This window comes from Streptomyces sp. NPDC047315 (genome assembly GCF_040643215.1).
Classification (GTDB): Bacteria; Actinomycetota; Actinomycetes; order Streptomycetales; family Streptomycetaceae; genus Streptomyces.
This window is the reverse complement of record NZ_JBEYTZ010000038.1, coordinates 1-84217: the sequence shown is the minus strand read 5'-3', so window position 1 is coordinate 84217 and position 84217 is coordinate 1. Positions and strand designations below refer to the sequence as shown.

Sequence of the window (84217 nt, the reverse complement as noted above, 5' to 3'; positions counted from 1 at the left end):
CAGTTCCCCGCGCCCCTAAAAACCCGTGCCGCAGGCGATTGACTGGCGGAGCGAATCAGGGGCGCGGGGAACTGCGCGAACAGCCACAGACGGGCCGCAGAGACCAAACGCACTCACAGGGAAGCGGCGGCTCCGTCCAGACGCACAGGGAACGCGCGTCAGTGCTCGCCCTCCCGCTCGTGCGACCTCCGCAGCGCCTCCCACAGCGCCGCCGCCTCGTCCGCGTCCAGCCGGTCGACGAAGCGCACCAGCGCGCTCGCGCGGTCCGCCGAGGTCTCCAGTGCCTGTTCCATCAACTCGGCGGTGTAGTCCTCCGCCGACCGCGCCGCGCGGTAGCGGTACGAGCGGCCGTCCTTCTCCCGGCTGAGCCAGCCCTTGGCCCGCAGACGCTCCGCCACCGTCATCACGGTGGTGTAGGCGAGCGGACGGCTGCCGTTGAGCGCGTCCGTGAGCGCCCGTACGCTCATCGGCTCGTCGCCCCGCCACACCAGGGCCATGATGTCGGCCTCCAGTTCACCCAACGCGCCCATCCCGGCTCTCCCTCGTCGTTCCCGTCGCACCGGCCCTTGCAGCCACCGATCTTCGCAACCACCGGTCGCGCCCCACCAGTCTGCCCGCCGCCCGCCGGGGAGCAGACCCGAGACCGTTCACTAATCTTCTACGCTGTGTAGTAGCTTGGTCCACGGCGGCGCTCCCATCGCCCGGCGGCGCCGCCACCTCGCGTGCCCACGCGTGCCCTCCCGTGCCCGCGCGTACCCATGCCCACCCGAACGCCGCCAGGAGCCACCCTTGTCCCGCCATCGACCGCGCCTGATCCGGACGGCCGCGCTGCTGCTGTCCACCGTCCTTGCGGCCACTGCCTGTTCGGCCGCGGCGGACGACGGCGCGACGCCCGCCCCCGCCCCCTCACCGACTCCCCCGCCCGCGCCCTCGCCCGCTCCCCCGCCCGCACTCGACGCCGAGGTCACCCCGGTGCCCGACGCCCAGTGGGAGCGGATGGTGGCGGTGGGCATGTGGCGCAAGGGCTGCCCGGTCGGCCGCGACCAACTCCGGCGCGTGGAGATGAACTACCACGACTTCGACGGCCGGGTGAGCCGTGGAGCGCTCGTCGTCAACGCCGACGTCGCCGACAGCGTCGTCCGGATCTTCACGGACCTGTTCGAACAGCGCTTCCCCGTCCGTCGCATGCAGTCCGTGGAGGCGTACGGCGGCGATCTGGACAAGAGCCTCGCGGACGACAACACCTCGGCGTTCAACTGCCGGCGCCCCGACCAGATCAACGCGCCCTTCGCCGAGTCACCGCACGCCAACGGCCGCGCCGTCGACATCAACCCGCTGGAGAACCCCTGGCAGGACCTGCGCAAGAAGACCTGGTTCCCCAGCAAGGAGTTCAGCGCCCGCACCCCCGGCAAGGGCAAGATCCTCAAGGGCGGTCCGGTCTGGCGGTCGTTCGTCGACGAGGGGTGGATCTGGCAGAACATCAAGGTCGCCGACTACATGCACTTCGACACGGGCTACCCGTCCGTCCCCTTCACCGGCCGCCAGCGCCCGTGACGGCCCGGTGCTACAGTCCAAGGAGGTGCTACCAGAGCGCCTGCCGACGAGGGTGGCCGTACCGGTTTCCGTGGAAAGACGGCCTCGTTGGAGGCTGAAATGCCGAAGACGCCCGATCCCCGTGCACACGACGACGCGACGTCGCCGGGGAATGACTCCCCTCCCGAAGGCCCCGACCAGCAGCACGACGCCGGTCACGCCCCTTCACTCCAGCACTCCCACCACACTCCGCACTCCCACGACCACGCCCATCGGCACAGCCACTCCCACAGCGACGCCTTCGCCGTGAAGGAGGGCAAGTGGGCGCAGGACGCCGAGGAGCGGCTGTCCCTGTTCCGGCACGACGAAGAGATCGAACGAGGGCTCGCGTACGGGCTGTCCGGCTCGCCGACGCTCGTGGACCGCACGATCCCCACCTTCTCGCGCGGCGAGCTGCCGCACTTCGCCGGCGAGCGCGGCACGTTCCTGAAGTCCCCGTTCCTGGAGGACGTCAACCAGGTCGACGACGCCGAAGTGGCCGTGTTCGGGGCGCCGCTCGACTCCGGCGCCACGTACCGGCCCGGCGCCCGGTTCGGCCCGCAGGGCATCCGCCGGTCGACGAACCTGTTCGGCACGTACTGCTTCGAGTTGGGCGTCGACCTGCGCGAACAGCTGAACATCGTCGACATCGGCGACGTGTTCACCATCCCCGGCAGCCTGGAGAAGTCCTTCGACCAGATCAGCCAGGCGATGGCGCACGTGTACCAGCGCGGGGTCTTCCCGGTGATCCTGGGCGGTGACCACTCCATCGGCTACCCGACCATCCGCGGCATGGCGCCGTACGTGGACGGGAACATCGGCATCATCCACTTCGACCGGCACGTGGACACCCAGGAGACCGACCTGGACGAACGCATGCACACCACGCCGTGGTTCCACGCGACGAACATCAAGAACGCCCCCGCGACGAACCTGGTCCAGGTCGGCATCGGCGGCTGGCAGGCGCCGCGGGCCGGCGTCAAGGTGGGGCGCGAGCGCGGCACCACCGTCATCACGGTGGGCGACGTCGAACGGGTCGGGATCGACAAGGTCGCCGAGATCGCACTGGAGACGGCCTGGAAGGGCGCGAAGGCGGTCTACCTGTCCTTTGACATCGACGTCATCGACGCGGGCTTCGTGCCCGGGACCGGCTGGCCGGAGCCGGGCGGGCTGCTGCCGCGGGAGGCCCTCAACCTGATCAGGAAGATCTCCGCGCCCGGTCTCGCCGGGCTGGAGGTCGTCGAGTGCGCCCCGCCCTACGACTGGGCGGAGCAGACGGCGCTGCTCAGCTCGCGGGTGATCCTGGACTCCCTGGCCGTCCTGGTCCGCGAGGGCCACCTCGGTCGTAAGGCAGCGACCCGCGACCGCCACGCGTGGGGCCCGCGCGCGACGGCTTGAGATGTAACTCCCACCCAGTGACGGGCCGCGGTCGCCGAAGGCCGACCGCGGCCCGTCGGGGGCCTTCAGCCCGGCCCGGCGCCCGTAGCCACCGGACGCTCGGGGTCGCGGGACCACTCGGACCAGGAGCCCGCGTACAACGCCGGGGTGAATCCGGCGAGTTCCAGCGCCAGCGCCTCCTGCGCCCCCGACACCCCTGACCCGCAGTACACCCCGACCGGCCCGTCCCCCTCCCCGGCGCCGAGCGCGGTGAAGCGGGCCGTCAGCTCGTCGGAGGGCAGGAAGCGCCCGTCCCGGCCCAGGTTCTCCGTCGTCGGGGCCGACACGGCGCCCGGGATGTGGCCGGCCACCGCGTCGATGGGCTCGACCTCGCCCCGGTAGCGCTCCCCCGCGCGGGCGTCCAACAGCAGTCCGGAGCGGGCCAGCTCCGCCGCGCCGTCCGCGGTCAGCAGCGGCAGCGCACCCGGCTTCGGCACGAAGTCGCCGGGCGCCGGGGCGGGCGGCGCGGTCTCCAAGGGGCCGGCCCAGGCGGCGAGTCCGCCGTCCAGGACGCGTACGTCCGCGTGCCCGGTCCACCGCAGCAGCCACCAGGCGCGGGCGGCGCCCCACCCCTTGTCGGCGTCGTACACCACGACGGAAGAGTCGGTCGACACCCCGGCCCGGCGCATCACCGCACCGAACGCCTCGACGTCGGGCAGCGGATGGCGCCCGGCGGCACCGGGCGGGCCGGCGAGTTCCGCGTCCAGGTCGACGAAGACCGCGCCGGGCAGGTGCCCGGCGTCGTAGTCGGGGCGACCGTGCGGGCCGCCGAGCTGATAGCGGACGTCCAGGACGACCGGAGGGCGGGGACCGGCGAGCGCGCTCGCCAGCTCCGCCGCGGAGACGATGGGCTTCATGCCTCCATCCTGGCGCACGCACCCGCGCTCGCGCCCTCGGCCGCCCTCGACCGCCCTCGACCTCGCCCGCGATCGGCACCGGCGATGCGCCGCACCGCTGACCGGAATCCGTCGGTGGCCCGGCCCCGGCTCGGTCGAGTCACCACGAATTCTCACAAAAATGGGCATCCTCCAGCGGTAACCCGCCAAAAGCGGCGCGGCCGGGGCGCGTTCCGCGTCAGGGAGTGGAACCATGCGCACCGGGGCGCACGGCTTTTGGACACACCACGGCCACGGCCCGCGCCCCGTCCCCGCACGGCCACCACGATGGTCCGAGGAGAGAGTGACGATGACCGAGGCGACTCGGCACGCGCCCGGCTCACCCTGCTGGGTGAGTCTGATGGTGCACGACCTTGACGCGACGCAGCACTTCTACGGCGAGTTGTTCGGCTGGGAGTTCGCCCCAGGCCCCCAACAGCTCGGCCCATACGTACGCGCTCTGCTCGACGGCAAGGAGGTGGCGGGCATCGGGCGGCTGCCCGCCGACCGACATCTGCCCGTCGCCTGGACGCCCTATCTCGCCACCGACGACGTGAACACCACGGCGGAGACGTTGCGCTGTTGCGGCGGCACCGTCGGCGTCGGCCCGCTGGACGCCGAGGACGCGGGCCGGCTGGCGATCGTCACGGACCCGGCGGGCGCGGTGTTCGGCCTCTGGCAGCCCGCGGCGCACCAGGGCTTCGCCCTGCACGGCACCCCCGGCACCCCGGTGTGGAACGAGTTGTTGACGACGGAGACCTCGTCGGTCGCCAAGTTCTACCAGTCGGTGTTCGGATACGAGGTGGAGCCGGTCGAGGCCGTCGACGACGACTACCTGGTGCTGGTGCTCGGCCGCCGTCCCGTCGCGGCGCTGCGCGGCGTCGGGGGCGCGTTGCCGCGCGACCGCGGCACGTACTGGATGACCTGGTTCGAGGTCGAGGACCCGGACGGCGCGGCGCGGCAGGCTCAGGAGCTCGGCGGACGCGTCCTCGTACCGCCCCGGGACACCCCCCAGGGCCGTACGGCCACGGTCGCCGACCCCGAGGGCGCGGTCTTCGCGGTCGTACGGTCCGACCGCTGACGGCACCGGGCCCGCGCCGCGCCCGCGCGCCGTGCGCGCCGGTCTCAGTCGACGCGTACGTCCACGGCGCCGCCCTGCGCCCCGTCCACCGGCAGCACGTCAGGGGAGAGGGCGGCGGCCCGGGCGCTCGCGGCGGTCATCCGGCGCCGGTGGTGGCGTCGGCACACCACCTCGTAGCCGACCTCGTCGTCGACGTTCACATCGCCGATCACCACCTGGGCGCCCTCCACCACCATCCGGCCGCCGACGGTGCGCGCGTTGTGCGTGGCCCGTGCACCGCACCAGCACAGCGCCTCGACCTGGAGGACCTCCACCCGGTCGGCGAGCTCCACCAGCCGCTGCGAGCCGGGGAAGAGCTTGGAGCGGAAGTCGGTGGTGATGCCGAAGGCGAAGACGTCCAGCTCCAGGTCGTCCACCACCCGGGCCAGCTGGTCGATCTGCGTCGGGGCGAAGAACTGCGCCTCGTCGGCGATGACGTAGTCGCAGCGCATGCCCTGCGAGAGCCGGTCGACGAGGTGGGCGTAGAAGTCGAAGTCCTCCGTGGCCTCCACGGCGTCCGTGACCAGGCCCAGCCGGGACGACAGCTTGCCCTCGCCCGCCCGGTCGTCCCGGGTGAAGATCATCCCCTGGAGCCCGCGGGCGGACCTGTTGTGCTCGATCTGGAGGGCGAGGGTGCTCTTGCCGCAGTCCATGGTGCCGCTGAAGAAGACCAGCTCGGGCATGGGTGGTTGAGGACCTTTCGGCAGTCGTTCGAGATTCGGGCGGGCGCGGTGCGCGGGGCGGGGCACGAGGTCGTACGGGCGGGGCGCGGCGCACCCCGTACATCGGCGTCGGACGGGTTAGGGCCTGACCTCGATCAGCGGCACGAGCTGCTCCACCGGCGTCATGGAGCCGTGCATGCCGACCATCGCCGACTCGTTGGGCTCGTGCACGGACGCGATGATCACGGCGTCGTCGCAGGCCGCGGCGATCACGTCACCGATCCGGCCGGTGACCCGCTCGTCGACCGAGGGGCCGAACCAGCCGGCCTCGACCGCCTCCGCGCGGCTCGCCACCCAGAACCGGTCGCCCAGCACCTCGCGCCACACGGCCAGCACGTCGGACTCGGCGCCCGGCACGGCGTACACGTGCCGGGCCCGGCCCTCGCCGCCGAGCAGGGCGACCCCGGCCCGCAGCTCCCAGTCCTCGTCGAAGTCGATGCGCGAATCGGCGTCGAAGGGGACGTCGATCATGCCGTGGTCGGCGGTGACGTACAGCGCCGAGCGGGCGGGCAGCTGCTCCGCGAGCCGCTGCACCAGCCGGTCGACGTACATCAGCTGACCGCGCCAGGCGTCGGAGTCCACGCCGTAGCGGTGCCCCATGCCGTCGACGTCGCTGTAGTACGTGTAGATCAGCGAACGGTCGGCGGCGCCGAGCTGCTCGGCGGCGAAGTCGATGCGCTCCTCGCCGCCGAGGCGCCCGTGAAACGTTCCGCCGCTGAGCGCGATCTGGGTCAGCGGGGTGTGCTCGAAGATCGGGGACGACACCTGGGCGGTGTGGATCCCGGCCGCGTGGGCGAGCTGGAAGACCGTGGGGTACGGCTGCCACGCCCGGGGATCGGTGTACGGCTTCCAGCGGAGCTGGTTCATCAGCGCGCCCGTCGCGGGGTCGCGCACCGTGTAGCCGGCGAGTCCGTGCAGTCCGGGCGCGAGGCCCGTGCCGACGGAGGCGAGCGAGGCGGCGGTGGTGGCGGGGAAGCCGACGGTGATGGGGCGGCCGGTGCCGCCGCGGGAGGTGTGCAGGAGCGAGGAGAGGTACGGGGCCTCGTCCGGGTGGCTCCTGATCTGCTCCCAGCCGAGCCCGTCGATCAGGAAGACGCAGTTCCGGTCGGCCGGGGTCAGCTCGGGTATCAGCGGGGTCAGGCCCGGCACGCCCTGGTGGGCGGCGATCGTGGGCAGCAGGTCGGCCAGCGAGCCCGCGCCGTACTCCGGCACGGGCGCACCGGCGACCGCGAGCGGTTCCGGTTCCTCGGGCCAGGTGGCCGCTGTCGTGGGCAGCGTCATCAGCGGGTGGTCGCCGTCGGAGCGGTGGCGGCCCCCGTCGCCGCGGTGGCCTCGGAGAGCGACTGGGCGAAGGCGAGGGTCTGGCGCACCGTGTCCGGGCCGTCGCCGGCCTCGCTGACCCGCAGGCTGAGGTCGTCGGCGGTGGAGTTGCCGGTGTAGCCGTGGTCGGCGTCGCAGTTCGGGTCGCCGCAGGCGGCGGGCTCCAGGTCGAGCCGGGAGACCGCGCCCCAGCCGATGGTGAGCACCACTTCGCGGGGCAGCGTGCCGGGGGTGTACGACTCCGGGTTGGCGACGACCCGGCTGACGACGACCGACGAGATCCGGTCGAGCTTCACGGACTCGGTGGAGGTGGTGGCGTACGGCGTGGGGGAACCGGAGTCGGCGGCCTGCTCGTCGGTGTGGCTGACGATGAAACGGTTGCCCGTGAGGACGAGCACGGTGACGTGGCGACGCACCTCGTTGGAGTCGAACGTGGTCTCCTGGTGGACCAGGTACGACGCGATCTGCTCGCCTCCGACGGCGGCCTCCACCGCCTCAGCCACGAGAGCCGGGTAGTAGCCGCTGCGCTCGATCGCCGCGCGCAGCCCCTGGGTCGTCGTACCGGTCTTCGCCATGTGGTCCATCCTACGGGCCCCGAGGGGCGTCGAACGCTCAATGCCCCCGTCGAGGGCGCCGGGCCGCTCAGTAGCTGGGGAGGCGGCGCGGGCCGAGGTCGGCGGGGGCGGGGGACGGCGCGAGCCGGACCGTGGCGCCGAGGACGCTCAGTCCCCGTGGTGCCACGACGACCGGTTCGAGCCCGATCGCGACGACTTCCGGGTGGTCGTCGACGATGCGTGATACGCGCAGCAGCAGTTCTTCCAGGGCGGCGGTGTCCACGGGCGCGGAGCCGCGCCAGCCGAAGAGGAGGGGGGCGGTGCGGATGCTCCGGATCTGCTCGGCCGCGTCGCGGTCGGTCACCGGCACGAGCCGGTGCGCGGTGTCGCCGAGGAGTTCGGACGCGACGCCGGCGAGCCCGAAGGAGAGGTACGCGCCGACGGCCGGGTCGACCACGGCCCGCACCACCGTGTCCACCCCGCGCGGCGCCATGGCCTGCACGACGGGTTGGAGCTCGACCGGGTCGCCGAGGAGGTCGGTCAGCTCCCGGTACGCCCGGCGGACCTGGGCCTCGCCGGCGAGGTCCAGGCGTACGCCGCCGAGGTCGGCGCGGTGGCGCAGGTGCGGGGCGGTCGTCTTCAGGGCCAAGGGGTAGCCGAGGCGTTCGGCGGCCCGCACCGCCGCGTCGGCGTCGGGCGCGGGCAGGGTCGGACGCACGTGGATGCCGTACGTGGCGAGCAGCGCCCCGGCGTCGGCGGCGCCCAGCGTGATCCCGCGCTCGGAGACGTCCCCGTCGAGCAGCGCCTCGATCCGCGCGGCGGCGCCGGCCTCGTCGACGTCCTCGTACTCCGGCACCTTGCCGGGCTCGGCGGCCTGCCGCCGCCACTGCGCGTACCGCACGGCCTCCGACAAGGCGCGGACGGCCCGCTCGGCGGCGGGATACGCAGGAATCCACCCACCGAGCGTGCCGGCCGCTGCGACGCCGGCGCGGGCGGATGCCGGAGTGTCCGCCCCGTCGGCACGCTCACCGTGCGAGGCAGCCGCTCCCCTGCCCGCACCAGCAGTGCCGGCGCGGGGCGCCGGGCCTTCGCCCCCGTCGCCCGCCGGGCTGTGGTCCCCAGCCGCGGTGGGCGAGCCATCAGCCGCACCGCGCACCGGTCCCGCACCGGCCGTCGGGCCGCCGGGCCCGTGCGGGAATCCACCCGCACCCGGTGGTGCCCCAGCGCCCGGGCTGCCGGGCCCGCCCTCGTCAGCGGGACCACCGCGTGCGACGCCGGCGCCGGGCCCGGCACTCACCGCACGACCGCTGCCGGCGGGCACCGAGCCCTCGGCGTCGCCGCCCGCGTGGAGCCGCGGGCCCGCTGCCGAGTTGCCGCGGTCCCCGCCGGCCGCGGGGCCTTGGGTCCCGCCTGCGGCGGGCGACGCACCTGCCGAACCGCGCACCGACCCCACGCCCGACGCGGGGCCTTCGGACCCGTGCGAACCCTCACCCGACGGGGCATCCGCTGCTCGATCTGCGCCGGACGCATCGGGGCCGGCCGGCCGGAGGCCCGGCTCGCCGGGGCGCGGCTGCGGTCCCGCCGCAGCGGTCCTCGGGCCGCCGGGCCCGCCCGCGCCCGCGGGGGCCGTGGTGGTCGCGGCGGTCAGGGCCGCTGCCAGGCCGCCGAGTTCGACGTGGACCACCGCGACCGGCTTCGCCGGCGCGGTGGCCACGGCCTCGCGCAGCGCCGCGGCAAGCACCGTGCCGTCGCCGAACTCCGTCGCGCCGTCGTCCCCGACCCGGGGGATCGCGTTCACCACCACCGCGTCGCAGCCGTCGTCGGCGAGCGCCCCGGCCAGGGCCTCCCGGAAGTCCGCCGCGGACGCCGCCGTCGTCAGGTCCAGCGGCGGCAGCGGGCGCAGGCCCTCCGCCAGGCAGGAGTCGTACGTCAGCAGGCCCAGGGACTCGGAGTTGCCGAGGATCGCGACGCGCGGCCCGGCGGGCAGGGGTTGGCCGGCGAGCAGCAGGCCGGCGTCGACGAGTTCGGTGACGGTGTCGACCCGGATGACGCCGGCCTGCCGCAGCAGCGCGTCCACCGCCGCGTCGGGGATGCGGACGCTGGGCACCGCGTGGCCGGGCGGCTCGCTGCCGCTGTGCCGGGCGCCCTTGACGACGACCACCGGTTTGACGGCCGCGGTGCGGCGGGCGAGCCGGGTGAACTTGCGGGGGTTGCCGATGGACTCCAGGTACAGCAGGGCGACGTCGGTGTCCGGGTCCTCGTACCAGTACTGGAGGAAGTCGTTGCCGGAGACGTCGGCGCGGTTGCCGGAGGACACAAACGTAGAGACACCGGCGACACCAGCGACACCAGCATCACCGGCGACGCCAGCCGCACCGGCCGCACCAGCGAGACCCCCGCCCCGTCGGTGCAGGCTCGACAGCAGCGCGATGCCGATCGCCCCGGACTGGGTGAACAGCCCGATGCGGCCCGGCGCCGGCGCTTCGGGCGCGAGCGACGCGTTCAGGCGTACGTCCGCCGCGGTGCTGATGACGCCGAAGGAGTTGGGGCCGATGACCCGCATGCCGTACGAGCGGGCCTGTCGGACGAGCTCGCGCTGGCGGGCCCGGCCTTCGGCGCCGCTCTCCGCGTACCCGGCGCTCAGCACGACCAGCCCGCGCACCCCGTGCTCCCCGCAGTCCGCGACCACCTCCGGCACCCGCTCGGCGGGGACGGCCACGACCACGAGGTCGACGGGCTCGCCGGTCCGCTCGACGACCTCGCCCACGGAGCGGTGCGCGGGGACCCCGTCGACCTCGTGCCAGTCGGCGGGGAAGGCGCGGTTCACGGCGTACGCGCGTCCGGTGTAGCCGCCGCCGACCAGGTCGCGCAGGACGGTGCGGCCCACTCCCCCGGGCGCGCGGCCGACGCCGACGACCGCGACGGCCCGCGGCGCCAGCAGCCTCTGCACGGAGCGCGCCTCGGCGCGGTGCTCCCTGGCGCGCTGCACAGCGACGGACTCCGCGGTCGGCTCCAGGTCGAGCGTCAGATGGACGGAGCCGTCCTCGAAGCTGCGCTTCTGGGTGTACCCGGCGTCCCGGAACACCTTGATCATCTTGGTGTTCGCGGGCAGCACGTCCGCCGCGAACCGTCGGATCCCGCGCTCCCGCGCGACCGCCGCGATGTGTTCGAGCATCGTGGAGGCGACGCCGCGGCCGTGGTGGGCGTCCTGGACGAGGAAGGCGACCTCGGCCTCGTCGGCGGGCGCGCTGGCCGGCCGGCCGTGCTCGTCGATCCGGTCGTAGCGGACGGTGGCGACGAACTCCCCGCCCACGGTGACGGCGAGGCCCACCCGGTCCACGTAGTCGTGGTGGGTGAAGCGGTGCACGTCCTTGGGCGACAGATGGGGGTAGGGCGCGAAGAAGCGGTAGTACTTCGACTCGTCCGACACCTGTTCGTAGAAGCTGACCAGCCGGTCGGCGTCGTCGACGGTGATGGGGCGGATGCGCGCGGTACCGCCGTCGCGCAGCACCACGTCCGCCTCCCAGTGGTCGGGGTAGGCGTGGTCCCGCTCGGTCTGCATGGCAGAAATCGTACGGCGCGGACGCCCGGTGGTGGTGCTGTCGGACCGGACTCGGGCACCATCGCCGAACGCGTCCGCCCCGTCACCGTCGGGCGCCGTCGGGGCTTGCGGCGGGGGTTTACGGTCGGTAGGAGCACCCGGGGCGTCGTGAGAGACTGACCGGGACTGGTCTAGACAACAGCTGATTCGAAGGGCAACACCATGGCTGAGCGCCGTGTCACCGTCGGTTGGGCCGAGGGCCTGCACGCCCGACCCGCCTCCATCTTCGTCCGCGCCGCCACGGCCTCCGGCGTCCCCGTGACGATCGCCAAGGCCGACGGCAACCCGGTCAACGCCGCCTCCATGCTCGCCGTGCTCGGCCTGGGCGCGCAGGGCGGCGAGGAGATCGTCCTCGCCTCCGACGCCGACGGCGCGGACGCCGCCCTGGACCGGCTGGCCAAGCTGGTCGCCGAGGGGCTGGAGGAACTGCCGGAGACGGTCTGAGCCACCCAACGCTCGACTTTCGCGGGCCCGCGGCTCGCACCGGGACAAAGGCGCTGAACCTTCGGGGTCAGCGCCTTTGTCGTGCCTCGGTGCGCCCCGGCCAACGCCGACGTGCCCCGGCGCGGTCGCACCGGGGCACGTCGAAGCTCGAAGCAGGATTCCGCGGGTCAGACGTTCACGCCGCGGGCGCGCAGATACGCGACCGGATTGACGTCCGAGCCGTAGTCGGCGCCGCTGCGGGCCTCGAAGTGGAGGTGCGCCCCGGTGGAGTTGCCGGTGGAGCCCGCGCGCCCGATCCGCTGGCCCGGCATCACGGCCTGCCCCTCGCCGACGGTGACCGCGGAGAGGTGGGCGTACTGGGTGTACGAGCCGTCGCGCATCTTGATGACGACGTTGTAGCCGTACGCGCCGCCCCAGCCGGCCTCGACGACGGTGCCCGCGCCCACGGAGACGACCTCGGTGCCGGACGAGGCGTGGAAGTCGACGCCGCTGTGGCTGCCGGAGGACCACAGCGAGCTGTTGGCCTGGTACGAGGTGGTGACGTGAGAGCCGGCGACGGGCAGCTGGTAGGAGTTCAGCAGCCGCTGACGCTCGGCCTCGCGGGCGGCGCGCTCGGCGGCCTTGCGCTCCGCCTCGACCTTGCGCTTCGCCTCCGCCGCCGCTTCGGCGCGGGCGACGGCCTCGCGCTTCTGGTCGACGGCCTGGTCGGTGACCTGCTCGGCGAGGGTGTCGGTGGCGGCCAGCATCTGGAGCGTGCCGGTGTCCTCGGCGCTCAGCGACCCGGTGTCGCCGTCGTTGCGCGGCTCGGTCCCCGTCGCGAACGCGGGGGACGCGAGGGTGCCGATCACCCCGGAGGTGGCGAGGGTCGCAGCGCCGGCGATGCTCGCGCTCCTGCGCGTCACGCGGCTGGGGGCACGGTGCTTCCCGGTGGGTCGGGCGAACGCCATGGCGTGGCCGGTCCTTTCCTTCCTTCTCGCCTACCGGGTTAGCTGACGGGTTCGGAGAGAGGAAGGTCTCCTACGGCTCCTCCGCAGGCCGCGGAGGGGCCGATTCACCCCGGGGGAACTGGGTCCCCGGCTCCCCTGGGCTCGCGCCCGGCGGGGACTCGGCGATGACTGTCCGTGCCGCGGGTGCGGCGGGCTCCTGGCGAACAGCCGGATCGACGCTAGGCGGGCCCGCTCGCGTTCGCCAAACAAACGACGATCTTTGTTGGCTATGCCACAGCACGTGTCGGCAGACTTCCCATCAAAAAGGACATTCGGCGGGGAGATACGACGCCCGGACGGCGAACGTGCAACGGACGTACGGCCGTCGGGTGACGGTCCGATGGCGCCGGTGTGCGCGAAGTGTGACCACGAGGGCACCCCACGACCACGGGCGGCCGTCCGTACCGGACGTGACGGGACGGGACGTGACGGAGCCCCGGCGTCCGCCGTGGACGCCGGGGCTCCGCTACGGGCCCCTACGGGCTCCTGCGCCGGGAGACGGGCTCCGTCAGCCCTTGACCACCGTCACTTCCCCGATCCCCAGCTCGCGCACCGGCTCCGCGATCTGCGCCGCGTCGCCGACGAGCACCGTGACCAGCCGGTCGACGGGGAAGGCGTTCACCACCGCGGCGGTCGCCTCCACCGTGCCCGTCTGCGCCAGCCGGGCGTACAACTGCGCCTGGAAGTCGTCCGGAAGGTGCTGCTCGACCTGGTCGGCGAAGGTGCCGGCGACCGACAGCGCCGTCTCGTACCGCAGCGGGGCGACCCCGACCAGGTTCTGCACGGCGACGTCGCGCTCCGCGTCCGTCAGGCCCTCGGCGGCCAGCGTGCGCAGCACCTGCCACAGGTCCGCCAGCGCGGGGCCGGTGTTGGGCGTGTCGACCGAGCCGCTGATCCCGAGCAGCGCGGCCCCCGACCCGTCGGGCGCCGAGCACAGGACCTGCGCGAAGGCCCGTACGCCGTAGGTGTAGCCCTTCTCCTCGCGCAGCACGCGGTCCAGCCGGGACGTCAGGGTGCCGCCGAGGCAGTACGTGCCGAGCACCTGGGCGGGCCAGACGCGGTCGTGCCGGTCCGCGCCGATCCGGCCGATCAGCAGCTGGGTCTGCACCGCACCGGGGCGGTCCACGACGAACACCCGACCGGCGTCGTCGGCGGTGATCTCGGCCCGGGGGTGCGCCGGGGCGGTGTCGCCCGTCCACGCGCCGAGGGTGTCGGCGAGCACCGCGTCCAGGTCCACCCCGGTCAGGTCGCCGACGACGACCACGGTGCTGGTGGCAGGCCGTACGTGGGCGTCGAAGAACGCCCGTACGGCGGTCGAGTCGATCCGGGTCACCGTCTCCTCGGTGCCCTGGCGGGGCCGGGACATCCGCAGCGAGGCGGGGAACAGCCGCCGGTACAGCTCCTTGGCGGCGCGCCGTCCCGGGTTCGCCGTCTCGTGCGGGATCTCGTCCAGGCGGTTGCGAACCAGACGTTTGACCTCGCCGTCGTCGAACGCGGGCTCGCGCAGCGCCTCCGCCAGCAGCCCGAGCGCCTTGGGGAGCCGGGAGACCGGGACCTCCAGGGAGACCCGGACGGCGGGGTGGTCGGCGTGGGCGTCGAGCGTGGCGCCGCAGCGCTCCAGCTCGGCCGCGAACTCCTCGGCCGACCGGGACTTGGTGCCTTCGGACAGGGCGCGCGCCATGATGGTGGCGACCCCGTCGAAGCCCTCGGGCTCGGCGCCCAGGGGGGCGTCGAGGATGACCTCGACCGCCACCACCTGCTGGCCGGGGCGGTGACAGTGCAGCACGGTCAGGCCGTTGTCGAGGGTCCCGCGCCCGGGCGCGGGGAACGCCCAGGGGGTGGGCTCCCCGGACGTGGGCATGGGGTGGAAGTCCATCGTCGTCAGCGGCTCGGCGGCGTCGGTCACTGGTCCGCCCCCTCTCCTGCGTCGTTCTGGGCGTCGGCGTCGGCGGCCGGCAGCGGCTCGTAGACCAGCACGGCCCTGTTGTCCGGGCGCAGCCGGGCGCGGGCGATGTCGCGCACCTCCTCGGCGGTGACGCTCAGCACGCGGTCCACCGCGGTCAGCGCGAGCTGCGGGTCGCCGAACAGCACGGCGTACCGGCACAGTTCGTCCGCGCGGCCGGCGACGGTGCCGAGCCGGTCCAGCCATTCGCGCTCCAACTGGGCCTGGGCGCGCTCCATCTCCTCGGCCGTGGGGCCCTCCTCGGCGAAGCGGGCCAGCTCCTCGTCGACCGCGGCCTCGATCTGCGGGACCTCGACCCCGCCGGAGGTCTTCACGTCCAGCCAGCCGAGCGAAGGCGCGCCCGCCAGCCGCAGCAGCCCGAACCCGGCGCCGACGGCGGTCTGGTCCCGGCGCACCAGGCGGTTGTGGAGCCGGGACGACTCGCCGCCGCCGAGGACGGTCAGCGCGAGGTCGGCGGCGTCGCACTCGCGGGTGCCGTCGTGCGGCAGTCGGTACGCGGCCATCAGCGCACGCGCCGGCACCTCCTCCTCGACGACCTCGCGCAGCTGGCGGCCCATGACGTCCGGCAGGGAGCCGTCGCGCGGCGGCTGCTTGCCGTCGTGCCCGGGGATGGAGCCGAAGTACTTCTCGATCCAGGCGAGGGTCTGCTCGGGGTCGATGTCGCCGACGACCGACAGCACCGCGTTGTTCGGCGCGTAGTACGTGCGGAAGAAGGCTCGGGCGTCCTCCAGGGTCGCCGCGTCCAGGTCGGCCATGGAGCCGATGGGGGTGTGGTGGTAGGGGTGGCCCTCGGGGTAGGCGAGGGCGGTGAGCTTCTCGAACGCGGTGCCGTACGGGACGTTGTCGTACCGCTGGCGGCGCTCGTTCTTCACCACGTCGCGCTGGTTCTCCATCGACTCGTCGTCGAGGGCGGCCAGCAGGGAGCCCATCCGGTCGGCCTCCAGCCAGAGCGCGAGCTCCAGCTGGTGGGTGGGCATCGTCTCGAAGTAGTTGGTGCGCTCGAAGCTGGTGGTGCCGTTCAGGGAGCCGCCGGCGCCCTGCACCAGTTCGAAGTGTCCGTTCCCCTGGACCTGCTTCGAGCCCTGGAACATCAGGTGCTCGAAGAGGTGGGCGAGGCCTGTGCGGCCCTTGACCTCGTGGCGCGAACCCACGTCGTACCAGAGGCAGACCGCGGCGACCGGGGTCAGGTGGTCCTCGGAGAGCACCACGCGCAGGCCGTTGGCCAATCGGTGCTCCGTCGCTGTCAGGCCGCCCGAACCGGCCTGAGCTGTGGCCGTGTGACCCATGGGCATGTACGTCCCTTCGATCGCGCTGTTGTCGCTCGTCGTACCGCAGTGTGGTGCGGTGTGGTGGCGTTCGACGAAGGCGTCCGGTCTGACTGGCGCCGCTTCGTACCCAGCCTGTCCTGCCACTGTATGCAAGCGCGCCGACACCTGGCGAAAGCTGCGGGTTCGCGGTGGGCGTACTCGGGCCGCCCCGCGGGGCCGAGCGGACCCCGTTCGCGCGGGTGTTCACGGGTCGCGGTCGGCGTTGTCAGTGCGACGGGCCACAATGGTCGGCGTCACCTGCCCGATCCGGTCGTGAAGGAGCAGCAGCCGCAATGGCCCGCCGCAGCACGAAGACCCCGCCGCCCGACGACTTTGAGGAGCGCATCCTCGACATCGACGTCGTCGACGAGATGCAGGGCTCCTTCCTTGAGTACGCGTACTCGGTGATCTACTCGCGCGCCCTGCCGGACGCGCGCGACGGCATGAAGCCGGTGCAGCGCCGGATCGTGTTCCAGATGAACGAGATGGGGCTGCGCCCGGACCGGGGCTACGTGAAGTGCGCCCGCGTCGTGGGCGACGTGATGGGCAAGCTGCACCCGCACGGCGACCAGTCGATCTACGACGCCCTGGTGCGCATGGCGCAGCCGTTCTCCATGCGCCTCCCCCTCGTCGACGGCCACGGGAACTTCGGCTCGCTCGGCAATGACGACCCCCCGGCCGCCATGCGGTACACGGAGTGCCGGATGGCGGACGCGACCTCCCTGATGACGGAGTCCATCGAAGAAGACACGGTCGACTTCGCGCCGAACTACGACGGTCAGGAGCGCGAGCCCGTCGCCCTCCCTGCCGCTTACCCCAACCTCCTGGTCAACGGCGCGTCCGGCATCGCGGTCGGCATGGCGACGAACATGCCGCCGCACAACCTCGGCGAGGTCATCGCCGCGGCCCGCCATCTGATCCGTCACCCGGGCGCCGACCTGGAGACCCTGATGCGGTACGTGCCGGGGCCCGACCTGCCGACGGGCGGGCGGATCGTGGGCCTCGCCGGCATCCGCGACGCGTACGAGACCGGCCGCGGCACCTTCAAGATCCGCGCCACCGCGACCGTGGAGGACGTCACCGCCCGCCGCAAGGGCCTGATCGTCACCGAACTGCCCTTCACCGTCGGCCCGGAGAAGGTGATCGCCAAGATCAAGGACCTGGTGGGCGCCAAGAAGCTCCAGGGCGTCGCCGACGTCAAGGACCTCACCGACCGCGCCCACGGGCTGCGCCTGGTCATCGAGGTGAAGAACGGCTTCGTGCCCGAGGCCGTGCTGGAGCAGCTGTACAAGCTCACGCCCATGGAGGAGTCCTTCGGCATCAACAACGTCGCGCTGGTCGACGGCCAGCCGCTGACGCTGGGCCTGAAGGAGCTGCTGGAGGTCTATCTCGACCACCGCTTCGAGGTCGTGCGCCGGCGCAGCGAGTTCCGCCGCGGCAAGCGGCGCGACCGGCTCCACCTGGTCGAGGGCCTGCTGGTGGCCCTGGTCGACATCGACGAGGTCATCCGGCTCATCCGCTCCAGCGACAACTCGGCAGCGGCGAAGCAGCGTCTGATGGAGCGCTTCTCCCTCTCCGAGGTGCAGACGCAGTACATCCTCGACACTCCGCTGCGCCGGCTCACCAAGTTCGACCGGATCGAGTTGGAGGGCGAGCGCTCCACGTTGACGGCCGAGATCGAGCGGCTGACCGAGATCCTGGAGTCGGACGCCGAGCTGCGCAAGGTGGTCTCGTCCGAGCTGGCGACGGTCGCGAAGAAGTTCGCCACCGAGCGCCGGACCGTGCTGCTGGAGGCCGGGGCCGCGCCGGTGGCCGCGGTGGCGCTGGAGGTCGCGGACGACCCCTGCCAGGTGCTGCTGTCGTCGACGGGGCTGCTGGCCCGTACGGCTTCCGGCGAGCCGCTGCCGGAGCCGGCGGACAAGCGCGTCAAGCACGATCTGATCGTCTCGTCCGTGCGGTCGACGGCGCGGGCCGACATCGGCGTGGTGACCTCGGCCGGGCGGCTGCTGCGGCTGGCCGTGATCGATCTGCCGCAGCTGCCGCAGACCGCGTCCGCGCCGAACCTGTCGGGCGGGGCGCCCATCGCCGAGTTCCTGTCGCTGGAGAGCGGGGAGTCGGTGGTCTGTCTGACGACGCTGGAGGAGGATTCGCCCGGCCTCGCGCTCGGCACCCTCCAGGGCGTCGTCAAGCGGGTCGTACCCGACTATCCGTCGAACAAGGACGAGCTGGAGGTCATCGCGCTCAAGGAGGGTGACCGGGTCGTCGGCGGCGCGGAGCTGCGCACCGGCGAGGAGGACCTGGTCTTCATCACGTCCGACGCCCAGCTGTTGCGCTTCCAGGCCGGGCAGGTGCGCCCGCAGGGCCGGGCCGCGGGCGGCATGGCCGGCATCAAGCTGGCGCAGGGCGCCCGGGTGCTCTCGTTCGGCGCGGTGGACCCGGCGGCGGACGCGGTGGTGTTCACCGCCGCCGGCGCGACCGACGCCCTGGACGACTCCGTCACCACGGCCAAGCTCACCCCCTTCGACCAGTACCCGCGCAAGGGCCGGGCCACGGGCGGGGTGCGCTGCCAGCGCTTCCTCAAGGGCGAGGACGTCCTGCTGCTGGCCTGGGCGGGCGGGGCGCCGGCCAGGGCCGCCCAGAAGAACGGCGCTCCGGCGACGCTCCCGGAGCCGGACCCGCGCCGCGACGGCTCGGGCACGGCGCTGACCTCGCCGGTGGCGGTGCTGGCGGGCCCGCCGCAGTAAGCCCCGCGATCACTCGGACCGGCCTTCCGGTGCGTACGGGCCCCAGGGCTCCTCGTACGCGCCGGAGGGCACGGGTACGGGCGCGGCTTCCAGCTCCGGCTCGGGCTCGTTCTCTTCGGCGGGGTTCGGGACGTACCGCAGGACGCCCCACATGCTGCGTTCGTCCGGCGCGTCCTGCGGGCCGGTGGCCCGGGCCGCGTGCAGTTCCCGCAGCAGGGCCGGGCCGTCGACGCCCGACCCGATCAGCACCAGCTCGGTGCGCCGGTCCGCGCCCTGCGGCCAGGGCTCGGGGAAGAAGCGCAGGAAGCGGCCGACGGAGTGGACCGAGTACCGGTTGCGGGCGTCCGCCGCGCCGAAGTCGAGGTGGCCCTTGATGCGGTAGAGCCCTTCGGGGCGGGCGTCGAGGAAGTCCAGCAGCCGGCGCGGGTGCATCGGCACGTCGGCGGTGAAGGCGACGCTCTCGTACGCGGCGTGCAGGTGTGCGGCGTGGTCGTGGCAGGATCCGTCGCAGTCCCCGTCGTGCCCGTCGTGCCCGTCGTGCAGGAGGTCGTCGAAGGCGAGTTGCCCGACGCGTTCCGCGGCGGGGCGGCGGTCGAAGAACAGCTCCGGGTCGACCCGCCCGTACGCCGACTCGACGACGGCCGCGGACCCGTCGAGCGCCGTGCGCAGCCGGGCCAGCCGCTCGCCGTCCACCCGGTCGGTCTTGTTGAGCACCACCAGGTCCGCGATGGCGAGGTGCCGGTCGATCTCGGGGTGGCGCTCCCGGGTCGCCTCGTACTCGGCGGCGTCGACGACCTCGACGAGCCCTCCGTAGACGATCCGCTCGTTCTCGCTGGCGAGCACCATCCGCACCAGCTCCTGGGGCTCCGCGAGGCCGCTGGCTTCGATGACGACGACGTCGAGACGGGCGGCCGGGCGGGTGAGCCGGTCGAGGAAGACGTCGAGCTCGGAGGCGTCGACGGCGCAGCACAGGCATCCGTTGCCGAGGGAGACCGTGGAGTCACCGAGCTGACCGGCCACGGTCATGGCGTCGATCTCGATGGAGCCGAAGTCGTTCACGATCGCGCCGATGCGGGTGCCCCGGGAGGTGCGCAGCAGATGGTTCAGCAGGGTCGTCTTGCCCGATCCGAGGAAGCCGGCGAGGACGATGACGGGGATCTGCCGGCGCGGCTGGCTCGGCGGGGCGGTGGGGCTCACCGGGGTTCTCACCTGGTCCTTCTCGTACGGCGGGGCGGGGGCAGCATAGGCGGTGCGTTTTCGTAACGCAGCCCGGCACCGTACCGTTCCTTTCCATGAGCACCGACCAGTCCGCCTCGCCCCGCCGCCGCCGCTTCGGCTGGCCGCAGCGGGTGTTTTCGCAGGTCCTGCTCATGCAGCTGGTCATCACGACCGGTGTGACCGTACTGGCCACCGGGCTGTTCCTGGCGCCGCTCAGCGCCCAGCTCGACGACCAGGCGATGCGCCGGGCGCTGGCCATCGCGCAGACGACGGCGTCGCCCGAGGTCGCGGAGAAGCTGATCGCCAGCAGCCCCACCCCCGACGGCCCGGTGCAGGCGGAGGCCGAGCGGATCCGCAAGGCCACCGGAGCCGAGTACATCGTGATCATGGACCGGGGCGGGGTCCGCTGGTCGCACACCTCCCGCGAGGAGATCGGCCGCGTGGTCTCCACGGACCCCAGCGTCCCGCTGGCGGGCCGGGAGATCATGGAGATCGACAGCGGCACCCTCGGGCGCTCCGCCCGCGGCAAGGTCCCGCTGCGCGACGCCCACGGCGACGTCATCGGCGCGGTGTCGGTCGGCATCGAGTACGACAGCGTCCGCGACCGGCTGTTCTCCGCGATCCCCGGGCTGGTCGCGTACGCGGGCGGCGCCCTGGCCGTCGGCGCCATCGCCGCGTACCTGATCTCCCGGCGGCTCCAGCGGCAGACGCACGACCTGGCGTTCTCCGACATCTCCGCACTCCTCGCCGAGCGGGAGGCGATGTTGCACGGCATCCGCGAGGGGGTCGTGGCGCTCGACGCGTCGGGCCGGGTGCGGCTGATGAACGACGAGGCGCAGCGGCTGCTCGGCCTCGAATCCGACGGCAAGGGGCTGCCGCTGGAGCAGGTCCTGGGCGAGGGCCGCACCAGCAGGACCACCGACGTGCTCACGGGCCGGGTCACCGGCGTGGACCTGGTGACCGTGCGCGGCCACCGGGTGCTGATCGCCAACCGGATGCCGACCGACGACGGAGGGGCCGTCGTGACCCTGCGCGACCGCACCGAGCTGGAGCAGCTGGGCCGGGAGCTGGACGCCACCCGCGGGCTCATCGACGCGATGCGGGCGCAGGACCACGAGCACGCCAACCACATGCACACCCTCCTCGGACTGCTGGAGCTGGAGATGCACGACGAGGCGGTCGAGTTCGTCACCGAGGTCGTCGGGGTGCACCGGGCCACCGCCGAGCAGGTCACCGAGCGCGTCCACGACCCGCTGCTGGCCTCCCTGCTGGTGGGCAAGACCACGGTGGCCGCCGAGCGCGGCGTCTCGCTGAGCATCGCCCCCGAGACGCTGCTACCGGACCGGGTCGTCGACCCGCGCGAGCTGGTCACCGTCGTCGGCAACCTGGTGGACAACGCGATGGACGCCGCCGCCGGGTCCGAGGACCCGTGGATCGAGGTCGAGCTGTACGCGGAGGGCAGCACGGCGGTGCTCCGGATCACCGACAGCGGGCCCGGGGTGCCGCCCGAGCACCGCGACATGATCTTCACCGAGGGGTGGACCACCAAGGAGCTGCCCGCCCACGGCAAGCGCGGCCTCGGGCTCGCCATGGTGCGCAGGCTCGCCCAGCGCCAGGGCGGCCACGTCGAGGTGCGGGAGGCGCCGACCGGCGGCGCCGAGTTCATCGTCGTCCTGCCGGAGGCGCTGTCGGAGCTGGGCGACTCCGGCGAACCCCAGCAGCACGCCACGGCCGGGGAGGTCCGATGACACAGCCGCAGACGATCGACGTGCTCGTCGTCGACGACGACGTCCGGGTGGCGCAGATCAACGCCGCGTACGTCGCAAAGGTGCCCGGCTTCCGGGTAGCCGCGACGGCCCACTCCGCCGCCGAGGCGGTCGCCCGGATCACCGACGCGCCGGTGGACCTGGTCCTGATGGACCACTACCTGCCGGACGGCAACGGGCTCGCCGTGGTGCGCGAACTGCGCAGCCTCGGCCGGCAGACCGACGTGATCATGGTGACGGCCGCGCGGGACGTGGCGACGGTGCAGGCGGCGATGCGCCACGGCGCGCTCCAGTACCTGGTCAAACCGTTCAACTTCGCCGGGTTGCGCACCAAGCTGGAGGCGTACGCCGGGCTGCGGCGCACCCTGGGCCGCGGCGGCGAGGCGGAGCAGTCCGAGGTGGACCGGATCTTCGGGGCGCTGTCGGCCGGTTCGATCGCCCCCGACCTGCCCAAAGGCCACTCCCGGACCACGGCCGAACTGGTGCGCCGGGTCCTCCAGGCGGCCGACGGCCCGCTGTCCGCCCAGGAGATCGCGGAGCGGGCGGGAGTGAGCCGGCAGACGGCACAGCGCTACCTGAAGCTGCTGGAGCGCGGCAGCCGGGTCCGCCTGAGCCTGAAGTACGGCGAAACGGGCCGCCCAGAACACCGCTACCTGTGGTCGACGGGCACCTAGCCAGCCGCGCGTTCCTGCCTCTCTTGACGCAGCCGCCGCTTCCCTCGGGGAGCGTTGGTCTCCCCCGGCCGGTGGGTGGCTTGTCGCGCAGTTCCCCGCGCCCCTGATTCGCTTCCCCCGTCATTCGCCCGCGGGCCGGAGGTGGAGGGGTTTAGGGGCGCGGGGAACTGCGCGACAAGCCACAGACGGCCTGCAGACGCCAACGCTCAGCCCGCCGCACGGCGAAACCGCGTCTGCCGCCGAGGCGACCGCGCATCTGGAAGGGGCTCAGGGCCCGTGGGCCAAGGGCTCAGCCCGCGCCCGTGCCGGTGCGCGGCGGCTGGGCGAGCCCGTTGCGGTACGCGTACCGCACCGCCTGCGCCCGGTCGTGCAGCCCCGCCTTCGCGAAGAGGTTGTTGATGTGCGTCTTCACCGTCGCGGTGGAGATGTGGAGGCGGCGGGCGATCTCCGGGTTGCTCAGCCCGTCCGCGATCAGCGCCAGCACCTCGCCCTCGCGGCCGGTGAGCCCGTCGGGCAGCTTCGGAGCCGGTGGTTCCGGGGCGGCGGCCACCCTTTCGAGCAGTTTGCGCTGGACGTCGGATGAGAGCCCGGCGCGGCCGGCCACCACGTCCTGGATGGCCCGTACGATCGCGTCGCCGTCCGCGTCCTTGGTCAGATAGCCGCGCGCACCGGCCCGCAGCGCGGGGAAGAGCGAGTCGTCGTCCGCGTAGGTGGTGAGCACGACGACCTGGGTGCCCGGGTACTGGGCACGGATGCGTCGGGTGGCTTCCACGCCGTCGCAGCGCGGCATGCGCAGGTCCATCAGGACGGCCTCCGGGGCCAGTTCGGCGACCAGCGCGACCGCCTCTTCCCCGTCCTTGGCCGAGCCGACGACCTCGATGCCCGGCAGCAGCCCCAGCAGCATCACGATGCCCTCGCGCACCACGGCCTGGTCGTCCGCGACGACCACCCGGACCGGAGCGCCTTCGTCCGCGGCCGGAGCCGTTCCGCTGTCCCCACGCACCTGTGAACCGTCCGCCCCGCTCGTACCGTTGGTCCTCATGTCCTCCGCGCCGCCCCCACCCGTCACAGCGGCACCCACAACCGCACCATGAACCCCGTCCCCTCCGGTCCCGCATCCAGGGTGCCGCCGAGCAGTTCCGCCCGTTCGCGCATCCCCAGCAGACCGTACCCGGAGCCGGAGACTCCGAGCGCGCCGCAAGGGCCGGTGGCCCCGCTGTCGCGCACCTCCAGGGTCACGCCGCCTTCCGCGTACGCCAGCCGGATCCGCACCGAGCAGCCCGGGGCGTGCTTGCGCGCGTTCGTCAGCGCCTCCTGCGCCACCCGCCGCACCGCCTGGGACGCCTCGGGGGTCAGGGGCCGCGGCTGCCCGTCGACGACGACCACGGCGCCGTCCTCCGCGGCGATCTCCCGCAGGTGGTCCTCGGCGGACGCCAACTCGCCGCGCAGCGCGGAGAGCGCCTGACGGGTCTCCACCAGCCCTTGTCGCGCCATGCCGCGGGCCGCGGACACCCGCTCCAGCACCTGGTCGCGAAAGGGCCCCTGCGGGCCGCGCTCGACCTGGATGCGGGCGGCCTCCAGGTGCACCAGTTGCGCGGAGAGGCTGTGGGCGAGCACGTCGTGGATCTCCCGGGCGATCCTGGCGCGCTCGGCGAGCGCCGCCGAGGTGGCCTCCGCCTCCCGCGCGGCCCGCTCCTGGGCGAGCAGACGGAAGCCGGTGCCGCGGGCCTGGGCGTCCAACCGCAGCGCGTACCCGCCCAGAACGATCCCGGAGACGGTGATCGCCCGCCCCGGCGCGTTGGCCTGCGGCATGATCGCCGTGAAGAAGGCGGCCAGGGTCACCGCCCCCGCCAGCGCGAAGGCCAGCGGCAGCCGCTCCATCGCCAGCGCCGCCCCGGAGATCCACAGCACCGCCGCGGACACCTCCGCGCCCGCTCCGTACGCCCCCCAGCCCAGCAGGCTGAGGAAGCCGAGCAGGCCGAGCGAGGCCAGCAGGCGGTTGCGCAGCGTCAGTTCGAGGAAGCCGCCGAAAACGGCGACGGTGACGAGGAGCCCGACGACGGGCAGCGGGAACCGCCAGCCGGTGAAGCCGCCCGACGCGTACGCGCTGGAGACCGCCCACGTCGCCAGGGAGCCCATGAGCACGGCGTCCAGTACGATCCTGGGCCTCGGCACGCCCAGCCGCGTCAGCGACTCCCGCGCCGGCCAGGCGAACACACTGCTGCCGGTCACCACGGCACCGCCCCTCCCTGCTGCCCGTCGCTGCCCGTCCCGTACCCCGTCGTCCCCCGGTGGCCCTTCGATGCTAGGCAGCGGCCGGGCGGCCCGGGAATCGCCCCGGGGGTGGAGTCCAGGACTCCACCCCCGGGTGGGCTCGTGCGCAGCGCGGCGCCGCGCTGCGGGTCAGGCGTCGATGCGCGAGCGGTCCAGCGTGGCCGCGGAGCTGGTGATGAACTCCTTGCGGGGCGCGACCTCGTTGCCCATCAGCAGGTCGAAGACCTGCTCGGCGGCGTCCAGGTCGCCGATGTTGATCCGGCGCAGCGTGCGGTGGCGCGGGTCCATGGTGGTCTCCGCGAGCTGGTCGGCGTCCATCTCACCGAGGCCCTTGTAGCGCTGGATGGCGTCTTTGAACCGGACGCCCTTGCGCTGGAACTCCAGCAGCGTCTGGCGCAGTTCGTTGTCGGAGTACGTGTAGACGTACTTGTCCTGGCCCTTCTTGGGCTGGACCAGCTCGATCCGGTGCAGCGGCGGCACGGCCGCGAAGACCCGGCCCGCCTCCACCATCGGCCGCATGTAGCGCTGGAAGAGGGTGAGCAGCAGACAGCGGATGTGGGCGCCGTCGACGTCGGCGTCCACCAGGAGGACGATCTTGCCGTAGCGAGCGGCGTCGATGTCGAAGGTGCGCCCGGAGCCGGCCCCTATGACCTGGATGATCGCACCGCACTCGGCGTTCTTCAGCATGTCGGAGACCGAGGACTTCTGAACGTTGAGGATCTTGCCCCGGATGGGCAGCAGCGCCTGGAACTCGCTGTTCCGGGCGAGCTTGGCGGTGCCCAGCGCGGAGTCCCCCTCGACGATGAAGAGCTCGCTGCGCTCCACGTCGTCGCTGCGGCAGTCGGCGAGCTTGGCGGGCAGCGTCGAGGACTCCAGGGCCGTCTTGCGGCGCTGTGCCTCCTTGTGCTGACGTGCGGCGATACGGGTACGGGCGGCGGCGACGGCCTTCTCCAGCACCGCGCGCGCCTGTGCCTTGGCGTCCCGCTTGGTGGACGTCAGGAACGCCTTGAGCTCCTTGGCGATCACGTTCGCCACGATCCGGTTCGCCGCGGAGGTCCCGAGGACCTCCTTGGTCTGCCCCTCGAACTGCGGCTCGGCCAGCCGGACCGTGACGACCGCGGTCAGCCCCTCCAGGGCGTCGTCCTTGACGACGTCGTCCTCGGCCACGCGCAGCAGCTTGGCGGCGCGCAGGACCTCGTTCACCGTCTTGGTCACCGCGCGCTCGAAGCCGGTGACGTGGGTGCCGCCCTTGGGGGTGGCGATGATGTTCACGAAGGACTTGACGGTGGTGTCGTAGCCGGTGCCCCAGCGCAGGGCCACGTCGACGCCGAGTTCGCGGGTGACCTCGGTGGGGGTCATGTGGCCCTGGTCGTCCAGGACGGGCACGGTCTCCTTGAAGGTCCCCTGGCCGGTCAGCCGCAGCACGTCGCAGACGGCCCGGTCCTGGGCCAGGTACTCGCAGAACTCGCTGATGCCGCCGTCGAAGCGGAAGATCTCCTGGCTCTTGCCCTCGCCCTCCAGGTCCCGCTCGTCGCGGACGACGATGGTCAGGCCGGGCACGAGGAAGGCGGTCTGGCGGGCGCGCTGGTGCAGCGTCTCCAGGGAGAGCTTGGCGTCCTTCAGGAAGATCTGGCGGTCGGCCCAGTAGCGGGTGCGCGTGCCGGTGCGGGTCTTGGGGATGCGCTTGCCCTTGCGCATGCCGTTCTGGGGGTCGAAGGGGGATTCGGCGCCCTGCTCCGTGAAGACGCCGGGGACGCCGCGGCGGAAGCTGATGGAGTGCGTGGCGCCGCCCAGGTCGACCTCGACGTCCAGCCGGGCCGACAGGGCGTTCACCACGGAGGCGCCGACGCCGTGGAGGCCGCCGGAGGCCGCGTACGCGCCGCCGCCGAACTTGCCGCCGGCGTGCAGCTTGGTCATCACGACCTCGACGCCGGACAGCCCGGTCTTGGGCTCCACGTCGACCGGGATGCCGCGGCCGTTGTCCTGGACCTCGACCGAGCCGTCCTCGTGGAGGATCACCTCGATGCGGTCGCAGTAGCCGCCGAGCGCCTCGTCGACCGAGTTGTCGATGATCTCCCAGAGGCAGTGCATCAGACCGCGGCTGTCGGTGGAGCCGATGTACATGCCGGGGCGCTTGCGGACCGCTTCCAGACCCTCAAGGACGAGGAGGTGCCGCGCTGTGTAGTTGGAGCCGTCACGCTCCGCAGTCAGCAAAGCTGTGGACGGCACGGACGTTTCGGCGGTCACGCGGTTCGCTCCTCGCTGAATTTCAAATGTGGCCCAGTGGGGTAGAGCCCCGGCGTCGGTCGCCGGATCAGAGGGTACCGACCCCTGATAGAGCCGATGTAACGCCACCCTCGCCTTTTCTCATCGTAGTCCAGAGTCGCACGGACGTTCGATGCCCCGATGGGGTGACGCGAACATCACGTTCCCTTCGAGGCATGAACCATTTAGGCTCCGGGCACGTCCTCTTGAACAACCGGCAAGCCAGCCGGCGAGGGCCACCCCAGCCAGAGACAAGCCAAGCAACGCGAAACCCGTAAAGCCATGCAATACGGCTCATTCGCCGCCACCTGGTAGCAGACAGCCACCTCGGGAGGAAGTTTTCGAGGAAAAGCCCCGAGCGGGAACGTTTTCGGGCTGGTTGGATGTTGACCCTGGTACGACAGCTCGTCGAGCTAGAGAAGAGGCGACGTGACTACTGTTCTGACACCCGCGAGCCCGCTGACGGCCGCTGACCGCTGTGACCGCTGCGGCGCCCAGGCATACCTGCGCGTCGTCCTGACCAGCGGCGGTGAACTGCTCTTCTGCGCCCACCACGGACGCAAGTTCGAGCCGGAACTCAAGAAGATCGCCGCGGAAATACAGGATGAGACCGACCGACTCACGGCCGTACCGGCCCGCGTCGGAGATGAGGATCACTGACACCTCGCATCCACGACGAGCCAAGGTCGGTCCCGGACCGGCCGACGGGCGGTCACCCTTGATCCTCAAGGGTGACCGCCCGCTCGCGTATCCCGCTGCGCGACCGTAACGGCCCTCGCCCGCACACGGACGCCCGGATCACGCAGACCCCAGACACACACCGAGCACCCGCCCGAGGCCGTATCCGTACGCCCAGGGCCCCCGTAGCGCCCCCTGAGGCGCTCCTACGGCAGCGGCACGGACGAGACCCGGGTGTAGACACCGGGGCTCTCCGCCCTTCCGCAGCCGCTCCCCCACGACACCAGCCCGATCAGCTTCCCGCGGGCCACCAGGGGCCCGCCGCTGTCCCCCTGGCAGGCGTCCCGGCCGCCCTCGGACGTTCCCGCGCAGAGCATCGTGTCGGCCGCGTAGCGCCCGTTCAGACCCCCGGGATAGGCCCGCTCGCAGTTGCGGTCCGCGAGTACGTCGACGTCCGCCGCCCGCAGCGCCGACGCATAGCTGCCGTCGCCCTCCGTGTCGCCCCAGCCGTACACCTTCGCCGGCGTCCCCGGCTCGTACGCGGGATCGCCTGCCGGGGCCACCGGCAGCACCCGGAACGCCGGCAGCTCCTCCGCCAGCGTCAGCAGCGCCAGGTCCGAGCTGTTCGTCCCGGCGTCGTACTGCGGCGTGATCCAGTGGCCGCTCACCGCGACCTCCTGCCCGTCGGAGGAGGCGAGCTCGGTGCGCCCCACGATCACCCGCAGGTCCTTCACGCCGCTGACGGGCCCGCCGAGCACGTTCCGGCTCAGGCAGTGCGCGGCCGTCATGACCTTGTTCGGGGCGACCACCACACCGCCGCAGAACTGGCCCGCCCGCGTTCCCCCGAACCGGTCACGGCTCGCGAGGGCGACGACCCACGGCGTATCGGAGACCTGGACCGGGAAGCCGCCCACGACGATGCTGTCGGCCGCTGCCGGCGCGGACGAGGCAAGTGGCGCCACGGCTCCGGTGGTGACCAGGGCGAGCACTCCCGTCAGGGCTCGGACAAGGGAAGGGCGCATGCGTTCTCCTGACTCTGCGTGGACGACTTCACCACTCAGCGTCAGTCAGTACCCCGTCGCGCGCACCCTCGCACCGCACGGAGCTGACGCACACCTGTGCCAGCCGTACGCACCGCGACGGAAACGGCGCCACGACGAAGGCCGGACACCCCTCACGTCGAAGGCCGGACCCCTTGTGGGGTCCGGCCTTCGACACGCTCGCTTCGGTCGGGTCAGTCGAGGTAGTCGCGAAGGACCTGGGACCGCGACGGGTGGCGCAGCTTCGACATCGTCTTCGACTCGATCTGCCGGATGCGCTCACGCGTCACCCCGTAGACCTTGCCGATCTCGTCCAGCGTCTTCGGCTGACCGTCGGTCAGGCCGAACCGCATGGAGACCACGCCGGCCTCGCGCTCGGAGAGGGTGTCCAGCACGGAGTGCAGCTGCTCCTGGAGCAGCGTGAAGCTCACCGCGTCGGCCGGGACCACGGCCTCGGAGTCCTCGATCAGGTCGCCGAACTCGCTGTCGCCGTCCTCGCCCAGCGGGGTGTGCAGGGAGATCGGCTCGCGACCGTACTTCTGGACCTCGATGACCTTCTCCGGGGTCATGTCGAGCTCCTTGGCCAGCTCCTCCGGCGTGGGCTCGCGGCCCAGGTCCTGGAGCATCTGGCGCTGCACGCGCGCGAGCTTGTTGATGACCTCGACCATGTGCACCGGAATGCGGATGGTGCGGGCCTGGTCGGCCATGGCGCGGGTGATCGCCTGCCGGATCCACCAGGTGGCGTACGTGGAGAACTTGTAGCCCTTGGTGTAGTCGAACTTCTCGACGGCGCGGATCAGGCCCAGGTTGCCCTCCTGGATCAGGTCCAGGAAGAGCATGCCGCGGCCGGTGTAGCGCTTGGCCAGGGAGACCACGAGCCGGAGGTTGGCCTCCAGCAGGTGGTTCTTGGCGCGCCGGCCGTCCTCGGCGATGATCTCCAGCTCGCGCTTGAGCTTGGGGGCCAGCTTGTCGGCGTTCGCCAGCTTGTCCTCGGCGAAGAGGCCGGCCTCGATGCGCTTGGCCAGCTCCACTTCCTGCTCGGCGTTGAGGAGGGGGACCTTGCCGATCTGCTTCAGGTAGTCCTTGACTGGGTCGGCCGTGGCGCCGGCGACCGCGACCTGCTGCGCGGGAGCGTCGTCCTCGTCCTCGTCGGACAGCACGAAGCCCTTGCTCTCGCCCTCGGCCTCTTCGTCCTCGCCCTTGCCGGGCTGGACGTCGTCCATCAGCTCGTCGGTGTCGACGGGCTCGTCGGAGTCCTTCTTGGCCGTGGTCTTCTTGGCCGCGGTCTTCTTCGCGGCGGTCTTCTTGACCGCCGTCTTCTTCGCCGCCGTCTTCTTGGCGGCGGCCTTCTTGGCGGGGCTCACGGCGGACTCGTCGCCGGCCTGCACGTCGACGGTCTCGGCCGTCGGCGCGGCCGTGGCGGCGACGGTCTTCGCGCGCGTCGTCTTGGCCGCGACGGTCTTGGTGGCGGTGCGCTTCGCCGGGCTCTTCGCAGCAACGCTCTTGCGGGAGCGCTTGGGCGACTCTGCGGCACTGACCATCAGCGTCACACCCTCTTCCTCAAGAATCTGGTTGAGGCTGCGGAGAACGTTCTTCCACTGGGTTGGCGGAATCTGGTCAGCCTCGAAGGCCCGACGCACGTCATCGCCGGCGATCTGCCCATCAGCCTTTCCCCGCTCGATGAGCGCCATCACAGACTCGGACTCGGCGATCTCCGGCGGGAGCGTACGGGATGTGCTGGCCGACACGAACAACCTCTCGGAACGATTGAGAACGGCTTCCGGCTCAGCCCATGATCGGACCGGAGCCGACGACCACCGGGCTGCGGATGTGCCGGTGGCGCGGGCGGAACCAACCTCGGAACTCCACAGCGCCACGAGCGGCGGCTGTATTCCCTCCTCGGCTGTCACCTCTTAGGTCATCGCGGTGCTTCCCGGAGCGTTACGCACAATCCGCGTGGCCCGAGTCACACGACAAGTGCCGCGAAACCGGATGGATCGGATGTTCCTCCTGCAAGTGTGCCGCGCCGGTGCGCCGCGCAACCATGCCGCCGGACCCCTGGGATCCGGCGGCATGAGCAGGGCGCGGACACGGTGTGCGTACGCCCCCGTACGCCCGGCGCCACGGCCCGGCGTTCAGTGCTCGCGCGGGGCGGGAACCACTCGCTCCACCTCGGGGTGGACGACGAGCAGTTGGCGCATCGCGGACTCGGCGGCCGGGGCGTCGCCGGCGGCGAGGGCCTCGACGATGCGGGCGTGGTGGGCCAGGGTGACCTCGTTCGGCCGGTCACAGCCGGTGACGGGGCCGCCGGAGACCTGGAGCGCGGCCGAGACGATGCCGGAGAGGTGCTCCAGCATGCGGTTGCCCGCGAGCTGGATCAGCAGGGTGTGGAACTCGTTGTCGGCGCGGGAGAAGGTGATCCCGTCCCCCTGGGCCAGGGCGTGGCCCATGATCTCGACCATGTCGGCGAGGCGCTGCTGGACGTCCTCGCGGCCGTGGCCCGCGGCGAGGCGGGCGGCCAGGGGCTCGATGGTCCAGCGCAGCTCGCACAGCTCACGGCGCTGGTCGTCGCGCTGCGGCCCGAAGGCGCGCCACTCGATGATGTCGGGGTCGAGGAGGTTCCAGTCGCTGACCGGGCGGACCCGGGTGCCCACGTTCGGTCGGGCGCTGACCAGCCCTTTGGCCTCCAGGACGCGCAGGGACTCGCGCACGACGGTGCGGGAGACCTCGAAGCGCTGCCCGATCTCCTCGGGAACCAACGGGCGGTCGGCGCCCAGGTCCCCCGAGACGATCATCTGGCCCAGCTGCTGGACGAGTTGGCCGTGCAGTCCACGGCCCCGGCTGCCTGCGGCGCGACGTCCGGCGCGGCCCAACTCTGCCTCGGGGCCGTCCCATGCGGGCGGCGAGACTCGGTCGGGGGCGTGGGAGTCCGCGTAGGGGTATCGGTCGACTTCGCCCGGGCCGGCGAGGCCGGACTCGGCGGGACGGGCGGTCATCATGGTCTGGGCAAGGGTGCTCACGCATCCTTTGTCGGCGCGCCCTCCACGGGCCTTGAGGTCTTTGGTGAAAAGCACACGAAAGGGTGATCGGCGCTTCCCCCACAATTGACGACTTATCGGATAGAAGCGGTCATTTCACCGAGAAGTCGAGTGTCAGCTGACCCGATCATCCGAGGGTGTGACCGACGGTCGCGCCGGACCGGGCCGGGCGGCGGGGGCTTCGACGGCCCGGGCCGGGGTCACCACCGCACCCTGCGGCGCAGTCCGGTGACGGCGTACGCACAGACCAGCGCCGCCAGGGAGAGGGCCAGCGCCACACCGACGGGGCGGGTGAGCAGCCGGGCGCCCGCCATCAGCCAGATGTCGGCCTGGTGGGGCAGCTGCACCCAGGCGAGGTCCCTGAGCCGGTCGGGCAGCCCGGCGACGGAGCGCACCGAGGGGGCGCTCAGCGCCTTCTGCACGAGGGGGGCGACGGCGACCGGTACGGCGAGGACGGCGGCCACGCCCGCGGCGGTCGCCCGGAACGTCCCCGCGGCGAGGAGGCCGGCCCAGGCGCAGCCGACCGCGAGCCCGCCCCAGGCGGCGGCCAGCGCCGGCCAGTTCCCGGGCAGGACGGTGGCGTCGGGGCCGTAGAGCAGGCGCAGGGCCTGGAGGTCGGCGACGGCAACGAGCAGGGCGATCAGCAGGGCGGCGGCGGCCGTGACGGCGAGTTTGGCGAGCAGCAGGCCGACGCGGCGGGGCACGGTGCCGCGCGCGGCGGCCAGCGCGGGGTAGCGGTGCTCGTCGCCGAAGGCGAGCGCGCCGATCAGGCCGGCGCCGAAGGCGGCGGGGGGCAGCGGCAGGACGTCGGGCCAGGCGGCCACGGCGTCTTGCAGCGGCGTGTGCTGGGAGCGGGCGAGCATCAGGCTGAGGCCGACCGAGACGAGCAGCGCGGCGCCGACGACCAGGGCGGCCGTGCGCACGCCGAGGAGGCGGTGGAGTTCGTACCGCAGGGGGCGCGCGGGGGCGGTCATCGGGCGGGGCACGGGAAGGGCGGTGCTGATGCCGTCGACCCCCGGGCGCTTCTTGCGGGCGGGGGCGGCGGACGCCGACTCGTCCTGCGGCTGCGGAGGCCGCTCGCCGTCGGGCGCGCTGCCGGCGTCCCGGGTCTCTTCGACGAGCCGGTGGACGAGCAGGCCGTGGCGGTACGCCGCTTCGCCGACCTCGGCGCAGCTGCTGCCGTAGATCGAGAGCGCCCCGCCGGGCTCCGTCACCACCTCCACCGAGCGCCGGGCGGCGCGGGCCTCGCGGTGGACGACGTCGGCGAGGCGGACGGCGTGCGGGGTGCGCACGGCGACGCGGGGCCGCAGCCGGGTGCGGCCGAACTCGACGGCGTCCTGGTCGGCGACCAGGCGCCCGGCGTCGACGGTGACGACGCGGTCGGCGAACCGGACGGCCTCTTTGGGGTCGGCGACGGTGCACAGGACCGTTCCGCCGCGCTCCGCGTGGCGGCGCAGCATCCCGTACAGCCAGCCCTGCTCCCGCGGGGACAGCCCCTTGGCCGGCTCGTCGAGCAGGAGCGTCTGCGGGTCGCCGATGAGGGCGGTGGCCAGCCCGAGCCGTCGGTCCATGCCGAGCGGCAGCGCGCCGAGCCGTTCGTCCTTCGCCCCTTCCAGTCCGACGACCTCCAGCAACTCGTCCGCGCGGGCCAGGGGCACCCCGGCCGCCGCGCACAGCATGCGCAGCTGACCGCGGGCCGTCCGCGCGGGGTGGCCGGGGACGTCCCCGAGCAACGCGCCGACCTCGCGCGCCGGATGGGCGAGCTGGTGCAGGCGGTTGCCGCGGAAGTACGTGACCCCGAGTCCGGGCTCCAGGCCCAGCATCAGGCGCAGCGCGGTCGTCTTGCCCGCTTCGGGGCCGCCGAGGAGGGCCGTGACCCGACCGGAGTCGGCCTCGAAGGTGAGGTCGTCGAGGGCGGGCGGGCGTTCCCCCCGAGGGGCGCTGGTCAATCCGATGGCCTGGAGCATCGTTCTCTCGCGGGGCGCAGAAGGGACGCCGCGCGCGGCGCGTGCGGCACCAGCACGATAACTCGACATTTCAGACATTCTGCGCAGCTTGCGCGCAACGCGCGTTCCCGTCGCGCCGCTCCCGCACGCGGCAGCTTCCGGCGCCAGGACCTGGAACGCTGGAACGTCAGGGCCTCAGACGTCCGGGCGCAGCATCGGAGGGTTCAGCAAGGTGGCCCCGCCGGCGCGGAAGAGCTGCGCCGGACGGCCTCCCTGACGGGTGGTCGTACCACCGGCGGGCACCAGGAAACCGGGCGTGCCCGTCACCTTCCGGTGGAAGTTCCTGGGGTCGAGCGCCACGCCCCACACCGCCTCGTACACCCGCCGCAGCTCGCCGACGGTGAACTCCGGCGGGCAGAAGGCGGTGGCCAGGGACGAGTACTCGATCTTGGAACGGGCCCGCTCCACCCCGTCCGCCAGGATCCGCGCGTGGTCGAAGGCGAGGGCGACGGCAGCGCCGGACTCCTCGTCCTCCCGGCCGAACGCGCCGTCCTGGCCGAGTAGATCGGCGACGGGCGCCCAGCGCGCGCTGTTGGCGTCGCCGCCGGCCCGAGGTGCGGGCAGATCGGGCGCCAGCACCAGGTGGGCCACGCTGACGACCCGCATCCGGGGGTCGCGCTTCGGGTCGCCGTAGGTCGCGAGCTGTTCCAGATGGGCGCCCCCGTCGGGGGTCGAGGAAGCCGGGTCGTGGGCGCACAGCCCGGTCTCCTCGGTCAACTCGCGCGCCGCCGCGGCGGCCAGGTCCTCGTCCCCCCGCACGAACCCGCCGGGCAGCGCCCACCGCCCCTGGAACGGCGGCTCCCCGCGGCGCACGACCAGCGTGCACAGCGCGTGCCGGCGCACGGTGAGCACGACCAGGTCGACGGTGACAGCAAAGGGGGGAAAGGCCGACGGGTCGTAGGGAGACATGACCGTGATCATAGTCGTCTGCCTGACGATAAACACTCCTTTCGCTTGTAGCTGCGGCCTCTTTCTTCCCCCTCGCCACCGCGGCCCCGCCTCCCCTTGGGCACCTGCCGTCACTCCCTCTCAGCCGCCTCCTCCTTTCCGCGGGCACGGCGGGCGGGCCCGTCCTTTGCGCGGGGTGCGGTCCTCGGGGCCGTGCGCCCCTGGGGCCGCCCGGTGGGCGGTCGCACGGCGCGACGGGACGGCCGGTCGCTACCCGCCGTACCCCTGCCCGCGGGCGCAGGCGCGGGTGTGGGTGTGGGCACGGGCGTGAGTTCGGCGTCGGGGTCCGGCGTCGTCGTCTCGCCGTTGCGCAGGAAGCCGCGGACCAGCTCCGGATCCAGGTTTTCGTTGCACGCCTGGTGCAGCAGACGTGCGAAGACGTAGTCGGGGTCCCTGCGCAGGGCCAGCCCGAGGGCGATCCGTGCCGCCGGCTCGTCGCCGGTCGACCAGGAGACCCAGCCGGCCAGGGTGAGCGCCGGGGCGGCGTAATCGCTGTAGGGGTGGACGCAGCGGCGCGCCAGCACCCGCCACAGCCTCAGCGCGGGCTCGGCGTCCGCCCCCTCCATCCACGCGGCGGCCCGGTCCCTCGTCTCACGGTCCTGGAGGCCGAAGATCATCGCGGCGGCTTCGGCGTGGGTGACCAGCCGGTCGTCGGCGGCGTCCCGTCCGGACGGGGGTGGCGGCGCGCCGGCGCCGGCGAGACGGTCCATCAGCTCCCGCGCCAGCGCGATCGTCTCGTCGCGGACCAGCCGGCGCTCGACGCCGCGGCCCAGGACGCGGCTCACGAGGTCGAACCCCGTCTCGTCCAGCACCTGGCGCTGGGCGTCCGCCACGGGGGACGGCAAGGGCTCGAACCCGGCTTCCAGCTCGCGCTGCGATCCCCGTACGTGCAGCCCGGCGCAGGCCGCCGCGGCAGCCATGACCGAGGTGCCGGCCGGGACCAGGGGCGTGCCCTCCGGCGGACAACAGCGCTCGTCGGGGCAGCAGTACGACCAGAAGCGGCCGTCCGAAATGCACAGCGCCTCGTACACGGGCACGTCGAGTGCGCCGCAGGCGGTGCGCAGGAGTTGGGCCAAGGGCCGCAGCCGCTCGACGACGGACCGTCCCGCCCCGCCGTCGGCCGGGTCCTGACACAGGAACAGGACGATTCCGTCGGGGCGGGCGCTGCGGCTCGTGCTCTCGTCGATCAGGCACTCGGCGAGCTGTCGCGACACCGACTCCCACTCGCCGGGAGAGCGCGGAATGCCGACTTTCACGCGCCCGCCGAAGCGGCCCCGGCTGCCGTGCAGCGCCACGAGGACGACGGAGTCCGTCGGGTGATATCCCAACAGATACGGAAGGGCGTCAGCGAGCTCGGCGGGGCCGCGCAGGGTGATCTGCTCGTCGTCGATCGAGCCGAGGACCATGTCGACGCCGGCGGGCGGGGCGGTGCTGTGTGTCGGGCGGGCGGTGGGTCGGGAGTGCGCGGTGCGCGGGGTTTGCATGCCGTCAGCGGCATCGTCGTGCTTTTTCATGCCACGACCGTCCCGCGAACACCCCCCTGCCCGCGACCCCTGTGGATAACGTTATCCACAGGCTTGCGACGTCGCTCGCGCACTGTCGGCGGCTCGGGGTTACATGGGAATCACCCCACCCGCCCGACCGGGCCGATCGGAGCTCCCGCGCCCGGGAAGTGCGAGAAGAACGAGAAGCACCAGAACAATGAGAAGAGCCGTGCGCCCGGGGACGAGTCCCGGGGCGCACGGCGCGGCACCGAAGTCGAAGGGAAGGAGGAAGGAAGGGGGAGGACGGACCGAGCTGCTCGCCCCCATCGGCGAAGGGGTCAGAGGCTCGACGGCTCATCGCCCCCGGTTCAGTGGATGAGTTCGTGTTCGCGCTGCCGGCTTCGGCGGCCGTGGGACGGTGCGGCCTGATGCCGGCTCAGCTTCGCGCCTTCCACGTCCAGGTTCGGCAGCACCGCGTCGAGCCACCGCGGCAGCCACCACGCCTTGGTCCCCAACAGCGCGAACAGCGCGGGGACGATGGCCATGCGGACGACGAAGGCGTCGAAGAGCACGGCCGCCGCGAGGGCGAACCCCATCATCTTGATCAGGTCGTTCTGCTCCGCGATGAAGCCGGAGAAGACGCTGATCATGATGATCGCCGCGGCCGAGACCACCCGGCCGCCGTACCGGAAGCCGGTGATCACGGCCTCGCCGGGACGGGCCCCGTGTGCGTACGCCTCGCGCATCCGGCTGACCAGGAACACCTCGTAGTCCATGGCGAGTCCGAACACCACGCCGATCATCAAGATGGGCATGGTGCTCATCACGGGCCCGGGCTGCTCGATGCCGAAGACGTCCGCGAGCCAGCCCTTCTGGAAGACCGCGACGACCGCGCCGAGGGCCGCGCCGACCGAGAGGAGGAAGCCGAGGGCCGCCTTGAACGGGACCAGGACCGAGCGGAAGACCACCATCAGCAGGAGGAAGGCGAGGCCCACGACCAGACCGAGATAGGGCAGCAGCGCGTCGTCAAGGGTGCGTGAGAAGTCGATGAACAGGGCCGTCTGACCCGTGATCAGGACCTCGGCGCCGAGTTCGCCCTCCAGGCCGCCGGCGAGGTCGCGCAGGGAGCGGACCAGGTCCTCGGTGGCGGTCTCGTTGGGGCCGCTGGTCGGGACGACGTTGAAGATCGCGGTGTTCCCGGCCTCGTTGGCGGTCGCCGGGGCGACGGACGCCACCCCGTCCTGATCGGCGAACCGCTCGCCGACGGCCTTGGCGACCTGCGCCGCCCGGTCGGACTCGACCGTCACCGTCAGCGGCCCGTTGAAGCCGTCGCCGAAGGACTCCGACAGCATGTCGTACGCCTGGCGCTGGGTGGTGTCGGTGGCCATCGTGCCCTCGCCGGGCAGACCGAGTTCCAGGTCGGCCGCAGGCAGGGCCACGGCGCCGAGGCCGACGACGCCGACCAGCAGCACGGCCACCGGGTGGCGCAGCACGAAGCCGGCCCAGCGCGCCCCGAGGTTGGGGGCCGCCTTGCGGGCGGCCTTGGCGGCCCGCTTGGCCGCCTTGCGCTGCTGACGGTCCGACAGCGGCTTGCCGCGGAACGCCTTGCGGTCGCGGCGGCGCAGCACGCGGACGGGAGCGAAGCCGAGGAGGGCGGGGACCAGGGTGATCGCGATGAGCACGGCCACGGCGACGGTGCCGGCGGCGGCCAGCCCCATCTTCGTCAGCATGGGGATGTTCACCACGCTCAGGCCGGCGAGGGCGACGATGACCGTGAGTCCGGCGAAGACCACCGCGGAGCCGGCGGTTCCGACCGCGCGCCCGGCGGCCTCCTCCTTGTCGTGGCCCTCCAGCAGTTCGGAGCGGTAGCGGGAGACGACGAAGAGGGCGTAGTCGATGCCGACGGCGAGGCCGAGCATCATCGCCAGGGTGGACGTGGTCGAGGAGAGGCCGAGGGTGGTGCCCAGCGCGGTGATGGCGCTGATGCCGACGCCCACCCCGATGAGCGCGGTGATCAGCGGCATGCCCGCGGCGATCAGGGAGCCGAAGGTCATCACCAGGACGACAGCGGAGACCAGCAGGCCGATCTTCTCGCCGGCGCCGCTCATGCTGGCGTCGACCTTCACCGCGTCGCCGCCGGCCTCCACCGTGAGACCGGCCGCTCGGCCGCCCGCGAGGACGTCGTCGAGGGCGTCGTGCTGCTTGCCGGTGAGTTCGGTGGCGATCACCTCGTAGGTGGCCACGGCGTAGGCGGTGGTGCCGTCCTTGCTGACCGCGCCGGCGGTGAAGGGGTCGCTGACCCGGGAGACCTTCGGGTCCTTGCCCAGTGCGGCGACCAGGTCGGCAACGGCCGCCTTGTTGTCGGGTGCGGTGATCCGCTCCCCTTCGGGGGCGCGGATCACGACACGCGCGCTGGCCCCGTCGGCGCCGGCGGCCGGGAACTTCTCCTCCAGCAGGTCGAAAGCCTTCTGTGACTCCGTGCCGGGCATGGAGAAGGTGTCGGCGGGGGGCGTGGGGGCGGAAGAGGCCGCAACTCCTGCACCGACGAGGACCAGTAACCACAGCAGCGCTGTGAGCCCTCGCCTCCGGAATGCACATCGGCCCACGTGGTGGAGGAACGTTGCCATGGTGGGGACTCCCGTCGGGATCGGATGATGCCAAACGACCCGTGAAAATCAACAAACCGCTTGTACGGTTTTTTATTCTTGCGGCACCTCTTCGCCACCCCCAGGCGCACCCATGGGCTCGACGGAACCAGCGCCACGCAACCGGGCCGCTCGCGCCGACCCCCGGCCCACCCCCCTGCGCGCGAGGCGCACGACGGCGCCGCGCGCCGGAGCGGTCCGGAGAACCGGCACGTGGGCAGCTTGTCGCCCACCGCTCGCACCGCACTCAAGTCCCGGTCGACGTCGGACGGAGGGAGCGGGAGCTCCGGTTCGGGTGGACCGGTGGCTCCCGCCCGTCCGGTGCGGCGCACGGGATGGGGCGCCGCAAGTGCCGACGCCAGCGGGTGGGGCGTCGTGACGGGGTCGCCGCGGATGGCGGCCTGGCGGGTGGGTGCGCCCGGGTCAGGGGGCGAGGCCGGCGGCGGGAAGTCCGGTGGTCTCGGCGAGCCCGAGTGCGAGGTTCATGGACTGCACCGCCCCACCCGCCGTGCCCTTGGTCAGGTTGTCGATGGCGCTCACGGCGACGATGCGCCGGGCGTCCTCGTCGTAGGCGACCTGGACCTGGACCGTGTTGGAGCCGGTGACGGCGCCCGTTGCCGGCCACTGCCCCGCAGGGAGCAGCCGGACGAACGGCTCGTCCGCCCAGACCTTCTCGTACGCCTCGCGCACGGCGGTCGGGTCGGTGCCGGGCAGGGCCGGCACGCTGCACGTCGCCAGGATCCCCCGCGGCATGGGGACCAGCGTGGGGGTGAACGACACGGTGACCGGGGCGCCCGCGACGGCCGAGAGGTTCTGGGCGATCTCGGGGGTGTGCCGGTGGACGCCCCCGGCGCCGTACGCGCTCGCGGACCCCATCACCTCCGACCCCAGCAGGGACGGCTTCGCGGCGCGGCCCGCGCCCGAGGTACCGGAGGCCGCGACGACCACCGCTTCGGAGCCGGCCAACCCGGCCGCGTAGGCGGGAAGGAGCGCGAGGGTGGCGGCAGTCGGATAGCAGCCGGGGACGGCGACGCGTCGGGCTCCGGCGAGCGCGTCGCGCGCACCGGGCAGTTCGGGCAGGCCGTACGGCCAGGTGCCGGCGTGCGCGCTGCCGTAGAACTTCTCCCACGCGGCTGCGGACCTGAGCCGGAAGTCGGCGCCCATGTCGAGGACCAGCACGTCGGGGGCGAGGGCGGCGGCGAGTTCGGCGGACTGTCCGTGCGGCAGGGCGAGGAAGACCACGTCGTGTCCGGCGAGGGCCTCGGGCGTGGTCGGCTCCAGGGTTCGGGAGGCGAGGGCGGGCAGGTGCGGCTGTACGTCGCTGAGCGTACGACCGGCGTGGGAGTGGGCGGTCAGCGTGCCGATCCGCACCTCGGGGTGGCCCAGGAGGAGTCGCAGAACCTCCCCTCCGGCGTAACCGCTGGCCCCTGCCACTGCTGCGCGCAACGTCATCGTGTGCTCCCCCGTCGGATGGCGGTCTGTCGCTCCGGCGCGGTGCGCGCCGGTCTGCTGACGAAGTCATAGGCCGCTCTACGGGCCCGGGCCCAGGCGCGGCGGTTCAGGCTGTCGCGGTGGTTGCGGCCGTCGTGGCGGTGCACGGTCGCCTCACCCGCCGGCGCGCTGCGCCCGGTCGAGGACGGCCGGCAGCCGGTCGAGGACGGCGGCCACCTCGTCGCGCCCGATGACCAGCGGCGGGGTGAGCCGTACGACGTCCGGTACGGCCGCGTTCACCAACAGCCCAGCCTGCTGCGCTGCGTGCTCCACGCGGGCGGCGAGCGGAGCTGTCAGGACGACTCCGAGGAGCAGGCCGGCGCCGCGCACGTGGTCGACCAACGGGTGGCCGAGGGCTTCGATGCCGCGGCGGAGTTCCTCGCCGACGCGCTTGACGTGGTCGAGGAGACCGGTGTCCTCGACGGTGTCCAGGACGGCGAGGGCGGCGGCGCACACCACGGGGTTGCCGCCGAAGGTCGAGCCGTGGCTGCCGGGGGTGAACAGGTCGGCTGCGGGCCCGAGGGCGAGGGCGGCACCGATCGGAAGTCCGCCGCCGAGCCCCTTCGCCAGGGTGATCACGTCGGGAGTGACGCCTTCGGCCTGGCAGGCGAACCAGTGGCCGGTGCGGCCGATGCCGGTCTGCACCTCGTCGAGGACGAGGAGCGTGCCGGTGCGGGCGGTGATCTCACGGGCAGCGCGCAGGTAGCCGGGGGGCGGCACGACCACGCCGTTCTCCCCCTGGACGGGTTCGAGCACCAGCAGCGCGGTCCGGTCGGTGACGCACTCCGCCAGGGCGGCCACGTCCCCGTAGGGGACGAAGGTCACCTCGCCAGGGAAGGGGGCGAAGGGGGCGCGCTTGGCGGGTTGTCCGGTGAGGGCGAGGGCGCCGGTCGTCCGACCGTGGAAGCCTCCGTGGGCAGCGACCATGTGCCGACGGCCGGTCAGCCGGCCGAGTTTCACGGCGGTTTCGTTGGCCTCGGCGCCCGAGTTGGCGAAGAAGACCCGGCCGGGGCGGCCGACCAGGGCGAGGAGGCGTTCCGCCAGGGCGACGGTGGGGCCGGTGGCGTACAGGTTGGATACGTGGCCGAGGCGTGCGGCCTGTTCGGTGACGGCCCGCAGGACCGCCGGATGCGCGTGGCCGAGGGCGTTGACGGCGACGCCGGCGAGCAGGTCCAGGTAGGCGTTGCCGTCGGTGTCCCAGACCGTGCAGCCCTCGCCTCGTTCCAGGGACAGCCGGGCGGGCCCGTAGGTGTCGGTGAGGACGTCCTGGCGGCGCCGTGACAGGGGGGTGGTGGCGGTCGGCTCCGGGTTCATGCCGCGATCCCCTTCGGGTACGTCTTCACGGAATCCCGGGCGCCCCGGGTGTTCTGCGGGACCTGGTGAGCGCCGGAAGCCCGGGATTCCGGTGTGTCCGGGGAGTCCGGGACGACCATGGTGCCGATGCCCTCGTCGGTGAAGATCTCCAGCAGGATCGAATGCTTGACGCGGCCGTCGATGACCCGGGCGGTGCGCACTCCGTTGCTGACGGCGTGCAGACAGCCACGCATCTTGGGGATCATGCCGCTGCTCAGCTGCGGGAGCATGCCCGCCAGCTCGCGGGCGGTGAGCCGGGGGATGACGTCCTCGCCGTGCGGCCAGTTCGCGTACAGCCCCGGAACGTCGGTCAGGACGAGCAGCATCTCGGCGTCGAGCGCGGCGGCGAGGGCGGCAGCGGCCGTGTCGGCGTTGATGTTGAACACGCCTCCGGCGGCGGCGTCCTTGGGGTCGTCGCTGCGGGCGATGGAGGAGACGACCGGGATCCGGCCGCCGTCCAGGAGGGTGCGGACGAGACCGGTGTCGATGTCGGTGATCTCGCCGACCCGGCCGATGTCGACGGGTTCTCCTTCCACCTCTGCGTACGACTTGACGGCGGTCATCAGGCGGGCGTCCTCGCCCGTGACGCCCACCGCGTGCGGGCCGTGCGCGTTGAGCAGCCCGACCAGTTCGCGCTGGACCTGACCGGCCAGCACCATCCGGACCACGTTCATCGTCTCGTCGCTGGTGACCCGCAGGCCCGCGGCGAACTTCGACTCCAGGCCCAGCCGCTCCAACTGGGTGTTGATCTGCGGGCCGCCGCCGTGCACGACGACCGGCTTCAGGCCGGCCTGGCGCAGGAACAGCACGTCCTGGGCGAATGCGGTCTTCAGGTCGTGGTCGACCATGGCGTTGCCGCCGAACTTGATGACCACGGTCTTGCCGTGGTGGCGGGCGAGCCAGGGCAGTGCTTCGACCAGGGTGCCGGCCTTCGGCTGGGCGGCGGTGCGGCCGGCGGCGCGCGGCGCGGGCACCGTCCGCAGGGCCGGGGCGTTCGCGGAACGACGGGGGCTCGCGGCGTGGCGTGCTGTGGCGGACGTCTTCGTCATGAGGAGTACTCACTGTTCTCGTGGACGTATTCGGCGGTCAGGTCGTTGGTCCAGACGACGGCCGAGTGGTCGCCGGCGGCGAGCCGGACGGTGATGTGCACCTCGCGGCCGGTCATGTCGACCAGGTCGCGGTCCTCCCCCAGCGAACCGGCCCGGCACACCGTCACCCCGTTGATGGCGACGTCGATCCGGTCGGGCTCGAAGGCGGCTGAGGTGGTGCCGACGGCGGCGAGCACACGGCCCCAGTTGGGGTCCTCGCCGTGGACGGCGCACTTGAGCAGGTTGTTGCGGGCGATGGCGCGGGCCACGTCCACCGCGTCGTCATCGGAGGCGGCCCCGGTGACCTCGATCCGGATGTCCTTGGAGGCGCCCTCGGCGTCGCCGACGAGCTGTCGGGCGAGCTCGGCGCAGACGTCGTGCACGGCCCGGGCGAACTCGGCCTCGTCCGGGGTGGTTTCGGCATCGCCGGAGGCCAGCAGGAGCACGGTGTCGTTGGTGGACGTGCACCCGTCGGAGTCGACGCGGTCGAAGGTGAGGCGGGTCGCGCCGCGCAGCGCCCGGTCCAGGGCGGCGGGGGCCACGTCGGCGTCGGTGGTGAGGACGGCCAACATGGTGGCCAGGCCCGGCGCGAGCATGCCCGCGCCCTTGGCCATGCCGCCCACGGTCCAGCCGTCGCGCGTGACAACGGCCGTCTTGTGCACGGTGTCCGTGGTCTTGATGGCGATCGCGGCGTCCTCGCCGCCGTGTTCGGTGAGGCCGGCGGCGGCCTTGACGACGCCGTCGGTCACGGCGTCCATCGGCAGGCGGACGCCGATCAGGCCGGTGGAGGCGACGGCGACCCGGTCGGCGTGCGCCAGCCCCAGGGCCTCGGCCACCGCCCGCGCGGTGGTGCGGGTGTCCTCGTATCCCTCGGGTCCGGTGCAGGCATTGGCCCCGCCCGAGTTGAGGACGACGGCGTCCGCCTCTCCCGCGTGCAGCACCCGACGGCTCCAGCGGACGGGGGCGGCCTGGACCCGGTTGGCGGTGAAGACGCCGGCCGCGGCGCGGCGCGGTCCGTGGTTGACCACCAGGGCCAGATCCAGAGCACCGTTGCTCTTGATCCCGGCTGCGACGCCCGCGGCCGTGAAGCCTCGGGCTGCCGTGACGCTCATGGTTGTACTCCTTTGTGAAAAGCGCTGCTGAAGCGCTGGAATGACTCGAATCCCGAATCCCGGTTGCCGAATCCCAGATACCGGATCCCGGGGGACGTGGATGCTTTTCACTGTCGACCGGAGCTTGACGTTCCGTCCAGCCCTCCCGGAGAAAGAGCGGGTTTCCGGGGGCACGCCGTTCCCAGATTCCGCCCGGTGCTGCACTGTCCTGTCCAACGGGACACCCGGGGGCCCACGGGAAACCGGGGGGCACTTCCTCAAGAAGTGCTCAAGGCTCACTTGAAGGGGAGTGGATGATGAGCAGCAATCCGTTCGACGACACAGACGGCCGCTTCTTCGTGCTGGTGAACGAAGAGGACCAGCATTCGCTGTGGCCGTCCTTCGTCGAGATACCGGCCGGCTGGAAGTCGGTGTTCGGCGAGGACGGCCGCCAGGAATGCCTGGACTTCATCGAGGCGAACTGGACGGACCTGCGCCCGAGGAGCCTGCGCGAGGCGATGGCCGGGCAGTCCTCGTCGACTGCGTGAGTCCGCGCCCGGCGCAGCCGCCGCGGACCCGTCCGTGGGCGGGGCCGGTCCAGCGCCGGATCCGCCCGCGGCCGACCGGCTTCACCCGACCGCTCCGTGGGCGAGCACGTCGACGGGCGTCGGGAGCCGGTCCGCCACGGAGGGGCCCGGCGCGGGCGGCGGCTCGCGTCGGGGCAGCCCGCTGACGACGGAGTCGGCGATCTCCCCGCCGCGTACGGCGATGTTGGAGAGCAACGCGGAGGAGAGTCCGTGGGTGTGCTCGGTGCCGCCCTGGAGATAGATGCCCGCCGTCAGTTCCGGTGCCGTGACCAGCCGGTAGTCGCGTGCCACCCGGTGCAGGCCCCGGTCGTCGCGCCGGACGTGGCGGTCCAGGTCGCCGAGGAGGCGCCCCGGTTCGAGGGCGTCGTAGCCGGTGGCGAAGACGATGGCGTCGACGCCGAGTTCGGCGGGACGGCCGTCGAGCAGCGAGTCGAGCAGGACGACCGTGCCGTCACCGGCCCTCTTGACCTCCCTGACCCTGGTCAGGTTGAGGAAGTGCAGCCGCGGCGCGCCCTCCACCTCCTCCGTGTACGTGCGCTGGTAGAGGTCACGGATGACGTGGGCGTCCACGACCGAGTAGTTGGTGTTCCGGTGGTAGTGCCAGAACGCCTCCCTGGTCCGGTCGCTGCCGTGGTGGTACTCGTCGACGGCACCCGGGTCGAAGACCTGGTTGGCGAAGGGGGTGTCGTCGGCGACCGAGTAGCCGTACGACGGCAGGATCGCGTGGACCTGCGCGTGCGGCAGCCGGTCGTGGAAGAAGGCGGTGATCTCCGCCGCGCTCTGGCCGGCGCCGACGACCGCGACGCTCCGCAGGCCGGCGGCGTCCGCGCCGTCGAACCTCGCCAGGAACTCCGAGCTGTGCCACACCCGTTCGTCGCGGACGACGCCGCTCGGCAGGCGGGGCACCAGCCCGGTCGACAGGACCACGTTGCGCGCCACCGCCACCCGGGTGCCCCGTTGGGTGCGCGCCGTCACCTCCAGGCACCCCTGGTGTTCCGGGGCGGCGGCCCGGCGGATCGCGGTGACCTGCGAGCCGTACGACACCTGGTGCCGGAAGGAGGCCGCGGCCCACTCCAGGTACTGGTGGAACTCCCGACGGGTCGGGAAGAAGTCCTGGTTGTTGGTGAACTTCACCAACCGGCCCGTGGCGTGCAGGTAGGGCACGAAGCCGTACTGGGACACCGGGTTGCGGAAGGTGGCCAGGTCCTTCAGGAACGAGATCTGCATGGTGGCCGACGGCAGCAGCATGTTGCGGTGCCAGCCGAAGCAGGACTGCTGCTCGAAGAAGGCCGCGCGCAGCGGGCGCTCGGGGGTGTTGGCCGGGTGCTCCTCAAGCGCGATGGCGAGTGCCAGGTTGGACGGACCGAAGCCGATGCCGACCAGGTCGTGGACCTCGTGGAACTCGTTGGGGCGGGTGACCATGGTGAATTCTCCTGTGAATTCGGAGTGGACGAGTGTCCGCTTCTCCTGTGGGCCGATGCCGACGGAAAAGCAGATCTCAGCAGAACCGATCTGAGCTGAGCTGAGCCGAGTCGATCTGAGCTGATGTGGCGCCGCTTTCGGGAATCGCGCCGAAATCCGATAGCGACAACGTAAGGCCGCCGGTCGCCACCTTCAAGCGATGCGGCCCTTTTGCCGGGTGGTGCTGTCCTGTCGACGGGACAGCCCGACATCGCACACGGTTTTCATGGCGGTCCGTCGTACACCGTGCTTATGGTCGATGGACATCAGCCGTCGGAGATTTCGAAAAGGGTGACCCGTCATGTTCGTTCCCAGCCTCTACCGTCAGCCGGACGTTTCCTGGATGGTGGACCTGATGGTGCACAATCCGCTGGCCCTCGCCGCTTCGAGCGGCGAGTCGGGGGCGCGTCCATTCGTGACCACGCTTCCCGCGATACCCGACCCCGGCATGACGGACGCCTGGTCCGCCGACCTGTCCGGCGGGGTGCTGCTCGGGCACATGAACCGCGCCAATCCGCACTGGAAGGCGCTCCGGGACGGGGACGAGATCACCCTGGTCTTCACCGGGCCGCACGGGTACGTGTCCCCCGGCGTGTACGGGGTGGAGCCGGCGGCGCCGACATGGAACTTCACCTCGGTCCACGTGCACGGCGTGGTGCGGAAGATCGAGGACCTGGCAGGGACCCTGGACGTCGTGAAGTCCACGGTGCGCGCCTTCGAGGCGGGGTTCGGCACCGGTTGGGACATGACCGGCTCGCTCGACTACTTCCGCAAGATCGCGCCCGCGGCCGGGGCCTTCCGCGTCGCGGTGGTCGGGGCCGAGGGGATGTTCAAGCTCAGTCAGGAGCAGCCGGCGGAGGTACGGGAGCGGGTGCGGTGCTCGTTCGCGGGGCGCGAGGACAGCGCGGGTCACCGCGGGTCCGCGGAGCTGATGGCCCGGCTGGCGTGCCCGCACGCGGATTGAGGTGAGGGAGCGGGTGGGCAGGGGTGGGCGGGCCGCGCCCCGCGACCGGTGCGGCGACGGTGGCGGGGCGGACGGGCCCGATGGGTGGGGTGCGTTGGCAGGAAGGGACGGGGCTCGTGTGGCGACGGTGAGCGGACCGGCCCCGGGGGCGCGTTCAGACGCCGGCCGGGACCGCACTCCGGGCACCGCCCAGCGCATCGCCCGCAGCCAGGTCGAGGATCTGCGTCACCCACTGCTCCAACTCCAGTCCGGAGCGCCGGGCGGCCTCGTGCCACCACTCGACCCGACTGCCGGTCAGGGCGAGCCGATGGACCGGCTCTTCGCCGCGGTCGGCGCGCAGGGAGGTCCTCCCGGCGTCTCCGGCGCCCTCCGCGTCATCCGCCCGCGCGGTCCGCAGCGCGCCCCGCAGTTGCTTGGTCGTCCAGCCGTTCTCCTCGGCCCGGTCCAGCCACCGGTCCTGTTCGGTGACGGGCAGCGAGGTGATCTCCGCGTGGTGCTGGAAAGTGAGGGCCTCGCGCCGTCGCTCCGGTGGGAAGCGCCGCGCCACCCAGGCGTAGTTGCGCAGCGTCTGGTAGCTCAGCCCGGCGGCGCGGATGCCGCGCTGGTAGCGGTCCGCGTAGTGCCGCTTGCCGTAGACGAGCCAGTCACCGAGCCACCAGGAGGAGGAGTCCACGATGCCGGAGAGCCGGCAGCCGGTCCTCTCCCACTCCTCGAAGTCGATGCCGGGCGGAAGGTGCAGCCCGACCTTGGTGGTGAGAACCCGGCCGCGTTGCGCCGGGCGCCCACCGGGCCGGCGGGCGCCCGCCCCGGGGAGCTGTCCCGTGTCGGGCGGCGTGGTGGGGGCGTCTTCGAGGTGGTTGGTCCGCGTCGTCATGATGCCTCCGTGTGACGGAACGTGCCCGGGCCCTCCCGGCCGCAGAAGCGGATCCTCGTACCGGGCGGCGGGACTTCACGCAGGAGACATCACACCTCCGGGGGCGTAATCCACCCGCAACAGCAGCGAATCGGCGGTGTGTTGCGGACGGCTTGCGAAATGCCGAGGGCAGGGGGCGTTCGCGCGCCGCGGCCGGCCACGGGCGACGGGCACGGGCAGTACGTGCCCTTTGAGTCCGCTGGTGTGGCCGAGGAGTTTCAGCGACCGCGCCGGGGTGGCCCGCCGGCTCACGGCCTCTTCCAGCACCTACTGGACGCCGTTGCACGCGTCGTCGAAGGCCAGCAGCGCGGCAGGACCGGCGGAGGTGACGGTGTGCACGACGGCGCTGGTCCTAGCGGGCATGTGAACGCACCCCGGAACTCGATCGTGAAGGGGAGGGCCGCAGCGGCCCTCCCCTTCACGATCGCGGAGCTCGGCTCGTGGAGGTGGTCTCAGACCTCGGCGCCCGCGGCGACCTGGGCCAGTTCGGCGATGGTCTGCCGCCGGAACACGTCCTTGGCGGTGATGGACAGACCGGCCTTGCGGGCCTTGGAGACGACCATGATGCCGAGGATGGAGTCACCGCCGAGTTCGTAGAAGTTGTCGCTCAAGCCCACCGACGGGACGCGCAGGACCTCCGTCCAGATGTCGGTGAGCGTGCGTTCGGTGCTGGTCATCGACGCCGCACCGAATGCGGGCGCCCCGGCTTCCGCCTCCGCGCCGAAGGCCGGGGCCGGCAGCGCCTTGCGATCGACCTTGCCGCTGGGTGTGAGCGGGAACGCGTCGAGGGTGACGAAGGCGGCCGGAACCATGAAGTCCGGGAGCTGCTCGCCGGTGAAGTCCCGCAGGTCGGCCGGGCGCGGGGAGCGACCGGCCACCGGACGTACGTAGCCCACCAGGCGCTTGTGGTCGCCGTCGGCGACGGCCACCACCACCGACGCCTCCACGTCCGGGTGCTGTTGGAGGACGAGTTCGATCTCGCTCGGCTCGATCCGGTAGCCGCGCACCTTGACCTGGTGGTCGACGCGTCCGACGTACTCGATGGCGCCGCCCGGCAGCCACCGCACCAGATCGCCGGTGCGGTACATCCGGTCCTCGGAGTCGCCGCCGAAGGGGTCGTCCACGAAGCGCTCGGCGGTCAGGTCGGGGCGGCCCAGGTAGCCGCGGGCGACGCCGGGGCCGGCGATGTGGAGCTCCCCCACCACTCCGGTGGGCACGGGGTTGAGCTGCTCGTCCAGGACGTACACGGAGGTGCCGGCGATCGGCCCGCCGATGGGCACGGCGCGGTTCCCGTCCGCGCTGCGCACCTCGTGCCAGGTGGCGTACGTGGTGGTCTCCGTGGGCCCGTACACGTGGAGCAGCCGCTGCGGCGGGCTCGCCGCCAGGACCTGCGCCACCCGGGCCGAGTTGACCGCCTCGCCGCCGAACAGCACGTGGCGCAGCGTCGAGAAGGCGGCCGGGTCCGCCGCGACGACCTGGTTGAAGACGGCCGTGGTGAGGAAGAGGGTCGTCACCTCGTGCCGCCGCAGCGCCGCGATCAGCGCGGTCGGGTCGAGCAGGGTGTGCTTGTCGACGACGACGAGCCGGGCCCCGGCCACCAACGGGCCCCAGATCTCGAAGGTGGCCGCGTCGAAGGTGGCGTCGGCGCCCTGGGCGACCACGTCGTCCTCGTGCAGGGACACGTAGTCGGCGCCGGCCACCAGGCGGGTGATGGAGCGGTGTTCGACAACGGTGCCCTTGGGGCGGCCGGTGGAGCCTGAGGTGTAGATGACGTACGCGGCGTCCCGCGGCCCGACCGTGACCGCGGGTGCCGTGCCCGGCTGCGTCGCGGTGTCGACGGCGCGTTCGTCGAGGCAGATCATCTCCGTGGCACCGGCGGGCAGTCGGTCCGCCAGTCGCCGCTCGGTCAGGCACACCGGCGCTTCGGCGTCGGCCAGCATGTACGAGAGCCGGTCGGCCGGGTAGTCGGGGTCGAGCGGCAGATAGGCGCAGCCGGCCCGCAGGACGCCCAGGAGCGCGGCGAACAGCTCGGTGCCGCGGGGCAGGCACACCGCGACGAAGGCGCCCGGGCGCACGCCGTGGTCGAGCAGCAGGTGCGCGATGCGGTTGGCGTGGGCGTCGAGTTCGCCGTACGTGGTGGTGCCGTCCTCGGTGACGACGGCGACGGCCCCCGGCCCGGTGCGCGCGCGGTCGCCGACGAGTTCGTGCACGCCGCGCGCCAGGTCGTGGCCGGCGGGCCTGACCGCCCAGTCGAAGGTGAGCGTGCGGTACTCCTCCTCGTCGAGCAGCGGCAGCCGGCCCACCGGCAGGCTCGGCTCCATGGCCGCGCCTTCGAGGAGGATCAGCAGGCCGCGGGCGAAGCGGGCGACGGTGGCGGCGTCGAACAGCGCCGGGTCGTAGGCGAGGACGCCGTCCAGGGCACCGTCCTCGCCGCGGGTGAACTCCACCGTCAGCTCGTGCGCCGCGCGGTCCACCACCGGCTCGCCGGGCGCGTCGCGGTAGGTGACGGCCGCCTGGGCCGGCGCTCCTTCCCCGCCCAGCTCCCGGGCCAGCGTGGCCCACGGCACGTGGTGGGCGCCGGCTTCCGCGATCCGCTCCACGTTCGCACCGAGCAGGTCGACGAAGGGCTGTTCGGGGTCCACGGTCGCGCGGACCGGCACCGGGCCGGGCTGGTGGTCCGTCGCCAGCCCGAGCAGCAGGTCCGGCTGCTGACTGAGGCGCGAGAGCAGGACCTGGCTCGCGGTGAACAACGCGTCGGCCAGGGTGCCGCCGCGTGCGGCTGCGGGCACCGCCAGGGGCACGGTGGCTGCGGCGGGTACCTGGAAGGCGTGCAGCGCCGGCGGCGCGACGCGCGTCCCGGTCCTCGGGTGGTCGGCGGGCAGGCGCAGGGCGGGCCGGTCGTGGAGCCGGTCGCGCCAGTGCTCCAGCAGCGCCGCTGCTCGTTTCGTGCTGTCGGTCATCTCGTCCTTCCCTCTTTTCGGTCGGCGCGTCAGGCGGCGATCGGCTCGGCCAGACGGTCGAGGATCTCGGGGGTGAGGAACTCGTCGACGGGGCACACGCCGGACATCGTGGCGAAGTACCGTGCGGTGAGCTCCTCGCTGGTGGAGATCGCGCGCAGCAGTTCGATCTGGTGCGGCGGTGCATCGAGTCGGGCCGTCTTCAGGGTGCTGCGGTAGTCCGGCATCAGGACGTTGGTGCGGCGCACCGCGAACTGCTCCAGGGCGGCGGACAGGCGCCCGGGGTCGTGGAGTCCGTCGCCGATGCAGTCGGCGAGCAGTTGGGACTGGCGGAAGGCGTCGGTGATGCCGCGGGCGGTGATGGAGTCCTTGTGGTGGCCGGCGTCCCCGACGAGGACCCAGCCGTCGCCCGCGGCCCGGCGGAAGAAGTTGCGCTGGTCGCCGGTGCCGTGGACGCGTTCCAACTGCCGGCCGTCCGCCATCTCCTCGCGCACCTCGGGTGCGGTGCGGGCGACGCAGTCCAGCAGCGATTCCAGAGCGTTGCCCCGCACGTCGGCGAACTGCTCCTGGGGGAAGTAGCCGGCCACGAGCGTGGCGCCGTCGTTGGTCGGGATGGTGCCCACCCAGTGGCCGCGGGTCTCGAACAGCCGGAACTGCTGCGGCAGGTCGGACCAGTAGGTGTAGTAGGCGCAGGTGTAGGTCGGGTCCTCGACGACGAGGGGCACGTCCAGCTTGGCCGCCACCGTGGAGCGCATGCCGTCTGCGCCGACGACGAGCCGGGCCTTCTCCACGGTGGTGCCGCCGCCGCGCACCGAGCCGATGCGCACCCCGGTGACCCGGCCGTCCTCAAGGACCAGGTCGTTGACGGAGGTGTTGTCGCGGAACTCCACGCCGGCGTCGACGGCGTGCTCGATGAGGATCGAGTCCAGCAGGTAGCGGCGGGGCGCGTAGGCGGCGCCGATGCCGTCGGCAGGCCAGGAGCAGCCCTTCAGGAAGACGTCGCCGACGCGGTAGCGGACCTCGTCCAGGGCGGGGGTGCCGGTGTCGACGACGTCGTCGAGGACGCCCCACCGGTGCAGCGCGGCCACGCCGGGCTGGTGGATGTAGAGGGTGGACAGGGTGTCCCTGGGAGTGCGGCTGCGTTCCAGCAGCAGCACCCGGTAGCCGGCCCGGGCCAGCAACAGGGCGGTGGACGCTCCGGCGACCCGCGCGCCGACCACGATCACGTCATGCATGAGTGCTCTCCTCAGATCCTCGCGGCGGGTTCAGTCCTCGCCGAGGTGGCGGTTGATGGTCGTGCAGATGTCGGCCGCGGGGCCGGGCCGGTACATCCCCAGGTGGGTGGTGCGCACGTCGTGTTCCTCGATCGCGCCGCGGACGTGCGACCGCCACAGGGCCGCGTACGAGTCGTCGGGGTTGAGCGTCGCGTTGAAGAAGAGCGCGTCGCCGTGGAAGACCGGCTGGGTGAAGTCCCGCATCATCGTCACGTGCTCGGCCATGATCGCGGACGCCCGGTCCACGAAGGAGGCGTGTGCGCCGTCCCCGTCGGTGCCCGCGCCGGCCGGCAGGTGGTGCTCGAAGAAGTCCCGCACTTCGTGGGCGTCCACGTCGTGCTGGTGCCGGGCGAACCAGTCGGCCGGTACGCAGTCGAGGAGCGCGAGGAGCGCCACCCGGTGTCCCCGGCCCTCCAGGCGCGCGGCGACGGCCTGCGCGAGGGTGCCGCCGAGGGAGAGGCCGACGAGTCGGAAGGGGCCGTCCGGCTGGATCGAGAGGATCTGCTGCACGTAGTCGTCGACCATCTCGTCGACGGATCCGGGCAGCGGCGACCCGTCGAAGCCGCGGGCCTGGACGGCGTAGACGGGCCGGTCGCCGAGGTGTTGGGCGAAGGCCAGATAGACCCAGGACAGGCCGATGCCCGGATGGACGAACCACACGGGCGCCCGGGTGCCGCAGGACTTCAGGGCGAGGACGACGCCGAAGGGGTCCGCGAGCCCGGTGGACTCGGCCCCGGAGGTGAGGTGGCCGGCGAGCTTCGCGACGGTCGGCGCGTCGAGCATCACCCGTATCGGCACCTCGGCGCCGAGGACGCTCCTGACCCGGCTCACCAGGCGTGCGGCGAGCAGCGAGTGGCCGCCGAGGGCGAAGAAGTCGTCGTCGATGCCGACCCGTTCGACGCCGAGGACCTCGGCGAACAGTCCGACGAGCACTTCTTCCTGGGGGGTCCGCGGGGCCCGGTGCCCGGCCGTGGTGAACTCCGGATCAGGCAGCGCCGTGCGGTCCAGCTTGCCGTTGGGCGCCAGCGGCAGTCGGTCGAGGACCACGAACGCGGACGGGACCATGAAGTCCGGCAGGCGTTCGGCGACGAACTCCCGCAGAACCGCGGTGTCGACGGCGGCTCCGTCCTCGGGCACGAAGTAGCCGACCAGACGCCGGTCCCCCGCGAAATCACGGACGTCGACGGCGGCGTGGGCCACTTCGGGGTGCTCGGCGAGGGCCGCCGCCACCTCCGCGGGCTCGACGCGGAACCCGCGGACCTTCACCTGGGAGTCGCCCCGGCCGACGTACACCAACTGCCCGTCGGCCCGCCAGCGGGCGAGGTCGCCGGTGCGGTACATCCGGGCGCCGGGCTCGACGGCGTACGGGTCGGCCACGAACCGTTCGGCGGTCAGGGCGGCCCGGCGGTGGTAGCCGCGGCCGATGCCGCCCGCGACGTACAGTTCGCCGGCGACACCCACCGGGACCGGTTCGAGGCCGGGGCCGAGCACGTAGGTGCGCATGTTGCCCAGCGGGGCACCGATCGGGGCGTTGCCCACTGCGGTGGACTCCTCGTCCGGCGCCAACGCGAAGGCGGTGGCGTAGAACGACTCGGTCTGTCCGTAGGCGTTCACCACCCGCGCCCCGGGGACCGTCTCGCGCACCCGCTCGACCAGGGTGGCCGGCAGCGCCTCGCCGGCGAGCACCACGGTGTCCGCAGCGAGTTCCACCGTGCTCCGGTCGAGGACTTCGGCGAGGACGGAGGGCACGGTGGACACGACCGACAGGGCCGGCCCGCCGCGCTCGCCGAGGGCCAGCGCGTCGCGGGCGATCTCGACGGTGCCGCCGGTGGTCAGCGTGGTGAATATCTCGAACACGGACACGTCGAAGTTGATCGACGTGCCGGCCAGGGTGCGACCGCCGCGTCGGGAGCCAACGCGCTCGGCGAGTCGGGTGACGCCGTTGACGACGCCCGCGTGGGTGACCGCGACGCCCTTGGGGAAGCCCGTCGAGCCGGAGGTGTACATCACGTACGCCACGTTGTCGCGCCGTAGCGGCGCGATTCGCTGCCGGTCCCGGATCTTGACGTTCCGTCTGCCGGGGGCGAGGTCGACGTCCTCGATGAGCAGCCGGGGCACCCGCGTCCGCGGGAGGACGTCGACGGCGCTCCCGTCGGTCAGCAGGAGCGCCGGACGGGCGTCGGTCAGGATGTGCGCCAGGCGGGCGCTCGGATAGCGCGGGTCGAGCGGCAGATAGCCGCCGCCCGCCTTCAACACCGCCAGCAGGGCGACGACCAGCTCGGCCGAGCGCGGCAGCGACAGCGCCACCACCGTCTCGGGGCCGACCCCGCGCTCGATCAGCTCGCGGGCGAGCTGGTTGGCGCGGGCGTCCAGGTCGCGGTAGGTGCGCGAGACGGTGCCGTCCTCGACGGCAACCGCGCCGGGGGTGCGCTCCGCCTGCTGTTCGAAGAGCCCGACGAGGGTCAGCTCGGGCGTGGGCTGCGCCGTGTCGTTGAACCGGTCGAGGACCAGTTCGCGCTCCGCCGGCTCCAGGACGTCGACGCTGGCGACCGGTGTGTCCGGGTCCTCGGCGATCTCGGTGAGGACCCGGCCGAGTCGGGCGGCGATCCGCCCCGCGTCGTCGTCGGAGTACAGGCTCTGCTGGTACTGGAGGCCCACCCGCAGGTGCGGATCGATGTCCGCGGCGACGGCCAGCGGGTAGTGGGTGCCGGAGCGGGCGCGGATGCCGGTGGCAGTGATGCCCGCGGCGCCGCCGGCGTCGCTCATGCCGTCGCGGTCCACCGGATACGACTCGAAGACCACCAGGGTGTCGAAAAGGGTGCTCAGGCCGCTGGCGCGCTGGATCTCGCCGAGGCCGTGATGGTGGTGGTCGAGCAGGGCGGCCTGTCGGTCCTGCAGCGCGGTGAGCAGTTCGGCGAGCGTGGCACCGGGCGCGGCCTCGACCCGTACGGGCAGGGTGTTGATGAACAGGCCGACCATCGCGTCGACGCCGGGCACCGCGGGCGGGCGGCCGGAGACCGTCGCGCCGAACACCACGTCCTGCCGCCCGGTGAGCCGGCCGAGGACGATGCCCCAGGCGCCTTGGACGAGCGTGTTGACGGTGATGCCCAACGCGGAGGCGCGGCGCGCGAGGAGCCGGGCCGTCGCCACCGGCAGGTCGACCTCGACGATGCCGAGGCCCTCCTGGGCGACTTCGGCGTCGGGCGCGAGCAGCGTCGGCCCGTCGACGCCGGCGAGCTCCCTGTCCCAGGCGCGTGCGCACTTGGCACGGTCCTGCCCGTCGAGCCAGCGGAGGAAGTCCCGGTAGGGGCGCACCCGCGGCAGCGCGGCCGAAGCGCCGTCGGAGCCGTACAGGACGAGCAGGTCCTGCAGCAGCAGCGGCAGCGACCAGCCGTCGTACAGGACGTGGTTGGCGGTGAGGACGAGTTCCGCATCCTGCGGGCCGGTCGTGACCAGGGTCATCCGCAGCAGCGGCGGCTTCGCCGGGTCGAAGTGGGCCGCGTGGTCGGCGTCGAGCAGCGCTTCGAACGCCTCCTCGCGCTCCGCCGCGCCGAGGCCGCTCAGGTCGACGTGGTGGAAGGGCAGGTCGACGTGGTCGAGGACGAGTTGCACCGGTTCGCCCGCGGCGTCGGTGACGAACGCGGCCCGCAGGTTGGCGTGCCGGTCGAGCAGGGCCTGTCCCGCGGTGCGCAGCCGGCCCGGGGCGACCCCGCCGGACAGGTGGATCGCCAGTTGCATGTGGTACGCGTCGTAGGACGCGTCCGCCAGCCGGGAGTGGTACAGCAGGCCGGACTGCATCGCGGTCAGCGGCCACACGTCGACCAGGCCCGGGTGTCGCTGCTCCCAGGTCTCCAGGTCGTGCTGGGTCACCTGCACCAGCGGTACGTCGGAGGGGGTCAGGCCGCCCGCGCCGTCCTGCCCGGCGTGCCGGGCCAGCCCCGTGAGGGCGGCGGTCCACAGGTCGGCCAGCTCGCGCGCCTCGTCGGCGGTGAGGATCCCGGTCGGGAAGCTCAACTTCGCGTGCAGTTCGGGCCCGTGGGCGGTGTCGGTGACGTACGCGGTGATCTCGACGGTGGCCAGGGCGGGCATGTCCGGGTCGAAGTCGGCGACGAGCCGGCCGGTGTCGGCGGATACGGTCCACCCGGTTTCGGTGGCGCCCGGCTGCCCGCCGGTGCTGAAGCGCCCCAGGTAGTTGAAGGCGATCTGGCCGGCGGAGCGGCCCGAAAGGGCTTCGGCTGTCTCGGTGTTGAGGTGGCGCAGGAGTCCGTATCCGATGCCCTTGTCGGGGACGGCGAGCAGTTGTTCCTTGACCGCCTTGATCGCACGCCCGGCCGCGGGCCCGCCGGTGAGCGCCTCGTCGACGTCGATGCCCTCGACGTCGAGGCGGACGGGGAACATGCTGGTGAGCCAGCCGACGGTACGGGACAGGTCGGCGCCGGGGACGGCCTGTTCCTCGCGGCCGTGGCCCTCCAGCCGGATCAGCGCCGACGTCTCGTCGACGCCGCGCCGCTCGCGCCAGCGGGCGAGCGCCAGGGCGAGGCCGGCGAGCAGGCCGTCGTTGACGCCGCCGTGGAAGGCGGCCGGAAGGGTGGTCAGCAGGGGCTCGGTGATCTCGCCGGGCACGGTGAGCGACACGCTGTCCACGGTGGCCATGGTGTCCACGGCGGGGTCGAACGAGCGGGACCCGAGCTCCGGGTCGGGTCCCTTGAGGACGGCGCGCCACAGCGGGAGCTCGTCGAGCCGGCCGGGTGCGTGGGCCTCCTCCACCAGGGCGTGGGCCCAGCGGCGTACGGAGGTGCCGACCTCGGGCAGGGCGGGCGCGGCGCCGGCCGTCACCTGCTCCCACGCTTCGGCCAGGTCGGGAACGAGGATGCGCCAGGAGACGCCGTCGACGGCCAGGTGGTGCAGGACGACCAGCAGGCGGCCGGCCCGCCCATCGGTGCGGTCGAACCACACGAACTGCGCCATCACCCCCTCGGTCGGGGCGAGTCTGGTCGTGGCCGCGTTCAGCTCGGCACCGGCCCGGCGCTCCCACTCCTCGTCCCAGCCGCCTTCGCAGACGATGCGGCGCAGTAGCGGGGCGACGTCGACGGTGCCGGGGGCGGTGACCTCCAGGGCGCCGTCCCCGTCGGTGAGCAGCCGGGAACGCAGTACGTCGTGCCGGTCGACGACCGCGGTGAGGGTGGCCCTGAGTCGGGCCTCGTCGACGCCGTGGGGAAGGTCGAGGAGGGTGGACATGGCGAACCGGTCGGTGCCGGCGCGCAGCCCGGTCATCCACCGGGCGATCGGCGGCAGCGGCATCCGGCCCACGCCGCCGCCCGCCAGTTCCGCCAGGACCACTGCGGTCGCCCGGGCGTTCTCGGCGGCCACGGCGGCCAACTCGGCGACGGTACGGCACTCGAAGACCTGCCGCGGGGTGATCTCCACGTCGCGGGCCTTGGCCTTGGAGACCACCTGGATGGAGCGGATGGAGTCGCCGCCGGCGGCGAAGAAGTCGTCTTCGACGCCGATGCGCTCCACGCCCAACACCTCTGCGTAGACGTCGGCCAGGGCCTGTTCCGTCTCGGTGCGCGGGGCGCGGTAGGTGCCGCCGACGTACTCGGGGTCGGGCAGGGCGGCCCGGTCCAGCTTGCCGTTGGGCGCCAGCGGCAGTTGGTCGAGGACCACGAACACCGACGGGACCATGAACTCCGGCAGCCGGCGGGCGGCAAAGGTGCGGAGCTGCTCCGGGGAAACACCGGCCGTCAGGTCGAGGTCGACGTCCTCGGCGACGTGCGGCACGACGTAGCCGACGAGTTGCTGCCCCGTGCCGGCGCGGCCCGGGCGGGTGACGACGGCTGCTTGGGTGACGCCGGGGTGCGCGGTGAGCACGGCCTCGATCTCACCGGGCTCGATGCGAAAGCCCCGCACCTTCACCTGCGCGTCCGCCCGACCCATGTACTCCAACAACCCCTGGGCGTTCCAACGGGCCAGGTCACCCGTGCGGTACATCCGAGCCCCGGAAGGACCGTACGGATCGGCGACGAACCGCTCCGCCGTCAGCACCGCACGCCCCTGGTACCCGCGCGCCAGGCCACCCGCCACGTACAGCTCACCCACCACACCGACCGGCACGGGCTGCAGCCCGGCGCCGAGGACGTAGGCGCGCGTGCCCTCCAGCGGGGAGCCGATCGGAGCGCTGCCCCCGGCGGCGAGCTCCTGTTCCGCATCGAGCACGAAGGCAGTCGCGTAGAAGGACTCGGTCTGGCCGTACGCGTTGACCACCCGCGCGCCCGGCAACGCGGCACGGACCCGGCGGACAAGGGCCGCGGGCAGGGCCTCGCCGGCGAAGACGACGGCGTCGGGCCGGACGTCGCCGTCGGTCTGCTCCAGCAGTTCGGCGAAGACGGACGGGACGGTGGAGACGAGTCCGCCGTCGATGCCGCCGCGCTCACCGATGACCAGGACGTCCCGGGCGATCTCGACGCTGCCGCCCGTGGAGAGCGCGGTGAAGAGTTCGAAGACGGAGACGTCGAAGTTGATCGAGGTGCCGGCGAGGATCCGGGTGCCGGGCCCGGCACCGACGGTCCGCGCCAGTTGGGTGACGCCGGCCGCGACGGCGGCGTGGGTGACCGTGACGCCCTTGGGCACGCCCGTGGAGCCGGAGGTGTACATCACGTACGCCGCGTTCAGTGCGGCGGGGGCGGGGTGCGGGGCAGGCAGGCCGTCGGCCGCGCTCTGGTCGACCTGGTCGACCAGCAGTCTCGCGACGCCGGTGTCGGGCAGGGACGGCGCGGTCGCCGTGTCGGTCACCAGCAGCACCGGGCGGGCGTCGCCCAGGATGAAGTCCAGCCGGGTGCTCGGGTAGCGCGGGTCGAGCGGCAGATAGGCGCCGCCCGCCTTGAGCACCGCCAACAGGGCGACGACCAGTTCCGGGGAGCGCGGCAGCGACAGCGCCACCACCTCCTCCGGGCCCACGCCCCGCGCGGCGAGCTCCCGGGCGAGCCGGGCGGCGCGCTCGTCGAGCCCGCGGTACGTCAGCCCGTCCCCGGTGCCGGTTCCGATGACGGCGACGGCGTCCGGGGTGGCCGCCACCTGCCGTGCGAAGAGTTCGGGCAGCGTCAGCCCCGGCTCCTGCGGGACGGCGGAAGGGTTGAAGCCGTGCAGCACGCGCTCGCGCTCGGCCGCGTCCACCAGCTCGACCGCCGCCACGGGCCGGGTTGGCTCCGCGACGAGCCGGGCGACCAGGGTGGTGAACCGCTCGGCGAGGGCTTCGACGGTGGCGTGGTCGTACAGGTCGGTGGCGTACTCCAGCTGGCCCACCACGCCGAGTCCGGGCAGGTCGGCCATGTTGAAGAAGAGGTCGAACTTCGCGGAGCCGTTGCGGAACGGCTCGAAGGCCACGTCCAGACCGGGCAGGGAGAAGCCCTGCCGGCTGAAGTTCTGCCAGGCGAACATCACCTGGAACAGCGGCGAGTAGGCGGTGGAGCGCTCGGGGTTGACGGCCTCCACCAGCCGCTCGAAGGGCACGTCCTGGTGGTCGTAGGCGGCCAGGGACTTGTCGCGGACCTGGGCGAGCAGTTCGGTGAAGGTGCGGGCGCCGCCGAGCTCGGCGCGCAGCACCCAGGTGTTGACGAAGAAGCCGATCAGCCCGTCGAGGTCGTCCTCGGTGCGGCCGGCGATCGGGGCGCCGATGGTCACGTCGTCGCCGGCGCCCAGGCCGTGCAGCAGCACCGCGAGCGCCGACTGGAGCACCATCGAGACGGTGGCGCCCTGCTCGCGGGCGAAGGTCTCGACCGCGTCAGCGACGGCGCCGTCCAGCCGGAACTCGACGGTGGCGCCGCGGTGGCTGGCCGCCGGCGGCCGGGGTCGGTCGGTGGGCAGCCGGATCGGCTGCGGCACCCCGGCCAGCTCGTCGCGCCAGTACGCGACCTGCGCGGACTGGAGGCTGTCCGGGTCGTCGTCGGCGCCGAGGAGTTCGCGTTGCCACAGCGTGTAGTCGACGTACTGGACGGGGAGTTCGGCGAGGTCGGGCGCCCGGCCGGCGGCGCGGGCGGTGTACGCGGCGTCCAGGTCGGCGGCGAGCGGGGTGAGCGAGACGCCGTCGCTGGCGATGTGGTGCAGCAGCAGGAAGAGCACGTGTTCGCGCGCGCCGACCCTGAGCAGGGTGGCCCGCAGCGGGATCTCGCCGGCCAGGTCGAAGGCGTACGTCGCGGCTTCGGCCTTGGCGTCCTCCAGGTCCTCGGGGGCCACGTCGACCACCGGGACGTCCAGGTGCACCCGTTCGACGGGGAGCACCAGTTGGGTGGGGACGCCCTCGGCGTCCTCGACGATCAGGGTGCGCAGGCTCTCGTGCCGGGCCACCACGTCGCGCAGCGCCGCCGTCAGCGCGTGCGCGTCCAGGTCACCGGTGAGCCGCAGCGGGAAGGGCGTGTTGTACGTCGCCGACGGCCCTTCGAACCGTTCGATGAACCACAGGCGGCGCTGCGCGAAGGAGAGCGGTACGCGCTCGGGGCGCGGCTCGGTCCTGCGCAGCGGCGGCCGGGTCCGACCGGCGTCGGTGAGGCGGGCGGCGAGCCGGGCGACCGTGGGCGCGTCGAACAGCACGCGGATCGGCAGCTCCGCCGCCAGGTCGGTGCGGATGCGGCCGACGAGGCGGGTGGCGAGCAGCGAGTGGCCGCCGAGTGCGAAGAAGTCGTCGTCCACGCCGACCCGTTCGACGCCGAGGACTTCGGCGAACAGGGCGCACAGCGCCGCCTCGTGGCGGGTGCGGGGCGCCCGGTACGCGTCGCCGGAGTGCTGCGGGTCGGGCAGGGCCGCGCGGTCGAGCTTCCCGTTGGGCGCCAGCGGAAGCCGCTCGAGCACGACGATCGCGGACGGGACCATGTACTCGGGCAGGGCGGCGGTCAGGAAGGTCCGCAGCTCGGTGGCGTCGATCCGCCGTCCGTCGGCGTCCGGGGCGGGTACGGCGTAGGCCACCAGGCGCGGACCGCCCGGCCCGTCGGCGTCACGGGCGACGACGGCGGCTCGGGCGAGCGAGGGGTGTGCGGTGAGGACGGCCTCGATCTCGCCCGGTTCGATGCGGAAGCCCCGCACCTTCACCTGCTGATCGGCGCGTCCGGCGTACTCCAGTTGACCGTGGGCGTTCCAGCGGGCCAGGTCGCCCGTGCGGTACATCCGGGAGCCGACCGGGCCGTACGGATCGGCCACGAACCGCTCCGCCGTCAACCCCGACCGCCCGCGGTAGCCCCGCGCCAAACCGCCGGCCACGTACAACTCACCCACCACGCCGGGGGCGAGCGGGGTGAGGCCGGGGCCGAGGACGTAGGCGCGGGTGCCGTCCAGGGGGGTGCCGATCGGGACGCTGCCCCGACCGTCCCACTCCTGCCCGGGCGCGAGCACGAAAGCAGTCGCGTAGAACGACTCCGTCTGACCGTACGCATTGACCACCCGGGCAGCCGGAGCAGCAGTACGGACCCGGTCCACCAGGGCTGCGGGCAGCGCCTCACCGGCGAAGACCACCGTGTCCGGCACGATCCGGTCGGCGAAGCCCTCGGCGAGTTCGGCGACGACGGAGGGGACGGTCGACAGGACGCCGCCCCGCTGGTCCTCGCGTTCGCCCAGGACCAGGGCGTCGCGCACGACGTCGGCGGTGCCGCCGGTGGCGAGCGCGGTCAGGAGCTCGAAGACGGAGACGTCGAAGTTGATCGAGGTGCCGGCGAGCATCCGCGCACCCGGCTCGACGCCGACGGCCCGCGCCAACTGCTCGACGCCGGCAGCGACCGCGGCATGGGTGACGGTGACGCCCTTGGGCACACCGGTCGATCCGGAGGTGTACATCACGTACGCCGGGTGCTGCGGGTGCAGCGCCGTGGTGCGCTCCGCGTCCATGACCGGTCCGGCGGCCCGGCCCTCCAGGTCGATCCGGTCCAGGTGCAGGACGGAGGCCGGGCCGGGGGGCAGCAGGGCCGCGGTGGGGCCGTCGGTGAGGACGAGCAGCGGGGCCGCCTGGCTCAGGACGTGGGCCAGCCGGCGGCTCGGGTAGGCCGGGTCCAGCGGTACGTACGCGGCACCGGACTTGAGGACGCCGAGCATCGCCACGACCAGGTCGGCCGAGCGCGGCAGGGCGAGGCCCACCAACTGCTCGGGCCCGGCGCCGTGCGCGATCAGGGCGCGGGCCAGCCGGTCCGAGCGCTCGTGGAGCCGTTCGTACGTCAGGACCGCGTCCCCGTGCACGACGGCGGGCGCCTCGGGGGTGCGCGCGGCCTGCCGCTGGAGCAGCGCCGGAACGGTGAGTTCGGCGCCGGCGGTGCCGCGGGGTGCGGGCAGCACCATGGCGCGCTCGGCCGGCTCAAGGACGTCCACCCGGCGCACCGGTACGCGCGGGTCGGCGGCGAGCTGCGCGAGCACCCGCTCCAGGCGGGCGGCGACGCTCTCGGCGGCCTTCCGGTCGAAGAGGTGGTGTTGGTAGGCGATGACCGCCCGCAGGTGCGGGTCGGCGGTGGCGGTCAGGGTCAGCGGGTAGTGGGTGCCGCTCGTGGGGCTGATGCCGGTGAGGGAGATCCCGGCCGTGTCGTGGGCGTCGGCGAGGCCGGCCCGGTCGACCGGGTAGGAGTCGAAGACGACGAGCGTGTCGAAGAGGCGGGGCAGACCGGTGGCGCGCTGGATCTCCGCCAGCCCGTGGTGCTGGTGGTCCAGGAGCGCGCCCTGCCGGGTCTGGAGTGCGCCGAGCACCTGGTCCAGGGTGTCGCCGGGGGCGCAGTCCACCCGTACCGGGAGGGTGTTGATGAACAGGCCGACGATCGAGTCCACGCCGGGTACCTGGGGCGGACGGCCGGAAACGGTCGCGCCGAAGACGACGTCGCGGCGGCCGGTCAGCTCCCCGACGAGGACCGCCCAGGCGCCCTGGACCAGGGTGTTCAGGGTGATCCCGAGTTCGGAGGCGCGTCGGGTCAGCTCGCGGGAGGTCTCCGGGGCGAGCGGGACGTCCACCTGCCCGATGCCCTCGGGCGCGGCATCGGCGGCGGCTTGGGGCGCGACGAGGGTGGGCTCGTCGACGCCGGCGAGTTCGGCGTTCCAGACGCGGTGGGCCTCGGTGCGGTCCTGGCGGTCGAGCCAGGCGAGGAAGTCGCGGTAGCCGCGGACCCGCGGCAGCGCCGACGCGTCGCCGGCCGAGCCGTACAGGCTCAGCAGCTCCGTCAGCAGCAGCGGCACCGACCAGCCGTCGAACAGGACGTGGTTGGCGGTGAGGACCAGGTCGGCCCGGTCGTCGGCGAGGGTGATCAGGGTCATCCGCAGCAGCGGTGGGGCGAGCGGGTCGAAGTGGGCGGCGTGGTCCTCGGTGACCAGCCGCCGGCGCTCCGCCTCGCGCTCCCGCTCCGGCGCGGGCCGCAGGTCGTGTTCCCGCCACGGCAGCCGTACGCCGTCGACGACGAGTTGGACGGGGTCGCCCGAGGCCCCGGGGACGAACGCGGTGCGCAGGTTCGGGTGCCGGTCGAGCAGCGCCTGTCCGGCGAGGCGCAGCCGGCCCGCGTCGACCCGGCCCGTCAGGTGGCACACCATCTGCATCTGGTACGCGTCGAAGGACGCGTCCGCGAGCATGGTGTGGAACAGCAGCCCGGACTGGGTGGCGGTCAGCGGCCACACGTCGACCAGGCCCGGGTAGCGCTCCTCCCACGACTCGATGTCCGACTGCGCGGCCGTGACCAGCGGCAGGTCGGAGGGGGTGAGGCCGCCGGCGCCGGGCCGGGCGGCGTGCCGGGCCAGGGCGTGCAGGGCGGTGCGCCACAGTTCGGCGATCTCCGCCACGTCGTCGGCGCCCAGCAGCCCGGTGGGGTAGCCGAACCTGGCGGTCAGCTGCGGCCCGTGTTCGGTGTCCTCGACGAGCGCGTTCACGTCCAGGGCGGTCAGGACCTGCTGGTCGGGGTCGAGGTCGGGGACCAGGTCGGTGGTGCCGTCGGCCTGGGTGAAGCCGAGGCCGCGCAGGTGCTCGGGCATGTCGGTGGGCGAGTAGCGGCCCAGGTAGTTGAAGCCGATCTGGCCGGTGGGGCGCGGTGCCAGGGCCTTCGCCGTCTCGGGGTTGAGGTGGCGCAGCAGTCCGTAGCCGATGCCCTTGTCCGGGACGGCGAGCAGTTGTTCCTTGACGGACTTGACCGCGCTCGCCGCCGCGGGCCCGCCGTCGAACGCCTCGTCGACGTCGATGCCGTGCAGATCGAGGCGGACGGGGAACATGCTGGTGAACCAGCCGACGGTACGGGACAGGTCGGCGCCGGGCACCACGTCCTGCTCCCGGCCGTGGCCCTCCAGGCGGACCAGCACGGATGAGCCGGCGGCGCCCCGGCCTGCGCGCCAGCGGAGCACGGCCAGCGCGAGAGCTGTCAGGAGCCCGTCCTGGACGCCGCCGCGGAAGGCGGTGGGCAGCGCGGTGAGGAGGGCTTCGGTGGTCTGCACCGGCACGTTGAGCCAGAGGTGGTCGGCGGTGGCGACGGTGTCGCGCTCCGGGTCGAGCGGGCGGGACCCCAGCGGCGGGTCGGCGGGCTCGACGACGGAGCGCCAGTACGGCAGCTCCGCGAGGCGGTCGGGCGCGTGGGCCTCGTCGACGAGGGCGTGGGCCCAGCGGCGTACGGAGGTGCCGACGTCGGGCAGGGCGGGCGCGGCGCCGGACTTCACCTGCTCCCAGGCGGCGGCGAGGTCGGGCAGGAGGATGCGCCAGGAAACCCCGTCGACAGCCAGGTGGTGCAGTACGAACAGCAGCCGGCCGGGCCGGCCGTCGATGCGGTCGAACCACACGAACTGCGCCATCACCCCGTCGCCGGGGGCGAGTCGGGTGGTGGCCGCGTTCAGCTCGGTGCGCGCCCGCTCCTTCCACTCCTCGTCCCAGGCGCCGTCGCAGGGGACGCGGCGCAGCAGCGGGGTGACGTCCACGGTGCCGGGCGCGGTGACGTCCAGGGCTCCCCCGCCGTCGGCGACCAGTCGGGAGCGCAGCACGTCGTGCCGGTCCACGACCGCGGTGAGCGTGGCCAGGAGTCCGCGCTCGTCGATGCCGGGCGGCAGGTCGAGGACGAGGGACATGGTGAACCGGTCGGTGTCGCCCGAGAGTTCGGTCATCCAGCGGGCGACGGGCAGCAGCGGCATCGGTCCCGTGCCGCCGCCGGGCAGTTCCTCCAGGACGGGTTCCGCGGCGCCCGGGGCGCCGACGGTCTCGGCGAGTTCGGCGACGGTGCGGCACTCGAAGACCTGCCGCGGGGTGATCTCGATGCCGTGGGCCCGGGCGCGGGTGACGACCTGGATGGAGCGGATGGAGTCGCCGCCGACGGCGAAGAAGTCGTCGTCGACGCCGACCTTCTCCATGCCCAGCACCTCGGCGTACACCGCGGCCAGGGCCTCCTCCGCGGCGCCGCGCGGGGCGCGGTACTCGCCGCTGCTGAACTCCGGCTCGGGCAGGGCCCGGCGATCCAGCTTTCCGTTGGGCGTCAGCGGCAGCCGGTCGACGACCACGAACACCGACGGGACCATGAACTCGGGCAGCCGCCGGGCGGTGAACCGGCGCAGTTCCTGGACTTCCAGGCCGCGCGTGAGGTCCACGGTCTGCTCGCCGAGGCCGTCGATGCTGCCGGCGCCGTGTGCGGTGCCCGCGCCGTCCTGGTCGGGCACGACGTAGCCGACGAGCCGTCTGCTCCCCCGGCTCTCGGCGACGATCACGGCGGCCTGGGCGACGCCCGGGTGGGCGGTGAGCGCGGCTTCGATCTCGCTGGGCTCGATGCGGAAGCCGCGGATCTTGACCTGGGCGTCGTCCCGTCCGGCGTACTCCAACTGGCCGCCGGGCAGCCAGCGCGCCAGGTCCCCGGTGCGGTACATGCGGGCGCCGGGCGGCCCGTAGGGGTCGGCGACGAACCGTTCCGCGGTCAGGTCGGTGCGTCCGTGGTAGCCGCGGCCCACGTTGCCGGCGACGTGCAGTTCGCCGACCACGCCGGGCGGCACCGGTCGCAGTCCGGGGCCGAGCACGTAGGTGCGCATGTTGCCGATCGGGGAGCCGATGGGGGCGCTCGTGGCGCCCTGCCACTCCTGGTCGGCGGGGAGCGAGAAGAGGGTGGCGTAGAACGACTCGGTCTGGCCGTACGCGTTGACGACCCGGATGCCGGGGATGGTGCGCCGCACGCGGTGCACGAGCGCGGCGGGCAGGGCCTCGCCGGCGAACACCACGCACTCGGCGCGGATCTTGTCCCCGACCTGGTCGAGGAGTTCGGAGAAGACGGAAGGCACGGTGGAGATGACGCCGCCGTCCCAGCCGCCGCGCTCGCCGATGACCAGGACGTCCCGGGCGACCTCCAGGGTGCCGCCGGTGGACAGCGCCGTGAACAGTTCGAACACGGACACGTCGAAGTTGATCGAGGTGCCCGCGAGCAGCCAGGTGTTGTCGTCCACGCCCACCAGGTCGGCCAGTCGGGTCACCCCGTTGACGACGTTGTGGTGCGTGACGGCGACGCCCTTGGGGGTGCCCGTGGAGCCGGAGGTGTACATCACGTAGGCGGTGTTGTGGATCCGCAGCGGGACGGACCGTTCCGCCTGGGCGATGGGCCCGCCGGGCACGGCGTCGCTGACGTCGACGTCGTCGACGAAGAGGGTGGGCACGTCGGTGCGCGGCAGCACCGCGAGGGTGTCGCGGTCGGTGAGCAGCAGCGTCGGGCGGGCGTCGGCGAGGATGAAGTCCAGCCGGGTGGAGGGGTACTTGGGGTCGATGGGCAGATAGGCGCCGCCCGCCTTGAGGACCGCGAGGAGCGCTACGACCAGGTCGGCGGAGCGCGGCAGGGCCAGCGCGACCACGGTCTCCGGGCCGATGCCGCGCCGGATCAGTTCGCGGGCGGCCCGGTTGGCGCGGGCGTCGAGCTCCCCGTAGGTCAGCTTCAGGTCGCCGAAGACCACGGCGACGGCGTCGGGGGTCCGGGCGGCCTGCTGCTCGACCAGGCCGGGGACGGTCACCCGGGGCGTGGGCACGGCGGTGTCGTTGAAGGCGTGCAGGACCAGTTCGCGCTCGTCGGGGCGCAGGACGTCGGCGAGCCCCACCGGACGGCCGGGGTCGGCGATCGCCTGTTCCACCAGGCGTACGTAGCGGGCGGCGATCTCCTCGACCGTGGCGTGGTCGAACAGGTCGGTGGCGTACTCGATGTAGACGAGCATCCCGGCCCTGGTCGGGTCGGCGAAGAAGTTGAACTCCAGGTCGAACTTGGCCGACGAGGTGGCCTGCACCTCCAGCCGGGCCTTCAGTCCGCCGGGCAGGTCCAGGTCGATCCAGCGTTCGTTCTCCCAGGTGAACATGGTCTGGAAGAGGGAGTGGTGGGCGGTGGAGCGCTCGGGGTTGAGCTCTTCCACGAGCCGTTCGAAGGGGGCGTCCTGGCGGTCGTAGGCGGCCAGGGCCTTCTCCTGGACCTGGGTGAGGAGCTGGTCGAAGGTGGGGCTGCCGGCGAGGTCGACGCGGAGCACCCAGGTGTTGACGAAGAAGCCGATCAGGTCGGCGAGTTCGTCGTCGGTGCGGCCGGCGATGGTGTTGCCGACGGGGATGTCGTCGCCCGCGCCCAGGTGCTGGAGCAGCACCGCGAGCGCGGTCTGCATCACCATCGGCACGGACACCTCGCGGGCGAGGGCGAACTCCTCCACCGCGGCGAGGAGTCGGGGTTCGACGGGGAACTCCACGATGTCGCCGCGGTGGCTGGCCGCCGGCGGCCGGGGCCGGTCGGTGGGCAGTTGGAGGGGCTGGGGGCTGCCGGCGAGCTGTTCGCGCCAGTACGCGACCTGGGCGTTCAGCACGCTGTCGGGGTCGTCCTCGGCGCCGAGGACCTCGCGCTGCCACAGCGTGTAGTCGACGTACTGGACCGGCAGCTCCTCGAAGGGCGGCTCCTCGCCCCGTACGCGCGCGGTGTAGGCGGTGTCCAGGTCGCGGGCGAGCGGCACCACGGACTCGCCGTCGCTGGCGATGTGGTGGATCAGCAGCACCAGCACGTGGTGCTCGGGGCCGGCGCGGAACAGCACGGCCCGTACGGGGATCTCGGCGGCCAGGTCGAAGGCGTGCTTGCCGGCGCCGTCCACGGCCCGGTCCAGGTCGTCGGCGGCCACCTCGACGAGGGGGACGTCCAGCTCGACCCGGTCGACGGGCACCACGTGCTGGCCGGGCACGCCGTCGGCGTCCTCGACGAAGAGGGTGCGAAGGCTCTCGTGCCGGTCCACCACGTCCCGGATCGCGGCCCGTAGGGCGGCCACGTCCAGGGGGCCCTCCAGGGTGACGAGGAACGGCACGTTGTAGGTGGCGGACGGGCCCTCGAACTTGTCGATGAACCACAGTCGGCGCTGCGCGAAAGACAACGGGATCATTACGAGGCACTCCTGTTCATCCTGCGCAGACGGGGGCGGTCGGCGGCGTTCGCGTTCTTCACCGTGCGCGAGAGTTCGGCGATGCAGCGGTGCTGGAAGATGTCCCTGATGGAGACGGAGACGCCCAGGGACTTGCGGATCCGGCTGGTGAGTCGGGTGGCGAGCAGGGAGTTGCCGCCCAGTTCGAAGAAGTCGTCGTCGATGCCGACCCTGGCGACGTTCAGCACCTCGGCGAACAGGGCGCTGAGGTGCTTCTCCTGTTCGTTCCGCGGGGCGCGGTAGGGACGGCCCGCGGCGGGCTCGGGCAGGGCCGCGCGGTCGAGGGTGCCGGCCGGGGTGCGGGGCCAGGCGTCGAGCACGACGACCGCGGCGGGCACCTGGTCGGCGGGCAGCCGGTCGGCCGCGTAGCCGGTGAGTTCGTCGGCGTCGGGGGCGTCGTCGCCGGTGGCGAGCGCGTAGGCGACCAGGGTGCGGGCGCCGTCGCCGTCCCGCAGGACGACCTCGACCCCGCTGACCGCCCGGTGCCCGGTGAGGACCCGGGCGATGCGCCGGGGGTCGACGCGGGTGCCGGCGAGCGCCACCAGGCCGTCGGCGCGGCCCTCGTGGACGAGGGTGCCGTCGGGGCGCCGACGGGCCAGGTCCCCGGTGCGCAGCAGTCGGCTGCCCGGCGGGCCGTAGGGGTCGGCGACGAAGCGGGTGGCGGTGGCACCGGGGTGTCCGGGGCAGCCGCGGGTGACGGCGTCGCCGCTCAGGTACAGCTCCCCGGTGGCGCCGGGCGGCACGGGCCGCAGGCCGGGGCCGAGCAGTCGGGCGCCGGTCCCGGGCAGCAAGGTGCCCAGGTCCGGGCCGTCGGCGGGGGCCGCGCCGGCGACGAAGGTTCCGGCGGGTGCGTAGAGGTGGACGGCGGATTCGGTGGAGCGGACGGCGGGCTCGGTCGATTCCTTGGTGGGCGTGGTGGACAGGAGGACCCCGGTGCGCTCCTCGGGTGCGGCGGTGGTCTCGGCGCGGTCGGTGAACTCGACCCGGCCTCCGGTGCACAGCGCGGTGAGGAGCCGTACGACGGCGTCCTCGAAGCGGCCCGGGCCGACCCGTACGACGGGCGGGGCGGCGAGCCGTTCGCCCAGGGCGATGAGGGATCGGGTGACCGTGCGGTGCGTGAGGGCCGTGCCCGCGCCTTGGCCGTGTCCGTGGGAGAGCCAGGCCGCGTGGTCCGGGTGGAGCGCGGGTGGCTCGGTCGCCGGGTACCCGGCCGACGCCCCGACGTCGACGAGTCCGAGGCGCGGCCGGCCGTCGCCGGGCAACGGGGTGCCGGCGGTCGGGTCGGTGAGCACCAGGGCCGGGTCCGCGTCGGCGAACAGCTCCGCCAGGTGGCGGGCGGGTGCGCCGGGTTCCACCGGCAGATAGGTGCCGCCGGCCTTGAGGACGCCGAGGAACGCGGTCAGATGGTCCGCGGTGTACGGGGCGGGCCCGGCGACCACGGTGTCGGGGGCGACGCCGCGGCGGACCAGCTCCTGGGCGAAGCGCCCGGCGCGCGCGTCCAGTTCGGCGTACGTGAGGCGCACCTCCTCCTCCCCGCCGCCCTCGGTCACCGCGATCGCGCCCGGGGCGGCCCCGACCTGCCGTTCGAAGAGTTCGGGCACGGTGGGTGCGGCGGGCGCGGGACCGGTGGGCGCGGGGGGTGCGAGCGAGGTCCGTTCGGTGGCGTCGAGGAGGTCGACGGCGCCGAGCCGGCGGGCGGGGTCCCCGGCCAGTAGGCGCAGCACCCGGCCGTAGCGGGTGGCCAGGTCCTGGGCGGCGGCCCGGTCGAGGAGGTCCTTCTGGTACTGCACGGACATCCGCACCCCGTCGGCCTCGATGAACACCAGCAGGGTCACCGGATAGTGGCTGGCGGTGAAGGAGCGGATGCCGGTGACGGTGATGCCGGTGCCGCGGCTGGCGTCGGCGATGCCGGCCCGGTCCAGCGGGAAGGACTCGAAGCCGATGATGGTGTCGAACAGCGCGTCGAGGCCGGTGGTCCGGTAGATGTCGGTGAGCCCGTGGTGGTGGTGGTCCATCAGGGCGGCCTGGCCGCGCTGGATGCCGGTGAGCAGTTCGGCGAAGGTGTCCTGCGGCCGGGCCTGCACGCGCACCGGCAGGGTGTTGAGGAACATGCCGACGACCGCGTCCACGCCGTCGACGGCCGGCGGGCGGCCGGAGACGGTGGAGGCGAAGACCACGTCCCGGCGGCCGGTGAGGTGGCTGAGGAGCACGGCCCAGGCGCCCTGGACCACGGTGTTGAGCGTGATGCCGAGATCCGCGGCGAGCCGGGCGAGTTCCCGTCCTTCGGGTGCCGTCAGGTCGACGTCGACCTGGGCGATGCCCGCGCGGCCGTGCGCGGCGGCGGCCTGCGGCGCGAGCAGTGTGGGCGCGTCGACGCTGTCGACCTCACGGCTCCACACCCGGGCCGACGCCTCGGCGTCCTGCCGGCCGAGCCAGGCGACGAAGTCCCGGTAGGTGCGGGTGGGTTCGAGGGCGGACCCGTCGCCGCGCGCGCCGTACAGCCGCAGCAGGTCCTGCATCAGGACGGGCACGGACCAGCCGTCGAACAGGACGTGGTGGGCCGTGAGCACCAGTTCGTGGCGGTCCGGCGCCATGGTCACCAGCGTCAGTCGCAGCAACGGCGGGGCGGCGGCGTCGAAGTGGGTCCGCAGGTCCTCGGCGAGGAACGCTTCGAACGCTTCGGCGCGGGCGCCCGGATCCAGGGCCCGGTGGTCGAGGTGGGCCCAGGGCAGGCGGGCTCCGTCCACGACGAGTTGGACGAGGTCGCCGGAGGCGTCGGGCACGAACGCGGCCCGCAGGCTGGGGTGGCGCTCCAGCAGTGCCTGGCCGGCCGTGCGCATGCGTGCGGCGTCGACCTCGCCGTCCAGGTGCAGGGCATACTGGACCTGGTAGGCGTCGAAGGCGGAGTCGTTGAGCTGGGAGTGGAAGAGCAGCCCGGCTTGGAGCGGGGTGGCGGGCCAGATGTCCGAGAGACCGGCGTACTTCGTCTCCCAGGTGTCGATGTCGCTCTGACTCACCGTGACCAGTGGTACGTCGCTGGGGGTCAGGCCGCCGGCGCCGGGCTTCGCGGCGTGCCGGACCAGGGCGGTCAGCGCCTGCTGCCACAGGGCCGCCAGCTCCCCGACCTCGACGGGGTCGAGGACGCCGGCGGGGGCGGTGAACACGGCGGTGAGGCGGGGGCCGGCGGCGGTGTCGGCGACCGCGGCGTTGACGTCGAGTTCGGCGGGTGCGGGCATCCGTGCGTCCTGGCCGGCGTCCAGGGAGTCGAGTTCGGCGACCCGGGCCCGGGTGAAGCCGGTCCGGCGCTGCTGCTCGGACGCGTCGGCGCCGGCGGAGAAGCGGCCGAGGTAGTTGAAGCCGATCTGACCGATCGGGCGGCCGTCGAGGACCTTCGCCGTCTCGGGGTTGAGGTGGCGCAAAAGCCCGTATCCGATGCCCTTGTCAGGCAGGGAACGCAGGTGCTCCTTGACCCTCTTCACGGCGCTGCCCGCGGCGTCGCCGCCGGCGAACGCCGCGTCGACGTCGAGGTCCGCGAGGTCCAGGCGGACGGGGAAGACGCTGGTGAACCAGCCCACCGTACGGCTCAGGTCGGCGCCCGGGGCGGCGTCCTCCTCCCGGCCGTGCCCTTCGAGCCGGACCAGCGTGGACGCCGCGTCCACGCCGCGGGCGCGGCGCCAGCGGGTGACGGCCAGCGCGAGGGCGGCGAGCAGGCCGTCCTGGACGCCGCCGCGGAAGACGGCCGGCACCTGGGTGAGTAGCGCCTCGGTGACGTCGGCGGGGAGTTCGACGCGGGTTTCGTGGAGGGTGGCGACGGTGTCCAGCGCCGGGTCCAACCGGCGGCGGCCGAGCAGTGGGTCGGGGCTGTCGACGATGGAGCGCCACAAAGGGAGTTCGGCGGTGCGGGCGGGCGTGCGGGCCGCTTCGGCGAGCGCGTGCGCCCAGCGCCGTACGGACGTGGCGACGGGCGGCAGCTCCGGCACGCGGCTCTGGCGCACCTGTTCCCAGGCGGCGGCGAGGTCGGGCATGAGGACGCGCCAGGAGACGCCGTCGACGACGAGGTGGTGCAGGACCACCAGCAGACGGCCGGGCCGGCCGTCGCTGCGGTCGAACCAGACGAACCGGGCGATCGCGCCGTTGGCGGGGTCGAGCCGGGCGGTGGCGCGGTCGAGTTCGTCGAGCAGGGCGGTGCGCCACGCCCCGCTCTCCCAGGCGTCGTCGCACTCCACGCGGGTGAGCAGGTCGTCGACGCGTACGGTCCCGGGGGCGGCGACCACCGTGCCCGGGCCGCTCTCGGGCTCGTCCACCAGGCGGCAGCGCAGCATGTCGTGGCGGTCGATCACGGCGGCGAGGGTGGCGGTGAGCTGCGCCCGGTCCAGGTGTTCGGGCAGGTCGAGGACCATCGCCTGGGCGAACCGGTTGAAGCCGGGTCCCCAGGAGCGGATCCAGTGGGCCACCGGCAGCAGCGGCAGCCAGCCGGTGCCGCCTCCGTCGAGCTCTTCGAGCACGGCGCCGCCGCCGGTTTCGGCGCCAGCGACGGCCGTGGGGGCGAGGGCGGCGACGGTGCGGCCCTCGAAGACCTCCCGGGCGCTGAGGACCAGCCCGTGTTGCCGGGCGCGGGTGACGACCTGGATGGACTGGATGCTGTCGCCGCCGATGGCGAAGAAGTCGTCGTCGATGCCGACCCGGTCCAGGCCCAGCACTTCGGCGAACGTCCGGGCGAGCGCCTCCTCGGCGGCGTCACGCGGGGCGCGGTAGGCGGCGCCGCGGAACTCGGGCGCGGGCAGCTTGCTCTTGTCGAGTTTGCCGTTGGGCGTCAGCGGCAGTTCGTCGAGGGTGACGAAGGTGGCGGGGACCATGTAGTCCGGCAGCCGCTCGGCGAGGTGCGCACGCAGCTCGCCGACGCCGAACCCGGCGGAGAGGGCGATGTCCCCGTAGACGCTGTCCTGCCTGCGGCCGGTGCGTGCGTCGTCCTTGACGGGGACGACGTAGCCGACGAGCTGTCTGCCGCGACCGCTGCCGGGCGCCTCATGGGGCAGGACCGCTGCGTGGGCGACGCCGGGGTGCGTCTGGAGGGCGGCCTCGATCTCCAGCGGCTCGATGCGGAAGCCGCGGATCTTGACCTGGGTGTCGACCCTGCCGTGGAAGACGAGGTCGCCGGCGGGCGTCCGCTCGGCGAGGTCGCCGGTGCGGTACATCCGCTCGCCGGGGCCGCCGAAGGGGCAGGCCACGAAGCGGGTGCAGGTCAGGTCGGGGCGGCCCAGGTAGCCGCGGGCCAGCGCCGGTCCGCAGGCGTACAGTTCGCCGATCTCGCCGGCGGGCAGCGGGCGCAGGTCCGGGCCGAGGACGTGCACCTGCGCGTCGGTGACCGCGGTCCCGATGTCGGGCAGCGAACCGTCGCCGGGCAGCGGGGCGCTCGTGGTGGCGCACACGGTGGTCTCGGTCGGCCCGTACGCGTTGATCATGCGCCGGCCAGGAGCCCAGCGTGCGGCGAGCTCACCGGTGGTGGCGTCACCCGCGACGACCAGGGTCTCGACGGAGGCCAGGGCGCCGGGCGCGATCGCGTTGAGGACCGGCGGGGGCAGGGTCACATGCGTGACGCCGTACTGCTGGATCGTTTCTGCGATCGGGGCGCCGGGGGCGATCCGCTCCTTGTCGACGAGGACCAGCGCGGCGCCGGACAGCAGCGCCATGACCAGCTCCCACACCGAGGCGTCGAAGCTCGGGGAGGCGAACTGGAGGACGCGGCTGTCGAGCGTGACCTTCAGCCGGTCGACCTGGGCGGCGAGCAACGGGGCGAAGCCGGTGTGGGTGACGGCCACGCCCTTGGGGCGCCCGGTGGAGCCGGAGGTGTAGATGACGTACGCGGTGTTCAGCGCGGACAGGGCGGCGGTGCGGTCGGCGTCGGTGGGCGCCCGGGTGGGGCGTCGCACCAGATCCGCGTTCAGCGCGGGGTCGTCCGTGCGGAGGATCTCGACGTCCAGCACCGGCAGTTCGGCGGCGGTTGCCGCATCGGCGACGACGAGGCGGGCGCCGGAGTCGTCGACCACGTACGCCAGCCGCTCCGCCGGGTAGGCGGAGTCCATCGGCAGGTAGGCGGCGCCGGCCTTGAGCACGGCCAGGACGGTCACGGCCCACGACACCGAGCGACGCAGGGCGACGCCGACGACGGTTTCGGGGCCGACCCCGCGGGCGATCAGCGCGTGGGCGAGGCGATTCGCCTGCACGTCGAGTTCCCGGTAGGTCAGTTCGGTGTCGCCGCACACCACCGCGACGGAATGGGGAGCCGCACCGACCTTCCGCTCGAACAATTCAGAAAACGTATCCACCGGAACTGGAACCTCCGCGTCATTGAGCTCACCGAGCGTTGAACTCTGCTCAAGAGAACACCGGGCAGCGGGTGCGCAATCAGGGCTGCACCCCTGCGTTGATCCGCTGGTACGGGAGTTGTCCCTCGGCCGGCGGACGTCGAATTCGCATGTTAGATCGACACCATAGACAAGCCAGTGGCGTGAATTGTCGAGGAGTGATGGAGGTCCGCTTGAGGCAGTTTCGGGCGCCCTTTCCCACCAGGCCGTAAAGGGGTGTCGGGGAATTTTCGCGGACAGCGCGAAGCCGCCCGGACGGAAGAATTCCGGCCGGGCGGCTGGGAGGTGCACCGCGACGGTGCGGTGGCCCGTGGTGCGAGGGCCCGCCACCGTGCGGCGTCGGTGCGGTGCGGTTTGGTTCGGTTCGGTGCGGTTTGGTTCGTGCCGTTCGGTGCCGTTCGGTGCCGTTACGAGGTCAGCATCCGGTCGGTCAGGTAGGCCAGGACCTCGGCGTCCGTGCCGGGGTCGAAGACGAAGAAGTGCCCGCCGGGGTAGACGCGCTCGTCGTAGCCGACGCTGGTGTGGTCCTTCCAGCCCGCGACGAGCTCCTGTGGCGCCCGGTGGTCCTCGCCGCCGACGAGCGCGGTCATCGGGGCCCGCAGCGGCGGGGCGAGCGTGATGTCGTGCTGCTCCCACAGCGCGAAGTCGGCGAGCACGGTGGGCAGCAGGTGCTCCAGCGCGTCCTCGTCCTCCACGACCTCCTCGTCGAATCCGCCGAGGCGGAGCACCTCCGCACGGAACTCCTCCTCCGACAGGTGGTGCAGCTTGGCCTTCTTCCTGGCCTCCTCCGGCGACGGCTGCGCGGACACGAACAGCCGCCGGGGCAGCACCTCGCCGCGCGCCTGGAGGACGTGGGTGACCTCGTAGGCGAGCAGGGCGCCGCACGAGTGGCCGAAGAAGGAGTACGGCAGGTCGCGCGTGAGGGGGAGCAGCGCGTCCACGATCTCCTCGATCATGGGAGGCACTTCGGTGGGCGGGTCCTCCAGGAGGCGGTTCTGCCGCCCCGGGAGCTGGACGGCGACCGGCTCCACCTCCTCTCCGAGCAGTCCGGCCCAGCCGCTGAAGGCGCTGGCCCCGCTGCCGGCGTGGGGGAAGCAGACGAGCCGGTGCCGGGCGCTGCGCCGACGGGCCCGCCAGATGTAGGGGCTCTCGACGACGAGGCCCGTTGTGCTGGTGTTCTGCAGGTGGGTGGTCATGACTCCTCGCGTCCTCCAGTCGGTTCGTCGTGTGCGCCGTCCCGTGCGGCGTCAGCGCTTGGCGCCGCGGTTGAAGACGGAACGGGCCCACAGGAATCCGAGCGCGGTGAGCACGGCGCACCACCCCAGGGCGAACCAGGCGTCGTTGCCGATCCCGCTGCCGAGCAGCAGGCCGCGCAGGGTCTCGTTGATCGGGGTGAAGGGCTGGTACTCGGCGAACCAGCGAAGGCCCCAGGGCATGGACTCGGGCGGCACCACGGCGCTGCCCAGGAAGGGCAGGAACATCAACGGCATGGGCGCGTTGCTCGCCGTCTCCACGTTGGGCGACAACATGCCCAGGCCGGCCGAGAGCCAGGTGAGGCCGAAGGCGAGGAAGGCCAGCAGGCCGATCGCGGCGACCCACTCGACGGCCGTGGCGTCGGGCCGGAAGCCGATGGCCAGGGCGACGCCGATGACCAGCACGAGGCTGATCATCGTCTGGATGACGCTGCCCACGACGTGGCCCACCAGGACTGCGGAGCGCGAGATGGCCATGGTGCGGAAGCGGTTGATGATGCCTTCGGTCATGTCGGTGCACACCGCCACGGCGGTCGCCACCGAACCCGAGGTCACGGCCATCAGGATGATGCCGGGGGTCACGTAGTCGGTGTAACCGTCCCGGCCCGAGGGCGCGCCGATGCCGTTGCCCAGCGCGCCGCCGAAGACGTACACGAACAGCAGCAGCATCAGGATCGGCATGGCGACCACGGAGATCGTCATGGACGGATAGCGCTGGGCGTGCTTGAGGTTGCGCCGCAGCATCGTGCGCGAGTCGCGCAGTGCGTAGGTCGAGGTGCTCATCGGGGGTTCTCCTTGGACGATTCGGCCTCCGAGGCGTGGGGACGGCCGGTGAGGGCGAGGAAGACGTCGTCGAGGTCGGGCGTGTGCACCGTCAGCGCCTCGGGTTGGACCGCCACCGCGTCCAGTCGGTCCAGCAGGGAGCGCAGCGCGGCCACGCCGGTGTCGCTCGGGATCTCCAGGGTGAGCGCCTGCGCGTCGTACCCGTCCCGGCCGAGGACGAGGGCGGCGGCGTCCAACCGGGCGGCGGAGGTGAACCGCAGCCGGATGAAGCCGCCCGGGATGCGTGCCTTGAGCTGCTCCGCCGTCCCTTCGGCGACGATCCGTCCACCGTCCAGGACGGCGATCCGGTCGGCGAGTTGGTCGGCCTCCTCCAGGTACTGGGTGGTGAGGAAGATCGTCACGCCGCCTTCGGCGAGGCCCTGGATGACCTCCCAGAGGCTGCGGCGGCTGCGCGGGTCCAGACCGGTCGTGGGCTCGTCCAGGAAGATCACGCTCGGGTTGCCGACCAGGGTCATCGCCAGGTCCAGCTTGCGCCGCATGCCGCCGGAGTACGTGGACGCCGGCTTGCGGGCCGCCTCGGTCAACTCGAAGCGGGCGAGCAGTTCGTCGCAGCGCCGCCGGCCCTCGCGCCGCGGCAGGTGGTGCAAATCGGCCATGAGGAGCATGTTCTCCTCGCCGGTCAGCAGGTTGTCGACGGCGGAGAACTGTCCGGTGACGCCGATCGCGGCGCGCACCGCGTCCGGCGCGGCGTCGAGGTGGTGCCCGGCCACGCGCGCCTCGCCGGCGTCGGCGGGGATCAGCGTGGACAGGATCTGCACGGTGGTCGTCTTGCCGGCTCCGTTGGGACCGAGCAGGGCGAAGATCGTGCCCGCCCCGACCTGGAGGTCGACCCCGTCGAGGACGACCTTGTCCCCGTACGCCTTCCGCAGCGCGTGCGCGCTGATGCCGTGGGTCGTGGTGACGGGTACGGTCTCGGTGGTGGTGGCAGTCATCGTGCCCCCCTCTCTCCTTCGTGTGGGTGTCAGTCGCGGGCGCCGGCTAGTTCGGCCGGCTGGCGCTCGGTGGAGTGGGCGCGGCGCACGTGGATGTCGCCGTTGTCGACCCGGGCGTGCACCACGACGACGTCCTCGGCGTCGCCGGGGTCCTCGACGGCGCCGAGGCTGCCGTACACGGTGCCGAAGGTGGCCTTGACGTCGAGCTGGGCCGGGACGCCGTCGAGGAGGCCGATGTCGGCGCTGCCCTGGCGGACCCGGACTTCGACGCGGCCGGCGGCGACCTCGTTGACGCTGACGATGCCGAGCGCGGTGGTGGCGTTGACGGTGGCGAGCGAGCGGCCGATGGAGACGTCCCCCCGGGTCGCCTTCACCCGCAGCGTTCCGCGGGCCTCGTCCACGCGCGTGGCGCCGTTGGAGTTGTCGATCTCGCATCGGCCGGCGACGCGGCCGATCCGCACCTGCCCGGTGCCGGTGGTGATTCGGGCGCTCGCGGTGACCGCGCCGACTGCGACGTCGCCGTGCCGGGTGCTCAGTTGCACCGCCTCGGCCCGGTCGACGCTCAGGTCGCCCTCGGTGGCGGTCAGCCGGCACCGCTCCAGCTCGCCCTCGACGGTGAAGCCGCCCATGGCGATGGTGCCCTCCACGACGGAGCCGCGGGGCAGTTCAACGAGCACGCGCACCGCGCCCGACTCGCGCCGCGACACCTTCCCCTTCGGAGCCTGGACGAGGAGCCTGCCGCCCGCGAAGGAGACGGTGGTCTCCTTCGCGACGTCGGCGTCGCCCTCCTTGCCGGTGAAGGCCGGCAGCACTTCGACGACGGTGTCGGTGCGGTCCGATGCGACGATCCTGGCGCTGCCGGCGACGAGGTTCACGGTCGCGGTGACCGGCTCGGGGGTCGCGAACTGGGGCATGGGTGGTCCTTCCGGTCGTGGGGGCGATCGTGCGGGTGCGGCAGGAGCGGTCCGGTGGTGCTCAGAAACTGGCCATGCCGCCGCAGACGTTGAGGGCCTGGCCGGTGATGGACGCCGCAAGGGGCGTGGTCAGATAGCCGACCAGGCCCGCCACCTCCTCCGCGGTGGCGTACCGACCGAGCGGGATCTGTGCCTCGAACTGCCGTTGTACGTACTCCTCGGTGGCGTCCCAGGCGGCGGCGTAGCCCTGGCGGACCCGCTGGGCCATGGGCGTCTCGACGTAGCCCGGGCAGACCGCGTTGACGGTGACCGCGCTGGCCGCGAGCTCCTTGCCCAGGGCCCTCGTGAAGCCGAGGACCCCGTGCTTGGAGGCCGAGTAGGGGGAGCCGAGGAGTACCCCCTGCTTGCCCGCCGTGGAGGCGATGCTGACGATGCGCCCCAGGGGGGCGTCGGCCATCCCCCCGTTCCTGAGGACTTCACGGGTCACCAGGAACACACCGTTGAGGTTGGTGTCGATGACGTCGTACCAGAGGTCGTCGTCGAGGTCGGCGAGCACGCCGCCCCCGTTGCGCCCCGCGCTGTTGACGAGGATGCCGAGCGGTCCGAAGGCGTCGACGGCGGCGGCGACCAGCCGTGCCACCGACTCCCGGGACCGGACGTCGGCCGTGGTGCCCGCCGCGTCGATGCCCTCCGCGCACAGGGCGTCGACGGTCCGGTCGACGTCACGCGCGGTGCGGGCGCACACGAAGACGCGGTGGCCGCGACGCCCCAGGTCACGGGCGACGGCCAAGCCTATGCCGCTCGTCGCGCCCGTGATCAGCGCCGTCGTCATCGTCGTCATCGCGTCTCTCCGCGGCTCACCGAATGCGTACGGATGGGGTCGTGAAGCAACGTAGACCGGCGATCGACGCCAACTCCCTTTTCTGTAGCGGGAGTAGGCCGGTCGTCGATTGCTTCTCAAGCGTCGGCGCGCCCCGACGGGCGACGGGCCGTGCCCGGTTCCACCGCCGGCGGCGGTCCATCCGCACTCAAGCGGCGCGCGAGTGATCGTGTTTTCAATGCCAAGGGAGGCAAGAGCGACGCAAGACGGCGCCAGGACACGTCGTCGAACACTTACGGGGGCAGCGATGAAGATCAAGCTGATGGGAACGGTCACCGTCGAGCACGACGGCGCGGCACCGCGCCATCTGTCCAGTACGCAGGTCCAGACGGCCCTCGCCCGGCTCGTCCTGGACCGGGCAGCGGGCACCAGCCGCGAAGGGCTCGCCGACACGCTGTGGCCGGGCGAGCTTCCGGACACGTGGGCGGCGGCGCTGCGCGGCGTGGTCTCCCGGGTGCGCACCGCGGTGGCCGACCCGCTGCGGCCTCCCGGCGCGACCCCGCTGGTGGCGCGCGCCGGGTCCTACCTGCTGCGACTGCCCGATGACGCCGTCGTCGACCTGGAGCAGGCGGAGCGGACCGTGGCCGCGGCACGTACGGCGTACGGCGAGGGCGCGCACGCCGTGGCCCGCCGGTACGCGAGCGAGGCCGCCGGCGCCCTGCGCGGCTCGTTCCTCCCCTCGGCGGAGGGCGACTGGGCCGAGGAGACGCGCGAGCGGCTGGCCGGACAGCGCCTGACGGCACTGGAGTTGGCCAGCCGGTCGGCCGCCGCGCTCGGTGACGCGCACGAGTCGCTGCGCTGGGCGAACGAAGCGGTCCGCAGCGCCCCGCTCCGGGAGAGCGCCCACCGCTGCCGCATCGCGGCGCACGCCGGCGCGGGCAACCGCGCGGAGGCGCTGCGCGCCTACCACGAGGTGCGCACGCTGCTGGCGGAGGAGATGGGTATCGACCCGGACTGCGAGACCCAGGCGCTCTACTTGGACCTCCTGCGGTCCTCCGCCCGCCCGGCGCGCCCCGCTCCCCGCCGCTCCCCGCGCAGGCTCCCGGCCCCCGACCTCCTCGGAGCCTTCGAGACCCCGCCGGCGTTGGCCGCGCCCGCCTTCGGTGCGCTCACCGCCGCGTCGTCGTAGGCGGCGCACCGAGCCGGGACCGGCTCGTGTTGCGGCCCGGTTGCGGGTTCGGGTGCAGCCTTGGGGGCGAACCGGCGGACGGCACTGACGAGAGGCAGCCCATGACCAGCCAGCAGGACCGGCCCTCCCGGCGGCCGGTCTGCGCCCCAGGACCCCACTACGGTGCGGACGAGGTGTTCCACCGGCTGCTGCTCGGCCCGAGCATGGCGCGGGCGGCGGGACACTGGGAGGACGGCGAGCCGTTGGGCGACACCCTCGACGAGGCCCAGGAGCGCGGCATCGACCGCCGCGTGGAGCTGGCCGCGGCGCACGGCGCGGCCCGCGTCCTCGACCTCGGCTGCGGTTGGGGGACGTTGCTGCACCGGCTGACGACCGTGCACGGCGTGGAGCGCGCCGTCGGCCTCGGCGCCGAAAGGACGCAGGCGTCGTTCATCTCCGGCTTCGGCAATCCGCGGGTGTCGGTGCGCCGCGAGAGTTGGGCGGAGCACCGGGCCGAGCGGCCGTACGACGCCGCGTTCTGCGCGGACGTGTTGGAGCGCACCGTGCCCGCCTCGCTCGGCCGGTGCGACCGCGCCCTGCGCTACCGGTGCTTCTTCACGTCGGTGGCCGGCGCGTTGGCGCCCGGTGCACGTCTCGTCCTGGACACGGTGACGGCCTCGCGGACACCGATCGGCGCACGGCCCCGGGAGGAGTTGCGCCTGCTGCACGCGAACGAGTTCGGCGGCGGCCACCTCCCGCACCCGCGCGAGGTGGCCGCGGCGACTGCGGGTCTGCTCGACGTGACCGAGACCGTCGACGACAGCGGGCCGTACGCGATGTCCTGCCGCGCCTGGCTGGACCGACTCGAACAGTGCCGGGACCTCGCGGTGGTGCTGGCCGGCGAGGAGGTGGTGCGACGGGTGGCGCGTTCGCTGCGCGCCCTCGTCACGGCGTTGGAGTGCGAGTACCTGGCACGGCTGCGGATCGCCGCGGCGCGGGTGTGAGGACCCACGGTGCCCGTGGCCGGACGCGTTCGCCCGGGGCCTGTCGAAGAGGTCAGGCCGGCTGGCGGCCCGGGCGCCGTCGGGCGTCGGCGAGGATCCGGGCGAAGTCCCTCGCGCCGGTGGCGGGCCCGGTGAGCACGACGACGGGAGGGGGCCCGCCGCCCGCCGCGACCCGACGGGCGATGTCGTGCACCGTCACGCCGTCGCCGCTGAACGCTCCGAGCACCCGCAGTCCGCCCGGCTCGCCGCAGGGTGCGCGCAGCAGGACGATCTCCTCCGGTCCGGGATAGGCGCGGGCGAGCCGCTGGTAGTACGAGCGGTCGACGTCACGGGCCTGCAGCAGCCCGACGTTGTCCGCGCCGCGGTACGCACCCGGCCGTAGCACACAGGGCTCCGCGTCCGCGGAGCCGGAAGCCGGGGCCGATCCCCGCGGACGGCCCGCGCTCGTACCGGACGCACGGGACCGGGGCGGCGCGACGGCACCGGACGGCGGCAGCAGCGCCAGCGCTTCGGCGACTCTCACGACGCGCTCCGGACCGGTGGTCAGCTCCCGGAGCAGCAAGGTGGCCCGGGCGAGGAGTTCGGCGGCGTCGCCGATCCGGGACCCGTCGTGGTGCAGGGTCAGCACCAGCCGCCCCGAGCCGTCGTGGTGGGCCACCAACGTGACCGGATGTGCGCTCGCCCTGTCCAGCGTCTCGGGCACGCCCACGTGCACCCCCGCAGCGGCCAGGTCCCCGACGACCCCGGCCAGGGAGCGCCCGTTCGTCTCGAAGGCCAGCACGGTGTCCGCTCCTGATCGCTCCCCCGCGGACCAGGCCGCTATCTGTCCGGGTGAGACCCACTCGTACAAGGACAGGTCGAGGGCTCGCTCCCGAAGTGCGGCCAGGAGCCCGGACAGTTCGTCACGGGGGTCAACGACCACGGACACGGGCAGGGCCGTACGCAGCGGGCCGGGCAGCCTCTCGACGCCGTCGAGGAGGATGCCGCGCCCCGCCACGGCGGTGTCGAACCGCACCCTCGCCGGCCCGTCGGCCTCGGCGTCCCGGTACAGCAGCAGCGCCCACACCGCCTGGAGCACGGTGGCCTCGGTGCTGCCCCAGGCCGCGGCCCGGGTGAGCACGTTCGTGGTCTCCTCGTGGTTGAGCCGGAGGCGGAAGTGTCCGCTGCGACCCGCCCCCACGGGCCGGAAGGTCCGCAGGCGGGTCAGGTCGGGCAGCGGGCCGTGCGCGGCGTCCCGTGTGAAGAACTCGCGTGCCGGCGCCGTGTCCTGCCCGGCGAGCCAGTCGGCGTAGTCCCTCATGTCCGGTCGCCGCTCGCCGCCGGGCAGTGCTCCCCCGGCGAGATAGGCGCGGTAGAACTCGCGCAGCAGCAGCCGTACGCTCCAGCCGTCCAACAGCGCGTGGTGGAAGGTGAGCAGCACGCGGGCGGGCCCGCCCGGGGCCCGCAGCACGGTGATCCGCAGCGGTCCGGGCCGGCGCGGGTCCATGCCCCGGGCCCGGTCGCGGACCAGCAGGTGCCGCCAGTCCGTCCCGGCGGCGTCGAGGACGGTGATCTGCGGCTCGACGGCGCCCTGCACCACCGCCATCGGCCGCGCCCCGTCGTCGAAGGCGGTGCGCAGCACCGTCTCGCGGGCGAAGACAGAGCGCCAGGCCGTGGTGAACACCGCCTGGTCGAAGGGCCCGTGCCAGTCGAAGGCGATGCGCTCCACGTGCCGGTCACCGCGCGGGCGGGCGTCGTCGTCCGCCAGCAGGTGCCGCTGCAACGGGGTCGCCGGCACACCGCTCACCGCCAGGAGCTGTGCCGCGGACGGGCGGGTGAGTAGATCGGCGAGGCGGCCGACCGGCAGGTCGGCGCGGGCCTCGGCGGACCGGGCGGTGAACCGCAACAGGTGCCGCCCGGGGCCGCTGCGCCCCAGCTCCGGCCGCCACGCCGGACCGCCGCAGCCGGACCGGCCGAGGTCGTCCAGGGCCGCGTCGAGGTGCGCGGTGTCCAGCGGCCCGAGTATTTCCAGGACGGGTGGCATCCCTTCGGCCCCACGTCCGAGGTCCATGAGCACGGCCATGGGCTCGGTGTGCGGTACGCGCGGGAAGTGACTCGTGGTCATGGTGTGTCGGGGCGCGCGCCGGAGCGGACCCCTGCCTCCCCTCTCGTGTGGCAGCGCCCGTCCAGTCTCGGCACCGCACCTCGTGCCGCGCTGACACGGCGCTGACACGGTGGTGGAGAACGGCGAACGAATCCGGCCATCCCCGAACCTGGCCGTGCGCCCCACGATCGCCTGAGGTCCGCTTCAGAACCGGTGGAGCGCGGACGCCCGCCCCGCCTTTGCCCGCGTACGGTGCTCGGATCCGGCCGCGCACACCGGGCGCGGACCCGAGGACGAGGAGTCCGCCATGGGAGAACCGGGCCTTGCCCAGGTCGCTCACCCGTACGCCGCTGTCCCGGCCGGGGCCCGCGGCGCCCTCGTGGGCGGTGTCCGTCCCGCCGCCGTCGACGGCCGCTCGGCACCCGCGCCGAACGACGGTTTCCACGTCTTCGACGCACCCGCGCCGAACGACGGTTTCCACGTCTTTGACACCACCCTGCGTGATGGTGCCCAGCGTGAGGGCATCAACCTGACCGTTGCGGACAAGCTGGCCATCGCCCGGCATCTGGACGACTTCGGCGTGGGGTTCATC

Annotated in this window: 48 protein-coding genes, 1 pseudogene and 1 riboswitch; of the genes and pseudogenes, 13 read left to right on the top strand and 36 right to left on the bottom strand. The window is 73.0% G+C overall.

Annotation, left to right across the window (positions count from 1 at the left end; genetic code table 11):
• Positions 1-158: 158 nt before the first annotated feature.
• On the bottom strand, positions 159-530 hold the full coding sequence (locus tag ABZ842_RS32865; protein ID WP_361545243.1) for a BlaI/MecI/CopY family transcriptional regulator: 372 nt from the start codon (positions 528-530) through the stop codon (positions 159-161).
• A gap of 259 nt (positions 531-789) precedes the next feature.
• Between ABZ842_RS32865 and ABZ842_RS32860 the strand changes: the two genes are divergently transcribed.
• Positions 790-1554 (top strand): M15 family metallopeptidase, encoded by a 765-nt coding sequence (locus tag ABZ842_RS32860; RefSeq protein WP_361545240.1) that lies wholly within the window; start codon positions 790-792, stop codon positions 1552-1554.
• 99 nt (positions 1555-1653) lie between these two features.
• Positions 1654-2970, top strand: coding sequence for an agmatinase family protein (locus ABZ842_RS32855; RefSeq protein WP_361545237.1), 1317 nt, complete (start codon positions 1654-1656; stop codon positions 2968-2970).
• A 65-nt stretch (positions 2971-3035) separates the two neighbouring features.
• On the opposite strand, the gene ABZ842_RS32850 is transcribed toward ABZ842_RS32855, so the two are convergent.
• Positions 3036-3866 (bottom strand): sulfurtransferase, encoded by an 831-nt coding sequence (locus tag ABZ842_RS32850; protein WP_361545234.1) that lies wholly within the window; start codon positions 3864-3866, stop codon positions 3036-3038.
• Positions 3867-4194: 328 nt separating this feature from the next.
• Here ABZ842_RS32850 and ABZ842_RS32845 point away from each other — a divergent pair, with 328 nt between their 5' ends.
• The gene (locus ABZ842_RS32845; RefSeq protein ID WP_361545231.1) at positions 4195-4965 is read left to right on the top strand and encodes a VOC family protein; all 771 of its coding nucleotides are present in this window, start codon (positions 4195-4197) and stop codon (positions 4963-4965) included.
• A 44-nt stretch (positions 4966-5009) separates the two neighbouring features.
• Here the strand turns inward: ABZ842_RS32845 and ABZ842_RS32840 are convergent, their stop codons facing one another.
• From ABZ842_RS32840 to ABZ842_RS32825, 4 genes are all read right to left on the bottom strand, one after another.
• Positions 5010-5687, bottom strand: coding sequence for a thymidine kinase (locus tag ABZ842_RS32840; protein WP_361545229.1), 678 nt, complete (start codon positions 5685-5687; stop codon positions 5010-5012).
• A 117-nt stretch (positions 5688-5804) separates the two neighbouring features.
• Positions 5805-7007, bottom strand: coding sequence for a nucleotide pyrophosphatase/phosphodiesterase family protein (locus ABZ842_RS32835; protein WP_361545226.1), 1203 nt, complete (start codon positions 7005-7007; stop codon positions 5805-5807).
• Entirely contained in the window at positions 7007-7621 is a 615-nt protein-coding gene (locus tag ABZ842_RS32830) for a DUF5998 family protein (protein WP_361545223.1), read from the bottom strand. The genes ABZ842_RS32835 and ABZ842_RS32830 overlap by 1 nt, the downstream gene beginning before the upstream one ends.
• A gap of 67 nt (positions 7622-7688) precedes the next feature.
• Positions 7689-11162, bottom strand: coding sequence for a GNAT family N-acetyltransferase (locus ABZ842_RS32825; protein WP_361545220.1), 3474 nt, complete (start codon positions 11160-11162; stop codon positions 7689-7691).
• 201 nt (positions 11163-11363) lie between these two features.
• Here ABZ842_RS32825 and ABZ842_RS32820 point away from each other — a divergent pair, with 201 nt between their 5' ends.
• On the top strand, positions 11364-11645 hold the full coding sequence (locus tag ABZ842_RS32820; protein WP_361545218.1) for an HPr family phosphocarrier protein: 282 nt from the start codon (positions 11364-11366) through the stop codon (positions 11643-11645).
• Positions 11646-11812: 167 nt separating this feature from the next.
• On the opposite strand, the gene ABZ842_RS32815 is transcribed toward ABZ842_RS32820, so the two are convergent.
• The 3 genes from ABZ842_RS32815 to ABZ842_RS32805 form a co-directional block, all read right to left on the bottom strand.
• Positions 11813-12592 (bottom strand): M23 family metallopeptidase, encoded by a 780-nt coding sequence (locus ABZ842_RS32815; RefSeq protein ID WP_361545215.1) that lies wholly within the window; start codon positions 12590-12592, stop codon positions 11813-11815.
• A gap of 13 nt (positions 12593-12605) precedes the next feature.
• Positions 12606-12766, bottom strand: a riboswitch (cyclic di-AMP (ydaO/yuaA leader).
• A gap of 373 nt (positions 12767-13139) precedes the next feature.
• Entirely contained in the window at positions 13140-14537 is a 1398-nt protein-coding gene (locus tag ABZ842_RS32810; RefSeq protein WP_361545212.1) for a pitrilysin family protein, read from the bottom strand.
• Positions 14534-15880, bottom strand: a complete 1347-nt coding sequence (locus tag ABZ842_RS32805) for a pitrilysin family protein (RefSeq protein ID WP_361545254.1) — start codon at positions 15878-15880, stop codon at positions 14534-14536. Before ABZ842_RS32805 ends, ABZ842_RS32810 begins: the two co-directional genes overlap by 4 nt.
• Positions 15881-16194: 314 nt before the next feature.
• On the opposite strand from ABZ842_RS32805, the gene ABZ842_RS32800 reads away from it, so the two are divergent.
• Positions 16195-18645 carry a DNA topoisomerase IV subunit A gene (locus tag ABZ842_RS32800; protein WP_361545210.1) on the top strand — a complete coding sequence of 817 codons (2451 nt, stop codon included), beginning with the start codon at positions 16195-16197 and terminating at the stop codon, positions 18643-18645.
• A gap of 9 nt (positions 18646-18654) precedes the next feature.
• Here the strand turns inward: ABZ842_RS32800 and ABZ842_RS32795 are convergent, their stop codons facing one another.
• Positions 18655-19842: a CobW family GTP-binding protein gene (locus ABZ842_RS32795; protein ID WP_361545207.1), complete on the bottom strand. Its 1188-nt coding sequence runs from the start codon at positions 19840-19842 to the stop codon at positions 18655-18657.
• A 95-nt stretch (positions 19843-19937) separates the two neighbouring features.
• On the opposite strand from ABZ842_RS32795, the gene ABZ842_RS32790 reads away from it, so the two are divergent.
• Positions 19938-21611, top strand: coding sequence for a sensor histidine kinase (locus ABZ842_RS32790; RefSeq protein WP_361545204.1), 1674 nt, complete (start codon positions 19938-19940; stop codon positions 21609-21611).
• On the top strand, positions 21608-22303 hold the full coding sequence (locus ABZ842_RS32785) for a response regulator (protein WP_361545201.1): 696 nt from the start codon (positions 21608-21610) through the stop codon (positions 22301-22303). Before ABZ842_RS32790 ends, ABZ842_RS32785 begins: the two co-directional genes overlap by 4 nt.
• A gap of 289 nt (positions 22304-22592) precedes the next feature.
• Here the strand turns inward: ABZ842_RS32785 and ABZ842_RS32780 are convergent, their stop codons facing one another.
• The 3 genes from ABZ842_RS32780 to ABZ842_RS32770 all read right to left on the bottom strand — a co-directional run bounded on the left by ABZ842_RS32780 (position 22593) and on the right by ABZ842_RS32770 (position 26824).
• The gene (locus tag ABZ842_RS32780) at positions 22593-23306 is read right to left on the bottom strand and encodes a response regulator transcription factor (RefSeq protein ID WP_361545198.1); all 714 of its coding nucleotides are present in this window, start codon (positions 23304-23306) and stop codon (positions 22593-22595) included.
• 62 nt (positions 23307-23368) lie between these two features.
• Positions 23369-24535, bottom strand: a complete 1167-nt coding sequence (locus tag ABZ842_RS32775; protein WP_361545195.1) for a histidine kinase — start codon at positions 24533-24535, stop codon at positions 23369-23371.
• 171 nt (positions 24536-24706) lie between these two features.
• Complete coding sequence (locus ABZ842_RS32770; RefSeq protein ID WP_361545192.1) at positions 24707-26824, bottom strand: DNA topoisomerase IV subunit B; 2118 nt, start codon at positions 26822-26824, stop codon at positions 24707-24709.
• Positions 26825-27271: 447 nt separating this feature from the next.
• Between ABZ842_RS32770 and ABZ842_RS32765 the strand changes: the two genes are divergently transcribed.
• A complete protein-coding gene (locus ABZ842_RS32765) occupies positions 27272-27502 on the top strand; it encodes a hypothetical protein (protein ID WP_361545189.1) in 231 nt (76 codons plus the stop codon).
• Between the two features lie 224 nt (positions 27503-27726).
• Here the strand turns inward: ABZ842_RS32765 and ABZ842_RS32760 are convergent, their stop codons facing one another.
• From ABZ842_RS32760 to argJ, 11 genes are all read right to left on the bottom strand, one after another.
• Positions 27727-28542 (bottom strand): serine protease, encoded by an 816-nt coding sequence (locus tag ABZ842_RS32760; protein WP_361545186.1) that lies wholly within the window; start codon positions 28540-28542, stop codon positions 27727-27729.
• A gap of 212 nt (positions 28543-28754) precedes the next feature.
• Positions 28755-30308: an RNA polymerase sigma factor gene (locus ABZ842_RS32755; RefSeq protein ID WP_361545183.1), complete on the bottom strand. Its 1554-nt coding sequence runs from the start codon at positions 30306-30308 to the stop codon at positions 28755-28757.
• A 387-nt stretch (positions 30309-30695) separates the two neighbouring features.
• Positions 30696-31580: an FCD domain-containing protein gene (locus tag ABZ842_RS32750; protein ID WP_361545180.1), complete on the bottom strand. Its 885-nt coding sequence runs from the start codon at positions 31578-31580 to the stop codon at positions 30696-30698.
• A 218-nt stretch (positions 31581-31798) separates the two neighbouring features.
• Positions 31799-33565, bottom strand: a complete 1767-nt coding sequence (locus ABZ842_RS32745) for an ATP-binding cassette domain-containing protein (protein ID WP_361545251.1) — start codon at positions 33563-33565, stop codon at positions 31799-31801.
• Positions 33566-33739: 174 nt separating this feature from the next.
• Positions 33740-34513, bottom strand: a complete 774-nt coding sequence (locus ABZ842_RS32740) for an NUDIX domain-containing protein (RefSeq protein WP_361545177.1) — start codon at positions 34511-34513, stop codon at positions 33740-33742.
• A gap of 110 nt (positions 34514-34623) precedes the next feature.
• Positions 34624-35958: a DUF4192 domain-containing protein gene (locus ABZ842_RS32735; RefSeq protein WP_361545248.1), complete on the bottom strand. Its 1335-nt coding sequence runs from the start codon at positions 35956-35958 to the stop codon at positions 34624-34626.
• Between the two features lie 446 nt (positions 35959-36404).
• The gene (locus ABZ842_RS32730; protein WP_361545174.1) at positions 36405-38663 is read right to left on the bottom strand and encodes an MMPL family transporter; all 2259 of its coding nucleotides are present in this window, start codon (positions 38661-38663) and stop codon (positions 36405-36407) included.
• 441 nt (positions 38664-39104) lie between these two features.
• Positions 39105-40133, bottom strand: a complete 1029-nt coding sequence (gene argC / locus ABZ842_RS32725; RefSeq protein ID WP_361545171.1) for an N-acetyl-gamma-glutamyl-phosphate reductase — start codon at positions 40131-40133, stop codon at positions 39105-39107.
• 153 nt (positions 40134-40286) lie between these two features.
• Complete coding sequence (locus tag ABZ842_RS32720; RefSeq protein ID WP_361545168.1) at positions 40287-41486, bottom strand: acetylornithine transaminase; 1200 nt, start codon at positions 41484-41486, stop codon at positions 40287-40289.
• Positions 41483-42574: an acetylglutamate kinase gene (gene argB, locus ABZ842_RS32715; protein WP_361545165.1), complete on the bottom strand. Its 1092-nt coding sequence runs from the start codon at positions 42572-42574 to the stop codon at positions 41483-41485. The genes ABZ842_RS32720 and argB overlap by 4 nt, the downstream gene beginning before the upstream one ends.
• Positions 42571-43725: a bifunctional glutamate N-acetyltransferase/amino-acid acetyltransferase ArgJ gene (gene argJ, locus ABZ842_RS32710; RefSeq protein WP_361545163.1), complete on the bottom strand. Its 1155-nt coding sequence runs from the start codon at positions 43723-43725 to the stop codon at positions 42571-42573. Before argJ ends, argB begins: the two co-directional genes overlap by 4 nt.
• A gap of 296 nt (positions 43726-44021) precedes the next feature.
• On the opposite strand from argJ, the gene ABZ842_RS32705 reads away from it, so the two are divergent.
• Complete coding sequence (locus ABZ842_RS32705; protein ID WP_361545246.1) at positions 44022-44252, top strand: MbtH family protein; 231 nt, start codon at positions 44022-44024, stop codon at positions 44250-44252.
• Positions 44253-44333: 81 nt separating this feature from the next.
• On the opposite strand, the gene ABZ842_RS32700 is transcribed toward ABZ842_RS32705, so the two are convergent.
• Positions 44334-45713 (bottom strand): SidA/IucD/PvdA family monooxygenase, encoded by a 1380-nt coding sequence (locus tag ABZ842_RS32700; RefSeq protein ID WP_361545161.1) that lies wholly within the window; start codon positions 45711-45713, stop codon positions 44334-44336.
• A gap of 340 nt (positions 45714-46053) precedes the next feature.
• On the opposite strand from ABZ842_RS32700, the gene ABZ842_RS32695 reads away from it, so the two are divergent.
• Positions 46054-46716, top strand: coding sequence for an FMN-binding negative transcriptional regulator (locus ABZ842_RS32695; RefSeq protein ID WP_361545158.1), 663 nt, complete (start codon positions 46054-46056; stop codon positions 46714-46716).
• A 154-nt stretch (positions 46717-46870) separates the two neighbouring features.
• On the opposite strand, the gene ABZ842_RS32690 is transcribed toward ABZ842_RS32695, so the two are convergent.
• From ABZ842_RS32690 to ABZ842_RS32645, 10 genes are all read right to left on the bottom strand, one after another.
• Positions 46871-47590, bottom strand: coding sequence for an LmbU family transcriptional regulator (locus tag ABZ842_RS32690; protein WP_361545155.1), 720 nt, complete (start codon positions 47588-47590; stop codon positions 46871-46873).
• Positions 47591-48081: 491 nt separating this feature from the next.
• Positions 48082-50589 (bottom strand): amino acid adenylation domain-containing protein, encoded by a 2508-nt coding sequence (locus tag ABZ842_RS32685; protein WP_361545153.1) that lies wholly within the window; start codon positions 50587-50589, stop codon positions 48082-48084.
• A 29-nt stretch (positions 50590-50618) separates the two neighbouring features.
• Positions 50619-51821, bottom strand: a complete 1203-nt coding sequence (locus ABZ842_RS32680) for an NAD(P)/FAD-dependent oxidoreductase (RefSeq protein WP_361545150.1) — start codon at positions 51819-51821, stop codon at positions 50619-50621.
• A 30-nt stretch (positions 51822-51851) separates the two neighbouring features.
• Entirely contained in the window at positions 51852-68204 is a 16353-nt protein-coding gene (locus ABZ842_RS32675) for an amino acid adenylation domain-containing protein (protein WP_361545147.1), read from the bottom strand.
• Positions 68204-74551: an amino acid adenylation domain-containing protein gene (locus ABZ842_RS32670; protein WP_361545144.1), complete on the bottom strand. Its 6348-nt coding sequence runs from the start codon at positions 74549-74551 to the stop codon at positions 68204-68206. Before ABZ842_RS32670 ends, ABZ842_RS32675 begins: the two co-directional genes overlap by 1 nt.
• Positions 74552-75015: 464 nt before the next feature.
• Positions 75016-75804 carry an alpha/beta fold hydrolase gene (locus tag ABZ842_RS32665; RefSeq protein ID WP_361545141.1) on the bottom strand — a complete coding sequence of 263 codons (789 nt, stop codon included), beginning with the start codon at positions 75802-75804 and terminating at the stop codon, positions 75016-75018.
• 51 nt (positions 75805-75855) lie between these two features.
• Positions 75856-76644: an ABC transporter permease gene (locus ABZ842_RS32660; protein WP_361545138.1), complete on the bottom strand. Its 789-nt coding sequence runs from the start codon at positions 76642-76644 to the stop codon at positions 75856-75858.
• Positions 76641-77636 carry an ATP-binding cassette domain-containing protein gene (locus ABZ842_RS32655; RefSeq protein ID WP_361545135.1) on the bottom strand — a complete coding sequence of 332 codons (996 nt, stop codon included), beginning with the start codon at positions 77634-77636 and terminating at the stop codon, positions 76641-76643. The genes ABZ842_RS32660 and ABZ842_RS32655 overlap by 4 nt, the downstream gene beginning before the upstream one ends.
• Positions 77637-77665: 29 nt before the next feature.
• On the bottom strand, positions 77666-78550 hold the full coding sequence (locus ABZ842_RS32650) for a DUF4097 family beta strand repeat-containing protein (RefSeq protein WP_361545132.1): 885 nt from the start codon (positions 78548-78550) through the stop codon (positions 77666-77668).
• Positions 78551-78611: 61 nt separating this feature from the next.
• Positions 78612-79391, bottom strand: a complete 780-nt coding sequence (locus tag ABZ842_RS32645; protein WP_361545129.1) for an SDR family NAD(P)-dependent oxidoreductase — start codon at positions 79389-79391, stop codon at positions 78612-78614.
• Between the two features lie 286 nt (positions 79392-79677).
• On the opposite strand from ABZ842_RS32645, the gene ABZ842_RS32640 reads away from it, so the two are divergent.
• On the top strand, positions 79678-80559 hold the full coding sequence (locus ABZ842_RS32640; RefSeq protein WP_361545126.1) for a bacterial transcriptional activator domain-containing protein: 882 nt from the start codon (positions 79678-79680) through the stop codon (positions 80557-80559).
• 101 nt (positions 80560-80660) lie between these two features.
• Positions 80661-81542, top strand: a complete 882-nt coding sequence (locus ABZ842_RS32635) for a class I SAM-dependent methyltransferase (protein ID WP_361545123.1) — start codon at positions 80661-80663, stop codon at positions 81540-81542.
• Positions 81543-81594: 52 nt separating this feature from the next.
• Here ABZ842_RS32635 and ABZ842_RS32630 read toward each other — a convergent pair whose 3' ends face one another.
• Complete coding sequence (locus tag ABZ842_RS32630; protein WP_361545120.1) at positions 81595-83646, bottom strand: condensation domain-containing protein; 2052 nt, start codon at positions 83644-83646, stop codon at positions 81595-81597.
• Between the two features lie 286 nt (positions 83647-83932).
• Between ABZ842_RS32630 and ABZ842_RS32625 the strand changes: the two are divergent.
• Positions 83933-84217, top strand: a pseudogene (locus ABZ842_RS32625) (hypothetical protein); the annotation flags it as partial.

What these genes read in the sequence shown, in the direction of transcription:
- ABZ842_RS32685 (WP_361545153.1), bottom strand. Translation starts at nt 50,589, where the DNA reads ATGACCGACAGCACGAAACGAGCAGCGGCGCTGCTGGAGCACTGGCGC.
- ABZ842_RS32835 (WP_361545226.1), bottom strand. Translation starts at nt 7,007, where the DNA reads ATGACGCTGCCCACGACAGCGGCCACCTGGCCCGAGGAACCGGAACCG.
- ABZ842_RS32785 (WP_361545201.1), top strand. Translation starts at nt 21,608, where the DNA reads ATGACACAGCCGCAGACGATCGACGTGCTCGTCGTCGACGACGACGTC.
- ABZ842_RS32695 (WP_361545158.1), top strand. Translation starts at nt 46,054, where the DNA reads ATGTTCGTTCCCAGCCTCTACCGTCAGCCGGACGTTTCCTGGATGGTG.
- argB (WP_361545165.1), bottom strand. Translation starts at nt 42,574, where the DNA reads ATGACGAAGACGTCCGCCACAGCACGCCACGCCGCGAGCCCCCGTCGT.
- ABZ842_RS32680 (WP_361545150.1), bottom strand. Translation starts at nt 51,821, where the DNA reads ATGCATGACGTGATCGTGGTCGGCGCGCGGGTCGCCGGAGCGTCCACC.
- ABZ842_RS32855 (WP_361545237.1), top strand. Translation starts at nt 1,654, where the DNA reads ATGCCGAAGACGCCCGATCCCCGTGCACACGACGACGCGACGTCGCCG.
- ABZ842_RS32655 (WP_361545135.1), bottom strand. Translation starts at nt 77,636, where the DNA reads ATGACTGCCACCACCACCGAGACCGTACCCGTCACCACGACCCACGGC.
- ABZ842_RS32740 (WP_361545177.1), bottom strand. Translation starts at nt 34,513, where the DNA reads ATGTCTCCCTACGACCCGTCGGCCTTTCCCCCCTTTGCTGTCACCGTC.
- ABZ842_RS32760 (WP_361545186.1), bottom strand. Translation starts at nt 28,542, where the DNA reads ATGCGCCCTTCCCTTGTCCGAGCCCTGACGGGAGTGCTCGCCCTGGTC.
- ABZ842_RS32840 (WP_361545229.1), bottom strand. Translation starts at nt 5,687, where the DNA reads ATGCCCGAGCTGGTCTTCTTCAGCGGCACCATGGACTGCGGCAAGAGC.
- ABZ842_RS32735 (WP_361545248.1), bottom strand. Translation starts at nt 35,958, where the DNA reads ATGGTCCTCGGCTCGATCGACGACGAGCAGATCACCCTGCGCGGCCCC.
- ABZ842_RS32705 (WP_361545246.1), top strand. Translation starts at nt 44,022, where the DNA reads ATGAGCAGCAATCCGTTCGACGACACAGACGGCCGCTTCTTCGTGCTG.
- ABZ842_RS32790 (WP_361545204.1), top strand. Translation starts at nt 19,938, where the DNA reads ATGAGCACCGACCAGTCCGCCTCGCCCCGCCGCCGCCGCTTCGGCTGG.
- ABZ842_RS32640 (WP_361545126.1), top strand. Translation starts at nt 79,678, where the DNA reads ATGAAGATCAAGCTGATGGGAACGGTCACCGTCGAGCACGACGGCGCG.
- ABZ842_RS32720 (WP_361545168.1), bottom strand. Translation starts at nt 41,486, where the DNA reads ATGAACCCGGAGCCGACCGCCACCACCCCCCTGTCACGGCGCCGCCAG.
- ABZ842_RS32815 (WP_361545215.1), bottom strand. Translation starts at nt 12,592, where the DNA reads ATGGCGTTCGCCCGACCCACCGGGAAGCACCGTGCCCCCAGCCGCGTG.
- ABZ842_RS32665 (WP_361545141.1), bottom strand. Translation starts at nt 75,804, where the DNA reads ATGACCACCCACCTGCAGAACACCAGCACAACGGGCCTCGTCGTCGAG.
- ABZ842_RS32850 (WP_361545234.1), bottom strand. Translation starts at nt 3,866, where the DNA reads ATGAAGCCCATCGTCTCCGCGGCGGAGCTGGCGAGCGCGCTCGCCGGT.
- ABZ842_RS32865 (WP_361545243.1), bottom strand. Translation starts at nt 530, where the DNA reads ATGGGCGCGTTGGGTGAACTGGAGGCCGACATCATGGCCCTGGTGTGG.
- ABZ842_RS32645 (WP_361545129.1), bottom strand. Translation starts at nt 79,391, where the DNA reads ATGACGACGATGACGACGGCGCTGATCACGGGCGCGACGAGCGGCATA.
- argJ (WP_361545163.1), bottom strand. Translation starts at nt 43,725, where the DNA reads ATGAGCGTCACGGCAGCCCGAGGCTTCACGGCCGCGGGCGTCGCAGCC.
- ABZ842_RS32675 (WP_361545147.1), bottom strand. Translation starts at nt 68,204, where the DNA reads ATGATCCCGTTGTCTTTCGCGCAGCGCCGACTGTGGTTCATCGACAAG.
- ABZ842_RS32745 (WP_361545251.1), bottom strand. Translation starts at nt 33,565, where the DNA reads ATGCTCCAGGCCATCGGATTGACCAGCGCCCCTCGGGGGGAACGCCCG.
- ABZ842_RS32820 (WP_361545218.1), top strand. Translation starts at nt 11,364, where the DNA reads ATGGCTGAGCGCCGTGTCACCGTCGGTTGGGCCGAGGGCCTGCACGCC.
- ABZ842_RS32650 (WP_361545132.1), bottom strand. Translation starts at nt 78,550, where the DNA reads ATGCCCCAGTTCGCGACCCCCGAGCCGGTCACCGCGACCGTGAACCTC.
- ABZ842_RS32660 (WP_361545138.1), bottom strand. Translation starts at nt 76,644, where the DNA reads ATGAGCACCTCGACCTACGCACTGCGCGACTCGCGCACGATGCTGCGG.
- ABZ842_RS32830 (WP_361545223.1), bottom strand. Translation starts at nt 7,621, where the DNA reads ATGGCGAAGACCGGTACGACGACCCAGGGGCTGCGCGCGGCGATCGAG.
- ABZ842_RS32690 (WP_361545155.1), bottom strand. Translation starts at nt 47,590, where the DNA reads ATGACGACGCGGACCAACCACCTCGAAGACGCCCCCACCACGCCGCCC.
- argC (WP_361545171.1), bottom strand. Translation starts at nt 40,133, where the DNA reads ATGACGTTGCGCGCAGCAGTGGCAGGGGCCAGCGGTTACGCCGGAGGG.
- ABZ842_RS32730 (WP_361545174.1), bottom strand. Translation starts at nt 38,663, where the DNA reads ATGGCAACGTTCCTCCACCACGTGGGCCGATGTGCATTCCGGAGGCGA.
- ABZ842_RS32845 (WP_361545231.1), top strand. Translation starts at nt 4,195, where the DNA reads ATGACCGAGGCGACTCGGCACGCGCCCGGCTCACCCTGCTGGGTGAGT.
- ABZ842_RS32700 (WP_361545161.1), bottom strand. Translation starts at nt 45,713, where the DNA reads ATGGTCACCCGCCCCAACGAGTTCCACGAGGTCCACGACCTGGTCGGC.
- ABZ842_RS32825 (WP_361545220.1), bottom strand. Translation starts at nt 11,162, where the DNA reads ATGCAGACCGAGCGGGACCACGCCTACCCCGACCACTGGGAGGCGGAC.
- ABZ842_RS32635 (WP_361545123.1), top strand. Translation starts at nt 80,661, where the DNA reads ATGACCAGCCAGCAGGACCGGCCCTCCCGGCGGCCGGTCTGCGCCCCA.
- ABZ842_RS32630 (WP_361545120.1), bottom strand. Translation starts at nt 83,646, where the DNA reads ATGACCACGAGTCACTTCCCGCGCGTACCGCACACCGAGCCCATGGCC.
- ABZ842_RS32805 (WP_361545254.1), bottom strand. Translation starts at nt 15,880, where the DNA reads ATGGGTCACACGGCCACAGCTCAGGCCGGTTCGGGCGGCCTGACAGCG.
- ABZ842_RS32800 (WP_361545210.1), top strand. Translation starts at nt 16,195, where the DNA reads ATGGCCCGCCGCAGCACGAAGACCCCGCCGCCCGACGACTTTGAGGAG.